This is a genomic window from Mesorhizobium sp. M0761 (assembly GCF_040320205.1).
GTDB lineage: Bacteria > Pseudomonadota > Alphaproteobacteria > Rhizobiales > Rhizobiaceae > Mesorhizobium.
The window spans coordinates 1-111773 of sequence record NZ_JAMYPF010000012.1 but is presented as its reverse complement, the minus strand read 5'-3'; the positions used below and the strand labels follow the sequence as shown (position 1 = coordinate 111773).

Annotated in this window: 117 protein-coding genes, 1 tRNA gene and 3 pseudogenes (1 of these 121 running past the window's edge); 74 read left to right on the top strand and 47 right to left on the bottom strand. The window is 62.3% G+C overall.

Features of this window, described 5'->3' with window-relative positions; translation table 11 throughout:
* On the top strand, positions 1 to 17 hold the 3' end of the coding sequence (locus NKI32_RS20220; protein WP_352840850.1) for an IclR family transcriptional regulator. The gene continues 757 nt to the left of window position 1, outside the view; 17 of the gene's 774 nt are visible here — the last part of the coding sequence; its start codon lies beyond the left edge, outside the window; it ends in the stop codon at positions 15 to 17.
* Here NKI32_RS20220 and NKI32_RS20215 read toward each other — a convergent pair.
* The 4 genes from NKI32_RS20215 to NKI32_RS20200 all read right to left on the bottom strand — a co-directional run bounded on the left by NKI32_RS20215 (position 4) and on the right by NKI32_RS20200 (position 2135).
* Positions 4 to 528, bottom strand: coding sequence for an OmpA family protein (locus NKI32_RS20215; RefSeq protein ID WP_353003326.1), 525 nt, complete (start codon positions 526 to 528; stop codon positions 4 to 6). The two genes, NKI32_RS20220 and NKI32_RS20215, sit on opposite strands and share 14 nt — an antisense overlap.
* Before the next feature lie 38 nt (positions 529 to 566).
* Positions 567 to 1103: a hypothetical protein gene (locus NKI32_RS20210; protein ID WP_353003324.1), complete on the bottom strand. Its 537-nt coding sequence runs from the start codon at positions 1101 to 1103 to the stop codon at positions 567 to 569.
* Between the two features lie 119 nt (positions 1104 to 1222).
* On the bottom strand, positions 1223 to 1762 hold the full coding sequence (locus tag NKI32_RS20205) for a GNAT family N-acetyltransferase (RefSeq protein ID WP_353003322.1): 540 nt from the start codon (positions 1760 to 1762) through the stop codon (positions 1223 to 1225).
* 142 nt (positions 1763 to 1904) lie between these two features.
* The gene (locus tag NKI32_RS20200) at positions 1905 to 2135 is read right to left on the bottom strand and encodes a YdeI/OmpD-associated family protein (RefSeq protein ID WP_353003320.1); all 231 of its coding nucleotides are present in this window, start codon (positions 2133 to 2135) and stop codon (positions 1905 to 1907) included.
* A gap of 141 nt (positions 2136 to 2276) precedes the next feature.
* Between NKI32_RS20200 and NKI32_RS20195 the strand changes: the two genes are divergently transcribed.
* From NKI32_RS20195 to NKI32_RS20180, 4 genes are all read left to right on the top strand, one after another.
* Positions 2277 to 2732 carry a DUF2214 family protein gene (locus NKI32_RS20195; RefSeq protein ID WP_353003318.1) on the top strand — a complete coding sequence of 152 codons (456 nt, stop codon included), beginning with the start codon at positions 2277 to 2279 and terminating at the stop codon, positions 2730 to 2732.
* A 177-nt stretch (positions 2733 to 2909) separates the two neighbouring features.
* Positions 2910 to 3887, top strand: a complete 978-nt coding sequence (locus NKI32_RS20190; RefSeq protein WP_353003316.1) for a tripartite tricarboxylate transporter substrate-binding protein — start codon at positions 2910 to 2912, stop codon at positions 3885 to 3887.
* Between the two features lie 98 nt (positions 3888 to 3985).
* On the top strand, positions 3986 to 4459 hold the full coding sequence (locus NKI32_RS20185; RefSeq protein ID WP_353003314.1) for a tripartite tricarboxylate transporter TctB family protein: 474 nt from the start codon (positions 3986 to 3988) through the stop codon (positions 4457 to 4459).
* Positions 4460 to 4468: 9 nt separating this feature from the next.
* Positions 4469 to 5977, top strand: coding sequence for a tripartite tricarboxylate transporter permease (locus tag NKI32_RS20180; RefSeq protein WP_353003312.1), 1509 nt, complete (start codon positions 4469 to 4471; stop codon positions 5975 to 5977).
* Here the strand turns inward: NKI32_RS20180 and nth are convergent.
* Positions 5937 to 6770 (bottom strand): endonuclease III, encoded by an 834-nt coding sequence (gene nth / locus NKI32_RS20175; protein WP_353003310.1) that lies wholly within the window; start codon positions 6768 to 6770, stop codon positions 5937 to 5939. The two genes, NKI32_RS20180 and nth, sit on opposite strands and share 41 nt — an antisense overlap.
* Positions 6771 to 6792: 22 nt before the next feature.
* Between nth and NKI32_RS20170 the strand changes: the two genes are divergently transcribed.
* Complete coding sequence (locus NKI32_RS20170) at positions 6793 to 7287, top strand: DUF2244 domain-containing protein (RefSeq protein ID WP_023669732.1); 495 nt, start codon at positions 6793 to 6795, stop codon at positions 7285 to 7287.
* A gap of 10 nt (positions 7288 to 7297) precedes the next feature.
* On the opposite strand, the gene NKI32_RS20165 is transcribed toward NKI32_RS20170, so the two are convergent.
* Positions 7298 to 8113 carry a class I SAM-dependent methyltransferase gene (locus NKI32_RS20165; RefSeq protein ID WP_352675283.1) on the bottom strand — a complete coding sequence of 272 codons (816 nt, stop codon included), beginning with the start codon at positions 8111 to 8113 and terminating at the stop codon, positions 7298 to 7300.
* A gap of 115 nt (positions 8114 to 8228) precedes the next feature.
* Between NKI32_RS20165 and NKI32_RS20160 the strand changes: the two genes are divergently transcribed.
* The 5 genes from NKI32_RS20160 to NKI32_RS20140 all read left to right on the top strand — a co-directional run bounded on the left by NKI32_RS20160 (position 8229) and on the right by NKI32_RS20140 (position 12773).
* A complete protein-coding gene (locus NKI32_RS20160) occupies positions 8229 to 9134 on the top strand; it encodes a methylated-DNA--[protein]-cysteine S-methyltransferase (RefSeq protein WP_353003307.1) in 906 nt (301 codons plus the stop codon).
* 141 nt (positions 9135 to 9275) lie between these two features.
* Positions 9276 to 10184: a ribokinase gene (locus NKI32_RS20155; protein ID WP_023710821.1), complete on the top strand. Its 909-nt coding sequence runs from the start codon at positions 9276 to 9278 to the stop codon at positions 10182 to 10184.
* Positions 10181 to 11641, top strand: coding sequence for an amidase (locus NKI32_RS20150; protein ID WP_353003305.1), 1461 nt, complete (start codon positions 10181 to 10183; stop codon positions 11639 to 11641). The genes NKI32_RS20155 and NKI32_RS20150 overlap by 4 nt, the downstream gene beginning before the upstream one ends.
* 97 nt (positions 11642 to 11738) lie before the next feature.
* A complete protein-coding gene (locus NKI32_RS20145; RefSeq protein WP_353003303.1) occupies positions 11739 to 12353 on the top strand; it encodes a LysE family translocator in 615 nt (204 codons plus the stop codon).
* Between the two features lie 147 nt (positions 12354 to 12500).
* The gene (locus NKI32_RS20140; protein WP_353003301.1) at positions 12501 to 12773 is read left to right on the top strand and encodes a hypothetical protein; all 273 of its coding nucleotides are present in this window, start codon (positions 12501 to 12503) and stop codon (positions 12771 to 12773) included.
* 209 nt (positions 12774 to 12982) lie between these two features.
* On the opposite strand, the gene NKI32_RS20135 is transcribed toward NKI32_RS20140, so the two are convergent.
* Positions 12983 to 13924 (bottom strand): nucleoside hydrolase, encoded by a 942-nt coding sequence (locus NKI32_RS20135; RefSeq protein ID WP_023698210.1) that lies wholly within the window; start codon positions 13922 to 13924, stop codon positions 12983 to 12985.
* A gap of 144 nt (positions 13925 to 14068) precedes the next feature.
* On the opposite strand from NKI32_RS20135, the gene NKI32_RS20130 reads away from it, so the two are divergent.
* Both NKI32_RS20130 and NKI32_RS20125 read left to right on the top strand, forming a co-directional pair.
* Complete coding sequence (locus NKI32_RS20130; RefSeq protein ID WP_023669741.1) at positions 14069 to 14494, top strand: Hsp20 family protein; 426 nt, start codon at positions 14069 to 14071, stop codon at positions 14492 to 14494.
* 64 nt (positions 14495 to 14558) lie between these two features.
* The gene (locus NKI32_RS20125; RefSeq protein WP_023686566.1) at positions 14559 to 14816 is read left to right on the top strand and encodes a BQ00720 family protein; all 258 of its coding nucleotides are present in this window, start codon (positions 14559 to 14561) and stop codon (positions 14814 to 14816) included.
* Between the two features lie 71 nt (positions 14817 to 14887).
* Here NKI32_RS20125 and ptsN read toward each other — a convergent pair whose 3' ends face one another.
* The 6 genes from ptsN to lptC all read right to left on the bottom strand — a co-directional run bounded on the left by ptsN (position 14888) and on the right by lptC (position 20283).
* On the bottom strand, positions 14888 to 15352 hold the full coding sequence (gene ptsN / locus NKI32_RS20120) for a PTS IIA-like nitrogen regulatory protein PtsN (RefSeq protein ID WP_023669743.1): 465 nt from the start codon (positions 15350 to 15352) through the stop codon (positions 14888 to 14890).
* A 108-nt stretch (positions 15353 to 15460) separates the two neighbouring features.
* On the bottom strand, positions 15461 to 16045 hold the full coding sequence (hpf, locus tag NKI32_RS20115) for a ribosome hibernation-promoting factor, HPF/YfiA family (protein WP_023751408.1): 585 nt from the start codon (positions 16043 to 16045) through the stop codon (positions 15461 to 15463).
* Positions 16046 to 16442: 397 nt separating this feature from the next.
* Entirely contained in the window at positions 16443 to 17969 is a 1527-nt protein-coding gene (gene rpoN / locus NKI32_RS20110) for an RNA polymerase factor sigma-54 (protein ID WP_023683070.1), read from the bottom strand.
* 214 nt (positions 17970 to 18183) lie between these two features.
* Complete coding sequence (gene lptB / locus NKI32_RS20105) at positions 18184 to 19002, bottom strand: LPS export ABC transporter ATP-binding protein (RefSeq protein ID WP_023669746.1); 819 nt, start codon at positions 19000 to 19002, stop codon at positions 18184 to 18186.
* Complete coding sequence (locus NKI32_RS20100) at positions 18999 to 19583, bottom strand: LptA/OstA family protein (RefSeq protein ID WP_023683069.1); 585 nt, start codon at positions 19581 to 19583, stop codon at positions 18999 to 19001. The genes lptB and NKI32_RS20100 overlap by 4 nt, the downstream gene beginning before the upstream one ends.
* A complete protein-coding gene (lptC, locus tag NKI32_RS20095) occupies positions 19570 to 20283 on the bottom strand; it encodes an LPS export ABC transporter periplasmic protein LptC (RefSeq protein WP_023669748.1) in 714 nt (237 codons plus the stop codon). The genes NKI32_RS20100 and lptC overlap by 14 nt, the downstream gene beginning before the upstream one ends.
* Before the next feature lie 295 nt (positions 20284 to 20578).
* Here lptC and sppA point away from each other — a divergent pair, with 295 nt between their 5' ends.
* From sppA to lhpI, 4 genes are all read left to right on the top strand, one after another.
* A complete protein-coding gene (gene sppA, locus NKI32_RS20090) occupies positions 20579 to 21535 on the top strand; it encodes a signal peptide peptidase SppA (protein WP_023820573.1) in 957 nt (318 codons plus the stop codon).
* A gap of 80 nt (positions 21536 to 21615) precedes the next feature.
* Positions 21616 to 21900 (top strand): integration host factor subunit beta, encoded by a 285-nt coding sequence (locus NKI32_RS20085; RefSeq protein WP_006200394.1) that lies wholly within the window; start codon positions 21616 to 21618, stop codon positions 21898 to 21900.
* Between the two features lie 52 nt (positions 21901 to 21952).
* Positions 21953 to 22297, top strand: coding sequence for a lipopolysaccharide assembly protein LapA domain-containing protein (locus NKI32_RS20080; protein WP_023698203.1), 345 nt, complete (start codon positions 21953 to 21955; stop codon positions 22295 to 22297).
* A gap of 31 nt (positions 22298 to 22328) precedes the next feature.
* Positions 22329 to 23294, top strand: coding sequence for a bifunctional Delta(1)-pyrroline-2-carboxylate/Delta(1)-piperideine-2-carboxylate reductase (gene lhpI / locus NKI32_RS20075; protein ID WP_023751410.1), 966 nt, complete (start codon positions 22329 to 22331; stop codon positions 23292 to 23294).
* Here lhpI and NKI32_RS20070 read toward each other — a convergent pair.
* From NKI32_RS20070 to NKI32_RS20055, 4 genes are all read right to left on the bottom strand, one after another.
* Entirely contained in the window at positions 23284 to 23706 is a 423-nt protein-coding gene (locus NKI32_RS20070) for a VOC family protein (protein WP_023714120.1), read from the bottom strand. The genes lhpI and NKI32_RS20070 overlap by 11 nt on opposite strands.
* Positions 23707 to 23825: 119 nt before the next feature.
* A complete protein-coding gene (locus NKI32_RS20065; protein ID WP_023714121.1) occupies positions 23826 to 24257 on the bottom strand; it encodes an EVE domain-containing protein in 432 nt (143 codons plus the stop codon).
* On the bottom strand, positions 24254 to 24664 hold the full coding sequence (locus tag NKI32_RS20060; protein WP_023740837.1) for a VOC family protein: 411 nt from the start codon (positions 24662 to 24664) through the stop codon (positions 24254 to 24256). The genes NKI32_RS20065 and NKI32_RS20060 overlap by 4 nt, the downstream gene beginning before the upstream one ends.
* Positions 24665 to 24755: 91 nt before the next feature.
* Entirely contained in the window at positions 24756 to 25454 is a 699-nt protein-coding gene (locus tag NKI32_RS20055; RefSeq protein ID WP_023700107.1) for a helix-turn-helix transcriptional regulator, read from the bottom strand.
* 127 nt (positions 25455 to 25581) lie between these two features.
* Here NKI32_RS20055 and NKI32_RS20050 point away from each other — a divergent pair, with 127 nt between their 5' ends.
* The 6 genes from NKI32_RS20050 to olsB all read left to right on the top strand — a co-directional run bounded on the left by NKI32_RS20050 (position 25582) and on the right by olsB (position 32718).
* Positions 25582 to 26664, top strand: a complete 1083-nt coding sequence (locus tag NKI32_RS20050; protein WP_353003298.1) for an RsmD family RNA methyltransferase — start codon at positions 25582 to 25584, stop codon at positions 26662 to 26664.
* A 34-nt stretch (positions 26665 to 26698) separates the two neighbouring features.
* Positions 26699 to 27556: a TrmH family RNA methyltransferase gene (locus NKI32_RS20045; RefSeq protein ID WP_023683061.1), complete on the top strand. Its 858-nt coding sequence runs from the start codon at positions 26699 to 26701 to the stop codon at positions 27554 to 27556.
* Positions 27553 to 28041 (top strand): signal peptidase II, encoded by a 489-nt coding sequence (gene lspA / locus NKI32_RS20040; RefSeq protein ID WP_023686576.1) that lies wholly within the window; start codon positions 27553 to 27555, stop codon positions 28039 to 28041. The genes NKI32_RS20045 and lspA overlap by 4 nt, the downstream gene beginning before the upstream one ends.
* A 105-nt stretch (positions 28042 to 28146) precedes the next feature.
* Positions 28147 to 29136 (top strand): acrylyl-CoA reductase (NADPH), encoded by a 990-nt coding sequence (acuI, locus tag NKI32_RS20035; RefSeq protein ID WP_353003296.1) that lies wholly within the window; start codon positions 28147 to 28149, stop codon positions 29134 to 29136.
* 141 nt (positions 29137 to 29277) lie between these two features.
* Entirely contained in the window at positions 29278 to 31566 is a 2289-nt protein-coding gene (locus NKI32_RS20030) for a response regulator (RefSeq protein ID WP_353003294.1), read from the top strand.
* A 276-nt stretch (positions 31567 to 31842) separates the two neighbouring features.
* Entirely contained in the window at positions 31843 to 32718 is an 876-nt protein-coding gene (olsB, locus tag NKI32_RS20025) for a l-ornithine N(alpha)-acyltransferase (protein ID WP_023683057.1), read from the top strand.
* 93 nt (positions 32719 to 32811) lie between these two features.
* Here the strand turns inward: olsB and NKI32_RS20020 are convergent, their stop codons facing one another.
* Entirely contained in the window at positions 32812 to 33444 is a 633-nt protein-coding gene (locus NKI32_RS20020) for a trimeric intracellular cation channel family protein (RefSeq protein ID WP_023683056.1), read from the bottom strand.
* Positions 33445 to 33577: 133 nt separating this feature from the next.
* Positions 33578 to 34207, bottom strand: coding sequence for a nucleotide exchange factor GrpE (gene grpE / locus NKI32_RS20015; protein ID WP_023691975.1), 630 nt, complete (start codon positions 34205 to 34207; stop codon positions 33578 to 33580).
* Positions 34208 to 34466: 259 nt separating this feature from the next.
* On the opposite strand from grpE, the gene NKI32_RS20010 reads away from it, so the two are divergent.
* Positions 34467 to 34667 carry a hypothetical protein gene (locus tag NKI32_RS20010; RefSeq protein ID WP_023669766.1) on the top strand — a complete coding sequence of 67 codons (201 nt, stop codon included), beginning with the start codon at positions 34467 to 34469 and terminating at the stop codon, positions 34665 to 34667.
* Between the two features lie 84 nt (positions 34668 to 34751).
* Entirely contained in the window at positions 34752 to 35774 is a 1023-nt protein-coding gene (locus NKI32_RS20005) for a fatty acid desaturase (protein WP_023669767.1), read from the top strand.
* Between the two features lie 319 nt (positions 35775 to 36093).
* Here NKI32_RS20005 and NKI32_RS20000 read toward each other — a convergent pair whose 3' ends face one another.
* The 5 genes from NKI32_RS20000 to cysG form a co-directional block, all read right to left on the bottom strand.
* On the bottom strand, positions 36094 to 36627 hold the full coding sequence (locus NKI32_RS20000) for a DUF934 domain-containing protein (protein ID WP_023669768.1): 534 nt from the start codon (positions 36625 to 36627) through the stop codon (positions 36094 to 36096).
* Between the two features lie 117 nt (positions 36628 to 36744).
* Positions 36745 to 37509: a phosphoadenylyl-sulfate reductase gene (locus tag NKI32_RS19995; RefSeq protein ID WP_353003292.1), complete on the bottom strand. Its 765-nt coding sequence runs from the start codon at positions 37507 to 37509 to the stop codon at positions 36745 to 36747.
* Positions 37484 to 39154 (bottom strand): nitrite/sulfite reductase, encoded by a 1671-nt coding sequence (locus NKI32_RS19990; protein ID WP_352597570.1) that lies wholly within the window; start codon positions 39152 to 39154, stop codon positions 37484 to 37486. The genes NKI32_RS19995 and NKI32_RS19990 overlap by 26 nt, the downstream gene beginning before the upstream one ends.
* Before the next feature lie 35 nt (positions 39155 to 39189).
* On the bottom strand, positions 39190 to 39483 hold the full coding sequence (locus tag NKI32_RS19985) for a DUF2849 domain-containing protein (RefSeq protein WP_023691980.1): 294 nt from the start codon (positions 39481 to 39483) through the stop codon (positions 39190 to 39192).
* A complete protein-coding gene (gene cysG / locus NKI32_RS19980; RefSeq protein WP_353003290.1) occupies positions 39480 to 40931 on the bottom strand; it encodes a siroheme synthase CysG in 1452 nt (483 codons plus the stop codon). The genes NKI32_RS19985 and cysG overlap by 4 nt, the downstream gene beginning before the upstream one ends.
* A 416-nt stretch (positions 40932 to 41347) precedes the next feature.
* Between cysG and NKI32_RS19975 the strand changes: the two are divergent.
* A pseudogene (locus NKI32_RS19975) lies at positions 41348 to 41796 on the top strand (baeRF12 domain-containing protein).
* A gap of 189 nt (positions 41797 to 41985) precedes the next feature.
* A pseudogene (locus tag NKI32_RS19970) lies at positions 41986 to 43742 on the top strand (cation:proton antiporter domain-containing protein).
* Between the two features lie 22 nt (positions 43743 to 43764).
* Here the strand turns inward: NKI32_RS19970 and NKI32_RS19965 are convergent.
* Positions 43765 to 44574: an AraC family transcriptional regulator gene (locus NKI32_RS19965; protein WP_353003288.1), complete on the bottom strand. Its 810-nt coding sequence runs from the start codon at positions 44572 to 44574 to the stop codon at positions 43765 to 43767.
* 111 nt (positions 44575 to 44685) lie between these two features.
* Here NKI32_RS19965 and NKI32_RS19960 point away from each other — a divergent pair, with 111 nt between their 5' ends.
* Positions 44686 to 45606 carry a zinc-binding dehydrogenase gene (locus NKI32_RS19960; RefSeq protein ID WP_353003286.1) on the top strand — a complete coding sequence of 307 codons (921 nt, stop codon included), beginning with the start codon at positions 44686 to 44688 and terminating at the stop codon, positions 45604 to 45606.
* A 15-nt stretch (positions 45607 to 45621) separates the two neighbouring features.
* On the opposite strand, the gene NKI32_RS19955 is transcribed toward NKI32_RS19960, so the two are convergent.
* The 5 genes from NKI32_RS19955 to NKI32_RS19935 all read right to left on the bottom strand — a co-directional run bounded on the left by NKI32_RS19955 (position 45622) and on the right by NKI32_RS19935 (position 51381).
* A complete protein-coding gene (locus tag NKI32_RS19955; protein ID WP_023669777.1) occupies positions 45622 to 46374 on the bottom strand; it encodes an SDR family NAD(P)-dependent oxidoreductase in 753 nt (250 codons plus the stop codon).
* A 130-nt stretch (positions 46375 to 46504) separates the two neighbouring features.
* Positions 46505 to 48781: a transglycosylase domain-containing protein gene (locus tag NKI32_RS19950; protein WP_353003283.1), complete on the bottom strand. Its 2277-nt coding sequence runs from the start codon at positions 48779 to 48781 to the stop codon at positions 46505 to 46507.
* 122 nt (positions 48782 to 48903) lie between these two features.
* Positions 48904 to 50139 (bottom strand): site-specific integrase, encoded by a 1236-nt coding sequence (locus NKI32_RS19945; RefSeq protein ID WP_023807216.1) that lies wholly within the window; start codon positions 50137 to 50139, stop codon positions 48904 to 48906.
* A complete protein-coding gene (locus tag NKI32_RS19940) occupies positions 50103 to 50366 on the bottom strand; it encodes a hypothetical protein (RefSeq protein WP_353003280.1) in 264 nt (87 codons plus the stop codon). The genes NKI32_RS19945 and NKI32_RS19940 overlap by 37 nt, the downstream gene beginning before the upstream one ends.
* Before the next feature lie 196 nt (positions 50367 to 50562).
* Positions 50563 to 51381 carry a LexA family transcriptional regulator gene (locus NKI32_RS19935; RefSeq protein WP_023831675.1) on the bottom strand — a complete coding sequence of 273 codons (819 nt, stop codon included), beginning with the start codon at positions 51379 to 51381 and terminating at the stop codon, positions 50563 to 50565.
* Between the two features lie 128 nt (positions 51382 to 51509).
* Here NKI32_RS19935 and NKI32_RS19930 point away from each other — a divergent pair, with 128 nt between their 5' ends.
* From NKI32_RS19930 to NKI32_RS19895, 8 genes are read left to right on the top strand one after another with little or no spacing between them, the layout of a single operon-like run.
* Positions 51510 to 51857 carry a helix-turn-helix domain-containing protein gene (locus NKI32_RS19930; protein WP_353003278.1) on the top strand — a complete coding sequence of 116 codons (348 nt, stop codon included), beginning with the start codon at positions 51510 to 51512 and terminating at the stop codon, positions 51855 to 51857.
* A complete protein-coding gene (locus NKI32_RS19925; RefSeq protein ID WP_023807211.1) occupies positions 51854 to 52714 on the top strand; it encodes a hypothetical protein in 861 nt (286 codons plus the stop codon). Before NKI32_RS19930 ends, NKI32_RS19925 begins: the two co-directional genes overlap by 4 nt.
* Positions 52707 to 53060 (top strand): hypothetical protein, encoded by a 354-nt coding sequence (locus NKI32_RS19920; RefSeq protein WP_353003276.1) that lies wholly within the window; start codon positions 52707 to 52709, stop codon positions 53058 to 53060. The genes NKI32_RS19925 and NKI32_RS19920 overlap by 8 nt, the downstream gene beginning before the upstream one ends.
* Positions 53057 to 54643: a DEAD/DEAH box helicase gene (locus NKI32_RS19915; RefSeq protein WP_353003274.1), complete on the top strand. Its 1587-nt coding sequence runs from the start codon at positions 53057 to 53059 to the stop codon at positions 54641 to 54643. Before NKI32_RS19920 ends, NKI32_RS19915 begins: the two co-directional genes overlap by 4 nt.
* The gene (locus tag NKI32_RS19910) at positions 54640 to 55569 is read left to right on the top strand and encodes a primase/helicase family protein (RefSeq protein ID WP_353003272.1); all 930 of its coding nucleotides are present in this window, start codon (positions 54640 to 54642) and stop codon (positions 55567 to 55569) included. Before NKI32_RS19915 ends, NKI32_RS19910 begins: the two co-directional genes overlap by 4 nt.
* On the top strand, positions 55566 to 56159 hold the full coding sequence (locus tag NKI32_RS19905) for a hypothetical protein (RefSeq protein WP_023807207.1): 594 nt from the start codon (positions 55566 to 55568) through the stop codon (positions 56157 to 56159). The genes NKI32_RS19910 and NKI32_RS19905 overlap by 4 nt, the downstream gene beginning before the upstream one ends.
* The gene (locus tag NKI32_RS19900; protein WP_023831670.1) at positions 56156 to 56443 is read left to right on the top strand and encodes a hypothetical protein; all 288 of its coding nucleotides are present in this window, start codon (positions 56156 to 56158) and stop codon (positions 56441 to 56443) included. Before NKI32_RS19905 ends, NKI32_RS19900 begins: the two co-directional genes overlap by 4 nt.
* On the top strand, positions 56410 to 57042 hold the full coding sequence (locus tag NKI32_RS19895; protein ID WP_245266145.1) for a DUF6456 domain-containing protein: 633 nt from the start codon (positions 56410 to 56412) through the stop codon (positions 57040 to 57042). The genes NKI32_RS19900 and NKI32_RS19895 overlap by 34 nt, the downstream gene beginning before the upstream one ends.
* A gap of 97 nt (positions 57043 to 57139) precedes the next feature.
* Here NKI32_RS19895 and NKI32_RS19890 read toward each other — a convergent pair whose 3' ends face one another.
* Together NKI32_RS19890 and NKI32_RS19885 are read right to left on the bottom strand one after the other, a co-directional pair.
* The gene (locus NKI32_RS19890; RefSeq protein ID WP_031195517.1) at positions 57140 to 57424 is read right to left on the bottom strand and encodes a helix-turn-helix domain-containing protein; all 285 of its coding nucleotides are present in this window, start codon (positions 57422 to 57424) and stop codon (positions 57140 to 57142) included.
* Positions 57425 to 57716: 292 nt separating this feature from the next.
* Positions 57717 to 57917, bottom strand: a complete 201-nt coding sequence (locus NKI32_RS19885; protein ID WP_245266144.1) for a hypothetical protein — start codon at positions 57915 to 57917, stop codon at positions 57717 to 57719.
* A gap of 145 nt (positions 57918 to 58062) precedes the next feature.
* Between NKI32_RS19885 and NKI32_RS19880 the strand changes: the two genes are divergently transcribed.
* From NKI32_RS19880 to NKI32_RS19790, 19 genes are all read left to right on the top strand, one after another.
* Positions 58063 to 58569, top strand: a complete 507-nt coding sequence (locus NKI32_RS19880) for a terminase small subunit (protein ID WP_245274121.1) — start codon at positions 58063 to 58065, stop codon at positions 58567 to 58569.
* Positions 58544 to 60076, top strand: coding sequence for a terminase large subunit domain-containing protein (locus tag NKI32_RS19875; protein WP_031195513.1), 1533 nt, complete (start codon positions 58544 to 58546; stop codon positions 60074 to 60076). The genes NKI32_RS19880 and NKI32_RS19875 overlap by 26 nt, the downstream gene beginning before the upstream one ends.
* Positions 60073 to 62304 carry a hypothetical protein gene (locus tag NKI32_RS19870; RefSeq protein WP_353003270.1) on the top strand — a complete coding sequence of 744 codons (2232 nt, stop codon included), beginning with the start codon at positions 60073 to 60075 and terminating at the stop codon, positions 62302 to 62304. The genes NKI32_RS19875 and NKI32_RS19870 overlap by 4 nt, the downstream gene beginning before the upstream one ends.
* 13 nt (positions 62305 to 62317) lie before the next feature.
* Entirely contained in the window at positions 62318 to 62569 is a 252-nt protein-coding gene (locus NKI32_RS19865) for a hypothetical protein (RefSeq protein WP_023833692.1), read from the top strand.
* Positions 62569 to 62895, top strand: coding sequence for a hypothetical protein (locus NKI32_RS19860; RefSeq protein ID WP_023831664.1), 327 nt, complete (start codon positions 62569 to 62571; stop codon positions 62893 to 62895). Before NKI32_RS19865 ends, NKI32_RS19860 begins: the two co-directional genes overlap by 1 nt.
* Entirely contained in the window at positions 62892 to 63113 is a 222-nt protein-coding gene (locus NKI32_RS19855) for a hypothetical protein (RefSeq protein ID WP_023831663.1), read from the top strand. The genes NKI32_RS19860 and NKI32_RS19855 overlap by 4 nt, the downstream gene beginning before the upstream one ends.
* Before the next feature lie 28 nt (positions 63114 to 63141).
* Positions 63142 to 64305, top strand: a complete 1164-nt coding sequence (locus NKI32_RS19850) for a hypothetical protein (protein WP_353003268.1) — start codon at positions 63142 to 63144, stop codon at positions 64303 to 64305.
* 24 nt (positions 64306 to 64329) lie between these two features.
* Positions 64330 to 65346 (top strand): phage major capsid protein, encoded by a 1017-nt coding sequence (locus NKI32_RS19845; RefSeq protein ID WP_023831661.1) that lies wholly within the window; start codon positions 64330 to 64332, stop codon positions 65344 to 65346.
* A gap of 18 nt (positions 65347 to 65364) precedes the next feature.
* Positions 65365 to 65880 carry a hypothetical protein gene (locus NKI32_RS19840; RefSeq protein ID WP_023831660.1) on the top strand — a complete coding sequence of 172 codons (516 nt, stop codon included), beginning with the start codon at positions 65365 to 65367 and terminating at the stop codon, positions 65878 to 65880.
* Positions 65881 to 65961: 81 nt separating this feature from the next.
* A complete protein-coding gene (locus NKI32_RS19835) occupies positions 65962 to 66783 on the top strand; it encodes a hypothetical protein (RefSeq protein WP_353003266.1) in 822 nt (273 codons plus the stop codon).
* A 5-nt stretch (positions 66784 to 66788) separates the two neighbouring features.
* Complete coding sequence (locus tag NKI32_RS19830) at positions 66789 to 67490, top strand: phage adaptor protein (RefSeq protein WP_023807195.1); 702 nt, start codon at positions 66789 to 66791, stop codon at positions 67488 to 67490.
* Positions 67487 to 69070 carry a hypothetical protein gene (locus NKI32_RS19825; RefSeq protein ID WP_023807194.1) on the top strand — a complete coding sequence of 528 codons (1584 nt, stop codon included), beginning with the start codon at positions 67487 to 67489 and terminating at the stop codon, positions 69068 to 69070. Before NKI32_RS19830 ends, NKI32_RS19825 begins: the two co-directional genes overlap by 4 nt.
* Complete coding sequence (locus tag NKI32_RS19820) at positions 69067 to 69510, top strand: GNAT family N-acetyltransferase (protein WP_031195509.1); 444 nt, start codon at positions 69067 to 69069, stop codon at positions 69508 to 69510. The genes NKI32_RS19825 and NKI32_RS19820 overlap by 4 nt, the downstream gene beginning before the upstream one ends.
* On the top strand, positions 69503 to 70516 hold the full coding sequence (locus NKI32_RS19815) for a hypothetical protein (RefSeq protein ID WP_353003264.1): 1014 nt from the start codon (positions 69503 to 69505) through the stop codon (positions 70514 to 70516). Before NKI32_RS19820 ends, NKI32_RS19815 begins: the two co-directional genes overlap by 8 nt.
* Before the next feature lie 3 nt (positions 70517 to 70519).
* Positions 70520 to 73045: a glycoside hydrolase family 24 protein gene (locus NKI32_RS19810; RefSeq protein ID WP_353003261.1), complete on the top strand. Its 2526-nt coding sequence runs from the start codon at positions 70520 to 70522 to the stop codon at positions 73043 to 73045.
* Positions 73045 to 75165, top strand: a complete 2121-nt coding sequence (locus NKI32_RS19805; protein WP_353003259.1) for a hypothetical protein — start codon at positions 73045 to 73047, stop codon at positions 75163 to 75165. Before NKI32_RS19810 ends, NKI32_RS19805 begins: the two co-directional genes overlap by 1 nt.
* 212 nt (positions 75166 to 75377) lie before the next feature.
* Positions 75378 to 76526: a pyocin knob domain-containing protein gene (locus NKI32_RS19800; RefSeq protein ID WP_353003257.1), complete on the top strand. Its 1149-nt coding sequence runs from the start codon at positions 75378 to 75380 to the stop codon at positions 76524 to 76526.
* A 47-nt stretch (positions 76527 to 76573) separates the two neighbouring features.
* On the top strand, positions 76574 to 77497 hold the full coding sequence (locus NKI32_RS19795) for a glycosyltransferase (RefSeq protein WP_348524518.1): 924 nt from the start codon (positions 76574 to 76576) through the stop codon (positions 77495 to 77497).
* A gap of 295 nt (positions 77498 to 77792) precedes the next feature.
* Positions 77793 to 78155, top strand: coding sequence for a hypothetical protein (locus NKI32_RS19790; RefSeq protein ID WP_023831649.1), 363 nt, complete (start codon positions 77793 to 77795; stop codon positions 78153 to 78155).
* On the opposite strand, the gene NKI32_RS19785 is transcribed toward NKI32_RS19790, so the two are convergent.
* Both NKI32_RS19785 and NKI32_RS19780 read right to left on the bottom strand, forming a co-directional pair.
* The gene (locus NKI32_RS19785) at positions 78139 to 78924 is read right to left on the bottom strand and encodes a hypothetical protein (RefSeq protein ID WP_353003255.1); all 786 of its coding nucleotides are present in this window, start codon (positions 78922 to 78924) and stop codon (positions 78139 to 78141) included. The genes NKI32_RS19790 and NKI32_RS19785 overlap by 17 nt on opposite strands.
* A complete protein-coding gene (locus NKI32_RS19780) occupies positions 78921 to 79487 on the bottom strand; it encodes a CatB-related O-acetyltransferase (protein WP_023807183.1) in 567 nt (188 codons plus the stop codon). Before NKI32_RS19780 ends, NKI32_RS19785 begins: the two co-directional genes overlap by 4 nt.
* Before the next feature lie 68 nt (positions 79488 to 79555).
* Between NKI32_RS19780 and NKI32_RS19775 the strand changes: the two genes are divergently transcribed.
* From NKI32_RS19775 to NKI32_RS19755, 5 genes are all read left to right on the top strand, one after another.
* A complete protein-coding gene (locus tag NKI32_RS19775) occupies positions 79556 to 80368 on the top strand; it encodes a glycoside hydrolase family 108 protein (RefSeq protein WP_023833700.1) in 813 nt (270 codons plus the stop codon).
* Positions 80369 to 80480: 112 nt separating this feature from the next.
* Positions 80481 to 80723 carry a hypothetical protein gene (locus NKI32_RS19770; RefSeq protein ID WP_023831646.1) on the top strand — a complete coding sequence of 81 codons (243 nt, stop codon included), beginning with the start codon at positions 80481 to 80483 and terminating at the stop codon, positions 80721 to 80723.
* On the top strand, positions 80705 to 80899 hold the full coding sequence (locus NKI32_RS19765) for a hypothetical protein (protein WP_353003253.1): 195 nt from the start codon (positions 80705 to 80707) through the stop codon (positions 80897 to 80899). The genes NKI32_RS19770 and NKI32_RS19765 overlap by 19 nt, the downstream gene beginning before the upstream one ends.
* 1 nt (position 80900) lies before the next feature.
* A complete protein-coding gene (locus tag NKI32_RS19760; protein WP_023831644.1) occupies positions 80901 to 81302 on the top strand; it encodes a DUF1515 family protein in 402 nt (133 codons plus the stop codon).
* Between the two features lie 170 nt (positions 81303 to 81472).
* Positions 81473 to 83476, top strand: a complete 2004-nt coding sequence (locus NKI32_RS19755) for an acyltransferase family protein (RefSeq protein WP_023831643.1) — start codon at positions 81473 to 81475, stop codon at positions 83474 to 83476.
* 17 nt (positions 83477 to 83493) lie between these two features.
* On the opposite strand, the gene NKI32_RS19750 is transcribed toward NKI32_RS19755, so the two are convergent.
* Positions 83494 to 83667 (bottom strand): hypothetical protein, encoded by a 174-nt coding sequence (locus NKI32_RS19750; protein WP_023833702.1) that lies wholly within the window; start codon positions 83665 to 83667, stop codon positions 83494 to 83496.
* 197 nt (positions 83668 to 83864) lie between these two features.
* Here NKI32_RS19750 and NKI32_RS19745 point away from each other — a divergent pair, with 197 nt between their 5' ends.
* From NKI32_RS19745 to NKI32_RS19725, 5 genes and pseudogenes are all read left to right on the top strand, one after another.
* Positions 83865 to 84125 carry a metal-sensing transcriptional repressor gene (locus NKI32_RS19745; protein WP_023831641.1) on the top strand — a complete coding sequence of 87 codons (261 nt, stop codon included), beginning with the start codon at positions 83865 to 83867 and terminating at the stop codon, positions 84123 to 84125.
* A 5-nt stretch (positions 84126 to 84130) separates the two neighbouring features.
* Positions 84131 to 85138, top strand: a pseudogene (locus NKI32_RS19740) (cation diffusion facilitator family transporter); the annotation flags it as partial.
* A gap of 54 nt (positions 85139 to 85192) precedes the next feature.
* Positions 85193 to 85906, top strand: a complete 714-nt coding sequence (locus tag NKI32_RS19735; protein WP_023831639.1) for a HoxN/HupN/NixA family nickel/cobalt transporter — start codon at positions 85193 to 85195, stop codon at positions 85904 to 85906.
* A gap of 95 nt (positions 85907 to 86001) precedes the next feature.
* Positions 86002 to 86235 carry a hypothetical protein gene (locus tag NKI32_RS19730; protein ID WP_353003250.1) on the top strand — a complete coding sequence of 78 codons (234 nt, stop codon included), beginning with the start codon at positions 86002 to 86004 and terminating at the stop codon, positions 86233 to 86235.
* A gap of 98 nt (positions 86236 to 86333) precedes the next feature.
* Positions 86334 to 86582 carry a hypothetical protein gene (locus tag NKI32_RS19725; protein ID WP_353003248.1) on the top strand — a complete coding sequence of 83 codons (249 nt, stop codon included), beginning with the start codon at positions 86334 to 86336 and terminating at the stop codon, positions 86580 to 86582.
* Positions 86583 to 86625: 43 nt separating this feature from the next.
* Here the strand turns inward: NKI32_RS19725 and NKI32_RS19720 are convergent, their stop codons facing one another.
* From NKI32_RS19720 to NKI32_RS19710, 3 genes are all read right to left on the bottom strand, one after another.
* Positions 86626 to 86847, bottom strand: a complete 222-nt coding sequence (locus tag NKI32_RS19720) for a hypothetical protein (protein ID WP_348625636.1) — start codon at positions 86845 to 86847, stop codon at positions 86626 to 86628.
* A 392-nt stretch (positions 86848 to 87239) separates the two neighbouring features.
* Positions 87240 to 87330, bottom strand: a tRNA-Ser gene (locus NKI32_RS19715).
* A 111-nt stretch (positions 87331 to 87441) separates the two neighbouring features.
* Positions 87442 to 88659 carry a porin gene (locus tag NKI32_RS19710; protein ID WP_353003246.1) on the bottom strand — a complete coding sequence of 406 codons (1218 nt, stop codon included), beginning with the start codon at positions 88657 to 88659 and terminating at the stop codon, positions 87442 to 87444.
* Between the two features lie 326 nt (positions 88660 to 88985).
* On the opposite strand from NKI32_RS19710, the gene NKI32_RS19705 reads away from it, so the two are divergent.
* Positions 88986 to 89708, top strand: coding sequence for an antitoxin Xre/MbcA/ParS-like domain-containing protein (locus NKI32_RS19705; RefSeq protein ID WP_353003244.1), 723 nt, complete (start codon positions 88986 to 88988; stop codon positions 89706 to 89708).
* A 345-nt stretch (positions 89709 to 90053) separates the two neighbouring features.
* Here NKI32_RS19705 and NKI32_RS19700 read toward each other — a convergent pair whose 3' ends face one another.
* From NKI32_RS19700 to NKI32_RS19680, 5 genes are all read right to left on the bottom strand, one after another.
* Positions 90054 to 90200 carry a hypothetical protein gene (locus NKI32_RS19700; RefSeq protein ID WP_023686592.1) on the bottom strand — a complete coding sequence of 49 codons (147 nt, stop codon included), beginning with the start codon at positions 90198 to 90200 and terminating at the stop codon, positions 90054 to 90056.
* A gap of 78 nt (positions 90201 to 90278) precedes the next feature.
* Positions 90279 to 90533, bottom strand: a complete 255-nt coding sequence (locus NKI32_RS19695; RefSeq protein ID WP_023669782.1) for a GlsB/YeaQ/YmgE family stress response membrane protein — start codon at positions 90531 to 90533, stop codon at positions 90279 to 90281.
* 105 nt (positions 90534 to 90638) lie between these two features.
* Positions 90639 to 90845, bottom strand: coding sequence for a hypothetical protein (locus tag NKI32_RS19690; protein WP_353003241.1), 207 nt, complete (start codon positions 90843 to 90845; stop codon positions 90639 to 90641).
* Positions 90846 to 90925: 80 nt separating this feature from the next.
* Positions 90926 to 91546, bottom strand: a complete 621-nt coding sequence (locus tag NKI32_RS19685; protein WP_023698188.1) for a ribonuclease D — start codon at positions 91544 to 91546, stop codon at positions 90926 to 90928.
* Between the two features lie 77 nt (positions 91547 to 91623).
* Entirely contained in the window at positions 91624 to 93009 is a 1386-nt protein-coding gene (locus tag NKI32_RS19680; protein WP_353003239.1) for a M20/M25/M40 family metallo-hydrolase, read from the bottom strand.
* 444 nt (positions 93010 to 93453) lie between these two features.
* Here NKI32_RS19680 and polA point away from each other — a divergent pair, with 444 nt between their 5' ends.
* Together polA and NKI32_RS19670 are read left to right on the top strand one after the other, a co-directional pair.
* Positions 93454 to 96381, top strand: coding sequence for a DNA polymerase I (polA, locus tag NKI32_RS19675; RefSeq protein WP_353003388.1), 2928 nt, complete (start codon positions 93454 to 93456; stop codon positions 96379 to 96381).
* Positions 96382 to 96392: 11 nt separating this feature from the next.
* Positions 96393 to 96875, top strand: coding sequence for a macro domain-containing protein (locus NKI32_RS19670; RefSeq protein WP_353003237.1), 483 nt, complete (start codon positions 96393 to 96395; stop codon positions 96873 to 96875).
* A gap of 8 nt (positions 96876 to 96883) precedes the next feature.
* On the opposite strand, the gene NKI32_RS19665 is transcribed toward NKI32_RS19670, so the two are convergent.
* Positions 96884 to 97288 carry a Fur family transcriptional regulator gene (locus tag NKI32_RS19665; RefSeq protein WP_023669789.1) on the bottom strand — a complete coding sequence of 135 codons (405 nt, stop codon included), beginning with the start codon at positions 97286 to 97288 and terminating at the stop codon, positions 96884 to 96886.
* Between the two features lie 295 nt (positions 97289 to 97583).
* Here NKI32_RS19665 and NKI32_RS19660 point away from each other — a divergent pair, with 295 nt between their 5' ends.
* The 5 genes from NKI32_RS19660 (at position 97584) to amrB (ending at position 105899) form a co-directional block, all read left to right on the top strand.
* On the top strand, positions 97584 to 99803 hold the full coding sequence (locus tag NKI32_RS19660) for a caspase family protein (protein WP_353003235.1): 2220 nt from the start codon (positions 97584 to 97586) through the stop codon (positions 99801 to 99803).
* Between the two features lie 89 nt (positions 99804 to 99892).
* The gene (locus NKI32_RS19655) at positions 99893 to 100285 is read left to right on the top strand and encodes a hypothetical protein (RefSeq protein WP_027049727.1); all 393 of its coding nucleotides are present in this window, start codon (positions 99893 to 99895) and stop codon (positions 100283 to 100285) included.
* Positions 100282 to 100995, top strand: coding sequence for a DUF4760 domain-containing protein (locus tag NKI32_RS19650; protein ID WP_023686599.1), 714 nt, complete (start codon positions 100282 to 100284; stop codon positions 100993 to 100995). The genes NKI32_RS19655 and NKI32_RS19650 overlap by 4 nt, the downstream gene beginning before the upstream one ends.
* Before the next feature lie 72 nt (positions 100996 to 101067).
* Entirely contained in the window at positions 101068 to 104031 is a 2964-nt protein-coding gene (locus NKI32_RS19645) for a hypothetical protein (protein WP_353003232.1), read from the top strand.
* A 149-nt stretch (positions 104032 to 104180) separates the two neighbouring features.
* On the top strand, positions 104181 to 105899 hold the full coding sequence (gene amrB, locus NKI32_RS19640) for an AmmeMemoRadiSam system protein B (protein ID WP_353003230.1): 1719 nt from the start codon (positions 104181 to 104183) through the stop codon (positions 105897 to 105899).
* 29 nt (positions 105900 to 105928) lie between these two features.
* On the opposite strand, the gene NKI32_RS19635 is transcribed toward amrB, so the two are convergent.
* A complete protein-coding gene (locus NKI32_RS19635; RefSeq protein ID WP_352510263.1) occupies positions 105929 to 107731 on the bottom strand; it encodes an MORN repeat-containing protein in 1803 nt (600 codons plus the stop codon).
* A gap of 188 nt (positions 107732 to 107919) precedes the next feature.
* Positions 107920 to 108999 carry a trypsin-like serine peptidase gene (locus NKI32_RS19630; protein WP_023691993.1) on the bottom strand — a complete coding sequence of 360 codons (1080 nt, stop codon included), beginning with the start codon at positions 108997 to 108999 and terminating at the stop codon, positions 107920 to 107922.
* Positions 109000 to 109401: 402 nt separating this feature from the next.
* Here NKI32_RS19630 and NKI32_RS19625 point away from each other — a divergent pair, with 402 nt between their 5' ends.
* The gene (locus NKI32_RS19625; RefSeq protein WP_352510262.1) at positions 109402 to 110493 is read left to right on the top strand and encodes a S1 family serine peptidase; all 1092 of its coding nucleotides are present in this window, start codon (positions 109402 to 109404) and stop codon (positions 110491 to 110493) included.
* 79 nt (positions 110494 to 110572) lie between these two features.
* Here NKI32_RS19625 and mgrA read toward each other — a convergent pair whose 3' ends face one another.
* Entirely contained in the window at positions 110573 to 111619 is a 1047-nt protein-coding gene (gene mgrA / locus NKI32_RS19620; RefSeq protein ID WP_352510261.1) for an L-glyceraldehyde 3-phosphate reductase, read from the bottom strand.
* Positions 111620 to 111773 lie beyond the last annotated feature (154 nt).

Below are 111773 nucleotides of genomic sequence, written 5' to 3'. Positions count from 1 at the left end.
GCCTCAGTTCGCCTTGACCAGCACCACGCGGCGGTTCTTGGCGCGGCCGGTTTCGTCATCATTGCTGGCGACAGGCGCCATCATGCCGGCGCCGGCGGCGGTCAGCCGGCCGCCATCGATGCCGTATTTCGAGACCAGCGCCGCCTTTACCGACCGCGCCCGCCGCGACGACAGATCGATATTGTAGTCGAAGGCGCCCTGGTTGTCGGTATGACCGACGACGATCACCGCCATGCCGGGCTCGTTGGTCAGAAGCGTCGAGATCTCCTTCAGCGTCGGTTCCGATTCCGGCTTGATGTCGGCCTTGTCGGTGCCGAAGAAGATGCCGCAGAGCGAGATGGAGCCGGTGGCCGACAGCGAATCCGCCATCTTGGCCGCTTCGACCACCACCATCTTCTTGTCGCGCGCCTTGGGCTCCAGCACCTGAACGACGGCGATGGTGCGGCCGTTGAGTTCCTTGCAGTAGAGGTCGTCGATCAGCGAATAGGCCTGAACCGTGACATAGGCGTCGCCGCCATCCTGCGGCACCTTGGCAGCGAAGAAGCGCTGGTCGTTGATACCGGTGGTTACCGCACAAGCGCCATTGGAAAGGCCGCGTCCTTGACGTCGCTTTCATGGAAGAAATACATCATCAGGCTCATGTCGCCGCCGCCACCGCTCGACGACCGGTCGGCGGCGCCGCCGCACTCTTCCTTCTTGCATTCGAACAGGACTTCGCCGCCGGCGGCCGCGATCACATCCTGGTAGTTGCGCAGCACTTCGAGCGGGGAGCGCTCGGCCGGCAGCACATAGGCGATGCGGGTCAGCGCGCCTTCGACCTCGGCCTTCTTGTCCGGCGCGAACACACGGTTGTTCATCGTGTCACGGGCATCCGGATCGGCGCTCGGCTTCAGCGGCGACAGCGGTACGGTGAAATCGGTATAGGCGAATTTTTCGTAGGAGACGATGAACGACCCCTCGTAGCGCTTGGCCAGATGATTGTCGGCACCGCCCTCGATGTCGGCGGTCGGCACCGTCGCATCGGCGCCCGCCAGTTGCACGGCCGCCAGGAGCAGCAGCCCCGCCCAGAAAAGCTTCAGAAATATCGCATTGATCGCACGCATGGTCGGCTCCCCCAAAGAGCAATTCCAGGAAAGTGTGAGCGGTTTTCCCACAGGAATTGCGTAGCTAGATTAGAATAGCCAACCCTGGCAGAACGTGGAATTTGCGTCGATGAAGCGCTTCACACCCGCCGTTCGAGCAGGATCGTCAGCCCGTCGTGATAGGTGGTTTCCAGGACCTTGGTGTAGCCGCACTTTGCCGCAACGTTCAACGAGCCGGTGTTTTCCGGATCGATGATGCAGACGGTTCTCGCGCCGGCAAAGGTTTCGTCGCCCCAGGCCAGGGCCCTTCTGACGACTTCGCTGGCAAGACCCTTGCCATGCGCTTGCGGCGCCAGCGCCCAGCCGGCTTCCGGAATGCCCTCGAGCGACGGCTCGATGTCGCGCTTCAGATCGTGGAATCCGGCTTCGCCGATGAAGCGACCGCTGGCCTTGTCCTCGACCGCCCAGAAGCCGTAGCCGAGCAGCGACCACAGGCCGGCATGCCGCAGGAACCGCATCCAGCTTTCCTCCCGCGTCCGCGGGTTGCCGCCGATGAAACGGGTGGTGACGGGGTCGGCCCACATGACGGCATAGTCGTCGAAATCTTCGATCCGGTGCGCCCGCATGATGGTCCGTTCCGTTTCGAGAACCGGGACGCCGGCTGTTTTTGGACTGCCCATGAAACTCTGCCTCCGTTGACGGTCAGCGCTTAGCAAACCAGCGCGCCCGGACAAGGGCCAAGCCGGATCATCATTCAGCCAGGGAAGCTTCCGAACGGCCTGGCGCGACCAGGCGGTCGAAGCGAACAGCGTCGGCTTACTTTCAGCCGTGCCAGACCATCTTCATGTAGAGCCCACCGCGCTGCAATTCGTCCAGCATCTGGTCGAGCCGCTTCTGCCTGGTGTCGCTGCGTTTGGCGCGGGCGATCCAGCCGAGATAATCGTTCTGCTGGTAGTCCGGCCGCGCCTCGTAGGCCGCTGTCAGTCCTTTTTCGGTCAGGGCGATGCGGATGTCGTCCGGCATTGGGTTCAGGGCGCGCTTCAGTCCGGTCATTTCAGAAAACCCCAGCTGTCAGGATGGGGACGCCGATGGTCCAACCCAGGTCCGCCTCTGGGAATTCTGCCGAACGATGCTACCTTTCGCAACCGGTCCGGCAAGGGCCGGTCTCGATACCGCCAATGGGAGGAGAACGCCATGGACACCACCGATCTCGTGCTTGCCATTTTCCATCATCTGCTGGTGTTCTCGCTGGCCGGCATCATTGGCGCCGAATTTGTCCTGATCCGCGGCGACCTCTCCGCCGCCACGCTGAAGCGGCTTGCCGGCATCGACCGCCACTACGGCATCCTCGCGATGTCGATCATCATCGTCGGCATCGGCCGCGTCGTCTACGGCCTGAAGGGCTGGGAGTTCTATGTCTACAACTGGGTGTTTTGGACCAAGATGGCGGCATTCGGCATCGTTGGCCTGCTGTCGATCGTGCCCACCATGCGCTTCCTGTCCTGGAACCGGCAGGCCGGCGCCAGTCCCGGCTTCCAGGTGCCGGCGGCGGAACTCGCGTCGGTGAAGACCTATGTGCGCGCCGAAGCCTTCATCTTCCTGCTGATCCCGATCTTCGCGGCGGCGATGGCGCGCGGCTACGGTTATTGAAGCAACGCCAACACCAAACCATCTCCGCCGGGCATACTCCGCACTGATCGCCATGGTTGCGCACGACTGTATTTTGCAGTTTGCGTCAGGCGACAATCTGTTAGCTTGCCTTTGTTGCACCCTCGCTGCCTGACCTGCACAGCGATCGGAGATTGATATCCTGGGAGGAGAATTACGATGAGGAAAATTGTAGCCGCCCTGGCCGCCGCCGCGGCCGTCACGCTTTATTCGTTCACCGCCAGCGCACAGACCTATCCCGAGCGCACCATCACCGTCGTCGTGCCGTTTGCGGCCGGCGGTCCGACCGACACGGTCACGCGGCTCGTCGCCGAAGCCATGTCGAAGGATCTCGGCCAGCAGATCATCGTCGAAAATGTCGGCGGCGCCGGCGGCACGCTGGGCGCCGGCCGCGTCGCCAACGCCGACCCGGATGGCTACACGCTGCTCCTCCATCACATCGGCATGGCGACCAGCGCGACCCTCTACAGGAAACTCGCCTACGACACGCTGAACGCCTTCGAGTATGTCGGCCTCGTCACCGAGGTGCCGATGGCGATCGTCGCCCGCAAGGACCTTGAGCCGGTCGACCTGAAAGGGCTGGTCGAATACGCCAAGACCAACAAGGACACCATCACCGTCGCCAACGCCGGCATCGGCGCTGCCTCGCATCTGTGCGGCATGCTGTTCATGAGCGCCATCGGCACGCCGCTGGTCACCGTGCCCTACAAGGGCACCGGCCCGGCCATGACCGACCTTCTCGGCGGCCAGGTCGACATCATGTGCGACCAGACCACCAACACCACCAAGCAGATCCAGGGCGGCACGATCAAGGCCTATGCCGTCACCACGCCGGAGCGCCTCGACGTGCTGAAGGACGTGCCGACGACCATCGAAGCCGGCCTGCCCGCGGTGCAGGTCGGCATCTGGCACGGCCTCTATGCGCCGAAGGGCACGCCGGCCGAGATCACCGGCCGACTGTCGAAATCGCTCCAGGTCGCGCTGAAGGACCCCAACGTCATCGCCCGCTTTGCCGAACTGGGCACCAAGCCGTCGTCCGAGGCCGACGCGACGCCGGCAGCGCTGAAGGCCAAGCTGGAAGGCGAGATCATGCGCTGGAAGCCGATCATCGAAGCCGCCGGCCAATACGCCGACTGAGGCTTGAACGGGGCGCTGCCGGCGCCCCGTTTTCGCTTCGACGTCCGTTTTCACATTTGCAACGGCAAGCCCGTTGCAAGGGTCAGGGGAGGACCGCCATGAAACCTTTCGCCATCGACAGGACAAACGGCCTGTGCGCCGCGCTGTTCATCTTTTTCGGCGCCTTTTTCGCGATACAATCGCTCGGCCTCGAAATCGGCACCGCCTTCCGCATGGGACCGGGCTATTTCCCGCTGGTGCTTGCGATCGTGCTGATCGTGCTCGGCGCCATCATCCTCGTCCAGGCGGTGCGCGTCCAGGGCGAGCCGATCGACCCCATTGCGTGGCGCGGCATGCTGTTCATCCTGCCGGCGCCGATCTTTTTCGGCATGACCGTGCGCGGCCTCGGCTTCGTCCCGTCGATCTTCCTGACGGCGCTGATCGCCTCTTTTGCCAGCGCCCGCATGAAGCCGCTGACGGCACTTCTGCTGTCGGCCGGCCTGACGCTGTTTTCGGTGCTGGTCTTCAGCTACGCGCTCGGGCTGCCATTCCAGCGCTTCGGCCCCTGGTTGCCCCAATGGCTGGCATTGTGAGGCGCTGAGATGGACCTCCTCAGGAACCTCGAACTCGGCTTTTCGACGGCCACCACGCCGGCCAATCTGGGTTTTTGCCTCATCGGCGTTCTGCTCGGCACGCTGATCGGCGTCCTGCCCGGCATCGGCGCCACCGCAACCATCGCCATGCTGCTGCCGATCACCTTCCAAATCGGCGACCCGGTCTCGTCCCTCATCATGCTGGCCGGCATCTACTACGGCGCCCAGTATGGCGGTTCGACCACCGCCATTCTCATCAACATGCCCGGCGAATCCTCCTCGGCCGTGACCGCCATCGACGGCTACCAGATGGCCAGGAACGGTCGCGCCGGGGCGGCTCTGGCGATCGCCGCGATCGGCTCGTTCTTCGCCGGCACGGTGTCGACCTTCCTGGTCGCCGTCTTTGCCCCGCCGCTGACGGCAATAGCCCTGCAATTCGGCGCGGCCGAATATTTTTCGCTGATGATCGTCGGCCTCGTCTCGTCCATCGCTCTCGCCCATGGCTCGATCGTCAAGGCGCTGGCGATGGTCGTGCTCGGCCTGCTGCTCGGCATTGTCGGCACCGACATCTACACCGGCACGCCGCGCTTCACGCTCGGCATCCGCGAATATGCCGACGGGCTGAACTTCGTGGCGGTGGCGGTCGGCGTCTTCGGCGTCGCCGAGATCCTGCGCAATCTCGAAAACGAGCACGAGCGCTCGGTGATGATCAAAAAAGTCTCCGGCCTGATGCCGACCCGCGACGACTTCAAGGCGATGGCAGCACCCATCGTGCGCGGCACGATCATCGGTTCGGCGCTCGGCATCCTGCCCGGCGGCGGCGCGGTGCTTGCCGCCTTTGCCTCCTACACGGTCGAAAAGCGCGTGTCGAAACACCCGGAGGAGTTTGGCAAGGGCGCTATTGCCGGCGTCGCCGGACCGGAATCGGCCAACAATGCCGGCGCCCAGACCTCCTTCATTCCGATGCTGACGCTGGGCATTCCGGCCAATCCGGTCATGGCGCTGATGATCGGCGCCATGATCATCCAGGGCATCGTGCCCGGCCCCAATGTCGCGATCGAGCAGCCGGCGCTGTTCTGGGGCATCATCGCCTCGATGTGGATCGGCAATCTGATGCTGATCGTGCTGAACCTGCCGCTGATCGGGCTGTGGGTGAAGCTGCTGACGATCCCCTATTATGTGCTCTTCCCGATCATCATGGCGTTCTGCTCGATCGGCGTTTACAGCGTCAACACCAACGCCTTCGATCTCTACGCGGTCGCATTCTTCGGCCTGCTCGGCTACATCCTGACCAAGCTGCGCTGCGAACCCGCACCCCTGCTGCTCGGCTTCGTGCTCGGCCCGCTGCTCGAGGAAAACCTGCGCCGCGCCATGATCCTGTCGCGCGGCGACCCCTCGACCTTCGTGACGCGGCCGATCAGCGCCGGCCTGCTGCTCGTCGCACTGGCCGTGCTCGTCGTCGTCTTCCTGCCGTCGGTCAAGAAGAAGCGCAAAGAGGTGTTCGTGGAGGAAAGCTAGTTGTCGGGACGCCGGGCGCCGCGATTTCCACGAGCGGCGCCGGCACGTCTGTCGTCTTCACCTCGGCCTTGCAGAGATCGGCGATGACGCAGGCCGGGCAATCGGGCTTGCGCGCCTTGCAGACATAGCGGCCATGCAGGATCAGCCAGTGATGCGCATGGCGCATATACTCGTCCGGGATGATCCCCAGCAGCCCTTGCTCGACCTGTTCGGGCGTCTTGCCTGGCGCCAGACCGAGGCGGTTGCCGATGCGGAAAATATGGGTGTCGACCGCCATCGTGTGCTGGCCGAATGCCATGTTGAGCACGACATTGGCGGTCTTGCGCCCGACCCCCGGCAGCTTGACCAACTCATCGCGCTCGCTGGGCACCTCGCCGCCGTAATCGCGTATCAGCGCCTCCGAGAGCGCCACGACATTCTTGGCCTTGTTGCGCCAGAGTCCGATGGTGCGGATGTACTCGCCGACCCTGGCTCCGCCCAGCGCCAGCATCTTTTCAGGTGTGTCGGCGACCTTGAACAACGCCCGCGTCGCCTTGTTGACGCCGGCATCGGTCGCCTGCGCCGACAGCACCACGGCCACCAGCAGCGTGAAGGCGTTGACGTGCTCGAGCTCGCCCTTCGGCTCGGGCCGCTGCACCGAAAACCGCCGGAAGATCTCATGCACCTCGGCGGCGCTATAGAGCGAACGGAGCCGCGCCGGCCGCGGTCGCGGCTTGGCATTCGAGCCGTCGCGCCGCCCGGGCGGCAGTTCACTTTTGGATAGGGAAAGATTTTTGGACTTGGGGCTGGCCATTTCCCTCCTATAATATCCTGGGATGAGCGACACAAACGCCTCGTTTCAGGCCGACGAGCCATTCTTCCAGGCGCTGCTGACACCGCACCGCTCGCTGGGCCGCACCGGCTTTGCCGTGCTGATGGGCGCGCTGCTGTTCGGCTGGGTGGTGACCGGGGCGTTTTTCCTGTCGCGCGGCGCTTGGCCGGTGTTCGGCTTCTTCGGCCTCGACGTCATCGCCGTCTACATCGCCTTCCGCGCCAACTATCGTGCCGCCCGTGCCCGCGAGGAAGTGTCGGTGTCGCGCACCAGCCTCGACATCCGCAAGACGGCGCCCTCGGGAAAGTCGGAAGCGCATCGCTTCAACCCGTTCTGGGCGCGCTTTTCCGTCGCTCGCCATGCCGAGATCGGCATCACCAGGATGACGGTGGAAGCACAAGGACAGAATGTGCCGATCGGGTCATTCCTGGACCCTGACTCCCGCGAGAGTTTTGCCACTGCATTTTCACGTGCTCTGACAAAAGCCAGGACGCGTTAGAGCCGGCGCGTCAGAACCGGTAGCGTAAAATCCTGCCGACCTTGCGCAATGCGGGAATGTGTCTCCAGAGCCCGATGAACAGTTTTGCGGACCAGCTCATATGCGCTGTGCGTTCCGCGCTGTAGGCCGAGATATCGTCGACAAAGCGCAGCTTCGGAACGGCACGCTCCAGTACCTGCGGGTCGTCGATCGCCCAGTGAACCTCGGCGCCCGTCGCCCTGATGGTCGGAGTGAGGCGCAGCATCTTCAGGCCGAAGTGGCTGTAGGCGTCGAACATCAGCTCGCCGCCGGCAAGATGCGCGACAAGGCGTGACAGCAGCCGTGGCCCCTCCTCTACCGGGAGATAAGGCGTCAACCCCTCCATCACCACGACGGCCGGACGATTGCTCGGCACTTCTGCCAGCCAGTCTGGGTCGGTTACCGAAGAGCCGACGAGGTGGTAGTGGTCCCGGGACGGGTAAAGCTTGCGCCGGAGCGCGATGACATCCGGAAAATCGACATCGAACCACTCCACGCCTTCGGGTGGATCGACACGGAAAATGCGCGTATCGAGCCCGCAGCCGAGATGCAGCACGATGGCGCCGGGATTTCTGGCGATGAAGTCCTGAACGCGGACATCATACGTCTTGGCCCGGATCGCCAGGCCGATGCCGAGATTGGTGTCGACCTTGAGGCGCGAGAAATCATAGTCGATCTTGCGCACGGCCTCGTCGGCGAAGCGATCCCCGAGCAGCGAATGCGGCAGCCGGCTTTCCAGTGCCTTGCCATAAAGCGTCATCAGCAAGGTCTCCCTTGCTCCGCTCAGATTCACCCTTTCGCCGGCCATTGGCATCTCCCGGGGCGCAATCCAGTATTTATCTGGGAACAGGCGGCAACAAGGCAAGTTTCGGGTGGTTGCAAGGGGCGGAAAGACCGATATTCGCGGTCAAGGAGATATTGCCATGAACGCCCAGATGACCACGAATACGCAGATGAAACCGACAGCGATCCTGCAGCACGACATCACCCCCAAGGGCAGCGACTACGAGGTCGTGCGCCGCGCCATCGAGAAGATCAGCCTCGACTATCGCGACCAGCCCTCGCTGGAAGCCTTGGCCGCTGATGTCGGCGAGACACCCACGGGCCTGCAAAAGCTGTTCACCCGCTGGGCCGGCCTATCGCCAAAAGCCTTCCTGCAGGCGGTCACCCTCGACCATGCCCGCAAACTGCTCGATTCCGGCATGCCGCTCCTCGAAACATCGTTCGAACTCGGCATGTCCGGCCCCGGCCGGCTGCACGATTTGTTCGTCACCCATGAAGCGATGTCGCCGGGCGACTACAAGACGCGCGGCGCTGGCCTGACCATCCGCTACGGCTACCACATCTCGCCCTTCGGCATCGCCCTGATCATGGTCACCGACCGTGGCCTTGCGGGGCTCGCCTTCAACGATCCGGGCGGCGAGCGGGCGGCTATCGCCGACATGTCGGGCCGCTGGCCGAACGCCACCTATGTCGAGGACATGAGCGCCACCCAGCCCTATGCGGCGCGCATCTTCGATCCGACATTGTGGCGCGCCGACCAGCCGCTGCGCGTGGTGATGATCGGCTCCGACTTCCAGCTGCGCGTCTGGGACGCGCTGCTCAGGATCCCGATGGGCAAGGCCTGCACTTATTCCTCGATCGCCTCCAGGATCGGCGCGCCAAACGCCAGCCGGGCGGTGGGGGCGGCGGTCGGCGCCAACCCATTGTCCTTCGTCGTCCCTTGCCATCGGGCGCTGGGCAAGTCCGGCGCACTCACCGGCTACCACTGGGGCCTGACCCGCAAACGCGCCATCCTCGGTTGGGAAGCGGGCCAGACCGCGTCCTGAAGCTGCCCGCATCAAACAACACCGGCGAAATCCCTTCGCCGGTGTTGTTCTTTTTGCGAGCTCCCGGCGCAAAACATCCGCACGCTCTGGCAAGCCGCCGGCTTACAGGTTAGCTTCCCGCGCATTCCGCAGGAGGCTTTCTTGATCATCGTTGTCGGCTCGATCAACCTCGACCTTATCGCCAATGTCGACCGCCTGCCTTCGCCGGGCGAGACGGTCCGCGGCTCCGGCTTCGCCACCGCGCCCGGCGGCAAGGGCGCCAACCAGGCGCTGGCTGCGGCGCGCGCCGGCGCCAAGGTGCGCATGGTCGGCGCCGTCGGCAAGGACAATTTCGCAACCGAAGCCCTCGCTTTGCTCGTTGCCGGCAAGGTCGATCTCTCCGGCGTCGGCCAGAGCTTCGCCTCCACCGGCACGGCGCTGATCCTCGTCGGCGCCGATGGCGAGAATGTCATCGCCGTCGTGCCGGGCGCCAATGATTCGGTGCTGCCCGGCGATCTCGCCAAGGCTTTCCTTGCGAAGGGCGACGTCGTCCTGCTGCAGCACGAGATCCCGCTGCAGACCGTCGATGCAGCGCTTGACGCCGCACGCGCCGCCGGCGCCGTCACCGTGCTCAACACCGCGCCGTTCCGTAGCGAGGCGGCAGCGTTGCTCGGCAAGGCCGACTACGCCGTCGCCAACGAAACCGAATTCGACCTTTACGGCGAGGCGCTGTCGCTGAAAGGCCGCGACCGCCCGGCACGCATGCGTGACTTCGCCGGCAAGACCGGCCACACCATCGTCGTCACGCTCGGCGGCGACGGCGTGCTGGCGGCGACCCCGGAGGATTTCCTGACCGTGCCGGCGCTGAAGATCACGCCGGTCGACACCGTCGGGGCCGGCGATACTTTTTGCGGTTATCTCGCCGCCGGGCTGGCGTCCAACCTGCCGCTGGAGCAGGCTCTCACCCGCGCCGCAGCCGCCGGCTCGCTCGCCTGCCTGAAGCCCGGCGCCCAGCCGGCCATCCCGCTGGCGGCGGATGTCGACACCGCCCTGCGCAACAACGCCGGATGACAGCCCTGCGCCCCGCAACGAAGCACGCCATGCCCCCCGCCGGCGACATCTGCCGGATGTCCGCTGTCGACCTGGCCGAGGCGATCCGGCTGCGCCGCCTGTCCGTGCGCGAGTTGGTAGCCGCATTCCTCGACCGCATCGACGCGGTAAACCCGCTGGTCAATGCCATCGTCTCGTTGCGCGAGCGCTCCGACATCCTGCGCGAGGCCGACGCGGCGGACGCGCATCTAGCGCAAGGCGGGCCGGCCGGCTCGCTGTTTGGCCTGCCGATGGCGATAAAAGACCTCGCCATGACGCGCGGCTTGACGACCAGTTTCGGCTCGCCGATCTTCGCCGATTTCGTGCCGCAGGAGGATGATTTCTTCGTCGAGCGCATCCGCAAGGCCGGCGCCATCATCATCGGCAAGACCAATGTTCCCGAATTCGGGCTGGGATCCAACACCTATAACAACGTGTTCGGCCCGACGCTGAACGCCTTCGATCCGGCGCTCACCGCAGGCGGGTCGAGCGGCGGCGCTGCGGTCGCCCTTGCACTCGACATGGTTCCGGTCGCCGACGGCAGCGATTTCGGCGGCTCGCTGCGCAATCCGGCGGCGTGGAACAATGTCTATGGCTTCCGCCCGTCGCAGGGCCTTGTCCCCGGAGGGCCGGACCTGGAAGTCTTTCATGCTCAGATGGGCATAGACGGGCCGATGGGCCGCAGCATCAGCGACATGGCGCTGCTACTCGATGTGCAGGCGGGCTACCACCCGCACGCGCCGCTGTCTTGGGAGAAACCCGGCTCATTCCTCGAAGGGCTGGCAACGCCGGCAAGCGGCGGCCGCATCGGCTGGCTCGGTGATCTCGGCGGTCACCTGCCGGTAGAGCCTGGCATCCTCGATCTGTGCGAGGCCGCACTCGGCCGCTTCGCGGAGGCATCCTTCCTGACCGAGCCCTTGCTGCCGGATTTCGATTTCGAGGCACTGTGGCAAGCCTTCGTGACGCTGCGGCAGGCGAGCAGCGGCTCGGCGCTGAAAGTCCATTATGACGACCCGCACAAGCGCGCGCTGCTGAAGCCGGAAGCCGTCTGGGAGGTGGAGAACGCCATGCGGCTGACGGCGCCGCAGATCCGCGCGGCCTCGGTCATCCGCACCTCCTGGCACCGGACGCTGCTGTCGCTGTTCGAGCACTTCGATCTCATCGCGCTGCCGACGGCGCAGGTGTTTCCTTTCGAAGTCGGCACGCATTGGCCAAGTGAGGTCGCCGGACGGACCATGGACAGCTACCATCGCTGGATGCAGGTTTCGGCCTTCGCCACGCTCGGCGGCTGTCCGGCGCTCAACGTGCCGGTCGGCTTCGACGACAAAGGCCGCCCCTTGGGCATGCAGCTGATCGGCCGGCCGCGCGGCGACCTCGCCGTGCTAAGGGCCGGAGCGGCCTATGAGGCGACCTTGCCTTGGCAGGCTGGGGCGTCCTGACGCGAGGGGCGGCACGGTATGCGACCGGCTTGCACCAGCCCCGCCGCCATGCATTGATTGCAGCCAGCCGCCTAAGCGCATCCTCGAGGAAATCCCCATGTCGCTGGAACTCTACGCTGCCTATGTCCTTGCCTGCATCGTCATCATCCTGGTGCCCGGTCCGACTGTCACGCTGATCATCGCCAACAGCATCCGCCATGGCTACCGCGCCGGCCTTGCCAATGTCGCCGGCACGCAGGCCGGGCTTGCCATCATGATCGCCATTGTCGGCATCGGCCTCAACACGCTGATATCGGGCATGGGCCACTGGTTCGAATGGGTACGCCTGGTCGGCGCCGCCTATCTGATCTGGATGGGGGTGCAGATGTTCCGTTCCAAGGGCGCGCTGAATGCCGACGGCACCGCGAGAAAGCCGCGCGGCGGCTTCTTCCTGCAGGGCCTGCTCGTGGCGCTGAGCAACCCCAAGACGCTGGTGTTCTTCGGCGCCTTCTTCCCGCAATTTATCGCCCCGCAGGGCAATTACACGCTACAGATCGTCGTCATGGGCCTCACCGCGATGATCTTTGCCGCCGCCTCGGATTCCACCTATGCGCTCGCCGCCAGCCGCGCCGGCCGCCTGCTCTCGGCCAGCCGCATCAAGCTGATGTCCAGGATCAGCGGCAGCTTTCTGGTCGGCGGCGGCCTGTGGCTGGCTTTTTCGAAGGCGAAGTAACAACCGCGAACGGGTATCCCCGATGCAGTATGAGCCGGAATAGAAAGGCTGATTGAAAGTCTGCCTTTACGCCACCACATGAATCGGCGTGGGGGATTCACGTCGATGTCATGGACTTACGCTGGCATAAAAAGGGACGCGCCCGGCGTGGTTCTGGTCGTCGTCCTGTTTGCGGTGATGGTTCCTTCGGCTCTCTACAAATGGACGAATGATGCGAGCCCCATCCGGTCGGTCGAGCCAATCGACGCAACGGTCAAAAGTACCCATTCGGACAACGGCCGCACGCTTTATCTGGTTGCACTCGAAACCGGTTCGTCCATTCTTGTCGAAGACGACCTCCCGCATCTGATCGGCGCGCCGGCAAGATTGGAGCGCGTCACGCGCGAGAATGGAATGGTCTTCTATCGATTTGCAAAGTGAACGGCGGCGGCGCCTTCCTTCTCCCCTGTGGGAGAAGGTGGATCGGCGCGATAGCGCCGAGACGGATGAGGGGTGTTCCAGCGGAGTGAGACGTGGGCGTTCCCTGGAACACCCCACATCCGTCGCCTTCGGCGACACCGCCCGGGGGCGAGCCACTTGTCTCGCCCCGTCCCTTCGGAACCCACAATGGGGAGAAAGGAAAGACAGAGCTAAAGCCGAGCCAACCGCTCCACCAGCAGCGCGAAAAAGGCGTCATGGTCGATGTCGCGCATCACCATGGCGTTCTTCGGCCGCTTGGTCACGCCCCACCAGTCGATCACGGTCATGCCCATGGTGAGTTCGGAGGTGGTTTCGACGGTGACGTTGCAGTTGCGGCCCTTGAACAGCTCCGGCTTCAACAGATAGGCGATGACGCAGGGGTCGTGCAGCGGGCCGCCATCGGTGCCGTATTTCTCCTCGTCGAAGCGCTCGAAGAACTCCAGCATCTCGGCCGTCGCGGTGCCGACCCTGGTGCCGAGCTGGCGGATGGCCTGCGTGCGCTTGGCCGTGGTCAGCGCCTTGTGGGTGACGTCGAGCGGCATCATGACGATCGGAATGCCGGATTTGAACACCAGGTCGGCGGCTTGCGGATCGACATAGATGTTGAATTCTGCGGTCGGCGTGACATTGCCGCCTTCGAAGAAACCGCCGCCCATCAGTACGATTTCCTTGATGCGCGGCGCGATCTTCGGCTCACGGATCAGCGCCAGCGCGACATTGGTGAGCGGGCCGAGCGCGCACAGGGTGATCGTACCGGCCTCTTCCTTCATCAGGGTCTCGACGATGAAGTCGACCGCATACTGGCCCTGCAGCTTCATCTTCGGATCTGGCAGTTGCGGGCCGTTGAGGCCGGTCTTGCCATGCACTTCCTCGGCGGTGACCAGTTCGCGCGCCAACGGGCGGATGGCGCCTGCATAGACCTTGATATCGGGCCGTCCCGCCAGTTCGCAGATTTTCCTGGCGTTCTTTTCGGTCAATTTCAGCGGCACGTTGCCGGCAACAGCAGAGATGCCGACGATCTCCAGCTCGGCGCTGCCGAGCGCCAGCAATATGGCGACGGCATCGTCCTGGCCGGGATCCGTGTCGATGATGATCTTGCGGGTCTGGGGCATTTCATTTCCTTATGCGGGGGAGTCTTTTTGGCGGGGGTGTTCAGCGGCTTGAACTTGGCCGCGGCGCGGACCATATCAAGACCATCGGGAAAAATGCCATCCGGGTTTTTCCAGTTTATGTCGCTCCAAAGAGGACAGTGTAACATGAGCCGAATGACGCCCTTCTCCAGCCCGCTTCTCCTTGGTTTCGATGCCATGGAAAAGACCCTGGAACGACTGGCGAAATCCGGTGACAGCTATCCTCCCTACAACATCGAGCGCCTCAGCGGTGCCGACGGCAAGGCCGAAAGGCTGCGCATTACGCTGGCTGTCGCGGGTTTCGCCGAAAGCGATCTCGATGTCACCACGGAGGAAAACCAGCTGGTCGTGCGCGGCCGTCAAACCGACGACACCGAGCGCGAATTCCTCCACCGCGGCATCGCCGCGCGCCAGTTCCAGCGCTGTTTCGTGCTGGCCGACGGCATGCGGGTGATCGCAGCGGAACTGAAGAACGGCCTTTTGTCGATCGATCTCGATCGGCCGGATACCGAACGGCTGGTACGGAAAATAAATATATCGGTGAAAGACTGATCTTTACCGATGGCTCTCATGCGGGATGGCCTTGAGCGGCGTCCTCGCGCCAAGGAGGCTTGAAATGACCAGAACTGACGAAACCATCATCATGACCAGCGGCGAATTCGCCCATCTCGGCGAAGGCTCGGTCGCTTATCTGCGCAAGGTCTCGAGCGACGAATTGCTCGGCCGCTTCCCCAATCTGGGCGAAATCGCGCCCGGCATGGTGCTGTGGGCGCTGTTTGCCGCCAACGGCCAGCCGATCCTGCTTTCGGATGCGAAAGACAGGGCTTTGGCCGGCGCCATGGAAAACGACCTGACCACTGTCGCCATTCACTAAGGCGACTGCTGACGGTTGAAATGGAGAGGGCCGCCTTCGGCGGCCCCTGGAAGACTTAAATCCGAAGAACTTCAGGCGGCGTGCGACGCCTGCGTGTCCGAAAGCAGCGCGTGGATGGCGACCGCGTCGCGCGTGCCTCTGATCTTGGCCACCGTGTCGGCGTCGCGCAAAACCCTGGCGATGCGCGACAGTGCCTTGAGGTGATCGGCGCCGGCGCCTTCCGGGGCCAGCAGCAAAAACACCAGATCGACCGGCTGGTCATCCAGCGCCTCGAAATCGACCGGCGTCTCCAGCCGGGCAAAGACGCCGGCGATGCGCTTCACCCCGGCGAGCTTGCCGTGCGGAATGGCGATGCCGTTGCCGACGCCGGTGGAGCCCAGCCGTTCGCGCTGCAGGATGGTGTCGAACACTTCGCGCTCCGGAATGCCGGAAATCGCCGCCGCTCTCTCGGACAGCAACTGCAGAAGCTGCTTTTTGGAGTTCGCCTTCAACGCCGGCAAGATCGCCGGAACGTTGAGAAGATCGCTCAGATCCATATTTGAAATCCCTTATTCGCCTGCCGTCGCCAGTCCTCGCCCCTCGCGCGGCTGGCTATTATCTCCGCGAGACCATTGTCGTCACCTGTGCGACCATTGTCGTTGTCGTCACGCCTGTGCGACTTTGGTCGTCGACGGGTCGATCCAGCCGATATTTCCGTCGGGCCGCCGATAGACGATGTTGAGGTGGTCGTTTCCGGCGTTGCGGAAGACGAAAACCGGGCTGTCCTTGGTGTCGAGTTCGATAACCGCCGACGCCACCGACATGGTCTGCAGCGTCATGGTTGATTCGGCGACGATGGCCGGGGCGTAGTCCTCCGGAATGTCCTCATCGTCATCGGTCAGCGGCGCCATCACCGTATAGGCGATGTCGGTGATTTCGCCATTTCCATTGCCTGAATTGTGCGATTTCAGACGGCGTTTGTAGCGCCGCAGCCTGGTTTCGAGGCGGTCCGCGGCCGCCTCGAAGGCAAGTGTCGGATCCTGGGAATCGCCGGTTGCCTGCAGCGAAGCGCCGGAATCCAGCCTGATCATGCAATCGGCCGAGTAACGCGACCCCGATTTGATGACCGTGACGTGCCCTGAAAAACCGCGATCGAAATATTTTCCAATCGCCTCGCCGACACGATCGGTAATGCGCGTACGCAACGCATCGCCGATATCCATGTGTTTACCCGATATGCGCAATTTCATCTGAAAACTGACCTTCCTTGCTCAGGCTTCAAACTGGCCAGAGTTTATACTCGTGATCCGTGCGCACAAGCTTTGCGGCGTCAACTCGCGCCGATTTTAGATCCGAACTTTCCGGTTGATCACAATCCGCCTTCTTGGCCGTCCCGTGGCCTTCATCGTGACGGACCATCCGCATGCGGGCCGCGAGCCCGTCTCATGCGGGCGGGCTTCTAGACACTTCATTGCAGCTTGTCAATTAATGCATGTCGCCCAGAAGTGCGCTGCGGTTCTGGGACAACGACATGCATCAAAACAAAGACTTAAAGCGCGTCGTATGAATCCGTTTCAGCGCGATGCGCTTTAAGCTCGGAAAGTTGTGGAATCCAGCCATAGCAAAAGCCTTGCCGGGCAAGCAGACCTAGCGCCCCGCGCTCGCCAGAGCGCGCTTTTCACGCCGCCGCTGCACCGACGAGGGAATATTCATACCCTCCCGGTACTTGGCCACCGTGCGCCGGGCAATATCGACGCCGCTTTCCTTCAACATATCGACGATTGCGTCATCGGACAGCACATCGGCGGGCTTTTCCTCGTCGATCAGCTGCTTGATGCGGTCGCGCACCGCTTCCGAGGAATGCGCATCACCGCCGCCCGACGCCGCGATCGAAGCCGTGAAGAAATAACGCAGCTCGAACACGCCACGCGGCGTCAGCATGTATTTGTTGGCCGTCACCCGGCTGACGGTCGATTCATGCATGCCGATGGCATCGGCCACCGTGCGCAGGTTGAGCGGCCTGAGCTGACGCACGCCATGGACGAGAAAAGCGTCCTGCTGGCGCACGATTTCCGACGCCACTTTCAGGATCGTCTTTGCCCGCTGGTCGAGACTGCGCGTCAGCCAGTTGGCATTCTGCAGGCATTCGGCCAGGAAATCCTTCTCCGCCTGATTCTTCGCATGCGGCGAGACCTGGGCGAAATAGATGTGATCGACAAGCACGCGCGGCAGCGTCTCGGCATTGAGCTCGACCGTCCAGCTGCCGTCATTGGCGGCGCGGACTTCGACATCGGCGACGATGGCGTCGCTGGCGCCGCCCGAAAACGCCATGCCCGGGCGCGGGTCGAGCGCGCGGATTTCGGCCAGCATGTCGAGGAGATCCTCCTCGTCGACCCCGCAAAGCCGCTTCAGCGTCTGGAAATCGCGCCGCGCCAGGAGTTCTAGGTTGCCGATCAGCGTCTTCATCGCCGGATCGAGACGATCGCGCATGGCAAGCTGCAGCGACAGGCATTCGGCAAGGTCGCGCGCAAACAGGCCGACCGGCTCGAATGTGTGGCAGGCTGCCAGCACATTGGCCACCATCGCCTGATCGGCGCCGAGCCGTTTGGCGATCTCGGCGGGATCGGCGCGCAGATAGCCGGCCTCGTCCAGGCCGTCGGCCAGTTCGGCTGCGATCAGCCTTGCGGCCGGATCGGCAAAGGCAAGCGCGATCTGCTCGCCAACATGCTGGCGCAGCGTGATCGCTGCGGCGGCCATGTCGCCGACGTCGAAGCCTTCGGAAGAACCGGACGAACTATTGCCGGTGGCCGACTTCCACTGCGCCGTCAGGTCCGGGCCGAGCCGCTCGCTGGTGCCGGGATCGTCGGGGAACAGATTTTCCAGCGAGCTGTCGAGCTTGTCGGAGATCGCTTCGGCGCTCCACGCCGTCTCGTTTTCGAACCAGTCGCCATCGGCGGCAGGCTCAGGAGCGGCATCGCCCTTCTGCACCTGGTCGCTTGCGGCGTCATCCTGGGGCTCGGCGCGCTCCAGCAGCGGATTGCGCTCGATCTCGTCGTCGATGAAGTGGTCGAGCTCGACATGGGTGAGCTGCAACAGCCTGATCGACTGCATCAGCTGCGGCGTCATCACCAGCGACTGGGATTGTCGTAGCTGTAGTTTCGCCGCCAACGCCATGGTTCGGTTTCAAACGCCCTTCTGCACCCGGAAGCCTACACATCAGAAGCTGCCGGAAAATGAATATTTCCGACCTTCCATAGAAACTGGCCCGGCTTTTGCTTGTCAAGGCGAACGATGGCAAAAGGCCCCTACCGAAGCATTATCTCACGCAAAATCGGAGAAAAAAGCCCGGCGGGGCGGCAAAAATCACGTCAGGAAACAAATTTCACGCTCAGAGCGTGAAACCTTCGCCGAGGTAGAGCCGGCGCACATCGGGGTTCGCCACCACCTCGTCGGCACGGCCATGAGTCAGCACCTGGCCGGCATGGATGATGTAGGCGCGGTCGATGAGGCCGAGCGTTTCGCGCACATTGTGGTCGGTAATCAGCACGCCGATGCCGCGCGCCGTTAGATGACGAACCAGCTGCTGGATGTCGGCGACGGCAATCGGGTCGATGCCGGCGAACGGCTCGTCGAGCAGCATGTAGGCCGGGCGCGTCGCCAAAGCTCGGGCGATCTCAAGACGCCGCCGCTCGCCACCCGACAGCGACATGGACGGCGACTTCCGCAGATGGCTGATGTGAAATTCCTCGAGCAGTTCGTCGAGATTGCGCTCGCGCACCTTGCGGTCCTTCTCAACCACTTCGAGCACGGCGCGGATGTTCTGCTCGACATTCAGGCCGCGGAAGATCGAGGCTTCCTGCGGCAAATAGCCGATGCCGAGGCGGGCGCGGCGGTACATCGGCATCGAGGTGACGTCGAAACCGTCGATCTCGATCGTGCCCTCATCGACCGGCACCAAGCCGGTGACCATGTAGAAACAGGTGGTCTTGCCGGCGCCGTTCGGCCCGAGCAGCCCGACAGCCTCGCCGGCGCGCACGCCGATGGTGACACCGCTGACCACCTTGCGGCCCTTGTAGCTCTTGGTCAGACCCTTGGCGATCAGGGTGCCCTTGAACTTCGAGGAATCAACGGTGACTGTGGCCGGTGCTGCAAGTTTACTGGCCGCCCGTCCCGGAAGGCGAGTCAGCAGCGAAGACACGCCAGTCATTCGGGCTTCGGGGCCTCGGATTTCGGTGGCGGCGTCATCGACATGATGACGCGCCCGCCGCAGCCATCGACCTGAGCAAGGCCGCTTTTCATCTGCACGGTGAGCTTGCAGCCCTTGAGGACGTTGGGTCCTTGGGACAAGACGACCTCCTTGCCCGACAGAACTAGCACCTGCGTCTTCATGTCGAACGTGGCGTTGTCGCCGGTGGCGATCTGGTCATTCGACTTGATGTAGACTTTGTTCTTGACCACCAGATGGTCGATATTGGCCGAACCGGTCATCGCCGAAGCGCCGGCGGCAGCACCTTTGGCGGCGTTGGGGTCCTTGACGTAGTAGACCTCCATGCTGCCGGCCTTGAGCAGCGTTGGCCCTTGCGTGACGGTGACGTTGCCGCTGAACAGCGCCATGCTGTCGGCCTGGCGGACCTCAAGTTTGTCGCTCTCGATCTGGATCGGCTGGTCGCCCGACAGTTTGAGCCCGGACTGGCTGCTGGCGCTGGACTGAGCCCAGGACGGCGCCATACCCAGCAACAGCAAGGCCGAAGCTGCGGCGACAAGCCGTGCCGAATTACTGGGACGCATTCGTTTCTCCGCTCTTTGCCTCTGCCGCCTTCATAGTGGCCGGATCGATGTGAACGCTTACCTTGTTCTCGAAAACGATGACCTTGCCATTGTCTTCGACCGACATTGAACCTGCGGTGATCCGCGAGCCGTTACGGCTGACATCGACCGCATCACCTGTCTTCATAGAGCCTTTGCCCATATCGAGGAAGACCGATTTGAAGATGGCAGCGACGCCGTCGGTGGTGGTGACGGTAACGTCGCTGGTCATGTCCATCGTGTTGGCGTTTCTGTTGTAGATCCCGCGCTTGGCGTCGACGGTCGCCACATTGTCGGCCGTCAGCGGCAATTTGGCATGGATGCCTTCGAGTTCGATGATGTCCTGCTTGCCGACATCCTGGATGGCGCGCAAGGCCGTCAGCGAATAGGGCAGCTTGTCCTTGGTGAAGCCGTTGAGCTTCGGATTGGCCATCACCAGCTTGCCATCCGCGAAAGCGGTGCCGTCTGCCTGTATCGAAATGTTGATCGGCGCCGCCAGATAGGAATAGACCGGAAACGCAACCGCGATCCCGGCGGCAAGCACCGGCACGGCAAACTTAAGCACGCGCACGCGGCGCGAGTGGCGCTGGGCGCGGTCGAAGGCGTCGCCGCGCGTGCCCGCTGGCGCCGTGGGCGCCAAGGCCGCATCGGCATTGGTCGGTTCGTTCGATCGCGCAAGCATGACTGACTTCTAATAAACCCTTGTCCGCCAAAACACCTGCTATAGGTGGGTTGCCGGCCCCCGCAAGCAAGCACAAGCGGAGGAAAACCGCAAAAATGTGACGGCCGCTGTTTTACAGACGGAACTCAGGCGACACAATTTCGTCACTTCATAGCAGAAACGAACGCGCCGCGTCATTTTTTCCTGAAATGCCTCCGTCGTGAAGGTCGCTTCGTCGCAGGCCCTTGAGGAAGAGGTAGCCGGGCGCGGACGCTTGCTTTAAAAGCATCGCTTCCCACCGACTGTGAGGCAGACCATGGCACTGAGAGCCGACGACCTGATCGACCGCCGCCGCTTGCGGCGCAAGCTGACCTTCTGGCGCGGCGCCGCCATTGCCGTCGTGGCCCTTGGGGTGATTGCGCTTGCAAGCTGGTTCTATGGCGGCGACCTCGGCGGTTCTTCCGTCGACCACATCGCCAAGGTCAGGATCGAAGGCACAATCACCGAAGACGAGGAACTGATCAAGCGGCTGGAAACCATCCGCACGTCCTCGCAGGTCAAGGGCGTCATCCTGGCGATCGATTCGCCCGGCGGCACCACGGTCGGCGGCGAATCGATCTACGAGGAGGTGCGCAAGCTTGCCGCCGACAAGCCGGTGGTGGCCGAGGTCGGCACGCTGGCCGCATCGGCCGGCTACATGATCGCCAGTGCCAGCGACCATATCGTTGCCCGCAAGACGTCGATCGTCGGCTCGATCGGTGTGCTCATCCAGTATCCCGATGTCAGCGGTCTGATGGACAAGGTCGGCATCAAGCTCGAGGAAGTGAAATCCTCGCCGCTGAAGGCATCGCCCTCGCCCTTCAAGCCGACCAATGAAGACGAGCGAGCCATGGTCCGCAAGCTCATCCTCGACAGCTATGACTGGTTCGTCGGCATCGTCGCCGAGCGCCGCAAAATGACCCGCGATCAGGCACTGGCCCTTGCCGACGGCTCGATCTTCACCGGCCGCCAGGGCCTTGCCAACGGTCTGATCGACGCTGTCGGCGGCGAGAGCGTGGCGATCGACTGGCTGGCGACCAAGGGTGTCGACGCCAAGCTCAAGGTGGTGGAATGGAAGGACACCGAGCGGCGTGGCGGCTTCCTGTTCTCGAAAGCAATAGCGCGCAGCGTCGGCAGCGCGCTCGGCCTGTCGGAGGCCGGCAGCGACGTGCTTCACGAAATTGGCGCGGATCGCTTGTTTCTTGACGGTCTCGTTTCCGTCTGGCACCCTTGATCTGCCGGTTGGGGCGAGTAAAAAAGCAAATAAAATCATCCTGATAATTTGACCGCAGCGCTTTCACGGGGACCTTTCTGATGATCAAATCCGAGCTTGTGCAGATCATTGCCACGCGCAACCCGCATCTTTTCCTGCGCGACGTCGAAAACATCGTGGGAGCGATCTTCGACGAGATCACCGATGCCCTGGCGGAAGGCAATCGGGTCGAGTTGCGTGGCTTCGGCGCTTTTTCGGTGAAGAATCGCCCTGCCCGCACCGGCCGCAACCCGCGCACCGGCGAATCCGTCGAGGTCGAGGAGAAGTGGGTGCCGTTCTTCAAGACCGGAAAGGAATTGCGTGAAAGGCTGAATGGCGGCAAGTAGGCGCGGACCACGCGCCGACCTTATCAAGGCCTGCCTTCTCCAGGGAATCTCTATGTTGAACCGCTTCATACTTATCGTGGTCTTCGTGCCGCTCGCCGTCATCCTGATTGCGCTGGCCGTCGCCAACCGCGAGCTGGTCGCCTTCACGCTCGACCCGTTCAACCCCGGCAATCCGAAACTGACGCTGACCTTGCCGCTGTTCATCTTCCTGTTCGTGGCGCTCGCCATCGGCATGGTCGTCGGCAGCCTGGCGACCTGGGTCAAGCAGGGCCGCTACCGCAAGCTGGCGCGCCAGCGCGGGGTCGAGGCCGAGAATTTGCGCCAGGCGGTCAGCCGGGTACCCGCCGCACCGCAAGGCTCGGGCCAGGGTCCGGCGCTGCCGAAGCCAACGGCCTGAAGCCGAAGCTTTTGTCTTCGCGGAGTTTTGCATGCTGACCATTTCGGCCGACGCTGTCGACCAGGCGCTGACCTTTCCCGGGCTGGTCGAGACATTGCGCGCGGCCTTCCGCGAGGGTGCTGTGCAACCCGTCCGCCATCATCACGGAGTCGAACGGCCCGACGGTGCCACTTCCACGCTGCTGTTGATGCCGGCGTGGACCGACTTCCATGCGGCCGGCACGTCGGTCGGCGGTCATATCGGCGTCAAGATCGTCACCGTATCGCCCGACAACAACGCCATCGGCAAACCGGCGGTGATGGGGCTCTATCTCCTGCTCAACGGCGCCACCGGTGAGCCCGAAGCGCTGATCGACGGCCAACGGCTGACACAGTGGCGCACCGCTTGCGCCTCGGCGCTGGCCGTCTCCTATCTCGCCCGCGAGGACGCATCGCGGCTTCTGGTGGTCGGCGCCGGCGCGCTGTCGCCGTTCCTCGCCAAGGCGCACTCCGCGGTGCGGCCGATCAAGACCATCCGCATCTGGAACCGCACGCCCGCCAATGCCGAAAAGGTCGCGGCTGATTTGCGCGCGGACGGTTTCAACGCCGAGGCCGCAAGCGATCTCGACGCCGAACTCGCCGAGGCCGACATCGTCTCATCGGCGACGATCACGACGACGCCGCTGGTCAAGGGTGCGCTGCTCAAGCCGGGCGCGCATGTCGATCTGGTCGGCGGCTTCACGCCGACCATGCGCGAGAGCGACGACGACGCGATCGCGCGCGCCCGCGTCTATGTCGACACCCGCGCCGGCGCCACCAAGGAAGCCGGCGACATCGTCCAGCCGCTCGCCTCCGGCGTGCTGAAGCCGGAAGCCATCGTCGCCGATCTGCATGAGCTGGCGCGCGGGGAAAAACAGGGCCGGCAGAGCCCCACTGAGGTCACGCTGTTCAAGTCGGTCGGCGCCGCGCTTGAGGACCTTGCCGCCGGCATTGCCGTCTACAACGCGCTCAAGCAGTAGCGTCTGCGCCGGTTCTGCGATCGAACTTCCTGATCGCTTCCGCGCTGACCGGGGTGAAGAAGTTCACCAGATTGCCATCGGGATCGCGCAGCAGCAGCGACCGGTTACCCCATGGCATCGTCGTCGGCGTCTGTACGAAATCGCCGATAATTTTCGCCAGCCTGCTGTACTCAGCATCAACATCGGCGACGCGAAACTCGATGATCGCTGAGCGATTGGCGGCCGGCTGCGCCACATCAGTTCCGAACAGGGCCAGCGTGCGGGTGCTGCCGATCGCCAGTGTGCAGGACGGCGTTGCCAGTTCGGCGAAATCGTCTGTGAACCAGGTTGCGGTAAGCCCGGTGATCGTGTCGTAGAATGCCACCAAGGGCTTGATCTGATCGGTAATGATGCGGATCGAGACGAAGTCCATCTTATTCTCCTGGGGCAAGCGCGACGCTATCTGAAGACAATCGCTTGTCGCACAAGGCTGCTGACAACTTGGTGTCAGCAGCCTTGTCACGGTGCCTTGCCGATCAGCGGCTGGATGCTTCAGCCTGCCTTCATGGCAGCGCCCATCGCCTCGGCGATCAGCGCGAAATCATGCGCCGTAATTTCGAACAGGCCAAAGCGCAGTTGATAACCCCAGTTCGATTTGCCCGCGGTGAAGTCGAGCTGCTCGAGCAGCGGCTTGATCGGCGCCTCCTCGGCCTTGGCCCATTCGACATCCCTGCGGAACGGCGTGAAGCCACCGCCCATGTCGCCCTGGTAAGGCTCGCCTTCGCGCACGGTGCCGATTGCCGTGAAAGCCTGCAGGCCGTCCTTCTCGCGCAGAATTGTGGTCGGCGAGTAGTAGATGATGCCGTCGCCGGGCTTGATGCGGCGCAAAGGTGCCGCCTTCCCGTGGTTGACCTGCATGAAGCCGGCCTCGCGGCCGCGCCGGACATGTTCGGCGGAAGCGACCGCGATCCAGTGGGCACTCATTTCTGTTCTCCATTGGCCTGTTCCCCATTGGCCTGTTCTCCGTCGTTCAGCCAGTAGACGCGCAGCCGGTGCTCGTCGGGATCGAGCGCAACGAAGGTGCGGCCGAAGTCCATGTCGGTCGGCGTCTGCAGAATGGTCAAGCCGCGTCCTGCCCAGTCCGTGTAAGCGGCGTCCACCGCATCAGGCCGGTCCAACGCGAAGACGAGCTCCGCACCGCCGCCCGCGGCTGCGGCCGCCGGCTCCACGGTGTGGCGCGACCACAGGCCGAGCTTGAAGCCATTGTCGAGCACGAACAGCACGAAGGTCGGCGACGTCTCCACCGGCTGGCGTCCCAGCAGCGCACCGTAGAAGGCGCCGCTCCGCTCCGGGCTGTCGACATAAAGGATGACGAAATTGGGGGTGTTCATGTCTGCTCTCCAGGGTTTCGATTGGAGGAGCATAGGTGACCCCACTGTCAGATTCTGGCAGCAGCGGCTTGCGAGGGCGTAGAAAGGAGCATTAAGCGCCGGGCTGGCGCTTCGGTGCGTCCAGCGTCGCGCGCCATTCCTTCAGCAGCGCCTGCCGACGACGTGGATAGCGGATATCCGTGGTGTTGAGCCCCGACATCCGGTCGGCGCGAAAATGTCTGAAATCCTGCCGCGTCTCGCACCAGGCCACCACCACCCGCACCTTGTCGAAAAAGCCGAGCGCGAATGGCCAGATCAAGCGCTCGGAGGCGGCGCCGCCGGCATCGCGGTAAAGAAAGCCGAGTTTTCTCTCGTTGCGGATCGCCTGGCGCACCAGGCCAAGGTCGATGCTTTCGACAGCATCGCCGTGCGGCCCGACCAAAAGCGCGGTCGCATCGAGGTCCTCGCGCAGATCATCCGGCAGCACAGCGGCGATCTTGGCCAGCGCGTCGGTGGCGGCGGCCGACAGCCGCTTGTCCGGTTGTCTGGCAACCCAACGCGATCCCAGAACGATGGCCTCGATCTCCTCGTCGGTGAACATCAGTGGCGGCAGCATGAAGCCGGGTTTCAGCACATAGCCCAGCCCAGCCTCGCCCTCGATCGGCGCGCCTTGCCCCTGCAGCGTGGCAATGTCGCGGTAGAGCGTTCGGATCGAAACGTCCATCTCGCCGGCAAGCGTGCGACCGCTCACCGGCCGGCGATGCCGGCGCAGGATCTGGATCAGGTCGAGCAGGCGTTCGGAACGGGACATGATTCGAGATTTGCCTGTTTCCTCAGCGAGGTCCACCACCTCAGACATTCGCACGCTGGACCATTTTGTTTGCGCAGCCGGTGACCCTATGCCAAAAGCGGCCTGCCGCCTCCGGAGACGCTCCTGCTTGAAGTCTTTTCGCGACAAACGCCGCGACAACCGTCCGCCCGCAAAAGGCAGGACCGAACATGCGCGGCCGCAGCCGGAGACCGTACCAATCCGACCCGAAGCCAGACAGCAACGCCACGAAACAAAACCGGACGACCGGTCTGATCCGAAGCCCGCCCCCCGTATCCTGGCGCGTCGCGAAGGCATCCTGCCCACTGAGCGCCTGCCGGTGATCCTCGAAGTGGCGCCCAATCAGGATTATGCACTGCTCGACAGCGGTGCCGGCGAGAAGCTCGAACAATACGGCCCCTACCGCATCGTGCGGCCCGAGGGACAGGCGATCTGGCAAAAGGCCTTGCCCGCCAGGGACTGGGACCGAGCCGACGCCATCTTCACCGGCGACACCGACGAGGAAGGCATCGGCCGCTGGCGGTTCCCGAAGGTACCGCTGGGCGAGACCTGGCCGATGAAGCATGACGGCATCGACTATCTCGGCCGCTTCACCTCGTTTCGCCATGTCGGCGTCTTCCCCGAGCAGGCTTCGCACTGGGACCATATGGCCAGCCTGATCGCGGCGGCCAACCGCCCGGTCAAGGTGCTGAACCTGTTCGGCTATACCGGGCTCGCGTCTCTCGTAGCCGCCCGCGCCGGTGCCGAGGTCACCCATGTCGATGCCTCCAAGAAGGCGGTCGGCTGGGCGCGCGAAAACCAGGAAATGGCCGGTCTCGGCAGCAAGCCGATCCGCTGGATCGTCGACGATGCTGTGAAATTCGCCGAGCGCGAAGAGCGCCGCGGCAGCCGCTACGACATCATCCTGTACGACCCGCCCGCCTATGGCCGCGGCCCCAAGGGCGAGGTCTGGCAGTTGTTCGAGGACCTGCCCGGCCTGACCGATCTTTGCCGCGCGATCCTGACGCCGAAACCGCTCACCGTGGTGCTGACCGCCTATTCCATCCGCGCCTCCTTCTTCGCCATCCATGCCTTGATGCGCGACACCTTTGCCGGCATGGGCGGCACCGTTGAATCAGGCGAACTGATCATCCGCGAGCAATCCGCCGGCCGGGCGCTGTCGACATCGCTGTTTTCGCGCTGGGTGGCCTGAATGCCCGGGAGACCTGAATGCCCGGGAGTCCCGAATGAATGAGCGGCACGCAGGTGCGCCCGGGCAGGTCAAGGAAGTCACCAGCCTTGCCAATCCGCTGATCAAGGACATCAAGGCGCTCGCCCAGAAGAAATTCCGCGACCAGCAGAACGCCTTCATGGCCGAAGGGCTGAAGCTGGTCATCGACGCCCTCGACCTCGGCTGGTCGATCAGGACGCTGGTTTTCGCCAAGGCCGGACGCGGCAATGCGGCGGTCGAAAAGGTGGCGGCGCGCACGGTTGCCGCCGGCGGCACCGTGCTCGAAGTGTCCGAAAAAGTGCTGGTCGCCATCACCCGCCGTGACAATCCGCAAATGGTGGTCGGCGTCTTCCGGCAAAAACTGCTGCCGCTAAGAGACATCCGCGCTCACGACGGCGACGTCTGGGTGGCGCTCGACCGGGTGCGCGATCCCGGCAATCTCGGCACCGTCATCCGCACCGTCGATGCCGTCGGCGCCAAGGGCGTCATCCTGGTCGGCGAGACTACCGATCCTTTTTCTGTCGAGACCGTGCGCGCCACCATGGGCTCGATCTTCGCCGTGCCGGTGACCAAGGCGACGCCGGAAGCATTTCTGGCTTGGCGAAACAGCTTCTCGGGCCTGGTGGTCGGCACCCATCTGAAGGGTGCGGTCGACTACCGCTCGGTCGATTTCTCCCGAGGACCGGTGCTCTTGATGATGGGCAATGAGCAGCAGGGCCTGCCCGACAATCTGGCGGAAAGCTGCGACCGGCTGCTGCGGATTCCGCAGGCCGGCCGCGCCGATTCACTCAATTTGGCGGTCGCCACCGGAATCATGCTGTTCGAGATCCGGCGCGGCGCGCTGAAACTTGCCCCCGAGGACGCCACATCGTGAAATCATGGTCTCCCTATGCGCTGCTGGTGGTGGTGGCAATCGCGCTCGACCAGTGGATAAAGCATCTGATCGAGACCGGCCTCGCCTTTCAGGAAAAGCTCGACCTGATGCCGTTCCTGGCGCTGTTTCGCACCTACAATACCGGTATTGCCTTTTCGATGTTCTCGTCTTTCGGCGACACCGGCCTGGTCGTCATCGCGGTCGTCGTCGTCGCCTTCGTGCTTTATCTGGCAACGCGTACGCCATCCGGCCATGTGCTGGCCCGCATCGGCTTTGCCCTGATCATCGGCGGCGCGATCGGCAATCTGATCGACCGCGCCGTCTACGGCCACGTCATCGACTATATATTGTTCCACACGCCGGTATGGTCCTTCGCCGTCTTCAACCTCGCCGATGCCTTCATTTCGGCCGGCGCGGCGCTGGTCGTCTTCGACGAGTTCATCGGCTGGCGGCGCGAGGCCAAGCCGCAAGGCCCAGAAGCCTGACGGCCCGACTCTTTTGACCAATTGACCTCGCCGGACGGTCGCCGCACAGTTCGGCCAGAGCCAGCCAATGCCGACCGCCAGCCTTTGCGAAGCCGAGGAGAAGAGATGCCTGAAACCTTCAAAGCCATCCTCGTTTCGCGCGACGCCGAAAAGAAACAGTCGGTGGAGGTCGTCGATTTCGGCGAAGCCGATCTGATGGAAGGCGACGTCACCGTCGCGGTCGAGGCGACGACGGTCAACTACAAGGACGGGCTGGCCATCACTGGGAAAGCGCCAGTGATCCGCCGCTGGCCGCTGGTGCCGGGCATCGATTTCGCCGGAACCGTCCTCTCCTCATCGCATGCCGACTGGCGCAAGGGCGACAAGGTCATCCTCAATGGCTGGGGCGTCGGCGAGACGCATTTCGGCGCCTATGCCGGGCGCGCCCGCGTCAACGGAGACTGGCTGGTGCCGTTGCCCGACGGCATAAGCGCCCACGATGCGATGGCGGTCGGCACCGCCGGCTATACGGCCATGCTCAGCGTCATGGCACTGGAGCGGCACGGCATCCTGCCGGATCGCGGCCCGGTGGTGGTGACGGGTGCGGCCGGCGGCGTTGGGTCGGTCGCGGTCTCGATCCTGTCCAGCCTTGGCTATCACGTCATCGCCTCGACCGGCCGCAACGCCGAAAGCTCCTATCTGATCGACCTCGGTGCCGCCGAAGTGATTTCGCGCGAGGAACTCTCCCAGCCGGCCAAGCCGCTGGCCAAGGAGCGCTGGGCCGGCGGCATCGATGCCGTCGGCAGCCACACGCTGGCCAATGTGCTGTCGATGACCGCCTATGGCGGCGCGGTCGCCGCCTGCGGCCTGGCCGGTGGCATGGATCTGCCGTCGAGCGTCGCCCCGTTCATCCTGCGCGGCGTCTCGCTGCTCGGCATCGATTCGGTGATGGCGCCAAAGGCTGTGCGGCTGGAAGCCTGGCGCCGCATCGGCAGCGATCTTGATCTCAAGAAGCTCGCCGGCCTGTCGACGACCATCGGCTTCGACGGCATCATCACCGCCGCCCACGACATCGTCGACGGCAAGATCAGGGGCCGCGTGGTTGTCGATATGTGAGGCTCCCGAAGCATGACCCCGAAGGGATCAGGTTTTCGGAAAAGATCATGCGATGCGGAAAACCGCCAAAAATGCATGACCGCTAAAATTCGAACGATCCGCCGCGCTTTTCCATAATCTCTATCTGGCAAGGATTTCCGCATGATCGCGGAGTCCGCCAGGAAAGAGAAGAGCCGTGCCGAAAGCGTCGACGGGCCGAGTCCGGCGACGGTGAAGCGGCAGCGTGTTGCGCCCCCGCCTCTGGCGCCGGATTTGCCGCGCCCCACGTCCGAGGGCCTGCCGTTCCTGACGGTGGTCGCCAGTGTCGTGCTGGCGGGCCTCTCCCACCTCACCGGTGCGCCGATCTTCATCACCCTGGGCCTGCTGGCGACAGGCCTTGCCGGCGTCGCCATGCACCTGCGCAGCCGGCGCACCGTCCGCCGCGCGGCGGCCTTGCTCGACGAAACCGCGGCCCGTAGCCGCGCCGAAATCGAGACGCTGGCCGACCGTATGTGGGAGATGCAGGAGAGCGAGGAGCGTTTTCGCGGGCTGATCGATGCGCTCGGCGATCTCGTCGTCCACCGCGACCGCGATGGCCACATCGTCTACGCCAACAAGGTTTTCGCCAGCCTCGTCGGAACCGACCAACGCGACCTTGCCGGCAGGACCCTCGCCGAACACGGCATTGATGTCGGCATCGTCCCCGACGCCGCCTTTTCCGATCATGAATGCCTGAGTTCCACCGACGTCTCCATACGCACCCCGAACGGTCCGCGCTGGTTCTCATGGATCGAACTGTCGGTACGCGACAAGGATAGCGGCGCCGTCTCGCACCGGGCGATTGCCCGCGACATCACCGCGCGCAAACGCGCCGAATCCTCGCTGATCACCGCGCGCGAGCGCGCCGAATATGCCAGCCAGGCCAAGTCGCGCTTCCTCGCCACCGTCAGCCATGAGATCCGCACGCCGATGAACGGCATCATGGGCATGGCCAAGCTTCTGGCTGACACCAATCTGTCGCCCGAGCAGCGCACCTATGTCGGCGCTGTCTCGACCTCGGCCAGCGCCCTTTTGGCGCTCATCGAGGATTTGCTCGACTATTCCAAGATAGAGGCCGGCCGTTTCGACCCGGAGCCGCAGCCGACATCGCTGCGCGAAATCGCCGACAACATCGTCGAACTGATGGCAGCGAAAGCCTTCGCCAAGAACATCGGCCTCGGCTGTCATGTCGAGCCCGACGTGCCGCAGATGATCATGGCCGATCCCGGCAGGGTCAGGCAGGTGCTGCTCAACCTGATCGGCAATGCGATCAAGTTCACCGACACCGGCGGCGTGCTGGTCTCGATTGCGCGCGCCCGCACCGATACCAGCGACCGCATCTGCTTCACCGTTACCGACACCGGCCCCGGCCTGCACGAAGACGACATGGAGCGCATCTTCGAGGAATTCGAACAGTCCGACGGCACCTCGACCCGCACCCATGGCGGCGCCGGCCTCGGTCTGGCCATATCAAGGCGCCTGGTCGCCGCCATGGGCGGTGCCATTTCGGTGTCGAGCCGGCTTGGCGAGGGATCGGAATTCGTCTTCGAGATCCCGGCCGCAGGAGCAACCGAAGCACCGCAGAACCGGCAGAACATCCTGGCCGGCCGGCGCGCCGTGATCGTGTCGAAGAACGCCGTCGAGGCCGACGCCATCGCCCGCACCATCCGCGCCCATGGCGGCGCCGTCGACGTCGCCGCAACCGCTTCCCAGGCGACGCCCTTCGCCGAACATTGCGATGTGCTGTTGATCGACGCGGCCCTGGAGGACGGCGACGGCAGACTGCTCAAGCGCCTGCGCCAGAGTGGCTTTGCCGATTGCGAGGCGATCACGCTGATCGCGCCGACCGACCGCGGCATGCTTGGCGAATTCCGCACCAACGGCTACGCCACCTTCCTGGCGAGGCCGGTGCGCGGCGAAACCCTGCTGCGCATGCTGCTGACCAGTCATGCCTCTGCCTTGCCGCCGCCCAAGCCGGAAAAGACCGGCGCGTCCTCGCTTCGTGCCCATGGCGGGCGCCAGCAAGGTTTGTCGGTGCTGATCGCCGAAGACAACGACATCAACGCCATGCTTGCCCGCGCCACGCTTTTGAAGGCGGGACATCGCGTGAAAGTGGTCGGCAATGGCAAGGCCGCGGTCGAGGCGGTGACCGAAGCCGGGCTGAAAAATCGCTTCGATGTGGTGCTGATGGATTTGCACATGCCGGTCATGGACGGGCTGGACGCGATCGCCGCCATCCGCCGCCACGAGGAGGAAATGGCTGTGCCGCCGGTTCCGATCATGGTGCTTTCGGCCGACAGCCAGGAAAAGACCCGCCACACCGTGCTCGCCCATGGCGCCAGCGGCTTTGTCACCAAGCCGCTCGATCCCGACGCGCTGGTCCATGCCGTCGAGGGCCAGGTGGCCGCCTGAATTCATGTCGCTCGAAAATGGCCCCGGTTTTGAGAAGACGACATGCACAAAACAAAGACTTGAAGCGCGTCGCGTGAATCGTCCCAGCGCGACGCGCTTCAAGGTGACGCTGGCGCAATCCTCGCGTCACGTAGGTAGCCGAATGAGGGTTTTCGCCAGCCGACGAAGTATTGCCCGTCGCGCCGTATCACGGTACTGTCACAATCCTGTTGCACCTACACCGTATCCCCGTGCCAAGAGGGATGGCTCGAAGGAGAATCACTCGTGCATACAGTTATGCCGGAATGTGACACTCGGCCCAGCGCAGGCGGCGCTTTGCTCGCCGCGCGGAACGCCGATGCCGTCGCAACAGGCGCACCGCTGGGCCGTATCGGCAATCTCGAAGTGCGGCTTGCCCGCAATGAGGCCGAGATCGCCGCCGCGCAGGAAGTGCGCTACCGGGTGTTTTATGACGAGCTTGGCGCCAGGAAGGACCTGTTCCAGGCGCAGGACCGGCGCGACGCCGACCGCTTCGACCCGCTGTGCGACCATCTCCTGGTGCTTGACACCTCGATCTCCGGCCCCGAGCATCGCCGCATCGTCGGCACTTACCGCCTGCTGCGGCAAGAGATTGCGGCGACCGCCGGCGGCTTCTATTCCGAAGGCGAGTTCGAACTGACCAAGCTGATCGCCCGCCATCCCGGCCAGCGCTTCCTTGAGCTCGGCCGCTCCTGCGTGCTGCCGGAATACCGCTCGAAGCGCACCATCGAGGCGCTGTGGCAAGGCATCTGGGCCTACATCAACCACTATGAGATCGGCGTGATGACCGGTTGTGCCTCGTTCCCTGGCACGGTGCCGGCTGCGCATGCCGAGGCGCTCACCTACCTTGCCCATCACTGCCGGACCAACTCCGCCTGGGATGTGCGGGCGGTCTCCGGCCGCTATTGCTCGATGGATCTGATGCCGATCGAGGCGGTCAACGCCAAGGCGGCGATCGCGGCCATGCCGCCGCTGGTCAAGGGCTATCTGCGCGTCGGCGCCCGCATCGGCGACGGCTGCGTCATCGACCGTGAGTTCTCCACCGTCGATGTGTTCGTGGTGATGCCGGTCAAGGAAATCGGCGCCCGCTACGTCAACTATTATGGCGGGGAAGCGCAGCGCTTTGCGGCGTGAGGCAGTAGGCAGTAGGCAGTAGGCAGTAGTGAAGGCTGCCGCGAATTGCTGACTACCGACTATTCCCTATTCCCTATTCCCTAATCCCTCTTCCTACGGAATATCCTCCGGTCGCCGTCCCGGGCGGCTCTTGTAGGACGGAAAGGTCCAGCCGAATTTCAGCGCGCCGCCGCGCACCAGGAAAGCCGCGACGAAGCCGGCGATATCCGAGGCGAGCGGCGGCAGGCCGGCAAGATCGCCAAGTGTGTAGAGGCCGGCGCCCGCGAGTGCGGCGGTGACGTAGATTTCGGGCCTGAGCAGCACCGATGGCTCGCCGGCCAGCAGATCGCGCAGGATGCCGCCAAATGTGGCGGTCAACACGCCCATAACAACGGAGACGACCGGCGAGCCGGTGATGGCCAGCCCCTTGGCCGCGCCCATTACGGAAAAGGCCGCCAATCCGATGGCGTCGAGCCAGAGCAGCCATTTCCAGCGGGATTCGACGCGGTGGGCGATGAAGAAGACCAGCACCGCAACCGCCGCGCAAACCAGCACATAGCCGGAGTTGGCGACCCAAAAGACGGGCAGGTTGAGGATGACGTCGCGAAGCGTGCCGCCGCCAATGCCGGTGACGCTGGCCAGAAACAGGAAGCCGATAATGTCGAGCTGCTTGCGCGAAGCCGCCAACGCCCCGGTCGCGGCAAAGACGGCGACGCCGGCATAGTCGAGGAGGTCGATGGGTGTCAGGGACATGAGGTAGTAGGGATTGGGAATTAGGGAAAGTATGAATAACACGAAGCCGCGCGATTGATACGCCTGCCCCTATTCCCTATTCCCTATTCCCTATTCCCTATTCCCTACTCCCTACTGCCTACCCTACTCACGCATCCTTCTCGGCCTGCTCGTTCACCGGCCCCGGCTCGACCGGCGCTTCGGTGGCCGCGATCTTGGGGCCGCCCTTGGCGACCCCGACCATGGCCGGCCGCAGCACGCGCTCGCCGATCGAATAGCCCGGCTGCACGACCTGGACGACGGTGTTGGCCGGCACATCGGGATTGGGCACTTCGAACATCGCCTGGTGGAAATTCGGGTCGAACTTCTCACCTTCCGGTTCGAGCTTCTTCACCCCATGCCGTTCCAGCGTCGACAGCATGGCGCGCTCGGTGATCTCGACGCCGTCGATCAGCGCCTTGAAGCCGGCATCTCCGGCCGCTTTCGCCTCGGCGGGGATAGCATCGAGCGCGCGGCGCAGATTGTCCGACACCGACAGCATGTCGCGGGCGAAATTGGCCACCGCATAGGCGCGCGCATCATGCACGTCGCGGGCGGTGCGGCGGCGCAGATTCTCCATCTCGGCTGCGACGCGCAGCGCGCGGTCCTTCAGCTCCTCGTTTTCCTTCAGCAGCCGCACCAGCGCTTCATAGTCGCCGTCGATGCCGCCTTGCGTGCGCTCGGCCTCGGCCGTTTCGATATCCTCGGGCGCGCGTTCGTCTTTTGTCTGGTCGCTCATCGCCATTTCCCGTCATTCGAATGGTTTGGATTTGCGCCCGATATCGAGGTTTGGCGGCCAAAAATCAAGGGGCAAGCCCAGGAGGACGCCCCACAGCAGGCAATGTTGCGGGCTGCCCGTCGGACTTGGTGCGGGGCGCAAGGACGTTCAAAATTAATTCAAACTTTACCGTAACGGCAGCCTTTGCTTGCCAATACCCCGCTATGGGGAACCATTCAAAGCTTGGAGGAGTTTTGAAACCGACACAGGATTTGAGACAATGGACCGCAATACTGGCAACAGAAGCGAAGAGCTCGCCGCCGACATCAGGCGCCAGTTCGGCACCGAGGCGACGACGCGCTTCTTGCGCACCTTGCCGGCCTTCCGCACCGAGGCCGACATTCCCGCCCGTTTCCGGGATCTGCTCGACCGGCTGGACGGCATAGAAGCCAGCATGGCCGGCGGCCAACGCCGTCAATAGCGATGCTATCGCGCGACAATTACGCGCAGTAATTTTGCGTGAGCTTTTCCTTGCGGCAGCGGGACGCCCCGCCTATGCTTCCTGATGAACATGATTTCCCCCGAGACGGCCGCCAACAGCAAGCGCGCCTGGTTGAAGATCCTGGCGCGCTACAAGAAGCCCGACCGGCGACGCAGCACTCTTGAACTCGCCATCACCCTTATTCCTTTCGTTACGCTGTGGGCGCTGTCTTCGGCAGCCTATTCCTATGGCCACTGGTGGGGCTTGATCCTGATCCTTCCCGCCGCCGGTTTTCTGGTGCGGATCTTCATGATCCAGCACGATTGCGGCCACGGCTCCTTCTTCGCCAACCGCACTGCCGACGACTGGATCGGCCGCGCGCTCGGCGTGCTGACGCTGACCCCTTACGATTGCTGGCGGCGCGCGCACGCCACCCATCACGCCAGCGCCGGCAATCTTGACGAGCGCGGCATGGGCGATATCAGGACGTTGACGGTTGCTGAATACCGGCAGCTGTCTTGGCGGGGACGCCTTGCCTATCGTCTCTACCGCCATCCCCTGGTGATGTTCGGCCTTGGCCCGATCTGGCTGTTCATCTTCGAGCAGAGGCTGCCGGTCGGCATGATGCGCGGCGGCCTGACGCCCTGGGTGTCGTCGATGACCACCAATCTCGGCATCGCGGTCGCGGCAGCGCTGCTTATCTGGCTGGTCGGCCCCGGCGCTTTCCTGATCGTCCATTTGCCGATCGTGATCCTGGCCGGATCGGCCGGAATCTGGCTGTTCTACGTCCAGCACCAGTTCGAGGAGACGGAATGGGCGAAGGACGAAGAGTGGGAATTCCAGCGTGCCGCCCTGCACGGCTCGTCCTATTATGATTTGCCGCCGGTGCTGAACTGGTTCACCGGCAATATCGGCGTCCATCACGTGCACCATCTCTCGGCCAAGGTGCCGGGCTACCGGCTGCAGGAAGTGCTGCGCGACTATCCCGAACTGCGCGGCATCGGCCGCGTCACGCTCCTCGACAGCCTGCGCTGCGTCAAGCTTGCGTTGTGGGACGAGAACCGCCGCAAGCTGGTCTCGTTTCGCGAAGCGCGGGCCTTGGCCTAAAAGCAATTCCAGCAAAGTGTGAGGCGGTTTTCCGGGCTTTCGCTTGGGAATTCCGTAAGACAAAGAAAAAAACCGCCGCACCGAAGGCGCGGCGGCATCTCCCAAAAACCGGCTCAGGCAGCCTTGCGCTCCTCGCGCATCCAGACCTTGCAGCCCTGATCATGTCAGGCGCCTTTTCGGCGATCATGATGGACGGTGCATTGGTGTTGCCGCCGATGAGCGCCGATTCCTCCCTCGCGCCCGGCGGATATTTCCGTCCGGACAGCCAGGAGAAGGCCCGATCACAGTCTTTGTAAAGACAGGCGGAATTACCGTCGCGTCAGCTGTTGCGAACGCGCCGCCAGGAGTATTTCGGCCCCTTCGGCTCCGACGCTTCGGTCGGCTGATAGTAAAGGCCCAGCCCGCCTGTGCGGCCTTCTTCGAGGCGCTTCAGCAGAACCGGGTTGGAGATCTCGAACTCGTCGAAGCCGAGGCGCAGCATATGCGGCAGCTGGTCGACGAGCACCTGGCCCGTGGCGCGGACCGCGCCCTCGAAATCGTAGCGGCTGCGCAGCAATTCGCCCTTGGAAAACGAGCGGCCGTCGCTGAAGGCCGGAAAGGCCAGCGCCACCAGCGACAGCTGGTCGAGCAGATCCACGATCTTTTCCAGCTGGTCGCCCGGCAGCAATGCGACGCCCAGCCGCTCCTTGGCCGAGCGCCGCACCTCGGCATCAAGGCCGAGAAATGCCTGCAACGGCAGGATGAAGCGGCCATTGCCCGCCAGTGCATCCGCACTTTCGGCATGTGTCCACTCGTCTTCGCGAAAACCCGTCCGGGTCCAGAGGCGGGTCTCCGCTGTGGTCTGTTCAGTCATAGAAAATTCCTAAAGCCCTAAAAATCGAAAGTCCGCGAAAGCCGGTCCACACGAAACCGGCGGCCTCCGAGCGGAAGCCGCCGTTGCAGGCCAGCCTCACCTGAATATCACCATAGCTTAAAGGAATGCGTCGGTCAGCGATACTTCCAGTCCCGACAGATGGATGCCGCACTCGGTCTTGGCATGACCGGCCCAGCGTCCGCTTCGCGCATCCTCGCCCGGCTGCACCGGCTGCGTGCATGGGAAGCAGCCGATCGACAGATAGCCGTACGCAACCAGCGGATTTTCGCGCAGCGCATGCGCGCGCATGTAGTCAGCCTGGTCGGATGTCGTCCAGTGCGCCAGCGGATTGACGCGTACGCGCGGGCCGACCGCCTCGAACACCGGCAGCGCGGCTCGCGTCGCCGCCTGGAAGCGCTTCCGGCCGGTCAGCCAGGCGCGGAAGGGGGCGACGCCGCGCGCCAGCGGCTCGACCTTGCGCACGTCGCAGCAGGCATCGGTATTGCTCTGGTGCAGATTGCCGGTCGGATCGACCCGCTCGAGCGCCGCGTCTTCGGGCTTGATCACCCTGATGTTGGTCAGCCCGAAATCGGCGACCAGCGCATCGCGATAGCCCAGCGTCTCTCCGAAATGCTTGCCGGTGTCCAGGAAGATGACCGGCAGCGTGCGGTCGACCTTGGCGATCATATGCAGCAGGACGGCGGAATCCGCGCCGAAGGACGACACGGCGGCGATCTCGTCATGAAACAATTCGCTCGCCGCGCGTTCGATGATGTCGAGCGGGCTCAGATGTCCATACAGCGCGTCGAAGCCCGCCGCTTTGGCGGCGATGCTGTCGTCGACGTCGACGATGCGGTCAAGCGGCCTTGGTTTCGCCAGCATAGAGCGCCTCCTTGAACGGCGCGGGACCGACACGGCGGTAGGCGTCGATAAAACGTTCACTGGGACCGAGCCGAAGGCCGAGATAGGTGTCGACGATCTGCTCGATGGCGTCCGTGATCTCTTCCGATGAGAAGCCGCGGCCGATGATTTCGCCAACCGAGGTGTTCTCGTCGGCCGATCCGCCAAGCGTCACCTGGTAGAGTTCGGAGCCTTTCTTCTCGACGCCGAGGATACCGATATGGCCGACATGGTGATGTCCGCAGGCATTGATGCAGCCGGAAACCTTCAGCTTCAATTCGCCGATCTCGCGCTGCCGCTCCAGCGAGGCGAAGCGAAGCGAAATCTCCTGCGCGATCGGGATCGAGCGCGCTGTCGCCAGCGCGCAATAATCGAGGCCAGGGCACGCGATGATGTCGCTGATCAGGTTGGAATTGGCCGTCGCGAGGCCAATGTCGACCAAAGCGTCGTAGACCGCTTTCAAATCGGCGCGCGCCACATGCGGCAGGATCAGGTTCTGCTCATGGCTGACGCGCAGTTCGTCGAACGCGTATTTCTCGGCGATGTCGGCGACCGCTTCCATCTGGCTGTCGGTGGCATCGCCCGGCACTTCGCCGATACCTTTCAGCGAAATCGTCACCGCGGCATAGTCGGGATGGCGATGCGTCACGACATTCTGGTCGAGCCAATCCGAGAAGCTTTTGGAATCGAGCCGCGCCAGCTTGATCGCCGCGTCGCCTTCCGGCCGGGCGGTCAGTGCCGGCGGCGCGAAATAGGCGTCGATGGCACGGATGTCGGCTTCCGGCAGCTTCAGCTCGGCGTCCTTCAGCTCCTGCCATTCGGCCTCGACCTGGCGGGTGATTTCCTCGACGCCGGTCTCGTGGACGAGGATCTTGATGCGCGCCTTGTACTTGTTGTCGCGGCGGCCATAGAGGTTGTACACGCGCAGGATCGCCGTGCAGTAGGACAGCAGGTCGGCTTCCGGCAGGAAGTCGCGGATCTTGCGCGCCACCATCGGCGTGCGGCCCTGGCCGCCACCGACATAGACGGCAAAGCCGAGCTCGCCGGCGGCGTTCTTCTTCAGATGCAGACCGATATCATGCGTCTGGATGGCGGCGCGGTCGCGCTCGGCCCCGGTCACCGCGATCTTGAACTTGCGCGGCAGGAACGAGAATTCCGGATGCACAGACGACCATTGCCGCAGGATCTCGGCATAGGGGCGCGGATCAGCGACCTCGTCGGCGGCGGCGCCGGCAAAGTGATCGGCGGTGACGTTGCGGATGCAATTGCCGCTGGTCTGGATGGCATGCATCTCGACGCTGGCGAGATCGGCCAGGATCGCCGGAATGTCGGACAGCGCCGGCCAGTTGAACTGGATGTTCTGGCGCGTGGTGAAGTGGCCGTAGCCCTTGTCGTATTTGCGCGCGATGTGGCCGAGCATGCGCAGTTGCGCGCTGTTCAGCGTGCCATAGGGCACCGCGATGCGCAGCATGTAGGCGTGCAGCTGCAGGTAGACGCCGTTCATCAGCCGCAGCGGCCGGAACTGATCCTCGGTGATCTCGCCGGACAGCCGGCGTTCGACCTGGTCGCTGAACTCGGCGACGCGGGCCTGGACAAAATCGTGGTCGAACTCATCGTAGCGGTACATGTTTCGTCTTTCAGGGCGCGTCCGCCCGTATTTTGTTAAGCTGCCCGCGCAGCCTGCTTGCCCAGATCTTCCCGGATGGTCGGGCCGGCGGCGCGGATCTTTTCGCGCAGCCGCACCGGCACGACGATGCCATTGACGACTTCAGCGTCGATCAGATTGACGTCGACAACCTGATTGTTGGCGTTGGCCTTGGCGCCGATTGCTTCCAGCCTGTCCTCTGCCGCTTGGTCATGGGCAAGGTCGGCATGGTCGACCGTCTCGGCCCAGCCACCATCGGCGTACCAGACGGCGATGCCGTCGGAGAGGCGGTTTGCGGTCAGTATCTTCATGGCTCGACCTCTGCGTCGGCCGCATTGGCGGCGCTCTCATGACTATGTGCCGCGAGCGGCTCGGAACGTTCAAAGTTGGCGCCGGCAACCGCGTCGCCGATGATGGTCATCACCGGACCAGTCAGATCGGCGCGCGCTTCCAGCGACGGCAAATCGGCCAGCGTGCCGTGGAAACGGCGGCGGTTCTGCAAGCTGGCATTCTCGACCACGGCAACCGCCGTGTCCGGCGACAGGCCGGCCTCGATCAGCCGTCCGGCGACTTCGGCGGCGACCGAGCGGCCCATATAGACGGCGACGGTGGCGCCGGAAATGGCGAGCTTGGCCCAATCCGGCAGCGAATTGCCCTTCAGATCATGGCCGGTGGTGAACACCATCGACGAGGAGACGCCGCGCAGCGTCAGCGGCAGCTCGAAATCGGCGGCGGCGGCAAAGGCGGCGGTGACGCCGGGGACGACATCATAGGCGATGCCGGCATCGCGCAGTGCGGCCATCTCCTCGCCGGCGCGGCCGAACACCAACGGGTCGCCCGACTTCAGCCGCACGACGCGCTTGCCCTGCCTGCCGAGATCGACCAGCAGCGCATTGATCTCGGCCTGGCTCTTGGTGTGGCATCCCTTGCGTTTTCCGACCGGCAGCCGCTCGGCGTCGCGGCGGCCCATGGCGACGATCGCCTCCGGCACCAGCGCGTCATAGACGATGACGTCGGCTTCCATCAAAAGCCGATGCGCGCGCAGCGTCAGAAGATCCTCAGCACCTGGCCCGGCGCCAACCAACGCGATGTGGCCCGAAGCCGGAGCCTTCGACAGCAACAGATCAGTGGCGGCGTCATGCGCCTGCGAAAGCTCGCCGGCTTCGACGGCGCGCGCCGGTGCACCCTGGAAAAAACTGCTCCAGAACTGGCGGCGGGCGTTGCCTTTCGGCAGCAGCTTTTCGGCGGCACCCCGGAACGAGGCGGCAAGCGCTGCCAGCGGCCCGAGCGACGGCGACAGCATGCGGTCGATGCGGCTGCGCAGCATCTGCGCCAGCACCGGACCCGCGCCTTCCGTGCCGATGGCGATGGCGACCGGGGCGCGGTTGACCAGCGCCGGGGTGAAGAAATCGCACAGCTCCGGCCGATCGACGGCATTGACCGGAATGCCAAGGCGGCGCGCATCGTCGGCGACGCGGCGGTCGAGCGTCTCGTCGCCGCTGGCGGCAAACACCAGGATCGCGCCTTCGAGATGCGCGCCGTCGTAGGGGGCGTCGATACGGATGGCGCCGGTCGTGGCGATGAAGCTCAGCAATTCGGCGTCGGCAACATCCGCGATGATGCGCAGTGTCGCGCTTGACTGATCAAGCAGCCGCGCCTTGGCCAATGCTTCGCCTCCGCCGCCGACGATGGCCACGGCTTCGCCTTCGACCCGCATGAAGACCGGGAACGCGGTGAGCTTGGGATTGGCGTGCGGCATGACGAACAGATTCCGGAACAATTCGGCAGTTTTAGGCGCGGACGCGAAAAAGCTGAAGGAACCCACTCGCGCATCCCCTTGCGGGAGGCAATCGCTTTTCCGCAAGCCAAAGGGCCAAGAGAAAAATATTCCACATCCGCATATCAGGCGGATTCAAGCTGCTGCCGAAGGCCTTGTTCTGCGGCTCTTTTATCCGGGAGCCGGCCAAGCTGCAAAATTGTTTTTTCTAAATTCTACCAATTTAGTAGATTAAGCCGTCACCTCGGACATTGCTCCGATAGACGATAGATCGGGCTCGATATGGCTGCGTGCGATCTCGGCGAACGAAGTGGAACGTTCCCGCTTCGCCACGCGTTCTGCCCCTGCCGTAACAGACAATCGTCGGCTGGATTTGAACCTTCAAGCAGGAGCCCCAAATGAGCAAGATCAACCTGAAACATGGCCTTCTGGTCATGGTGGCCGATGGCGAGAAAGCGCTGTTCCTGAAGAACGAGGGCGACAATCTCTATCCGCACCTGCAGCTCTTCCAGGAGATGACCAGGACAATCCAGCAACGCGCGAACAAGGCAGCGACAGTCCCGGCCGCTACAATGACGGCCCCTCCGTGCATCGCAGCGCGGTTGAGGAAACCGACTGGCACCGGCAGGGCAAGGAACGCTTTGCCGAAGAGATCGCGGACCGGCTCTACAAGCTCGCCCATCACGGCATCTTCGACGACATCGTGCTGGTCGCGCCGCCGCTGGTGCTCGGCACCATGCGCAAGAAATTACACAAGGAAGTCACCGACAAGGTGCAGGCGGAGATCCCAAAGACACTGACCAACCGCCCGCTGATCGACATCGAGGCCATGCTGCAGGCGGCGTGACGCATCGATCATCCGGTATTGGCGCGCGCAGCGGTTTTGCTGCGCGGCGCGCGCCAATGGTTTCAGCGCCTCTCGGCACCAATTTACGTCTTGCGGGTTGCGTCGCCCATACCCCCTCCACCATATTGAAAAAGGCGGCGGCTTCGGGCGGCGCACACCCGACATTTCCCGAAAGGCGCTCCATAGACAATGCCGCATGACACGCCCCTTATCGCAACCATCGTCGCGGGTCTGGGGCTGGCATTCATCTTCGGGGCGCTCGCCAACCGGTTTCGCATCCCACCGCTGGTCGGCTACCTCGTCGCCGGCGTGCTGGTTGGGCCGAACACGCCCGGCTTCGTCGCTCATGCCGGCCTTGCCAATGAGCTGGCCGAAATCGGCGTCATCCTGCTCATGTTCGGCGTCGGCCTGCATTTCTCGCTGAAGGATCTTCTCTCCGTCCGCGCCATCGCCGTACCCGGCGCCATCTTCCAGATCGGCTTTGCCACCGCGCTGGGCGCCGGCCTTGCCTGGATGCTCGGCTGGTCGATGGGCGCAGGCCTGGTCTTCGGTCTGGCGCTTTCCGTCGCGTCCACAGTGGTGCTGTTGCGCGCGTTGCAGGAGCGACGGCTGATCGAGACCGAGCGCGGCCGCATCGCCGTCGGCTGGCTGATCGTCGAGGACCTCGCCATGGTGCTGGCGCTGGTGCTTTTGCCGGCGTTGGCCGGCGTGCTCGGCGGCCAGCCGCAGGTCGATGACCATGCGAGCCTTTTGTCGCTGCCGGCCAGCTACGGCATCTGGGGCGTCGTCGGCCTCACGCTGGCCAAGGTCGTCGCCTTCGTCATCGTCATGCTGGTGGTTGGCCGCCGCGTCATTCCGTGGATCCTGCATTACGTCGCCCATACCGGCTCGCGCGAACTGTTCCGGCTGGCGGTGCTGGCGATCGCGCTCGGCGTCGCCTTCGGCGCCGCCAAACTGTTCGGCGTCTCGCTGGCGCTCGGTGCCTTCTTCGCCGGCATGATCATGAGCGAATCCGAGCTCAGCCACCGCGCGGCGGAGGAATCACTGCCGCTGCGCGACGCCTTCTCGGTGCTGTTCTTCGTCTCGGTCGGCATGCTGTTCGATCCGTTCAGCCTGATGAGCAATGGCTGGCCGATCCTCGCGACGCTGGCCATCATCGTCATCGGCAAGTCGCTGGCCGCCTTCGTTATCGTCATCGCCTTCCGCTATCCGCTGGGAACCGCCTTGATGATCTCGGCCAGCCTCGCGCAGATCGGCGAATTCTCCTTCATCCTGGCGGAGCTCGCGACCTGATCCTGGCAGGCGCCATCCTGTCGATCCTGGTCAATCCGCTGATGTTCCTCGCCCTCGACTGGATGAAGCCATGGCTGGACGCGCGCGCCGCCAAGGCAGCACCACCGGAAGAGGCCAAGCCGGTCGGCCCGGCGACGCAGCCCGGACAAGTGGCCTCGGTGGCCGCCGCGGCGAAAGAGAATGGCCCACCGCCACGCACAACGCTTTCGGGCCACACCATCCTGATCGGCTACGGCCGCGTCGGCAGCCTGGTCGGCGCGGCGCTGAAACAGGCATCGCTGCCCTTCCTGGTCATCGAGGACGCCGACAAAACGCTGGCGAGGCTCAGAGACGACGGCGTCGAAATCGTCTCCGGCAATGCGGCCAATGGGGGCGTGTTTGCCGCCGCCAATCCGCAGGGGGCCAAACGCTTGATCCTTGCCATCCCCAACGCGTTCGAGGCCGGGCAGATCGTGCTCAGGGCACGCGCCGCGAATTCCGGCATCAACGTCATAGCGAGGGCCCATTCCGATGCCGAGGTCGAGCATCTCAAAGGCCTCGGCGCCGACACCGTCATCATGGGCGAACGCGAGATCGCCCGCGGCATCGTGCAAGAAGTGCTGGAGCAAAAGCCGATGCCGCGCCCCGAAGCCATTGAGCCCTCCCCGGCCTGAGGCTTGCCCACAGGCGCGTTGATCACGCCACGAAGGCGGAGCCGCCATTATGCGCGACGCTGGCGAGATACTTTGCCGGCGGCTTGCCGAGCGCTTTCTTGAACATGGTGATGAAGGCGGTGACGGAGGCGTAGCCGAGATCGCCCGAAACCTGCTGGACACTCGCACCTGAGGCCAGCTCCCTTATGGCGACGATCAGGTGCAATTGCTGGCGCCAGCGGCCGAAGCTCAGTCCGGTCTCCTTCACCACAAGACGGGCGAGACTGCTTTCTGAGAGCGCGACGCGGTTGGCCCACTCGGCAAGCGTGCTGCGATCGGCAGGGTCTTGCGCCAACGCTTCCGCGATCCGCCGCAAGTGCGGCTCGGCGGAGATCGGCAGATGCAGCTGCTGGACCGGCATGCGCGGCAGTTCGGAGAGCAGGATCGTGGTCAGCAGCACGTCCCTCGCCTCATCCTCCTCCACGCGATCGGCCAGCTCAACGATCAGTTCGCGCAGCAGCGGCGAGATCGACAGCGTGCAGCACCGGTCCGGCAGATCGGCGGCTCCCGGCTCGATATAGACGAAGAAAATCCGCGCATTGGCCGTCGCGATATTGCTGTGTTCCATGCCACCGGGAATCCACACCCCGCAATGCGGCGGCACCATCCACAGACCGCTGGGCACGCGGCAGGTGACGCCACCGCCGAGCGCGAAGACGAGCTGGCCCTTCCGATGCCAATGGGTCGCCACTTCCGCCCTGGTCTCGGTAACCTCGACGCGCACGGCAATCGCAGGTGCCTGCACATCATCGACATGGAAATCGACCCAGGGGTAGCGGAGGGGCTGTCTCACAATTGACCGTTTTTAGCGATTATTCGCCATGATTGCTAAATTCTTTGATGCGGGAAGTCGATAGGCTCCGGTTCGTGGCTGGCATGTCACAAAGTATCAGGAGGGCTTCCCATGCGCGCGCTCGTCATGTCTCCCGACAACCCCACTAGACTGACGCTCGCCGAGGTCGAGGGCCCTCGGCCCCTCCCCAACGAAGCGCTTGTCTGCGTCCACGCTACCTCGTTGAACCGCGGTGAACTGCGCCTGCTCACCATACGCCCGGAAGGCTGGATACCTGGCCAGGACGTGGTTGGAGTGATCAAGCGGGCGGCAGCCGATGGCTCCGGGCCTGCCGTCGGCGCCCGGGTTGTGGCTTTGGTCGACGAGGCCGGCTGGGCCGAACGGGCGGCCGTTCCGACCGACCGTCTCGCCGTCATCCCGGACGATGTCAGCTTCGGGTCCGCCGCCACGCTTCCGGTCGCGGGCACGACGGCTCTCAGGGTCTTGCGCCATGGCGGCGACCTCGCGGGACAGCAGGTGTTGATCACCGGCGCCAGCGGCGCGGTCGGCCGTTTCCAGATCCAGATCGCCCGCGAGCAAGGCGCCGCGGTGACTGCAATCGCCGCCGCCCGGCACGCCGAGGATCTCCGCGGTCTTGGTGCTCACGAAGTCGCCGAGTCGATCGAACTGGCCGAAGGGCCATTCTCTCTGATCACCGAGTCGGTCGGCGGCCAAAGCCTCGCCCATGCCATCGAACGCGTCGCCCCCGGCGGCACCATCGTCATGTTCGGTTCGAGCAGCGGCGAACTCACGCCGGTTGGCTTCAGACAGTTCGTTCCGGGCCATGAGGGAGCGAGGATTCAGACTTTCGCCTACTACACATCCGGTCCAGCAATTGGCGCGGACATCGCCTCGCTGCTCGCTCTGGTCGCGGCTGGCCGGCTGGAAACCCGTGTGTCCATGACCGTGCCGTGGACAGACATCACCCAGGCCCTGGACGCCCTGCGCCAGCGCAGCTTCAGCGGCAAGGCTGTTCTCACCATCGCCGGATGAGCAGTCTGTCAGTGCTCAGACGTGCTGGCCGCCATTGATGTGGATTTCCGAGCCCGTCACATAGGACGCCTGCTGCGAGCACAGGAAGAAGATGATGTCGGCGACTTCCGAGGTGGCGCCAAGGCGCCTGAGTGGGATCGTCTCGACGATCTTGTCGGTGCCCGGCGACAGGATCGCGGTGTCGATCTCGCCCGGCGCAATCGCATTGACGCGGATACCGTGCGGGCCGAAATCATGCGCCATCTCGCGCGTCAGCGAACCGAGCGCCGCCTTCGAGGTCGCATAGGCGGTGCCGGCGAAAGGATGCACGCGCGTGCCGGCGATCGAGGTGACGTTGACGATCGAACCTTTTGCTGCCGCAAGCTCCTTGAAGAGACCACGCGCGAGCATGATCGGCGCGAAGAAATTCACCTGGAACACATCGCGCCAGACATGCATCGGCGTGTCGATCGAATCCATCCGGCTGTTGCCGTCCTTGAGCTTCGGCGAAATGCCGGCATTGTTGACCAGCGCGTGCAATTGCCCGCCATGCGCTTCCAGCCGGTGACGTATCTCCGAGACGGCGATGCCGACATCTTCCTGGTCGGCGAGATCGACCTTGATGTGGTCCTCTGGGCCGGCCGGCCACGGGCAATCCTCGGCAAAGGCCTGGCGCGAACAGGTGATGACGCGCCAACCCTCACGCGAAAAGCGCTTGACCGTAGCATGTCCGATGCCGCGGCTGGCTCCGGTCAGCACGATGGTTTTTCTGGTGTCGGTCTCAGCCATGTCTGTCACTCCGGCCGGAGATGTAGCCGAATGCCGCGGAGGTGGCGAGAGGCCGAATTGTCACCGCAGCTCTCATATGAGGAACGGATTGCCAGCTCGCATTTGATTCGAAGCCAGAATGACGAGCCGCTCAGCCGCCGCCGAGAATATCCAGGATTGAGGTTTTCCGCTTCTTGGTCGGGCCGCCGACGCTGCCCGGCGGTACCGGGTGGTTGATCGAGGCCGTGGTGCCGCCGTCGCCCGGCATGTTGAAACCGTCGGCATCGACGGTTTCGGCCGTACGGCGGACCGGTGCTTGTGCGGGTACAGCAGCAGGTGCCGGCGCGGCAGCAGGCTCAGAACGGCTGACGGCCACGGCAGGCAACGGCGCCGCCTGATTGTTATCGACTGACGGAATATCGTCGGGCACGATGGTGTCGGGCGGCGTCGACTTCCAGGTGCCGGGCAGCGGCCGGACCGGCACACCTTCATGCGCGGCCACCATGAACTCGTGCCAGGCCTGTGCCGGCAGCGCGCCACCGGTGACCTTCTTCATCGGCGTGCCGTCATCGTTGCCGAACCATACGCCGGTGGTGAGGTTTGCGGTGTAGCCGACGAACCAGGCGTCGCGCGAATTCTGGCTGGTTCCGGTCTTGCCAGCAGACGGCCAGGCGAAGGCCGCCTTCTTCGCCGTGCCGATCTCGACCGTGCCGGTCATCATCGAGTTCATCATGCCGACAATGTTCTGCTTGACGACGCGCGGCGCGCTGCCGCCATTGTCGTCATAGAGCACCTTGCCTTCGGTCGTGGTGATGCGGCGGATGAAATGGATGTCGGGCTTGTAGCCGCCATTGGCGAACGGCACATAGGCCGATGTCAGCTCCAGCGGCGTCACCTCCGAAGTGCCGAGCGCGATCGAGGTGTTGGCGATCAGATCGGACTGGATGCCCATGCGGTGCGCCGCCTCGACCATCGCGTCGGGCCCGACTTCCATCGTCAGCTGTGCCGCGACGGAATTCAGCGATTTCGCCAAAGCGGTCGCCAACGTCACCTTGCCGAAATATTTGCCGCCGTAATTGTCCGGTGTCCACTTGCCGATCTTGATCGGTGCGTCGTTGCGCACGCTGTCGGGCGTGCGGCCGGCTTCCAGCGCGGCCATATAGACGAACGGCTTGAACGCCGAGCCCGGCTGGCGGCGTGCTTCGGAGGCGCGGTCGAACTGGCTGGTCGAATAGTCGTAGCCGCCGACCATGGCGCGCACGGCGCCGGAATTGTCGATCGAGACCAGCGCGCCTTGGCTGACATTGAGCTTCTTGCCGCTCTCGTCGATCAGCCGGCGGATCGACTGTTCGGCGAGCTTCTGCAGGTTGAGGTCGACGGTGGTGTCGACGACGATGTCGCTGCGCACGTCGCCGATCAAATCGGGCAGCTCTTCCATGATGGTGTCGGCGACGTAGTTTTCCGAACCGGTCCAGTAGGATGGCGCGCGCGTTGCCGGCGCGCTCATCGCCGAGGCCAGTTCCTTGGCGCTGATCTTGCCTTCGTCGCGCATGGCGGCGAGCACCAGCTGCGAACGCTCCTCCGCCGCCTTCGGATCCCGCGCCGGCGACAGTCGCGACGGCGCCTTCAAGAGGCCGGCGAGAAGGGCCGCCTCCGACAGAGTGACATCGCGCGCGCTCTTGCCGAAATAGCGGCGCGAGGCCGCCTCGACGCCATAGGCGCCGGAGCCGAAATAGACCCGGTTGAGGTACATTTCGAGGATCTGGTCCTTGGTATGCTTGTGCTCCAGCCACAGCGCCAGCAGCACTTCCTGCACCTTGCGCTCCAGCGTGCGGTCGGGCTTCAGGAACAGGTTCTTGGCCAGTTGCTGGGTCAGCGTCGAGCCGCCCTGCGAGAAACGCCGGCCCAGAACATTGGTCACCATGGCGCGTGACAGGCCGATCGGGTCGATGCCGAAATGCGAATAGAAGCGGCGGTCCTCGATGGCGATGACGGCTTCCGGAATGTAGGGCGACATTTCGTGCAGGCCGACCGCCTCGCCGCCGCTCATGCCGCGGTTGGCAAGCAGTTGCCCGTCGACCGAGACGATCTTGATGTTGGGCGCACGGTCGGGGATCGACCAGGTGGTCGCCGCCGGCATCTTGGCGCCGTAATAGACGACGATGCCGGCCACCGCGATGCCGCCCCAGATGCAGAGCACGAAGCACCAGTAGAACATCCGGGCCATCACGCCGAAAAGGCCGCGCCGGGCTTTGCCTCGCTTGCCGCGTGACGATGATTTTGCCTTGGAGGTTTTGCGCGCCGAAGATGATTTGCGATTGGCCGGCACGACCCGATCCTCCTCGTTCACCGAAAAACCGGCCGCGGATTTCGCCTTTGGCGATCCCTCGAAGCTGGGTTCGATGCGACTGTCTCTGCGGTTCGCCATGCGTTGCGCTGTCTTCCCGGTATCAATGGCGCTCGGGTTGGAGGGTAGATGCGGCGGTTTAAGGGCGCGTTAAAGCAGGGCTCGTGCAGGCCGTTGAAATTCCTTACGAACTTCTTAATCCGTTACCGCGCGTTACCGCTGCCGTTACCGCTCTGTTCACGGCGCTTGACGCGCGCGTCAGCAAAGCGGTCGGCGGCCTCCAACACGGCGCGATCATACTGCTTGGTGGTGCTGGTTGCGCTATGGCCGGCGACCTTGCTGGCATCGTCCAGGCTGGCGTCGGATGCCCTGCCCTCGGTAATGCCTGAAGCTCGCAAGTCTCGAGCCCAAAGGGCCACGGGAAGGCCCGCGACCTTGCGATCGACCGACCACCGCTGCGCGAATATCTTGGCGCGCCAGGGCAACCCGTTTTCCTCGGCCACGATGATCGGCCCCTTGCGCTTCTCGATCGGCCAATGCTGCAGTTCTTCCATGACCATCGGCGCCTTCTTCAGCGAATACGAAATGCTGATGCCAGTGCTGTCGGCGGTCTTGGATGGCGTGTAGCGCAGCACCATGTCGGCGTCGATATCTTCCCAGCGCAGACCGAACCATTTCAGATCCCGGTCGGCGTCGAGCACTTCGGAAATTCCGCCCATGTCCATCGGCCACCACTGGCCGATCACGTCCCACAGGCGAAGCACTGTCTCGAAGCACAGGGCATAGGCGAGTGCCGACGAAGGCCGTCCGGCCTGATGCGCAGCTGCGCGCGCCGCAATGATCTGGTTGGCGGTGGCAGACTGCTTGCGGGGTTTTGGGTGGGGGAGTTTTTTCGCTGTCTCGCGCATGACAACAGCCAGTTCCGAGCAACCGGGCAGACGCATCATGATTCCGAAGCTGACGGCAGCGAAGAGCACGGCACGGGCAGTTGACGCTGCGGCGAGGTATCGCCCGTTCTCAGACCACACGTCGTGCCAGTCTATGAGGTCAACCCCGGTTGTCTCATCGAGGCGGACGCTGCCGACGTGGGCTTTGAGGTTTTTGAGGTAGTGATTGTAAGGCCGGAGCGACCCAGGCTTCAGCTTACGATAGGGACTGCGCTTGTGGGTCTCGTAAATGGTCAGCAGTGACTTGATGGCACCATCGAATTTCAGCGGATCGGCGCGATAGCCGGTGCGCCACAGCAGCATCTCGGCCTGCAGCGCATCGCACTTTGCCTTGAGCATCTCCGGCTGATCGGCGAGGTAGTAGAGGTTCACCGTCTTCGGGATATAGCCGTTCTTGACGTCGTTCTCATCGGCAATCCAGTGCGGTACGCGCCCGCCGGCGCGCTTGATCCATTTCAGGCCTGGGGCCTTTGTCTGGTCTTCGACTTCCATTGGCTTGCGTCCGCTTTGCCGGGTGGCGCCGTTGCCGTGGTTGGGCCGGTTCCGAGATAGTTTTCGTAGAACCTGCGCACCAAGGGGACCGGGCGCCCTCCGTGAAATTCATCAATAGCCGGGAAACCGGGCTTGTTGGCAAGGGTTGGCAGGCGCTCGCGTGTCCATTTTTCAGCCTTTTCCCTGCCGACGATGGCTTCTGCGATCTGCAAATCGGTCGCGAACATCGGCAGATCGTCCAGGGTTATAGCCGGCGGCACGAGCCGTCCGAATCGACATTGAGCGGGCGGGCGAGATCGGCGAAGATTGAATGAGCGGCTGTGTGCATGGGATGGCTCCTCTATCGATGAAGCCATTAATGCATTCTGCATTAACCAAGTCAATGCATTGCGCACTGATTTATGCGATCGCGCGCAGAAAAAATTATAGGCGCGAGACCTGTCCGACGACGCGACCGATGATTCGGACATGTTCAAGCAATGCGTTCTGCGGAGGGTGAGCAGGATTGTCGGAAAGGATTGTGACCGCCGGCGGCTGGCTGAACAGTACCTTCGACAGCCGCTTTACTCTGGGCTCGCCGTCTCCGTCATCGAACACATAAATGCCGTCGGCGCCGAAGCTGCTTTGCCTGGTGTCAACGATGATCCGATTGCCGGGATAGAGCGTCGGAACCATGCTATCCCCGACGACCGCCATGAAGATCGAGCCGGCGGGCGACGCCTGCAGCTCATGCCTGAAGAAGCTGTCCGGAATCAGCCATTCATTCACGACCTTGTGCCCGGTCACCGTCCCTGCGCTCGATATGGCCACCACCTCGGCCCCTGCCTGTCCGTGACCGGCACCGGGCCTTACATCAATCTCCGGCGTAGCTCCTGGCGTCTTTGGCGTGTAGCGCTGCGCACCTGACAGGACGCCGCCGTCATCGCCAATATTCTCGCTGTCGATGTGGCTGACGTGGTCAGGCTCGGCTGGGTCCCATTCATCAATCGAAATCCGCTCTGGCTCTCTCAGGCCGGCGTCCGAACGTGGTCCTTCGCCGAGCATTAGCCAGGCAAGCCGGACATTGAAAAATGACGCATAGAGCTTAGCGGTTTCGGTGTCGAAATCACGCGAGCCGTTTTCATGGCCGGCGTAGGTGCCGACCGGCACCTTGAGGTCCTCCGCTGCTTTAGTGGCTGACCTGTAGCCAGCGTATAGGCGCGCACTGCGTAGGCGGCTGGCGCGATTATCCTCGGACGGCATAGAAAATCCCCATGAAAATTGAATTTCGATGCATTATGCATGAAAAGAGTGATGCGCGCTGCATTGTTTTCTGCCGATGACGTGCTATGCTTAACGCATTGATAACTGCCGAACGCATAGGAACGTTGATGACCGAAACGCCCGACATCGCAGAAGCAGCACCGATAACGCCGTCCGACATCGTGGCGATCCGCAACGCCCGGAACTGGAAGCGTTCGAACCTGGCGGCCTACCTCGGCTGCAACTACACGACCGTCTGGCGCATGGAAAATGGCAAGATCGCAATCGACGGCGCCCATCGCCGCTTGCTGCACCAGCTGAAACCTGCCGCGAGGAAAGCGTTCACTGTTGTTCGCACCTGCGACGGCACGGTGATCGCCTGCGACCCGTCGACCGGGATCACGGCATCCGCCCTTAGCGTTGACGAAGCCTTGGCGGAACTTCGCCGACTGCTCGCTATGAAAGATGCCGCATGATGATCCGTAAAACCGCGAAGACAGCGCCGGCGACCCGCTCACTTACCGAACGGGAGGCCGCCGCGCTTACAGTCCGCATCCGCAAAGCCGTTGACAATGTGTGGGCGCTTCTCCTGGAGGCGCAGGAGCGCGAGGCATGGAAGGCGCTGCGCTATGCGACCTGGGAAGCCTATGTAAAGGCCGAATTCGCAATGTCTCGGCGTAATTCCTACCGGCTTCTCGACCTCGGCCGCGTCGTCCGCGAGATCGAAGATTTTGTGCCGCATGCGGCACAAATCACGCAGCGCGACGCCGCTGCGATCAAGGACGATTTGCCGGCTGTGAAGGCCGAGATAGTCGCACGCATCGATAGGGGTGCTGAGCCTGCAAAGGCCGCCACCGATGTCATAGCGGAGAAGCGCGCCGCGAAGGATAAAGCGAAGGTCGAACATGACCGCCAACGGGAACAATCCCGCGCTGCCCTGCCCGATGCAGTCAAGCAGCACGTTACCACTCGCGGAGTCGCTAAGACCAAAGCCGACGGCTCGAATGTCGAGACTGTAGACCGTGTGTCTGAACTGGAAGAACGGGTGCGCGGCCTGGAAGCGGACAACGCATCGCTCAAGGCTGAAAACGCAAAGTTCGCCGACATGTGGGTGCAGTATCAGCAAGGCGGCTTCGAAGCTGTGATCGCTGGGAAGGACGAAGAAATTCGCACCCTCAACGCCCGGCTGATCCAGGAGAGCGAAGACAAGGCCGGATGGATGAAGCGGGCAAAGGGGTGGCAGAAGCGCGCCACTGATCTCGGCTGGTCCGGCGACGTGGTCATTCCCCTTGATCCGCGATCTTCGGATGATGAGGTCATTTCCCTTGGCTGACGTGGCCGATCTCTTCAGCAGAGTGCGGTCGTTTGGCGCAAACATCGTGCTGGACGGCAACTCCCTGCGGATCGTGAACCCGAAGAAGCTGCCTGCATCCGCGAAAACGTACATCACCAAGAACAGTCAGGCCGTCGCCGAATATCTGCGCTCGGACGAGAACATCGAATTCGAAGAGCGTGCCGGGATCGTCGAGTTTGAAGCTGGCGCGCCTCGCGAATGGGCCGAACAGTTCGCCCGCTATCTGTCCCTGACCAAGCCGGCCGGGGTTTCGGAAATGGACTGGTCCTGGTTCCTGACGACGTGCGGTCGCATGATCGACGAAGCGCCGGGGGTAGCGGTATGAACGCGCTTCCGCCAGCCCATCACCAGATATCGCTCCGTCCTCACCAGATCAGAACGGAAGAGCTTTTGCGGCAGCGTATCCGCGAAGGCGCACGCCGGATCATCTTGGTGGCGCCGACGGCGTTCGGGAAGACAGAGACCGCAATCGATCTCGTGACCAAAAACCAAGCCAAGAATTCTCGAGCCTGGTTCATCGTGGATCGCGTCACGCTGATCGACCAGACCAGCGAGCGCTTCGCAAAATACGGCATCGACCACGGCATTATCCAGGCCGATCACTGGCTGACCGATCCGACGAAGCCTGTGCAGGTGGCATCGGCGCAAACGGTAGGACGGCGCAAATATCTGGACAGCGAGCTGCCGAAGCTCATCATCATTGATGAGGCTCATTGCGAATACCAATCCAATCTTGAGCTGGTCGAACGCGCCAAAGACGCCATCGTCGTCGGTTTGACCGCGACGCCTTTCACCGACGGTATGGCCGACCACTGGGACGCCCTCGTCAACGGCGCGACGACAAATCAGCTTCTCGCGGATGGTTGGCTGACCCCGCTCAAGATCAAAGCGTGCGTCGCGCCTGACATGAAGGGCGCGAAGAAGGCGTTCACCGGCGAGTACGACGAAACCGACGCCGGCCAACGCGGGATAACAATCATTGGCGACGTGATCCATACATGGGTTCAACAGACACAAAAGCATTTCGGGGGTCCGGTGAAGACCCTCGTTTTCTCACCGTCCGTTGCCCACGGTGAAGAGCTTTGCCGGCAGTTCGCCGCGGCTGGCTTCAACTTTCAACAAATCAGCTACCTGGACGCCTCGGACAAAGAGCGGCGCGACAAAATCGAAGAATTCCGCAAGCCGGACAGCGCGATCCACGGGCTCGTTTCCTGCGCGGTACTGACCAAGGGCTTCGACGTGCCGGACGTGATGTGCGGCATCTCCTGCAGGCCCTACAGAAAATCCTTCTCGTCCCATATCCAAGAGCTTGGGCGCGTGATGCGCATTTCCGAAGGCAAAGATTTCGGGCTGTGGCTGGATCACTCCGGCAACTGCGTCACGTTCGCTGAAGACACTGCCTGGCTGTTCGAACATGGCGTCCACAGCCTGTCGAGCGCTCAAAAGAAAGACGGCGAGGCTCGGGAGCCCAACGAGAAAGTCAAACAGAAATACTTTTGCGGCGAGTGCGGGCTTCAAATGGAGCCCCACCACGCTGCTTGCGTTTCCTGCGGCTGGCAGCGGCCGAAGTATGGCGAAATTCAAGTCGTTGAAGGCGAGCTGATCGATGTCGATTTCAGCATCAAGAACGCCTTCACGCCGCGCAAAGGTCTGCGCGCGAAATGCCTGGAAGATCCGAAGTCGATCTGGAACACGGCGCTGGCCTATTGCCTGTCCAATGGGCGCAAGGGGGAGGAATCGTCTCGCAAGTGGGCCTATGGCGTTTGGCGCGGCATCTACCCCGGCAGCAAGCTGCCCTATGGCCTGTTCGATGCGGCCTGCAAACACAGCCAGGTGAAGATTGACGAGTGGCAGCTTGTCGAACGCGAAATCAAACGGTTCCGCAACAAGCCGAGGCGCGCCGGATGAGCATCGAAGACGCGATCGACGACGCATGCTCTTCGGTCGGCATCATTCCGCCAAAGGAACGCAGCTACGGCAAGTGGCTTCACACCGACACGCTGTCCGGGAAGAACGGCAAGGGCGACGGGCGCGTCATCATCAACGAAACACACGTCACGGCCTTCAACTGGCAAACCGGTGGGACTGTAACCGTCGGGATGGGTGGGGAGGTCGAGAAACGCGATCGGCAGAAAATCGCAAAGCAAATCGAGTTTTCAAAGCGCAAGAAGCAGGCCGACGCGGCACGCGCTGCCCGACTAGCGTCGGACATGATCGCCACGGCCAAGATCGCCGCGCACCCCTACCTGGCCGCGAAAGGGTTTCGTGACGAAAAGGCCATGGTGATCCGGGTGGAAGATGTGCGTCGGATCGGCGGCGATTACCTCGTGCCCGATGCCGGCTGTTCTTCCGCGATGGTCATACCGGCCCGCATCGGCGGCCAAGTGGCGTCTGCACAATTGATCTGGGAAGACGGCACCAAGAAGTTTCTTTTCGGCGGGGCCACATGGGGCGCTGCCCACCGGATCAGCACCGGCGTCGATACCTGGCTCTGTGAAGGCTATGCAACGGGCCTCTCCGTCCGCGCCGCTCTGCAGGGGATGAAGATCAAACCGACCGTCCTCTGCTGCTTCTCGGCCGCCAATATCGTCACTGTAGCTGGCCACAGCGGCGGGCGGGTTTTCATCGCGGCTGAGAATGACAAGCCGCTGAAGCAGTTCGATGGCCTCGGCGCCAGCGAATACTACGCCCGCAAAACGTCGCTGCCCTTTGGCATGCCGCCCGATATCGGGACGGACTTCAACGACCTTCACCAACGATCAAGCATCTTTGCCGTGCAGCGAGCCCTGACAGCCGTCATGGCGAACGCAGCGCGCAAGAAAGGCACTTCATGAAAAAGGAACTCGACACCTCGAAAGCTTCTTTCAAACTTGACCTCATCGAGACAGCCAACGCGGACCCGGTGATGACTGCTGCCGACTTGAAACTGTTGGCGGCATATATGTCGGTCATGGAATGGCCTTCGGGTAAAGCATGGCTTTCCATCACGCTGGGTTGCGCAAAAACCGGACTGAGCGAACGGCAATATTGGACAAGCCGAACGCGTCTCGCCGGTAAGAATGAAGCCAAAAGGCCGTACATGATCGCTGCCGGCGGCTCCGGCACCGTTGACGCGTTCAAGCTGATCAATCCCTGGCGGGATGAAGCAATCGAGCACGTCGCGGCCATGACGGCTTTCCATCGAGAGCGCTTGAGGCAACAAAAGGCCAAATCTCGGCTGAAGAAGATAACGTCGCAAACAAGCGATGTGTCACTGCAACCATTGCAGGGACATAACCCCGGTTGTCACTGCAAAATTTGCAGTCCTGTCACTGCAACCATTGCAGACAAGTACCCCTCAGATAGTACCCCAAGGAAAGAAGGGGCCGGTAAGAATAATCCTGGCTCGAACGTTCTGCCCTTCGGCAAGCGGAAGGCGTCATGATGCAAACGCTCTCTCAGGCTGAACTTGATGACGCGTACCATCACGCGATCTTCGACTGTGACCAGGCGCTGTCCGATTACATCCGTCGCGCCTTCAAGCTGCGGCAAGAGCAAATGGCATGGAAGGGTGTAAGCCCGATCCTCTGGGACACGATCCGCAACGATCTGCACGAGATGCTGGCGCAAGCTTTCCACGAATGTGAGTTCAAGCACCTCGGGCCGGAGCGGTACGATCAACTGATGGACAGACTATGGAAGCGCAACCCGGAGCAACAACCAGTATGACGAAAAGCAGGAACAGCAAGCTGACCGTTCCGAAGATGCGGAAAGGCGAAGCGGAACAGGCGAAGATTCGGCGAGACCTTGGCCATGACTTCGCTGTCCAGAAGGACGATCACGGTCGCGACCGGCTCATTGCCGGCACCGCCGACGCAAGGCGCGTCTACGATGTCAGCAATGGCGGCTATATCAGCACGGGTGGCATAGCCCGGGTTCGCAATGTCGATCCCCTCAAGGGCATTTCGAGCCTGACATACAAGCAGCGGGACGCGGGTACTCGCTATCGCGCTGACTTCGAATTGGCGACGCGCGAGGGCCTGAAGACCATGGGCATGGGCGAGCGCGTCGACGGCGGCCGATCCGGTGCGAGTGTCCCGGCCAAGCTGATCGACAACCACGCGGTGATGGCGCGGGCGCGGCAAGCTCTGGTCTATCCCGAGATCCTGGCTGTAATCGATGCGGTATGCGGTCTCGGGATGTCGATCAAGGAAGTGGCGCAGCGGGAGAACGTGGTCCGAGACATTCCGGCCCAGCTCTTGCGCATGGGTCTGGAACGTCTCGTTTTTCACTACGGGTCGCAGTCCGCAACCCGTCACAACAGTTGAAACGTGCCGTCACGTATGGTAGAGATTTGGGCACGGTGACGATTTGCGCCGGAACCCGCCCGAATGAGGCGGGTTTTTTGTTGCGCATCGGTTTTTATCACACAAGCGGATCGGTAAAGGCCTTCGCGTCTGCCATCAGCTGTTCATACCAGTCGAATGACACAATATCCGACATCGATCCTTCCCCGATCTTTCCTTTCGCGCCGTGCGCCAATGCAACCCGTTCTGCAGCAAGGATATGCATCCTACGAAGGGTCGCCTTGCCCCCCTCGATTTCTTGGTAGGCACGCAGTTTCAAACCCAACTCTTCGGCCATCTGTGTTTGCGTCAAGCCAAGATCATTGCGGAGCCATTCCAATTGTTGTGCGTTCATCGCTTCCATTGAATTGAGCCCTGCGTTGCGCTATATCGGGACCGGGTGAGGTTTGGACCCCCACCCGGCTCCGGTGTTACCGGCCTATGGAGAGAGCCAATCTCCATCTGCCGAACCGGACGTGGAAGGTGAGCTTGAAGCTCATGGTGTCCTCCAGTCCGTTGCCGAAGCGGGATTGCTTCGGCGAAATGAATATACGCAGAAACTGCGCATCGCGCAACCGAAAAGCGCAGAAACTGCATATTATTTAGAGCCGCTTCGGGTCCAACCGGGCGGCTTTCGCTTTAGAGGTGCGGCGCACCTACGAATCGCTGGGTAGCTCCTGCCTGCGCTTTGGCTGGATAGGCGGGGAGTTAAGCCTTATCAGCTGACCGGCCGCAAAATTCCTGGCAAATTCTTCGTTCTCGAAAAGATGCTGGGTGGTTTCGCCGTTCTCAAAGATCTGCACCGCCCATTGGCCGTCGATCCTTTCGACACGAACACCATTTGTACTCTCGTCCACGGTCGCCACTCCCAAACACGAGCCCCAACGAACCATTTCAGTCGCAAGGTTCAAACGTATAATTCCGCATGCGCTCAGACCGCAAGGTGCCTCAATGCCCGCAACAGAGCTGACCCCGAAGCAAGCGCGCTTCATCGAAGAATTCATGATCGACCTGAACGCCACACAGGCGGCAAAGCGGGCCGGCTACAGCGAATTGACAGCCCAGGTGCAAGGATCGCGCCTATTATCGAATGTTATGGTTGGCGAGGCCATCGCAGCGCGGCAAGCAGCCATCGCTGAAAAGCTCGGCGTCACTCAGGAACGCATCGTGGCCGAGCTGGCGAAGATTGCCTTTTCCGATATTCGCAAGGCGGTGCAGTGGGGCCGCAGCCCGATCGACACGGAATCGGAGAACGCCAAGCCGAATGGTCTCGGCATCTATCCGGTCGAGTTGGTCGGCAGCGACAAGATTGACGACGACACGGCCGCCGCGGTCTCTGAAGTCTCGCTTACCCAGACCGGCATCAAGATCAAGATGCACGACAAGAAATCGGCGCTGGTCGACCTGGGCAAGCATTTTGGCATGTTCAAGGAACGCGTCGAGCTCACTGGCAAGGACGGCGCCGCGCTCGTCCCGGTGGTCAATGTCCGCCTCCGCAGCCGCAGCTGAAATCAATCTCGACCTGCACGACAAGCAGGCGCTGGCATTCGAGACGGAAGCAACCGAAGCGCTCTATGGCGGTGCTGCCGGCGGTGGCAAGTCGCACCTGATGCGCGCGGCCGCCATAACCTGGTGCGCGGAAATCCCAGGCCTTCAGGTCTATCTCTTCCGCCGCATCCGCGACGACCTGATCAAGAACCACATGGAAGGCCCCCAAGGCTTTCGCCAGATGCTCGCCGGCTGGGTGGAATGCGGGTTCGTCACCATCGTAGAGGATGAAATTCGGTTCTGGAACGGATCGAGGATCTATCTCTGCCACTGCAAAGACGAGAAGGACCGTTTCAAATATCAGGGCGCTGAAATCCATGTGCTGCTGATCGACGAGCTGACCCACTTCACCGAAGTGATTTACCGGTTCCTCCGCAACCGCGTGCGCATGGTCGGGATCAAGGTTCCGCCGCAATACGCCGGCCGCTTCCCGCGCATCCTCTGTGGAGCCAATCCGGGCGGGATCGGTCACCAGTTCGTCAAGGCAACGTTCATTGACGGCGTCCTGCCGCTGAAGGTGTACAAGGCCGAAGTCAGCGAAGGCGGCATGCAGCGGCAGTTCATCCCTGCGCAGCTCGAAGACAACCCATCAATGAACGACAACGATCCCGGCTATGAAAGCCGGCTGATGGGTCTCGGTTCGGAGAGCCTGGTGCGCGCAATGCGCTATGGCGACTGGGACGTTGTTGAGGGCGCCTATTTCGACAACTTCGAACGACGCCGGCACGTCGTCAAACCATTCGCCATTCCAGACCACTGGACACGCTTCAGGGCGGGCGACTGGGGCAGCGCCAAGCCGTTCTCTTTTGGTTGGTATGCGGTGGCGTCCGACGATACGATTGTGCCGTCTGGCGTGGCTGGCGCGCCCGGCATCGTCATTCCACGCGGCGCGCTCATCAAGTACCGCGAATGGTATGGCGTGAAGATCGACAAATCGGGTCGCTATCTGCCCAACACTGGTCTGAAGCTGCATGCAGAAGCGGTCGGGGCCGGTGTCCGCCAGCGCGATTATGACGACACGATCAGTTACGGCGTCCTTGACCCTGCTGCGTTCAGCCAGGACGGCGGGCCATCGCTGGCCGAGAGGATGGCGAACGGGACGAACGCTAACGGATCGACCTTCCGGCGCGCGGACAACAAGCGAACGGCTGGACGCGGCGCAATGGGCGGCTGGGATCAGTTGCGCGGCCGACTGACTGGCGACGAGGACGGCCGGGCGATGCTGTTCTTCTTCGAAACCTGCATACACACGATTCGGACCCTGCCGGCGCTGCAGCACGACGAGGCGAACCCGGAAGACCTCAACAGCGACCAGGAAGACCATGCGGCCGACGAGACGCGCTACGCGTGCATGTCGCGGCCATGGGCGGCCAAGACCAAGACGCCGGCTCCCAAGGTGCCCCAGGGCCATGTCCAGCTTCCCGGCGTGCCTGACGACGGCAACGGGCGTCGAAGGATTCGCATATGATCAACGACACTGAAGACGAGATCGACAACACCGCAGATGATGCGGTCGACCCGTCGCTGAAGCCGAAGGCCTCCAAGGGCTGGCTGAAGCTGATCACGGATCAGGAGAAGGCCGGCTTTGCCGACTATCAGACACGGTGCACCAACATCCAGAAGCGGTATGCCGATCTGGAGCGCCTGGCGAACGTCACCCGCGACCGCGAGTTTCAAATCTTCTGGGCCAATATCGAAGTCCTGAAGCCTTCCATGTATTCCCGCCCACCGGTTCCGGTGGTCGCGCCGCGCTTTCAGGACAGGCGGCCGCTCCCGCGCACGGCATCGGAGCTTGTCGAGCGCTCGACGGCGGTGACGTTCGATCGGCAGAACATTGACGGCGTGATGCGGCTGGTGCGAGACGACCTGGCCACGATTGCGCGCGGCTGCATGTGGATCCGGTACGAGACCAAGAGCCGAGAGAACGGCTACACCGAAACCGTCTGCATCGAGCACAAGAACCGTCGCGACTTCGTGCATGATCCCGCCCGAAACTGGAAGGAAGTGGACTGGGTCGCGGGCGGCGCATGGATGACGCGCAAAGAGATGCGCAAGCGCTTCAAGGCGACGTCAGGCAACGCCTATCAGGATGCCGAGTTCGCCAAGTGCAAGGACGACAAGAACAACACCGACGGCAAGCTGAAGGCGCGGGTCTGGGAACTGTGGTCGAAGTCCGAAAACAAGGTGGTGTGGCTGTCACCGGGCGTTGATGTCGTGCTGGACGAGGGCGCGCCGCACCTCACGTTGGAAAACTTCTTCCCGTGTCCGCAGCCGGCCTATGGCACGTTGCAGCCGGAGAGCCTTATCCCGGTTCCCGATTACGTCTTCTACAAAGACCAGATCGAGGAAATCAACGACATCACCAACCGCATTTCGGCATTGACCGAAGCGCTTCAGGTGCGTGGTTTCTATCCGGCCGGCGCCGGCGAAATCGGCGATGCGATCGAGGCCGCGGTTAAGACGCGCGATCCGCGCCAGATCATGGTCCCGGTCAGCAATTGGGCCGCGTTCGGCAATGGATCGGCCAAGGACACGGTTGTCTGGCTGCCGACCGACATGGTGGCGTCGACCATCACGCAGCTGATCGCGCTTCGCAAGCAGCTCATCGAGGACATTTACCAGATCAGCGGCCTGTCGGACATCATGCGGGGCGAGAGCAACCCGAACGAAACGCTCGGCGCGCAGCAGATCAAGACGCAATACGGCTCTGTCCGCATTCGCGACCGGCAGAACGAGCTGGTGCGCATCGCTCGCGACGCGGCGCGCATCATCGCCGAGGTCATGGCAGAGAATTTCCAGTCGAAGACGCTGCTGGAAATGAGCCAGATGGAACTGCCGAGCGAGGCCGATATCGCCAAGCAGGTAAAGCCGCTGGAGGCCCAAGCCAAAAGCATCGAGAAGGAATTGCAGGGCGCGTCGCGTGATCCCGAAATCGCCGCGATGGCGAAGCAGAACCCGGAAGCCGCGCAGCAGATAATGCAGCAGGCTCAGGGCCAGATTGCCGAGATCACGAAGCAGATCGAGGAGCTGAAAAAGACCGTCACCATCGACCAGGTGATGGACTTCCTGCACGATCAGAAAATCCGGCCGTTCAGTCTCGACATCGAGACCGACAGCACCATCCAGCCCGACGAGAATGCCGAGAAGCAGCGCCGCAGCGAGTTCCTGACTGCGCTTGCTGGCACGCTCGCCCAGCTTGGCCCGATGGTGCAGGCACAACCTGAGACGGCTCCCTTCGCTGCCGAGGTGCTGAAATTCGCCATGGCGCCGTTCCGTCCCGGTCGCAGCATGGATGCGACGATTGACGAGTTTGCGGAGCAGATGAAGGCGATGGGTTCCCAGCCTAGGCCAGATCCCAGTGCCGGCAGAGCGGAAGCTGACGCCAAGGCCAACGAAGGCAAGATGGCGGTGGAAAAGGCCAAGTCTGACGCCGCAATGGCCAAGTCACAAAGCGACGCGGAAATCGCCAGAACCAAGGCGGAGGCCGATATCGCCCGGATCAACGCTGATGCCGCGCAAAAGCAGCGCGAGGCCGATATCCGCATCCGCGAGATCGAGGCCAACGCGGCCGCCGCAGCTCAGAAGCACGAGCAGGACATGCAGAAGGGTCAGCTCGAAATCGAAAAGCTGCGCCTTCAGGTGCTCGGCCAAGCGCAGAAGAACGCCGCGCTTCAGCCAGCTGCTGCTCAACTTTGAAAAGGACAATGCCATGCCAGTCAGTGCTGATGAACTCTGCCGGGGCGGCATGAGCTATCCGGTGGCAATCGAGGTTGCCCGCCAGATGAACGCGGGCCTCACCAATGGCAACGTCGACCGGCTTATGTCCGTTGGGGTGCCTGGCGAGCAGGCAAAGGAACTGGCCAAGCAGATCAACGCCGGTGTCTTCGATGCGCACAAGCTTGCTTTAAGCAATGTGAACCCGGGCGTTGCAACTCTGCTGAAGCGGACCAGCGGCCTGTGATGGCTTACACGTGGATCAATCTCGGCGACGGCCGGCAGGTTTTCCACAAGGTGGATACCGCCAAGCCGAAGCGCTCGCATCTATCGGCGCCAATGATCAATTCGGACACCATGTCCGAAGTCCAGTCGATGCACGACGGCAAGGTCTACACCTCGAAATCGGCTCTTCGCGCGACTTACCGCGCCGCCGGGCTCGAGGAAGTTGGCAACGATCCGGCACGGCTGCGGCCCCGCAAGCGTCCGAAGATCGACCGTAAGGCGATCAAGGAAACAGTGCTGAAAGCAAAAGCCCGATTTGACCGCGGCGAACGGGTCCGGGCGCCGTGATTAGCGCCGGCCTCGCCAACGCGATCGAGGCATCATTCAAAGCCAGTCGCCTCGATATTGGCCAGCAGGCTGTCTTGTGTGTCGCCATGCTTGAGGGCGCGCTGTCCCTCATCATCCCGAACGACATTCGGGCGAAGATGGAAGAGAAATTGCTGCGCGGAATCACGCGCGAGCACATCGACCAGGCGCTGGAATTGATGCGCCAGGACCACCAGTAACCAGCAATCCCTCAGACGGAGCAATCCCATGGAAGACTTGAACGGAGGCGCTTCGGCGCCCGCCGAAATCTCGACTGTTGCCGACGACGCGCAGACGCCGAATCCGATCAGCACCGAACCCAACACCGCCGAGCCCAAGCCCGAACCGGAAGCAAAGAAGGCGCCGACCGCTCGCGAAGCGCTGAAGGCTGCGGCCGAAAAGGTCAATGAGAAGGCCAAGGCCGAAGAGACCGACACCGGCAAGAAACCAGTGGAGGCCCAGCCCAAGCCGGGCGAGAAGGCTGCTGACAAGACCGACAAGACGCTTCCCGATCCGAAGCCGACCAAGGACCCGAACACCACCCAGCAGCCTGCCAAGACGGCAGAGACGGCCAAGACTGAGCCCGGCAAGCCTGCCACTCAAACCAGCCATGCCGAGGCTCCCGCGCGCTTCAAGAGCGACGCCGCTGCGATGGCCGAATGGGAGAAGGCTCCCGACCCGGTCAAGGCGGCCGTTCACCGCTCGATCCGCGAGCTTGAAGCCGGCATCGAAAAGCACCGCGTGCCAGCGGAGGAATTCGAGAAGGTCCGGGACTTCCACGAACTGGCCACCAAGAACAACACGACCATGCGCGATGCGATGACGCGCTACACCAATCTGGAGCGGACGCTACTCTCGGACCCGCTGAAGGGCATTGAGGCCGTCTGCGACTATGCAGGCATGTCGCTTCGCCAGCTCGCTGCGCATGTCATGGGCCAGAAGCCCGACGAGGTGCAGGGCCAGAATGACGCGACGATCCAGCAGCTCAAGCGCGAGATCGAGACGCTGAAGCATAGCGTCGGCGGCGTCACCAACACGATGCAACAGCAGCACGTCGCAATGATCGATGCGCAGGTGCAGAAGTTCGCGGCTGACAATCCCCGTTTCGAGGACCTGGTCGAAGACATCGCCTTTTTCCTGAAATCAGGCAAAACCGCCGATCTGGCCGAAGCTTACAAGCTTGCGGAAATGCTCAATCCCGACCCGGCCGCATCGACCACCACAGTTTCAGCAGCGCCTCAGACGCGCACCGCTCAAGACCCCCAGGCTCAGACCCTGAAGGGCCAGAAATCAATCACAGGCGCGCCCTCGGCTGGCTCAGACCCGGCAACGAAGCGGGCTTCAACCTCAATCAAGGATTCGCTCCGCCGAGCTGTCGCTCAGGCCGGGTGATCCCCGTCATAAAGGAGGGCCGACATGGCTCTTACTTCCGTAGAAAAGAACCAGGAGATTTTGTCTCTGGCGCTTGAGGATCGAGCCTCGGGCTACCAGGACCTGGTCTCCAATTCCAACGCCTTGCTCAACGTGCTGAAGCGCAAGGGCAAGTTCAAGGAATACTCCGGCCCGAAGATCCGCCAGCGCCTGCTCTATACCAAGACGGGTTCGGCGGTCTGGTATAACGGCTTCGACTTCCTCAACCCGGTTCCGGCCGAGTTGTTCAACGACGCCGAATACTCGCCGAAAATGTGCGCCGTCGCCGTCACTCTCGCAAACGAGGACATCCTCAACAACGAGGGCGAAAACCAGCTCATGGACATTCTGGAGTCTCATATCGAGGCTGCGGAAGGTGAGCTGCAGGACGAGGTCGACATCTCGCTCCACGGCAACGGCACCCGCTTCGGCGGCAAGGAACTGGGCGGCCTCCAGCTGGCGGTTCCGACTGTGGTCAATTCCGGCGTCTATGCCGGTATCGATCGCGGCGCCAATGCGATCTGGCGCACTTCGGTGTTCGACGCGAATTCTGCCTTCCCGGCTATCGGAACGCAGGTCACGGCGACCACCATCCGCCCGATGCTCAACTCGATCATGACGCAGCGCTCGCGTGGCACCAGGGCCGCCGATCTCCTGCTGATGTCGCCGGAGCATTACGCGGCCTATGACGCGGCCACCGTGGCAATCCAGCGCGTCAACGATGTCTCTGGGCTCGGCAAGCTCGGCTTTACGTCGCTGAAATACTTCGGCGCCGGTCGCTCCGCTGAAATCGTCCAGGAAGGCGGCATCGGCTCCAACATGCCGGCGAACACGACCTATGGTCTGGACACCGACACGCTCTGGCTCCGCTACCACCCGGAACGCAACTTCAACAAGATCGGCAAATCCATGATGCCGATCAATCAGGACGCGAATGTCCAGTACATCGGCTTCATGGGCGAACTGACGATGAACAATCCGCTGTTCCAGTGGAAGCTTATCGACAGCAACCCGGCCGCGTAAAGGAGAGGATCCAGAAAAATGGCTTACGTTCCTCACACTCCGCATCTCGGCCTTCCGCCGATCGCCGCAACGCTGCCGGCCTCTACGGCGGCCGGGCGCTCCACTCCTGGCCCTTGGCTTGGTCAGATCATCCAGGCGCAAGATCCGGTCTACGGCGTCGGCGAGTTCATCTATCTCGCTGGCGTCGCCACCACCGGTCTCGGCTCGTGGGTGCTCTACAATCCTGACGATTGGTCGACGGTGCTCCTCGGCCCCGACATGATCGGTTCCGTTGCTGTCGCCATGTCCGCGAATGTCGCCAGCCAGTTCGGGTGGTATCAGATCAAGGGCAAGGCGATCGGCAAGGCTCTGGTCGGCTTCCTCGACAATGCCAACGTCTACGCCACGGCGACCGCCGGCAGCGTTGACGATGCTGTTGTCGCGGGGGACCGCGTCAAGAACGCCAAGGGCGCTTCTGCGGTCGGCGTACCGTCTGCCGGTCTCGCCGAGTTCGAGATCGATCGACCGTACGTGGACGACGCTCTGGCCGCGTAACCCGGCCAATTCCAACAGGACACTGAAACGGGGGCTTCGGCTCCCGTTTTTCTTTGCACCCTCTCAGACAGGAGTTTCGCCATGAGCGCGAACCAGAACATCGTCAACGTCGTTTTCCGAAATCACGTCATTCCCAACGAACAGGCCAGCAGGTCCGCCGGCCGGCCGATCTTCACCGATATGGAGGTCTGCGACCTTTCATTCCCGGCAAACCGCCAGGCCAAGGCGACCTATCCGGCACATGATGCCGAACCGAACGCCACGCGCGAGAGCATCGCGGCCGGCGGCGGTCTCATCACCTATGCGCAGCTCTACAACAAGCAGTATCTCGCCTTCAAAGACGGCACCTCTCAGCCGCTTTCCGGCACGCCGCTTTCCGAAGCGCCGTTCCTGAAGGAAGGCAAGCGCCGCGAACTGAAGGCTCTCGGCGTCCACACAGTCGAGCAGCTGGCTTCGCTGGACGGCACCCCGCTCAAGCAGCTCGGCATGGGCGGCCGCGAACTGAAGAACCAGGCGCAGGCCTATCTCGACAATGCGGCCGGCAGCGCCGACATCGTCAACCTTGCGGCCCAGGTCGCGGCCCTGACCCAGCAGTTGGCGGATGAACGCCGGCTGCGCGAGGAGTTCATGCAGGCAGGAAAGCCACTGGAGGGCGCCACTGCGACGGCCAAAGATACCGCCGCCGACGATGAACCCGGCGACGAGGATGAGGAAACCAGCGAGGACGAGGACGGCGACGAAGAGACCGAGCAGACCACGCCGCCAACCGCTGCCGAGATCGAGGCGATGGATGATGAAGCCCTGAAGGTCTACATCGCCAAGGAAACCGGCTCCCGGCCACGCGGCAATCCGAACCACGACACCTTGGTCGCTGCGGCCAAGGAACTGGCGATGGTGGACTGATCGCAATGACGATCCTCAGCGTCATCAAGGATGTCTGCACGGTCATCGGCTTGACCGTGCCGACCGCCGTCTTTTCGTCGACCGACCGCGAGCATATCGAATTGCAGTCGCTCGCGAACGAGATGGCGCAGAGGATCGCATTCGACACACGGGACTGGACGAAACTCAAGACGCTTGCCACGCTCACTGGCGACGGCGTTTCGACCGGCCTCAATCTCCCGGCCGATTACCAGCGCATGCTGAAGAAAGCGCGTGTCTGGCCGTCGGCAAGCCCCTACACGTCGCTCACGCACTATCCCGACAGCGACGAGTGGCTGGGCCTGGCGGTGCAGAATTTTCAAATCCTTGTTGGCGCATGGACGATGATCGGGGATCAGATCCAGATCAAGCCCGCCACCCCCAACCTGGCCACGGCGCAATTCTATTACCTGACCAACAAAATCGTGAAGGACAAGGACGGCGCCACAAAGGCAGCTTTCACGGCTGACGATGACGTGTTCCGCCTCGATGAGCGCGTTTTGAAGCTCGGCATCATTTGGCAATGGAAGGCCAACAAAGGGCAAGCCTATTCCGAGGACATGGCGACCTACGAGGATGCCATCGCGGTCTCAGCTGGCGCCGACAAGGGCTCCAACATCCTGGCCGTCGGTCGGCGCCGCTCGACGATTGACGCCGACTTTGCCTTTCCGGGAGTAATCACGCCATGAGGGCCGGCTTCAGGCGCGTTCCTGTTGCTGCCCAATCGCAGCAGCGTCACAGCACGCTTACATTTCCGGCACCGATCCGGGGCAAGATTTCGAACGAAAACCTCGCTGCGTCGAAGCCGCAGGGTGCCCGCGTCCTCGAGAACTGGTTTCCTACGACAACCGGCATCCGATTGCGTGGCGGCGAGAAGAAGAAGGCGACGATCGGCACTACCGCAGTGGTCAGCATGATGTCTTATGACGCGTCGCCGGGCCGCTTCATGTTCGCGGCGGATGGCACGAAGATTTTCGATGTCACGAACCCTGCCAACCCCAATGTAGCGCCGGCTCCCGTCGTTTCCGGGCTGACCAGCGGCTATTTCTCCTATGTGCAGTTCGAGACCGCTGGCGGCGACTATCTGTCGGCGGTGAACGGCACGGACAGCATGCGCCAATTCGACGGCACGGCATGGACCACGGTGGCCGCGCTGGGCACCATTGCCACGAACAAGCTCTCGCACGTCTGGACCTATCGCAACCGCGAATTTTTCATCCAAAAAAACAGCCTTACGGCGTGGTTCCTACCAGTCGATACCATTGCCGGCGCCGCCGTCGATCTCTCACTTGCCGGTGTCTTCCAGAAGGGCGGATCGCTGCTTTTTGGCGGCACCTGGTCGCTTGATGCCGGCGACGGCGTCGACGACAAATGCGTATTCGTTTCAACCAAGGGCGAGGTAGCGGTCTACGAGGGTGCAAACCCCGCCGATCCGAATGACTGGTCGCTCGTCGGCCGCTATGACATGTCGCCGCCTCGCGGCAAGCGCGCAGTGATGCAAGCCGGTGGCGAACTGCTGATCGGCATGGATGATGGTATCATTCCGATTTCCCAAGCTATCCAGAAAGACCGTGCGGCGCTTTCGATGATCAGCGTTTCGCGCAACATCGAGCCGGACTGGCGCAGGGAAGCTGCAGCTCGCGCCAACCTGCCTTGGGAAATCCTGAAGTGGCCGCTGTTCAACATGGCAATCGTCTCGCTGCCGGCGGATGTCGGACAGGATGCGAGGTGCTTCGTCGTCAACCTGCAAACCGGTGCATGGGCGGACTACACAGGCTGGGATACGCGATGCCTAGTCCTGCATGACGGCTGGGCGTATTTCGGGACGTCGGACGGCAAGATCATGCAGTGCGAGGTCAGCGGCAGTGATGATGGCTCGCCTTATACCTGCACCTATGTTGGCCTGTTCGATCACATGAAGTCGCCGGCGCGGAGCAAGATCGTTCACATGGCGCGGACGGTCTTTCTGGCCAGCCGCAAATTCATCGCCAAGCTTTCAGTCTCGAAGGACTATCAGGTCTCGCTGCCGTCGGCGCCGTCGTCGGTTGCCGACGATGTCGTTTTCGATGAATGGGATCTGGGCCTCTGGGATGTTGCGAAGTGGGACGCCAGCGCAACGAAGACGGTTTCCACGAAATGGGTCTCTGTCGGCCTGACGGGCTTTGCCATCGCGCCTCAGGTGCAGGTCACATGCGGTATCACTCCGACCCCTGATGCCGAGCTCGTCGCGATCGACATGACCTATGAAGTCGGTTCGGTGGTCGTTTGAAACTGATTTTCGGCCATAGCGAAGCGATCGCTCGGTTCGTGGCCGACATGACGCCGGGCTGCGAAACCGGCTTCGGCAAATGCCAGGCGATCGGCGTGGGCGATGACGAAACCGGCGAACTAGTCGCCGGCATGGTGTTTCATGACTTTCAACCAGGACCGGGCCTGATCCAGATTTCGAGCGCTTCGAAAACGCCGCGATGGCTGACGGCGGATGTCCGCCACATCATGTTTTCGTATCCGTTCGACCAGATCGGTTGCCAGATGGTCGTTCTGCAGGTTTCCGCAAAGAACGAGCGCATGGTTCGGATCGCGAAGGCCTTCGGCTTCACCCCTTACCTGATCAAGCGCATGCGCGGCCGCGACGAAGACGGCTACGTTTTCACGCTCACTGAAGAAGACTGGCGCAACGGCCGTTTCACGAGGAAGACAAATGGGTAAAGCCTCAGCACCTAAGCCGCCAGATCCCAAGGAAACTTCCGCGGCGTCGACCGGGACGAACATCTCGACCGCTATTGCCAACTCATATTTGAACAATGCCAATCAGGTCGGGCCTGATGGCACGATCACCTATACGAACAGCGGCACGCAATCGATCACTGACCCCTATACGGGCAAGACCTATCAAACCCCGACGCGCACCGCGACGACGACGCTTTCCGCCGCGCAGCAGGCGATCAAGGATCAAACCGACAAGGCCCAGCTGAACCTTGGGACGCTGGCCAATACTCAATCCGCGTTCCTGCAAGACTATATGTCGAAGCCGTTCGACGGCTCGAACGACGCCACCGAAGCACGGCTGCTGCAGCTTGGGAAAGCGCGCCTCGATCCGATCTTGGCTCAACAACAGGATGCCTTGGCAACAAAGCTCTCAAATCAGGGCATCAAGCTCGGCTCGGCCGCCTATGACCGTGCGATGGCCCAGCAGGGCCAGAACGTCAATGACGCCAACAACCAGCTAATCCTTTCGGGGCATGGGCAGGCGTTCGCGGAGGGCCAGGCAATCCGCAACCAGCCGATCAACGAAATCACGGCGCTGCTTTCCGGATCGCAGGTCAGTTCGCCACAGGCCGCCGGCTATACCGGCAGCACCATTCCGACAACCGACAACGCTGGGCTGATCAACCAGAATTACCAGCAGCGCGTCGACGCAGTGAATGCAAAAAACGCGCAGACCGGAAGCTTGGTCGGTGGTCTTTTTGGTCTCGGCAGCAAGCTCATCGGACTGTCCGACGACGACGCAAAAAAGGACAAGGAACGGCTCGCCGACATCACCCCGGAAATGGGGCTGTGGAAGTTCCACTACAAAGGCGAGGCGAAGGGCGCTCCGATGCGGCTTGGGCTCATGGCCAGCGAAGTCGAGAAGGTCCGACCCGATGCTGTTTCGCGCCGGCCTGACGGTTATCGCCAGGTCGACTACGGCAAAGCTCTGTCGCTGGGGGCCTGAGACATGGCGTTGTCATTCATCTTCGATGCCGAGAAGGGCGAGACGCCTGCGTCAGTCGCCAAGAAGCGGGCAATTGTCCAGGCGCTGATGTCTTCTCAGCGCGCGCCGCAGAACATCGGCGAGGGCTTGAATGCGCTCGGCGATGGCATCGTGCAGAATGTGCTCAACAGGCGCGCCGACGCGGCAGAGACCGCTGGACAAGCCCATGCGACCGATGCTTTTGGCGGCATGATCAACGCTGGCACATTCCCGGCGGCTCCGGGCTCTCCAGTTGCGGCCTCCGCGAGCGGCGCGGCCGACTACGGCGGCGACCAACTCGCATGGCAGGACGCAAAGCCTTACCAGAAGGCGCTGCTCAACACGATTTCCGGCCCAGAAAGCGGCGGTCGCTACAACGTCATCTATGGCGGCGGAAAATTCGATGATTTCTCCCACCATCCGAACCAGGCGGTGCGCATCCAAACAGGGCCGAATGCTGGCCGCACCTCGTCGGCCGCTGGCAAATATCAGTTTCTGGGCTCCACATGGGACGATGAGGCGAAGGAACTTGGCTTGCCCGACTTCTCGCCAGTCAACCAGGACAAGGCGGCATGGAACCTCGCCGCCAAGACCTACAAGGCCAAGACGGGCCAAGTGCTTGATGACGTTCTTCAGTCCGGCGATCCTGACGCAATCGCCAACGTCGGCCAGGTCTTAAGCGGGACGTGGACGAGCCTTCCCGGTGGTATCGAACAGGGGACAAACACGAACAGGTTCGTTGCGACCTATCAGAAGGCGCTTGGCGCCGGCGCTACGCCCGCACAGGCAACGCAGGCGGCCCAGCAGGAGCAGTCACAAGACCCAGTTCAGGTTGCCTCGCTCGATCGCTCCGCTGGTATGACACCGGCCCCGAGCCTCGCCACCATGTCGCCCGGCACCACGGCTCCTGCGTATGATCCCAGCGGCCTTCCTCCGCTCGATCCTAACGACCCGATGGCACCCGCAACGCGTCCGACTTATCCCGGCGCTCCGCAAGGATCTGGAAAAGCTGGTGAAGTTCGCCGCGGCGCCGACGGCAAGACCTATCAGTTTGTCGAAACGACCGGCATGGCCGGCGCGACTGGTGATCAGGGATGGATCCCGGTCAATGCCGATGCGCCGCTGCCCAATCCCGGCCCCGGTGATCCTGCCGCGACCACGCCGGCCGGCCAGCGCGTCCTGTCAACGATGATGAGCTCGGAGCCCCTCAGCGGTCGCGGTGGCGTCGTGCAGGCCCTCAGCGCGGCTCAGCAGCCCGGTCCGGCGGCAGCGGCCCCGTCGCCGGTCGTTGCGGCTCTCGCCGGCGCTCAGCAGCCCCAGCAGGCTGCACCAGCCTCTCCCGGCGTCCAGAAGGTCGCTCAGGCGATGTCTCCGCAGGAAGACCTGTCCAGCATCCCGGTAGAGGCTGGCGGCACTGGCGGCGCTATCCAGCCCGGTCAGGGCGGTCCGTCTTTTCAGCAGATCATGCAGGTTGCCGCTGACCCTTGGGCATCGCCCGAACAAAAGGCGATGGCCAACATGATGCTCCAGCAGAAAATGCAGGATGCCGATCCTCTGCGGCAGCTGCAAATTCAGGCTGCGCGCAAGTCTCTGGCCGTTCCGCCGAAGCAGTGGCAGAAGCTGGACGACGACACTCTGTTCGATGCGGCCAGCGGCGAGACAAAAAGCATTTCAGGCGGCGGCCCGACGAAGTTCGAAGGCAACGGCCTCGATGCCCAGGCTTGGAACATCCTCTCGACCGCCGATCCCGCTTCGCGAGAATATGCGACTGCCTACGCCATCATTTCGCAGCCAAAGACGCAGATGGTGCAGACGCCTGATGGCATGGTGCCTATTCAGGTGCCGCCCAACCTTCCGGCATGGCTACAGGCTCCCGGTGGTGGTGCCGTGCCTGCCGCACCAGCCGCACCAGGAGTGACTTCGCCCGCTCAGGTAGCGCCTCCTGCTGCTGGAGCACCGGCTCCCGCCGTCGCTGCGCCGCCTTCGGCCGCTCCTTCTGCAGGAGCCGTCATCCCCGGCACAATGAAGCCGACAGAAACACAGCGGAACCGGGTTTCCTCGGTCAACCAGGCGTTCGATGCCATCACCGGCGAACTCGACCGCTATTCGGAGCTGGTCGCCAAGACCGGCATCGAGGCAATGCCCGGCGCGTCCAAGGACAATCTGAACACCGTCCGTCAGGGCATCATGTTGCAGATGAAGGAACTCTTCAATCTGGGCGTCCTCAACGGGCCTGATCTCCAGTTGATGGAAAACATGATCTACGACCCGGTTGTCGACGTGACCAAGGACGGCGGCGCATGGAACCTTCCGAGCCAGGTCTACACCGCCGCAATTGGCGGTGCTGGTGATAGGGCGGCCAACAGCGTCAAAGAGCTGAAGCGCATGCTGGAAGGCATCAAGGCTTCCGTCGACCGGACGACGGCCGAGCCGAACGCTCCGGCACCATCGTCAAATCCGGATGGCTGGAAAGATGTAGGAAACGGCGTGCGGATCAGGGTGAAACCATAATGGCAACATTCGAAATTCAAGGCGCAGACGGCAAGACTTACGAAGTCGATGCGCCCGACGAGAAGACCGCACTGAGCGCCCTCGGACAGGCGGGCGCATCCTCGGGTCCGGATGCCCGCGCTCAAGCGGGCATTGGGCTCGCCCAACAGATGCATGCGCTGTCACCCGAGCAAAAGCGCGCGATTGCCGGGGTCGATCAAGAGACGTTGCAGCCGAACCGCGTTCCTGCCTTCGCACCACCTGGCTACAATGCGCTCACCGACAGGATCGAGGGCGACGATGCTCTGAGCAAAATGCGCACCACCTCGGGCGGGATTCTGGAGGGCATCCCGATCTTGGGCCCAATGATCCGGGGCGGCGTCGATCGTGCAGCTGCTGCGACAATCGCGGGAGCGTCTGACGAGACCTATGACCAAGTTCTGAAGCGCATCCAAGCGGGCACCGTCGCCGAAAAGTCGATGAACCCGGACCTCGACAAGGCGTCACAAGTCACGGGCGCTGTCGCGGGCACTATCCCGGCGATGGCGGCAGCGCCTGGGGCCTTCGGTATTGGCGTGGCGTCGGCGCCGTTGCGCTTCGGCGCCAGTGCCTTGACCGGCGGACTTATCAACGGAACCGATGCGGCAATCCGTTCTGGTGGAGATCCTACGGCAACAGGCATTGGCGCGGTTACTGGAGCCGGCCTCGGTGTGCTCGCCCCGGCTATCGGGCCTCTCGTCGGCCGAGGCGTCAAGTATGTTGCCGATGGCTGGAACCTCGGCGGTGCAGCCAAGGAACTTGGCATCGACAAGGTTGCCGCGGCGATGCTGTCAAGGGCGGCAGGGCGCGACGCGCTCGATGCCGGCGCGCTGGGTCAGATGGACAAGCTCGGCCCCGGCGGAATGATCATGGATCTGGGCGAAAATCTTCGTTCGCAGGCCGGCGGCTTGGCAGCGTTGCCCGGAGAAGGCAAAGCCATTGTTCGCGGGGCCGTCGACGCGCGCAACGCCGGTGCAAACCAGCGCATCACCAGCACGATCGACCAGGAACTTGGCCCAGCCCCTATCCCATCGCGCATCAATGCCGGCATCGACGTGAACCAGGCCAACCTGTCACCGGAATATCGGGCGGCCTTTGCCAACGCTTCGCCGGTCAATCCGCGACCGATCGCCACCTATCTTGATCGGGAACTCCAGACCCTTCGCGGTGAGGCGCAGCGCGGTCTACAGCGTGTTCGCACGATGCTGAACCGCACCGGCACCCAAGAACTGGAAAGCAATCCCGTTACGTTGCTTGAAACCCGCAAGGCTATTGATGGCATGCTGGAAACGACGGTGGAAACGAACGCCCGCAACGCGCTTCAGACGGCCAGACAGGCTGTTGATGACGAGTTGCGCGCTTCCGTGCCCGGCATCAAAGAAGTCGACAGCAAATTTGCCGAGCTGGCCCGCCAGCGGGAGGCGGTCGGACGCGGCCAACAGGTGCTGTCCAGCGGCCGGGAAGCGCCGAGGCCCGCCGAGCTCGCCCAAGAAGTGCAGGAAGGTGCGTTGCCGCAAGGCATGCAGATCGGCCCGTCTGCTGTCCCTATGCGGCTGCGCGAGGGGGCGCGTGCCGAGATTGAGCGCATCGTGGGGACTAACGCAAATGACCGCGTTGCCCTTCAGCGCCTCATCAAGGGCGAAGGCGATTGGAACCGCAGTCGTCTTGCAACGCTTTTCGGTAAGGACCGAGCCGACCGCATCATCGGTCTTCTCGATCGCGAGAAGCACTTCGCCGATACCACGGACATCGTGACGCGGAATTCACTCACCGCCGCCCGCCAGGCTTCCCAGCAAGAGCTTACCGGCTCAGGTGCCGAAGCCTTTGGCGTGCCGCAAGCATTCATGGCTGGCGGAGTAGCGGGAGCGACCCGGGCCACTGCCATGAAGGGTGTTGATGCCGTTGTCGAAGCTCTTCGAGGAATAAAGGATGAGTCTACGCGCACCGCCATGGCCCGCATCCTGACCAGCAACAATCCGGATGTGCTTGAAGCCCTTCTTCGTGCTGGGCGTGGTTCCGGTGTGTCAGGCTCAGAGGTCGATAACGTCGCGCGCTCTCTGCTCCTCTCGCAAGGCCAGCGATCGGCGCTCCCACAGCAATAGCGCAACGAAAACCGCCGTCGTTCCCATAACGCCAAGGGCAAGACCGATGACGAATTGGGGCTCCAAGCTTCGGAGAAACCCTCCAATCACGTCGTGCAGCACGACCATAATGCCGATCGTGACGACGGCGGCGATGATCTGAAGAATTCTGACGCGCATAGGCGCGGAACATACGAGCAAACCCCAAATATTAAAAGGTGCTGCCAATGCCTATGAATGGAGCCGGCGTCACGTCATGGCCGCCGAACACAACGGCGATTCCGAACACGACGATCGAGAGCGGGAAGTACAACGCCTTCTTGGCCGATCTTCTGTCGATCATGAACACGCCGCGCCCAATCACGATGGGCGGCACGGGCGCGAGCTCGGCGGTCGGTGGCAATGATGCTCTGCACACGACCAGCAGTGTCATCGCATCAGCTGCGACGACTGATCTGGCCGCGGCAACCGGTGTCTCCGTCACGGTGTCGGGCGCGGCGGTGATCACCGCTTTGGGCGTGCTGCCCAGCGGCGTCTTGCGTTTCCTGACCTTCTCCGGAGCGGCGACGCTTACCCATAATGCCGCCACGCTCATCCTGCCGGGGGCCGCCAACATCGTTGCCGCAGCCGGTGATACCGCCGTGGCGCAGTCCCTGGGTGGTGGCAACTGGCGTGTTCGATCCTACATCCGCGCGTCTGGCCAACCAGTCGCAGTAATCTCTGATGCCAACCTCCCCGCGCGCCTCGGTGTGGTGGCTAAGACGATCACCGACTGGAACACTGCGCTCGACAACGGCTGGTATATGGGCAGTGGGGCGGCCAACGCCCCTGCGGCAAACACCGGGTGGAATATCGGCACGGTCGAGGCACACGGGGCGGCCGGCTACCGAACCCAAACGGTTTACGATTTTGTGAATGCCACGGCGGCCAACACCACCATCTGGCGCCGTTACCAGAACGGCGGCGTGTGGGGTGCTTGGTTTAAAATCCAGTGGTCTCAGGCCGAGCAAGACGCCCGCTACGTTCAGTCGAGCACGGCGCTTCTGCAGAAAGCCTACGAGAGCGCCCAGCAGACCATCACGGCCGGCGGCACATTGACGCTGGCGCATGGGCTAGGGGTGAAGCCGAAGCTCTACATCGCCGTCATCCAGTGCACGACTGCGGACTTGGCGTATTCGATCGGCGATGAAGTCGCCATCAATCCTATGCTGAACACTACTGACGCTACCGTGCAGGCCATCAGCATGGTTCCGGATACAACCAATTTGAATGTTCGAATTGGCGCCAATTCCAGTTCACTTCGAATTATGGCCAAAAGCGGAGCAAGCCTTACCAACATAACGAACACAAGCTGGAGGCTGGTATTCAGGGTGTGGGCCTAGCTTGCTGAATAGGATCCGTCTAAACCTGCGAAATGCATGCTACTGTCGTGGTTCAAGGCGAAATACCCTGCAAAGGCTACGGTGGCACTCAGCGCCAAGTAGACTGGCTGGCCACCACGCTGGTCGGTCTGGGGCATCGGGTCACGCTGATTGCCGCCCATGGCTCTACACATCCCCTTTGTGAGGTTCGACACGCTGCATCTGCGCCCGAAAGCGTGGCGGCAATCCCGCCAGATACCGACATTGTGCATTTCAACGGCTGGTACGAGGCCGAGACCAGTCACCGAGCGCTCTACACGCTGCACGGCTATGTGCCGAATACGCCAAGGGAAGGGCTGAACTGGAGTTTCGTTAGCGCCAGCCACGCCCGGCACCAGGGCCGGCAGACATTCGTCTACAACGGGTTCCCGGTGGATGCCTACCGGCTCACCGACAAGAAGACCGGTCGGCTGTTGTTTCTCGGCGGTATCGCAAGAGCGGGAAAGGGTCTCGGTCGCGCCGTCGACCTCGCCAAGAGATTTGACTTCGATCTCGACGTTGCCGGCGGCTCTCGCTGGAAGTTGCTCGGGCGTAGCAAGACTCGGGGCGTGTTCCTCAAAAGCCTTTCGCGTCGTTTCAATTTCACGGGGACTGTCGACGGTGACGAAAAGCTGCGGCTGTTGGGCGAGGCAAAAGCCTTCCTCAACCCGATTTCTTGGGATGAGCCGTTCGGCATGGCGCCGGTCGAGGCAATGCTATGCGGAACTCCAGTACTGACTACTCGACGCGGCGCGCTACCTGAAACAGTTAACGCAGAGACCGGACGCTTTTTCGACAGTAACGATGAATTCGCGACCGGCCTGAACGAGATCAGCGGGATGTCCGCACTCCGCTGCCGCGAATCGGCTGCTGACCGATTCCCAATCGAAAAGACCACTAAAGCCTACCTGGCCCTCTACCAGCGCGTTCTTGACGGCGAAACGCTTCCGTAAGTTTCCGGACGGGCGGCAATGCCCAAACCGGAGGTTTCCCATGACAAAATACTTCGCCAAAGCTCAAGGCGTGCGCCGCTAGCCGGCGGAAGGCCTATGCTGCTAACGCTCTTCCCCCCGCCTGATCTCAAAATCATCATGGTGCGTCCAATAATAAACGGCAGCTGACATTGCCACGATGCCCAACGCAAAGCCGACCGCCAACCCCAAATAAAACATCTCTGCCTCACGGCGAAAACCATGCTTGGCGAAGGCATACACCTATCACAAATTCTGAGTAAAGGGATCGGCAGATATGACCAAATTCTTCGTCGACGCGGATGGCGTCTATCTCGGCGGCTTTGACGGTGAAAACGTCGGTCTGCCTCAAAATGGCATTGAGGTCTTGGAGGCCCCGGCAGATGCCCGCCAACTCTGGGATGGCAAAGCGTGGAGCGCGCCGCCTGCTGAGCGTCGCATGGTGCCAAAATCGGTTGTGCAGGCTCGGATCATTGAGGCTGGCAAGATGTCGCAGGCCTATGCCGCCCTAGCGGGCAACCCAATCTATTTTGCCCGCTGGTTCGCGCCGGATCGGCCGGAAGTTTACAGCGACGATCCTGACGCAGTCGGGCTAGTCCGTGCTCTTGGGCTTGATCCTGCAGTCATCCTCGCGCCTTGAGTTTTTGGCGAATGATATCCACCGGCGTCCGCCACACTCGATATCGGCCAGCTTCGACGATTTGCCGTGCAACGGGCTCGGCAGCGTATGCATCGAAGAAGCGATGTACACGAGGTTCTGCGAACGCCTTCTTCCCTCGCGTATTATAGTCCCTGATCTTGAGCTTATGCGGGCTGATCGTCCGCCCCCCCAAGGACAAGGCTATGCCGATGCAGAACTGCTCCGCAGCGTCAATTTTCGATATCTGATGCACAGCAAGCATCGGTGGATACGCGTCCATCAGAGCGGGAAGATTGTCTCGATGCACTCCGAGAATGCCACTTTGCCACATAGGTTCGCGGCCCGTGATAACATGTTCGCCGATTCGAAGGCCTTCCCCTTCCAGCACAGGCGTCCATTTGTGGGGTTTCTCTAGGCGTCGCATCACTGAATGCTTAGGCGAAATGCTTTCGAAGCCAAGGGATAGAAATCCTGCTGGGTAGTGGTCTGAGTCCATGAAGATGAGGCGGTCGGTCATCCTCAGCAGTTTGATCAGCGCCCGGGCCTTGATGCCAAAATGATATTGACCGCTGAAGGACCAAGCCTCTTTCTGCATGTCAGTCAGAAGCAACGTCTCCATGGGATAGTCGACAAACAATTCGGGCCTATCCGTCGCAACAATGATCTTTGCTTCTGGACAATGATACAAAAGCTTGAGTGCGCTCAGCAACGCGCCGCGATGGTACAATTCGTTTTCGCCATACGCGATATAACCGAAAACGTCCCTCATCGAGTGGCGTGCTTTGCAATGAAAGTCTCGATCGGACCGCTGAGAGTAGCTGCCTCGCTCTTGATCTTATCGTCGTCCCACAACCACCACTGTATTTCCAGCAATTGCACAACGGTATCAGCAGGGAACCGGCTGCGGACAACTTGCGCGCGATTGCCGGCCACTATCGCATAGGGCTCGACAGACTTGGCGACGACGGAGCCGGCACCCACAACAGCGCCGTCGCCGACTGTCACGCCTGGCAATATGATGGCACCGTGGCCAATCCAAACATCGTTGCCGATCGTGATGCCCCCAGGCTTCCCAGCGTTGGGTAAAGGCTCAGGCTGCTTCAGGACGCGGCTATAGATCGGGAATGAAGTGGCACTCTTCGTCTGGTGTTGGCCGGTGCACATGAACAGCACTTGGCCAGCAACAGAGCAGAAGCTACCGACATTTAGGGGGGCTTCATTAGTCGGGAAAAGCACCTTCCGCCAAGTGACGCCATAGGTGTGGCGGCCGACGGACACATTATCGGGCAGTTTCGCGCGCGCGTCTTTGAACCACTTAGAAAATACTGACATTTAGACATCCCGCCCTGCCGCTAAATAGCGGTTACCTTCTTTCAAATGCAACCTCAAGAGGCTTACACATGGACCGCAATTTCGCGCGGGCGCTTACGCTCGTCCTAAAATCCGAAGGCGGCTGGTCGGACAATCCGGCCGATCCGGGCGGCGCCACCATGAAGGGCGTGACGCTGGCGACCTTCCGCGCCTACATCAAACCCGCCGGCACCAAGGCCGACCTGAAGATTATCACCGATGCCCAGATAGCGACGGTCTACCGCCGGCAGTTCTGGGATGCGGTGCACGGATCCGAGCTTCCGGGCGGTGTCGACTATGCCGCATTCGACTTCGCGGTGAATTCCGGCCCTAAGCGCGCCGCCGAATACTTGCAGCGCGTGGCTGGTGCAACGGTTGACGGCCGACTGGGACCAGACAGCCTCAAGGCGATCAGCGCCAAGCCCGCCGGCGTCATCATCGACGCCTATTGCGATGCGCGTCTGGCCTTCATGAGGCGGGCCAAGAACAAGAAGACCGGCAAACTGCTGTGGCCGACCTTCGGCAAAGGCTGGACGGCCCGCATGGCAGCCGTGCGTCGCGATGCAATGCTGATCTCTACACTGCCCGCAGCGCCGCCGCCGATCAGGGTGCCGGTAGAGGTCCCTAAGCCTGTTGTCCCCGAAAAGGTGGAGCAGAAGGTCAAGGAGAAATCCGGATTCCTGTCCTGGCTGACTGGCCTCTTTGGCTCCGGTGCGCTTGGTCTTGGCTGGCTTGCCGGCATCGACTGGAAGGCCGTTCTTGCGGGCGGCGGCGTCCTCATCGTCTTCATCCTGATCTTGCTCCTGCTGCGCTCCCAGATCGTCGCGGCGGTGCGCCAGATCAAGGAAGAGGTGGCTGAGTGATGGAGGGCTTCCGCGAACTGCTCATCCCGGCATTCGATCGGCTGCTGCGCACCGTCGGCGCTGTCAGCCTAGCTATCATCGCCGGGTTTGCCGTCTGGTTCTGGTGGCCGCTATGAGCGCGGTCATCGCATGGTTCCTGAGCAACCCGACCGTTCTAGCCATTGGCGCGGCCATCATCGGCGCGCTTGCCTTCGGCTTTCAACAGCGGCTTGCCGGCGCCAAGGCCGAACGCAACAAGCAGGCGGCCGACAACGCAGCTGCGGCAACCGAAGGCCAGAAGATCGATGATGCTGTCGCCGGCCGCGCGCCGGACGTCAACCGGGAGAGGCTGGGCAAATGGTCACCAAAGCAATAGCTCTTGCGGTTTTCATGGCGATTGCCGGCTGCACGACGATAGGCGGCTCGTTTTGCGCGGTCGAGCACCCGATCCGCCTGTCCGCCGAAGCAATCGCGGCGCTTTCGGACGGCGAGGTGAACCAGGTCTTGGCCTACAACGAAAAGGGCGCCCAGCTCTGCGGCTGGAAAGCCTGACATGCCAACATCGGCGACGAAGAGCCTAGAGATGATGGTAGGCGGCCTCGTCGCCGCTATGGAGGGCGTCCAGCGGGACGTCACCGAGATCCGGCGCGATATCAAAGATAGCGACGCCCGGGCCGCGCTGAGCTACGAGCAATCCGAACAGCGCGCCGCCGCCAGCCGATCGAAGATGTACGCCAAGACCGACGAGTTGGTGGAGCGTCTTTCCCAGACCGAAGGCGCGGTGAAATCCCTCAGTGAAGACATGACCGAGGTGAAGGCCGTGACAGCGGAGGTCACCCGGTGGAAGCTGATGGGGCTCGGGGCGCTTGGTGTGACCGGCATGGCCGCAGCGGCGCTAGCCTCCCTTGTCACCGCGTACTGGTCGGATATCTGGCGGGCGCTGCGCGGCGGCTGATTGGCGACGACATGAAACCAATATCCGACTTCGCCCCGGCGCCTAACGGTGTCCGGGGCTTTTCGCTTTTCTGGTCCCAGCCGATGCCATGAGGTTGTTATTGGGGGCTACTTGTTCCATTCGTTTCATTCTGTATAAGCGCGAGCCTAGCAGCAACCGGAAGCAAGTATTTGAGCAAGTCGAATTTCCGGCCTGAGATCCAGGGGCTGCGTGCTATCGCTGTCTGCTCAGTCGCTTTGTTCCATGTCTGGCCGTGGCTGGTCCCCGGCGGCTATGTCGGCGTTGACGTGTTTTTTGTCATTTCTGGGTTCTTGATCACCGGCGTCTTGCTGCGGGAGGTGGAGGACACCGGAAGAATCGACCTACTTGGTTTCTATGTTCGCCGGGCGCGGCGCCTCTTGCCTGCCGCGATGCTTGTGCTTCTGCTGGTGGGCTTGGCGACCCCGCTCTATCTACCCTCCGCGCTATGGAGGGACGGCACGAATGAACTGGTGCATAGCGCCTTTCAATTGGAGAACTGGCGGCTCGCAGCGAAGGCGATTGATTACCTGGCGATGACGAGCGCGCCGAGCCCCGTCCAACATTACTGGTCGTTGTCGATCGAAGAACAGTTCTACGTTGTCTGGCCGGGACTGATCATCGGCGTCCTGTGGCTTTCTCGAAAGTTCCGCAGGCCCTGGCGGCCCTTGCTCGTCGCCGTCCTAGGCGCAATCTTCATCATCTCGATTGCCGCCTCGGTATGGCTCACGCTTGTCGACCCGGCGCGGGCTTATTTTGTCACCCACACCCGCATATGGGAGCTGGCGCTGGGCGCTCTGCTGTGTGTCATGGTGCTGGGGTCAGCCGACACACGGATCGGGGAACGAGCGCGGCGATTGCTTGGGTTTGCCGGCGTCGGCTCGATTCTCGCAGCCGCCTTTCTGTTCTCGACCAAGACACCCTTCCCCGGCTATGCGGCGCTGTTGCCGACCGTTGGTACCGCGTTGGTGATCGTCTCTGGTCAAAGCCAGTCGTCGTTCAGCGCCTTTGCTTTGCTCAAGTCACGACCGTTCCAATTCCTCGGCGACATCTCTTACTCGCTCTATCTTTGGCATTGGCCAATCATCGTTTTTTTCACCCAGCAAAGTGGCGAAGCGATCGGCCTTTGGGGCGGCCTGGCCATCCTTGCAGCAAGCGTCGGTCTAGCCGCCATCACCAAGGTTCATGTCGAGGATCGTTTCCGCCACCGCGCATCGTTGCCATCACGCCCCCGACTGGTCGAGTGGCTGGCCGTTTTTGCCCCGGTTCCCTTGGTGCCTCTAATCGCATTTTGCGCTGTCTCGATAGAAATTGCCCGGCAACAAGCATTGATCTCGGAAAACCCGAATGACTATCCAGGGGCTAGATCGTTGTTCACCAACAGGCCGGTGCCGACCGTAGCGGCCTATGCTCCTTCGCTGCCGACAATAAAGCAGGATAAGCCACAAACGGACATCTGCCGCCCGCCTCGTGAAAACGGCGAACCTGTCGGTTGCCAGTTTGGCGATCCAAATGGGCGGCTCAAGGTGTTCCTGGTTGGCGATTCGCACGCAGAGCACTGGCTTCCGGCGTTTCAGGTGGCGGCGTCGGATCGAGGTTGGAATGCGGAGAGTTTTACCAAGCCCGGATGCCCGCTATTTCCTACCATGATCATGGTGTCTGACAGCGACCGTCCGTTTCCAGATTGCCTGACCTGGGGTCAGCATATGCTGCGAATTATTCAACAACAAAGGCCAGACATCATCATTTTCGGGCAGAGAGATGTTTTACGTGCTTATCCCGACGACGGAAGCCAGATGCCCGTGAGCGATACGTTGGTGCAGCTATGGCGCCGCATCGAGGCATTGGGCATTAAGGTGGTGGTAATAGCCGACACACCAGCTTGGGGAACGAACCCGGAGCGATGCATGGCTCGGGACCGCCACTGCTCCGTTCCATATAAATCGGTACGTGATCGGGATCCCGTGGTAGTTGCCCAGCGCCTCTACCCGCATGTGCCGCTCGTGGACTTCAGCGACATTGTATGCCCCGGGGACGTATGCCCCGCGGTTATCGGCAATGTTTTTGTCTGGCGCGACACGGACCACCTGACCGCCACGTATTCGCGTTCAATGGCCGACATTTTCGGCAAACGCATCGACGCGGCAATCAATTAGCCGCGTGCGGCCGGCGCTCATTGGTCGAACTGCAGGGGCTCGTGGTCCGGTTTCTCGTGCCACATCACCTGACGGAAGTCGCGCCGGTCGACCTGCTGGCGGCAGATGGGGCACACATAGAAATGCTCCTGCCAGTCAGGGTCATGAGGTTTGCCGGGGATAGCTGGCCCAAGGTCCGCAATTCTGGTCATGATTTCCGCAGCGCCTTCGCTTCCCGCTCCAGCGTCTCGCGTTGGTTGCCGTGCTTCGCGATCAATTCCTTCACCTGCTGCGGGGTGATGGACGATTTCAGCGCCATGGATACACGTCCTGCGGGGTGGCTGATCAAGAGCCGATCTGCGCTCACATCATACTTGACGCATCCTACCGGGGGGGATACCGGTGGGGCATGTCCGAAGGCATCCATAGTTCTCATCCGGCTATCGTGAAGCGCTTAAAGCGCGCACAGGGGCATCTAGCATCCGTGCTTGGCATGTTCGAGGCGCAGCGATCCTGCGTCGACCTAGCGCAGCAACTCCACGCAGTGGAGAGCGCCATCAGCAGCGCAAAGCGAGAACTGATCCACGATCATATCGAACATTGTCTGACCGACACGAAAGCGGGAGGCAACTCGCTGGCAGAGCTCAAGCAACTGGCGAAATACCTATGACCAGTATCGGCGCACGCGTCCTGGGTTGGTTCGGCTTCGGGTCACATGATCATGACGCGCACGCTCATGATCATGGTTCGCATGGCCATACCCACGGGGTCATTGACGCAACGATTGCAACCACCGACCGCGGCATCTGGGCCATCAAATGGTCGTTTGTCATCTTGGCCATCACGGCGGCATTGCAGATGGCCGTGGTGTTGGTGTCAGGCAGCGTGGCGCTGTTGGCCGATACGATCCACAACATCGGCGACGCCACAACCGCCATTCCGCTCTGGATCGCATTCATGCTGGCACGACGCAAGCCGTCACGGACCTTCACCTACGGCCTTGGCAGGGTAGAGGATCTGGCCGGTATCATTATCGTGCTGATCATTCTGTTCAGCGCCATCGTCGCCGGGTACCAGGCTATCGAGCGCTTGGTCAATCCGCAGGCAGTGACTCATCTCGGTTGGCTGACCGCGGCGGGCATTGTCGGCTTCCTCGGGAATGAGGCCGTCGCGGTGTTTCGCATCCGTATCGGCAGGGAAATCAACAGTGCGGCCCTCGTCGCCGACGGCTACCATGCCCGCACCGACGGGCTTACCAGCCTTGCAGTGGTCATCGGCGCCATCGGCGTCTGGCTCGGATTTCCGCTGGCCGACCCGATCATCGGGCTTCTCATCACGGTCGCTATATTCGGTATCGTCTGGCAATCGGCGCGCTCAGTGCTCACCCGCATGCTCGACGGCGTCGAGCCGGGCGTGATGGCCGAAATTCAGCATGCCGCTGCGCATGTGCAGGGTGCTCGCATCGTCGACGCCAAGGCCCGCTGGATTGGCCACAAGTTGCATGCCGATATCGCTATTGCGGCCGACGGAACCTTGCCTCTCTCAGAGGCGAACAAGATCACGGCGGCGCTGGAGAACGAACTGTTCGAACACATGCCGGCGCTCGCAGCTGCCAATATCCGGTTTTCGACCGACCAAGGTGAGCACGAGCATCCGCACTCTCATGATCATGGCGAACATCACGGCCACCAGCACTGACAGCTGCCGGAAACCACTCGCTTCTGCCGGTCTCGGCTGATGTTCCAGGCGCTTGTCGAATTTCAGCGCTCCATATACCTGGCGCTCGCAGATCAGATAAAGCTGCTCTCAGTTGGCGGTGATTGGCTTGCGTTCCTTGCCTTTCTGCCGATGGGCGTCCTGTTCGGTGCGGCACATGCTCTAACGCCCGGCCACAGTAAGGCTGTCTTGGCGACGTACCTTGCAGGTTCGGATGCGAAGGTTTCGCGCGGCCTCCTGGTGTCGATTACGCTGTCCTTCACTCACGTGGCGACAGCGGTGCTGATCGCCGTATTCTCCCTGCCGCTCGTCTCGATTGCATTGGGCAGCGTTGGACGCGCACCACTGCTTGAGGGTGTGAGTCGCGGTCTGCTCGGGCTGATCGGCGTCTGGATGCTTTGGCGTTCGGTGAGCCACGGCCATCATCACAAGCATGAGGGCGAGGCCGTTGGAGTCATGGCCGGTTTGATTCCGTGCCCGCTGACCCTTTTTGTCATGACCTTCGCGATTTCCAGAGGGGTGCCGGGAGCTGGCATTCTGTTCGCAATCACCATGATGGTGGGCGTGGCCCTAACGCTGTCCAGCGTGGCGGTACTGTCGATCTTGTTTCGGGAGCGCCTGGTGCATTTTTTCGACAGCAGGCCACGGCTGTTCGATACCATATCGCGAGCAATCGAAGGCGCAGCGGGCCTTGCCCTCGCCAGCGTAGCGGTCTGGCAACTTACAGCCGGATAGAGCCACAGCTGTCCACAGACCCTCTCCTTTCTTAGGAAAAGGCGAAGAGAAGCTGCGGCACGCAAGGCTGCTGGATTTCCGGGAGGATGATGCAAATGGCCATGCCTAAGAACGATCAGGAACGCGCCACCTACGCCTGGATGTACGGCGCCCAAGCGCGCAAGGATGGCAAGGAGCGTGAGGTGCCAGCTTACTGGCAGGAACATGCCGACGCGTGGCTGCAGGGCTTTGACGGTGTGGCGATGGACGGTTTTGGCAAGACCAAGACCGTCAACGACGAGATGGAGGCCGAGGTCGACGAAGCTGCCGTCGAGCGCCCCGACGAATAGCCATTTTGCCGTATGCCGTATGGTCGTTTTTAATTGGAGAAGGGTTTCGTTGGGCCTATAAAGATTGCGTTTACCATTGCCTTTTTAGGGAGAATGCGATGGTTGCAACGCCCATAGAAATCGCTCAAGCCGCTACTGCGACTACGGCCACCTTGCTGAAGTGGCAGAAGTCCATGGAGGAACGCGCCACGTTTCGCCAGAACATGGATCAATCGCGCAGGGCGATCCAAGCCTCACGCGATCTGCTGAATCGCCTTCGTCAACGTCGTCGCGACGACATGGCGCAAAGTTGGGAAGATGCCGACCCATCGCCGGCAGCTAGCGCGAGGCGACCAGAGCCGATGTGAAGGGGAAAGTTTCAGTGGCCTGTGCCTTGGGTCGGCAGTGCCGTTAGGCTTTGCCAACAAGCGGCCTTTTCCGCTTCGGCGCCACATAGCTCTCAACCAGCCGCACATGCTCGGCGTCCACAGTCACCAATGGCCGGAGGCTCACGGTCACTTTGTCGCCGTCGATGCGCGTGACCGGGCCGATTAATTCCATATGCTGGCCGATCACGGCCTTCGAAGTCGAATCGACAACCGAATGCGGGAAGTCATAGGAGGGGATCGTCACGCTTATGCGGTCGCGTGACACGCGATCGCGCACAACCGCCGTGACGGCGACCTCGTCGCCAACTTTGATATTGCCCCGAGCTATGTGCAAGACTCTGGAGCGGGCGGCTGCGGCGTCAAGATGAGAGGTTGCTAATTAATGAGCACACGCGGCCTGAAGTTTCTCGATAAGTGGGTGGCCAAGCAACTGCCTATCATAGCGAGGGGAGATCCGATCGCCGCCAGCGACTTGGCGGAGGACTTGATGACAGCAGCAGAGAGTGGGTATCGGCGAGCATGAAATCGCTGGCGAGGTCGCAAGCGTCTTCGACCTGCTCTTGGAGGTGATGCGGCGGCGAGAGGTGCGCGAGACCGGGCATTATGGCCGGACAAAACGTCTCTCAGAAGGGCAATTGGCGGAGAGGATGGGATTCGAACCCACGAGAAGCTTTTGACCTCTACTCCCTTAGCAGGGGAGCGCCTTCGACCACTCGGCCACCTCTCCATAACGCCGCAGCTACAGCGACTTCTGCACCCAATGGGGCTTGGGTAAGGTTTGATAAAAATGCGAAACCCGGCGGTTGCCCGCCGGGTTCCATTTCCAATCGAGCGCCTATTAGAACGAGCGCTGGAAGCGGAGCATGCCGCCGATGGCGTCGTCGCCGCCATCAGAAATGCCGGTCCAGTTGTGGTTCGTGCCAAGGGTGTCGACATTGTCGATCTTGCCTGCATTGACGTAGTCAACTTCGGCAGTGATCGTGAACCCGGGAACGACGTCGTAGGCGATGTTGGCGGCGATGCCGAGGTTCTCACCTTCGTCATACGAGACCTGGGCGTTGAACGAGGTCTTCTCGTTGATGGTGTAGGTGCCACCACCCCAGACTGCCCAGTTGCCGTCCCACTGCTTGTAGAAGCCGCGACCGCCGGCCGGGAACGCGTAGGTCACGTCCGTGTAATTGTCGTCGGTTCCATAGCCGCCCATGATGAACAGCGACAGGTTCTGCATCGGGGTGATGTCCAAACGAACCTTGCCGGCGACTTCTTCATAGTTGCTGTCGTAAGCGATGACGCCGGTGATGGCGCCCCAGCCCTGCGTGTACTTCAAGCCGCCGACGACATGCGGAACGTAGCTGTCGATCGTGCCCACGCCGTAGGAACCGGCAGTACCGCCGCCCGCGCCTTCTTCGAGCGAGATCACGGCCGAGAAGCCGTTGCCCGCATCGAAATAGTACTGGATGACGTTGGTGTCGAAATCGCCGTAGGGAACGAGCGTATCCTGGATGACGTTGCCGGCGTAGCCGATGAACGTATTGAAGGCCGATTCGTCTTTACCGACGCGCAGGCCACCGAGCTGGATCCAGGCGAAGTTCAGCGAAGCACCGGTGTTGCCGGCAGGATTGACCGAGCCAGTGAGGGGGCCGGCTCCATCCGGATCGATCGAGCCCGCATCACGGTTGTTATTCTGGAAGTTGAAGCGGGTCTCGGTGTAGGTCTTCAAGGTGCCGAGTTCGGTTTCCTGGCCGGTCCAGGTCTTCAGCGAGAAACGGGCCTTTTTGAACCAGGTGTCGTTGCTGCCGCCGTCCTCAACGTCGGCGGACGTCGCGCCGTCGAACGAGCCGACATCACCACCGCCGATGTCGTAGCGGACATAGCCGCCGATGCGCAGGCAGGTTTCGGTGCCGGGGATGTAGAAGTAGCCCGAGCCGTAAACGTCGCAAATCTTGACGTATTCAGCCGGTTCCGGCTCGGCGACGACGACGGCGTCGGCGGCGCGCGCACCGGAAACTGCGATCAGGGCCGCAGCGGAGCCGAGAAGAAGGCTCTTAATGTTCATTTTCTGACCTCCAGTCAAAAGTTAAAAAACGGGTCTGGGTATTCTTTAGCTGAAGGACAGCGTTCCCTGCCCCATCCCCACTACCGAAAAAGATGCGCACCGCGCCGCTCCTTCGAAATCGACATTACGCATCGGACTGCGGTGAGCAACCAAGATCGTCGCGCCAAAAGGCCAATCTGGCTTCTATGACAGCCCCGTGTTGCAGAAACGTCACGTTTTTGCCACTTGAGAAACAATTTGGTAACGAATTGGCGTTGCCTCGGCCCGCCTTTATGATCTTTGTATGGCGCTGGGATGCCTTGCTTAGCAATAGAATCGAGAGCGCAATGACAACCAAAAGACGTTTTTCCAAACTGCGGCACAGGGAAAAGCTTGAAAGCCGCGAAGGCCTGCAGGAGACCCTCTACCTAGCCATTGAGAGCGTGCTCCAAACGGATGGACCGAAGATTCGACTGCCGGCGATGAGGGCTGCGTCTGAGATAGCGGCCATCATCGTATCCCAGATAGTATGTCAGCCAGACGCTATTCAGAGGGCCTTCAAAACCATTGAGGAAGACATTCCAAATTACGCGACGGAGTTTGCGACCGAGTTGACACAGATCGCCTTGGGACAAGTTTCTAGGCGCCTCGTTCGTCTCAAAGCCAGCCGTTCCGAACCGACAGCAACTCTGAAACTGGCGGACGATTGGGCCGGGCCGGTGGCTGGCCCAACGGAGATCGAGCGTTTCTTCGGAATTCCGCGCTCCACATTATATCGTTGGCAGAAACGAAATGAAGCCGTCGCTCTAAATACCCGGAGCAGCAGCAAGCCCGTATTCCCTTTAAGGCAGTTTGCTGATGGACGGCCGGTCCCTGGCATCGCCGAGGTAATCTCGATCGTTGGTAGTCCACGTCAAGCATGGGAATGGCTCATATCGCCAAACTTTCAACTTAAGGAACAAAGTCCAATCGATGTTCTTCACGCTGGCGACATAGAGGGGGTGGTTTCGGCTGCTCGGAACCTCGCACCGAACGACACCACAGTTATCCCGTTCAAAATCTCAACGTAAGTTTTGGTGGTGCCAACACGAGACTTGGTTGGTCGCGAACAGCTCGCACTCGCCCTCGCCCCTGAGTGCGTTTCGCACAGCGCGCTCCATCGCGACCTGGAATTCATTGGGGTGTAGTTTTTTACTGCATTTCTCTCCCCAACGCCCCGAACGATCGCAACCAACGGTAACCACTTCAAGCAAAATCAAGGGCTTAGTCTTAAGGGCGCGTTAAAGCAGGGTTTATGCACCCTTCTGAAATTCCTTAAGAATTTCTAAAATCCGCTGCCGCCAACTGGGTCCGAAAGGCGCATCCTCGCGGCCTGTCTGCCGCAAAAGGCAGAGGCCCTTGCTACCCCGAATATTTCAATTCTGCTGGATCGAAATGCCCTTGTCGTCGATCTTCAGTTCGACGCCCTTGGGCTTGGTCTGTTCGTGATAGACATATGCACCGAGCGCGATGACCACGACAACGAGCGCGCCGACAAGGAGATAGAGAGTGTTCTGTTTCACGGCGCGCTCCTTTGGCAGCAATTCCAGGAAAGCACAGGCTTTCTCCTGAGGAATTGCGTTGAATGAAAACTTAGAGCGTCAAGCTCGCTTCAGAACCTTGACCAGCAGCAGCAGGATGACGGCGCCGATCGTGGCGTTGATGATGGCAGCCAGAATGCCGCCGCCGATGGCGAAGCCCAGCCTTGGAAACAGCCAGCCGGCGATCAGGGCGCCGATAATGCCGACGACGATGTTGCCGATGAGGCCGAAGCCGAAGCCCGAGACGATGAGGCCGGCGAGCCAGCCGGCAATGGCGCCGATTATGATGAAGATGAGAAGGCTTTCGATGCCCATGACGCGTTCCTCCAGGAAGAGAGGCTACGGAGCGGAAGGCCCCGAATCGGCCTCGATATCAACGACTTCAGGCTATGCGAAAGCAGTTGCACCCGCCAGCGGCGCTCATTGATCGTCGTCATCGTCGCTGGAGACTGGCCGCCAGCTGGTCGGGTCGACCTTTTTCTGGGTATCGCTGTCGGTGTAGATCCACCAGGCGCCGTCGCGATATTGCCCGACGGATTCACTGACGACACCGGCGCCATCCTTCCACAGGACAGTGACCTTGGACCCATCCGTCGGGGCGGTTGCTATCGGCTTGCGGTCTGCCACGTCATCCCCCTCATTAAGTCGACAGAACGCCACGACGCGTGTCTGGTTGCAAGGCTGCCGGAAGCGTTATCCGAAGGCCATCAGCTGTGGGCAAAAATATCCTCTTCGTCCCAACCCATCAAATCGAGCTTGGCACGCGTCGGCAGGAAGCGGAAGCAGGCGTCGGCTTCCTTGGTGCGCCCGTCCCGCGCCAGGCGTCCAGCCAGCACCTCGCGCAGACGGTGCAGATAGAGAACGTCGGAAGCGGCATATTCGAGCTGTTCGGGCGACAGGGTCTCGGCCGCCCAGTCCGACGATTGCTGCGCCTTCGACAGGCCGACGCCAAGCAGTTCGAAGCAGATGTCCTTCAAGCCGTGCCGGTCGGTATAGGTGCGGGTCAGCCGCGAGGCGATCTTGGTGCAGAACACCGGCTCCGGCATGACGCCGAAGGCGTTGTAGAGCACGGCGAGGTCGAAACGGCCGTAGTGGAACAGTTTCGATATGCCGCGGTTGCGCAGCAGGCTGACGAGGTTCGGCGCTTTCTTCTGGCCGGGCGCGATCTGGATCACGTCGGCCGAGCCATCGCCGGGCGAGATCTGCACCACGCACAGCCGGTCGCGGTGCGGGTTCAACCCCAGCGTCTCGGTATCGATGGCCACCGCGTCGACATTGTAGTGGGCGAGGTCGGGCAGATCGTTCTTGTGGAAGCGGATGTCGGGCATGGTTTTCTCCGGATCGCGGCGTAACTCGTCCTCGCCGCGATCCGCTGAAAAATCAACAAGAAAACTTCCCAGCCTCCTCAGCGCGTCAGCGCATCGAGAATGCGCGCCCAGGAGCGCTGGCCCTTGTGGAAGGAGGTCAGCTCGTATTTCTCGTTGGGCGAGTGGATGCGGTCGTCGTCGAGGCCGAACCCGACCAGCAGCGATTCCATGCCGAGATAGGTCTGGAAGTCGCCGACCACCGGTATCGAGCCGCCGCTGCCCGTGGTCACCGCTGGCTTCGGCCATTCATCCGACAGCGCAGTCTTGGCCTTGGCCAGGAATGGCGAGTCGTAGGAAAGCTGAATTGCCGGCCCGCCGCCATGCGGGTGGAATTCGACCGAACAGTCCCCGGGAATGCGCGCCTTGACGAATTTCCGGAAAGCGGCGCGGATCTTCTCGGGGTCCTGCTTGTGGACGAGGCGGAAGGAGATTTTGGACGACGCTTCCGCCGCGATCACCGTCTTGAACCCCTTGCCGGTATAGCCGCCGATGATGCCGTTGAACTCGGCCGTCGGCCGCGCCCAGGTCAGTTCCATCACCGAGCGGCCCTTTTCGCCCGACGGGATCGAGAGGCCGATCGGTCCGAGGAAGGTTTCGGCGGTCTCGCCCAGAGTTTCCCATGATTTCAGGATCTGCGACGGCGTTTCCTCGACCCCGTCATAGAAGCCGGGAATGGTGATGTGGCCGTTCTCGTCATGGATGTCGGCGAGGATTTTCGCCAGGATGCGGATCGGGTTGGCGGCGGCGCCGCCATAGAGGCCCGAATGCAGGTCGCGATCGGCGGCCTTGACCGTGACCTCCTCGCCGACCATTCCGCGCAGCGAAACGCAGATCGACGGCGTTTCGCGGTCCCACATGCCGGTGTCGCAGACCAGAGCGAAATCGGCCTTCAGCTCATCGGCATTGGCCTCGAGGAACGGCTTCAGCGACGGCGAACCGGACTCCTCCTCGCCCTCGAACAGGATGGTGATGCGGCAGGGCAGATTGCCATGCACCTGCTTCCAGGCGCGGCAGGCCTCGACGAAGGTCATCAGCTGCCCCTTGTCGTCGGCCGAGCCACGGCCGGTGATTACCTTGTGACCGGGCTCGATCTCCTTGACCGCCGGCGCAAACGGGTCGTTCTCCCAAAGCTCGATCGGATCGACCGGCTGCACGTCGTAATGGCCGTAAAACAACACATGCGGCGAGCCGGCGGGGCCTTCATGGTGCGCAACCACCATCTGGTGTCCCGGCGTGTCGCGCACCGAAGCGTCGAAGCCGATCAGCTTGAGGTCCGCCACCAGCCATTCGGCGGCCTTGCGGCAGTCGGCGGCATAGTCTGAATCGGTGGAGATCGACTTGATGCGGAGCAGGCCGAACAGGCGCTCCAGGCTCTGGTCGAGATTTTTGTCGAGACGGTCGAGGACGGAGGAAATGGTGGACATTACTGCGGGCCTTTCTTTTCGGTGCCGGGACCGTAAAGGCAGCGCATCAAAACGAAAAGCCCGCGATCGTTGGACCACGGACCGTAAACACTTGTCAGAAGGCAAAAAAGAACCGCCGTGGTGGAGGGGAACCACGGCGGTCTTTTACTCGAAACGATGCGGCAGCCCGGAGAGGGGGGATAGGCTGCCGCAATTGTCCGGGATAGGCGGGGGACGGGCCTTGCTCCGGACTCGGCGAAAACTGCCGATGACCTTTATTTGTGTCTCGGATCGTGGCGTTTCAAGGGCACAAGAATTACACTTTTGTAACATAGCCGTGAGCGCCGAGGCAAACAGCAGCAGGACCTATCGGCAGGCAGGCTCTGTCAGCATGTCGCCGCAACACCTGTTGGAAGCCCGCCTTTGCCATGGACCGCGCCGTCCTGCCGCGCTATCCCTGCCGGCATGAAAAAAGGCGACCATCTCTTCCTTATCGACGGCTCCGGCTACATCTTTCGCGCCTATCATGCGCTGCCGCCGCTGACCCGCAAATCCGATGGGCTGCCGGTCGGCGCGGTCTCCGGCTTCTGCAACATGTTGTGGAAGCTGATGCAGGACGCCCGCAACACCGATGTAGGCATCGTGCCGACGCATTTAGCGGTCATTTTCGATTATTCGTCGAAAACCTTCCGCAATGATCTCTACCCGGAATACAAGGCCAACCGCAACGCACCGCCCGAAGACCTGATCCCGCAATTCGGTCTGATCCGCCAGGCAACCGTGGCCTTCAACCTGCCTTGCATCGAGATCGAAGGCTACGAGGCCGACGACCTCATCGCCACTTATGCCAGGCTGGCGTGCGAGGCCGGCGGCGACACCACTATCATCTCCTCCGACAAGGATCTGATGCAGCTGGTCGGACCCACGGTCGGCATGTACGACCCGATGAAGGACCGCCAGATCGGCATCCCCGAAGTCATCGAGAAATGGGGCGTGCCGCCGGAAAAGATGATCGACCTGCAGGCGCTGACCGGCGACTCCGTCGACAATGTGCCGGGCGTACCCGGCATCGGGCCGAAGACGGCGGCGCAATTGCTGGAACAGTTCGGCGACCTTGACGGGTTGCTCGCCCGGGCCAGCGAGATCAAGCAGGACAAGAGGCGCGAATCCATCATCGCCAATGCCGACAAGGCGCGCATATCGCGCCAGCTGGTGACGCTGAAGAACGACGTGCCGGTGACCGACGGGCTCGACGATTTCGTGCTGCACGCGCCGGACGGGCCGAAGCTGATCGGCTTTCTCAAAACCATGGAATTCACCTCGCTGACCCGCCGTGTGGCCGAGGCGACCAGCACCGAAGCCGGCGATGTGCAGGCTGTCGCCGTCACCGTCGAGCGCGCCGACACCGCGCACGGCCCCGATGTCGGCTCCGGCACACCGGTGCCTGCGGCAACACAGGATGAAGCCAAATCCGAAACCGCCAGAGCCGGCGACGCCCCTTCGCTGCTTGCCGCACTTCGCCTGGAAACGGCCGCCGCGGCCAAAATCGATCCCGCCGCCTATGTCGCCATCCGCGACACGGCGACGCTCAAGACCTGGCTGGCCCAAGCCAAGGAGACCGGCATCGTCGCCTTCGACACCGAAACCACGTCTTCCGATCCGATGCTGGCCGACCTCATCGGTTTCTCCCTGGCGATCGGCCCCGGCCGCGCCGCCTATGTGCCGCTCGCCCACAAGAGCGGCGCCGGCGACCTGCTCGGCGGCGGCACGCTGGAGAACCAGATTCCGGTCCGCGGGGCGCTGGCGCTGCTGAAGCCGCTGCTGGAAGACAAATCGGTGCTCAAGATCGCCCAGGACGCCAAATACGACATCGTCGTCATGAGCCGCCACGGCATCGATATCGCGCCCTTCGACGATACTATGCTGATCTCCTATGTGCTCGATGCCGGCACCGGCCACCACACTTTGTCCTCGCTTGCCGACAAATGGCTCGGCCATGCCACGACGCCGCTCAAGGATCTCGCGGGCTCCGGCAGAAGCTCGGTCGGGTTCGACCAGGTCGACATCGACCGGGCGACCGCCTACGCCGCCGGCCATGCCGACGTAGCGCTGCGGCTATGGCAGGTGCTGAAGCCCCGACTTGCCGCCAAGGGCCTGGTTTCGGTCTATGAGCGGCTGGAGCGACCGCTGGTGCCGGTGCTGGCGCGGATGGAGCAGCGCGGCATCTCGGTCGACCGCCAGATCCTGTCGCGGCTCTCCGGCGAGCTGGCGCAAGGCGCCGCACGGCTGGAAGAGGAAATCTACGGCCTTGTCGGCGAGCGCATCAACATCGGGTCGCCAAAGCAACTCGGCGACATCCTGTTCGGCCGCATGGGCCTGCCCGGCGGCTCCAAGACCAAGACCGGGCAATGGTCGACCTCCGCGCAGCTTCTGGAAGACCTCGCCGCCGAAGGCCACGAACTGCCGCGCAAGATCGTCGACTGGCGTCAGCTGACCAAGCTGAAATCGACCTACACCGACGCGCTGCCCGGCTTCATCCATCCCGACACCAGGCGCGTGCACACATCTTATGCGCTGGCCGCAACGACGACGGGCCGGCTGTCCTCCTCCGATCCCAATCTGCAGAACATCCCGGTGCGCACCGCGGAGGGACGCAAGATCAGGACGGCCTTCATCGCCGACAAGGGCCAGAAACTGGTCTCGGCCGACTACAGCCAGATCGAACTGCGCGTGCTTGCCCACGTCGCCGAGATCCCGCAGTTGAAGCAGGCCTTCGCCGACGGCGCCGACATCCACGCCATCACCGCCTCGGAAATGTTCAACGTGCCGGTCGAAGGCATGCCTTCCGAAGTGCGCCGCCGCGCCAAGGCAATCAATTTCGGCATCATCTACGGCATCTCGGCCTTTGGGCTGGCCAACCAGCTGTCGATCCCGCGCGAGGAGGCCGGCGCCTACATCAAGAAATACTTCGAGCGTTTCCCCGGCATCCGCGACTATATCGAGGCAACAAAAGCCTATGCCCGCGAGCATGGCTTCGTCGAAACCATCTTCGGCCGCCGCATCCACTATCCTGAGATCCGGTCGTCAAACCCGTCGATCCGTGCCTTCAACGAGCGCGCCTCGATCAACGCCAGGCTGCAAGGCACCGCTGCCGATATCATCCGCCGCGCCATGGTGCATATGGACGAGGCGCTGGAAAAGGCCGGCCTGTCCGCCCGCATGCTCTTGCAGGTGCATGACGAATTGATCTTCGAGACGGTTGAAGCGGAAGTCGAGGCGACGATCCCCGTGGTGCGCAGGGTGATGGAGAACGCGCCGATGCCGGCCATCTCGATGTCGGTGCCGCTGCATGTCGATGCCCGGGCCGCCAACAACTGGGACGAGGCGCATTGAAGGTGCGATGATTGTCTTTGTCACCGGACCTGCTGGCCGCCCAGGAAAGCTATATCGCTCAAGGCGTGGCAGAGGGCAATCAAGAGGGCCTTGGCACCGGACTTGCGCTGAAGATTTCGAAAAAGTGGCCGAATGTGCAGGCTGCGTTCAAGAAATATGCTCGGACCGGCAGGTTTATTGGCGGTCATATCTGGACATTGGAGCCAGACGGCAATCAGCCGGGCTTCATTTATCTGGCAACCCAGCCAGATATGTATCACGCCACGCTTCCCTATTTACGGAAAGCAGTTCGCGGGCTTGTGAAATGGGCCGACAAAAACCGGGTAGAATCCATCGCCTTGCCAAAAATCGGGTCTGGCCTTGGCAAATTATCTTGGCTCGACGAGGTGAAACCCCTGCTTATGGAGCAGCTAACACCTGGGCCTACGCGGTACGTCGTCTATGAGACATTCTTGAACGAATTCGAGAATAGCGCACCGCCTCGGCTCAAGTAGGAAGCAAGCTAAGCCGCCTCAGCCAGGCACTTGGCACACGTCCCTCGAAACTCGATCACCGCCTTCTTTGCAGCAAACCCGGTCGAGCGCACCCATTCGTCCAGCCGATGGTCGACGTCATGGTCGGACATCTCCATCACCTGCCCGCATGTGTCGCAGATAGCGAAGGCCGTCATCGAATGCGTATGGTCGTGCGGTTCGGCGCAGGCAACGAAGGAGTTGAGGCTTTCCAGCCGGTGCACGAAGCCTGACTTCACCAGGCTGTCGAGCGCCCTATAGACCTGCAGCGGCGCGCGGAACCCGCGCTCGCGCAGCTGGTCGAGAAGCGTATAGGCGCTGAGCGGTCCGCTGGCGGCCTCAAGTTTCTCGAGCACGCTCAGCTGATTCTTCGTCAGCACATCCCTTGCCGCCATGATCCCGTTTTCCGATCGTTTAGAGCATGATGCCGAAAAGTGTGAAGCGGTTCTCGGACGACATGATGTTCTATCTGTTTGATCCAGCGCCGCTCGCAAATCATTTCTGCCATGCGACGGTCTCAATTCCCTTGAGATAGCGACGAAGCAGGCTTTTTGCCACTGTTTCCGTTATCGCCATCGACACCATGACCACCACCGCCGATTGACGGCACCGACCACATTCAAAATACTGACAAAATTCGCGACGAAAGGTGCCGCACTTGCAAATTCGATCGGGCTTGGGGAAGCAATTATGATCAAACTGACACGACGGACGCTGCTCGTCGGCACGTCGGCGCTTGTGGTTGCCGGTACGGTTTCGTTCCGTACCCTCGCCGCCTCGCGCACCTATCACGCGCTGCTGGTTGCCTGCACCGACTATCCGAACCTGCCGCAGAAGAACTGGCTGATCGGGCCGAAGAACGATGCCGGCCTAGTGCGCGACTATCTCCTGAAGAACACGCCCGATCCGGTGAAGTTCTCGGCCGAGAACGTGATCCTGCTCGCCAAGGACGTCGAAGGCGCCAACGGCCCGCCGACGCATGCGGCGATCAAGGCCGCTCTTGCCGACCTCGCCGGCAAGGTGCAACGCGACGATTTCGTCTATCTGCATCTGTCGGGCCACGGCGCCCAGCAGCCGCAAGCCAAGGCCGGTGACGAGACCGACGGCCTCGACGAGATTTTCCTGCCCTCCGATATCGACAAATGGATCAACCGCGAAGAGGGCGTGCCGAACGCGCTGGTCGACAACGAGGTCGGCGCCGCACTCGACGCCATCCGCGACAAGGGCGCCTTTGTCTGGGTGGTGTTCGACTGCTGCCATTCCGGCACCGCGACGCGCGCCGCGGAAGTCGATGACGAACTGGAGCGCAAGGTCGAGTTCGCCGACCTCGTCGGCGGCGACGACGCGGCGAGAGCAGCCACGGTGAAGGCCTATGACGACATCTCGGCAAGCGCATCGCGAGGTTTCGACGAGAATGGCGGCCGCAAGCCGGCCTTCAACCTGACGCCGACCGGCGCAGAGCCGATCGCCAGGGGCAAGCTGGTCGCCTTCTATGCCGCGCAGACGGTCGAGACGACGCCGGAAATGCCGCTGCCCAAGGGCACGCCCGACGCGCCGCGCTTCGGCCTGTTCACCTTCACCATCCTGTCGAAATTGGCCGAGAACCCCAACGTCACCTATCGCCAGCTCGGCCAGGCCGTGCTGCAGCAATATTCGGCCGACGGCCGCACAAGGCCGACGCCCCTGTTCGAGGGCGAACTGGACGCCCGCGTGTTCGGCACCGACAAGACCGACGCCGTCATGCAATGGCCGATTGCCGTCAAGGACGGCGATGTCGCGATCGGCGCCGGGCTGCTGCAGGGTCTGACCCCCGGCAGCAAGCTCGCCATTTTGCCTTCGGCGCTGTCGAAGCTCTCCGACGCCGTCGGCTATCTCGAAGTGAAATCGGCAAAAAACCTCGAAAGCCAGCTCGCACCGGTCGAATTCGACGGCAAGCCGGCGCTTGCGCCGACGGCGGTGCCCGCCGGCGCCTATGCGCGCGTTGCCGAACTCGCGGTCGACTACAAGCTGCTGGTGGCAAAGCCGGCGCCGACCGCAGGGCTCGAAAAAGAAACCGAGCTGGTCAATTCGGTTCTGGACGAATTGGTGGCGAAGCCGAAGTCCGGCTTCCAAATCGCGCTGGTCGAGCCCGGCAAGAGCGCCGATCTGCGGCTTGCGGTGCTGCGCGAAAAATCCATGGACGGCGCTGCCGCCAACGCCAGCGACGAACCGGCGCTGTGGTTCCTGCCGGCGTCCGGCGACATCAGCCTGAAGGACGGCAGCAAGCCGCCGCGCATCGTCATCCATCAGGATGGCCGCGACAAGCTTGCGGAAAACACAGCCAAGACCCTGACCACGATCTTCCGCGCCACCGGCCTGTCGCGGCTCGCCGCGGCGTCCGACTACCGGCCGGACGAGGTCAGCGTCCAGTTCCTGATCAAGCGCCAGGACAGCGATGCGCTGGAGCCGATCGAATCGTCAACGGTGCCGCGCGTTTCGCCGGGCGATCAGGTACACATTGCGGCCAAGAACGGGTCCGACGAGTTCGTCGACATCAACGTGCTGTATATCGGCAGCGACTATTCGATCACCCACATCGTCGCCGAGCGGCTGGCGCCGATCAACCAGCAGGCCGACCAGGGCCTGAAGGAAGGGCTGCTCGCCTTCACCGACACCAGCTTCGGCATGGAGCGCATGATTGCCGTGCTGACCGAGGCGCCGCCGCAAAGCGAGAAAGAGGATCTGAGCTTTCTTGCCCAGGAAGGCGTGCGCGCCGTGACGCGTGCCGCATCGGGAACGCCTGGTTTTTCCGACATGCTGGCCGACATCGGCATGGCGCCGGCGACGCGCTCGGTGATGCGGCTTGCCGACAAGAGCGGTCCCAAAGGCGCGGTGATGATCTTCCCGATGGAGACGGTGCCCCGCGCCTGACCTGACATCGCTTCGCCGGCTCTTGCCGGCGTGATATATGAACATTCCCGGCTCGCGACACTTCTATGCGCCGCGGCTGGATGCAACAGATGAGGACATCAGTGACTATCCCCGTGCTCTCCTGGCGTGCAGCGACGGTCGGCCTTGCCGGCAGCCTGTTGCTGGTTGCCAGCGCCTCGGCGGACGAGAATTGCGGCCTGTGCGCCAAGCAGATCGTCACCAATTCCGAGCTCGCCACCTGCTTTCTCGACCAGTACGACCAGATCGCCAAGACCGGCAACACGGCCGTTGTCGTCGATCTCTCCAGCTGCGCCTCGCGCGGCGTGGTCGAGCCCTTGCCGTCACCAAGCAAGGCGGCTGCCGAACCGGACGTGCAGTTCATGATTTCGCGCACGCAGCTCGATTGCCTGAAAAAGAAGCTGGAGACACCCGGCATCGTGCTTGATCCCACCGCCATTATCCAACTGGACAGCTGCGGATGAAAAAGCCGGGGGGCGCTGCAACGCAAAAATCGCCGGCCACATCGGCGCCGGCACCGGCCAAGAAGCCGGCGACCTTGCCCGAAACCACCGAAGGCTTTCCGTGGCCGAGCAGTCACGAGATCAAGAAGGAAGCCAACCCGTTCACCGACCGCGACTGGCGCATGCTGATCTACGCCTGGTCGGGTCTCGCCGTGCGCCTGGCGATCGTCTTCACCTTGGGCTTCTCGGTCTTCCAGTTTCTCGCAAACCAGGAACAGAAGCGCGTCGAGCAGACGATGTCGCTGGTCGAGCTTTGGGAAAGCAAGGACTTTCAGCAGGCGCAACGCGCGCTCAAGGAGCGCCTGTCGGCACTCAACGCCAAATACGACAATCTGCTCAGCGCCACGCCGTCGCCAACCGAGGAACAGGTTTTCCGGCAACGCATCGGCATCGAGGCGATGACTGCCGGCGGCGGCACCATGCCGATCGCCGATTTCAACGACAATTTCGACCGCATCGTCTATTTCCTCAATCGTCTCTCGATCTGCGTCGAGGGCAAGCTCTGTTCGCGCGATGTCGCCGATGCCTATTTCCGCGACTATGCGGTGTCGTTCTGGAGCTATTTTGCCGGCTACATCGAAAAAGAACGCAAGGCCGGTTCCGCCAATTATGCCCAGGCGATCGAGAATTATGTGCGTCACGGGTCGCCGCCGCCCGCCGACTCCAAATAGCGGCGCAACAAGGTGCCGGGCAGCTCCCATCCCTTGCGTGCTATCCGGTGGCTAATCCTGGTCGGTCTTCTGGTGTTAACGTCAACGGCCGGTGCCGAGGACCTCGATTTCCACCTCGATCTCAACACCGGCGGCCACAGCGCCAGGGTCACCGACCTTGCCTTCACGCCGGACGGCGAGGAACTGGTCTCCGCATCTGACGACAAGACCATCCGCATCTGGGACTGGCAGAGCGGGGTGACGCTCCGCACCATTCGCGGCTATCTTGGCAATGGCAATGACGGCAAGGTCTTTGCGATTGCCGTGTCGCCGGATGGTAAGACGATCGCCGCCGGCGGTTATTTCGGCGCCGGCATCGGCGACAAGCCCCCTTATGGCGATATCAGGCTGTTCGATTTCGCCACCGGCAAGATCAAAACCGTGCTCAAGGCCGCCGACTATGCCATCTATGATGTCGCCTTTTCACCCCACGGAAACACGCTCGCCGCCGGCGGTGGCGATGGTTTCGTCTACCTCTGGCGGGCGGACGACAAATCCGCGTCGGGCTGGACGCTGGCGGAAAAACTCGATGCCGATTCCTGGCGTGTGGAAAAGCTCGCCTTCGCCGCTGCGGGAACCCGGCTGGCGGCAGCGACCACCGACAATGGCATAAGGCTCTGGGATGTCGCCAAGGCTGAGGAGATCGCCTTGCCCGCCGAGGCCGAACCGCTGCGCGATGTCGGCGTCGCCGCACTCGCCGTGTCATTGGATGGCAGCCTGTTCGCCACCGGCAGCAAGGACGGCGACGTCCAGCTCTGGCAGGCCAGCACCGGCAAATTCGTCCGCGCCATGCCGAAGCAGGATTTCCAGATCGGCGCTCTGAGCTTCGCCACGGGTTCGCGGCTTGTGGCGTCATGCAGCTATCGCTGCGCCGACAAGCATCGCTCGGTGGTCTGGAATACCGACAGCGGCGAGCAACTGCTCGACTATAACGGCCATGACGGCACGGTCTTTGCTGGCGCCGGCAATGCCGACGGCTCGCTGGTGGCGACAGCCGGCGGCACCCGCAACGCCATCCAGGTCTGGAACCCCATGACCGGCGAGCGCAAGGCGCTGCTGCAAGGGGTCGGCGAACCGGTGACGGCGATCGGGATCGATGCGGCGAGCAGCTCCATCGCTTGGGGCAACACCAACCCCTGCCCCGAACGCGTGTCCTGTCCCGAGCTGCAGGGCACGCTGGACAAGGTGCTGGCACTACCGACGGCCAAGCGGTTCTTCGAGGACCCGGTGGCGTTGGCGGAACAGGGCGCCTATGCCCGCGCGGCACTCGCAGAGGGTGAGTGGTCGCTCCGTGCTGCCCCCGGCGGCAAGGACGGCCTGGAGAATGCCGTGCTCGAAATCGCGAGCGGCGGAAAGGTGATGCACAGCATCGAGAATGCCGCCACCAATGGCTTCGTCCATTCGGCTTACACGCTGATCGGCAATGGGCTTGGCCTGATCACCGGCGGCAGCGACGGCACGCTGTTGGAATACAAAACCGCGACCGCCGAGCTATCGGGTGAATTCACCGGCCACACCGGCGAGATCAACGCCATGGTTGCCGCCGAGAAGGAAGGGCTGTTGGTCACCGGCAGCGCCGACCAGACCGTGCGGCTGTGGAATTTGAAGACACACAAACTGATAGTGTCGATGTTCTTCGCCGGCTCCGAATGGATCGCCTGGATGCCGCAGGGCTACTATTATTCCTCCGCCGACGGCGACAAGTTGATAGGCTGGCACGTCAATCAGGGTCGCGACCACGAAGGGCGTTTCATCAGCGCCGGCCAGCTGAAAAAATATCTCTGGAGCCCGGAAATGGTGCGCCGGGCCATCATCCTGCGCAGCGCCGAACAGGCGGTTCAGGAAATGCGCCCCGGCGTCGACCGCCAGCTGGAAAAGCTGCTCGAGCGCAAACCGCCGGAATTCGGCATCAAGCTTGCCGCCGACCAGAGCAACGTCCGCGAGGGCTATGTCGCCGTCGAGATTTCGGGCGCGCAGGAAGCCGGCGCCGATGTCGCCGGATTTTCGATCCTGTCGAACAGCCGCAATGTCGGCAATGTCACGGCGCGCTCGGCCGATGGCGGCAAGAGCACCATCGTCGAAGTGCCGGTCGAGAATGGCGAAAATACCATTCGCATCACCGGCACCAACGAGTTCGGCTATCTGACCGAGCGCACTGTCACAGCACTTGGCAGGAAAACCGAAAAGCCCGCCAACAAGGGCAAGCTCTACGTCGCCGTGATCGGCGTCGACAAATATCCTTTCCTCACCGATGCATGCGCCGGCCACGCCTGCGATCTGCGCTATCCCGTCGATGACGCCACCGAATTCCTCAAGGTGATCTCGCAGAAATCCGCGCCCTTGTTTTCGGCGATGGAGACGCTGGTTCTGGTCAACCGCGAAGCGCTGGATGAGGCGCCCGATTCCGGCAAGGACGTGTTCAAGGTCGCCAGCGCCGACACCATCCTGGAACCGGATTCCGACACGATCGACGACCAGCTCGCCGACTTTCTCGACAGACCCGGCGAGAACGACACCACCATCATTTTCGTCGCCGGTCACGGCATCAACATCGACGAAGATTATTATTTCATCCCCACGGACGGCCGCAAACAGGATGCCGACCGCTGGAAGCGCTCCTCGCTGGTCGACTGGGGCGACATCCAGAAATCGGTTGAGCGGGCCAAGGGCATGCGCTTCATGCTGCTCGACACCTGCCACGCCGCCAACGCCTTCAACCCGCGCCTGGAAAAAGACGCGCAGGACGCACGCATCGTCGTCTTCTCGGCCACCGCTGCCAACAACACCGCCGCCGAAATGCCCGAGCTCGGCCATGGCGTTTTCACCTATTCGATCCTCGAAGGCCTGCGCGGCCGGGCCAAGACCTCCGACGGCGGCGTGACGCTGTTCGGCCTCGCCGACTATATTTCGCGCGAAGTGCTGCGGCTGACCGCGTCCAAGCAGAAGCCGTTCTACTATGTCGGCGGCGTGGAGAACATTGTGCTGGCTGAGCCGTGAGAGGTCGGCACCCAGGCACCCCCCTCTGGCCTGCCGGGCATCTCCCCCTCAAGGGGGGAGATTGGCAGCTTCTTTGGCGACGCCTTTTTCTTCACCGTTGGAGATTAGCGAAAACCGCAAAACAGCTAATCTCCCCCCTTGAGGGGGAGATGTCCGGCAGGACAGAGGGGGGTGCCTGGGCGCAAACCATCGTGCGGCATTTTGCAGGCGCCTTCTTTATTTTGTCACCCCTCCAAGCGTCCGCAGCCCCCATCACCTGCCCGCCCGGCGACACAAACTTCCCGTCCTTCTACTCCGACCCCACACTCTTCACCGACGCCATCGCCGCCGTCGCCAGAATCGAGCCGTCCAACCAACGGCTCACCGGCATCACAGTCCCCCACCACCTGCTCGTCGCAGATCTCGTCGCACTCGGTTTCCACGCCGCGTCCGGCTTCCGCTACAAGCGCATCGTCATCCTGTCGCCGGACCATTTCCACGAGACGCAGAAACTCTTCGCCACGACGCCGCGCGGTTTTGAAACAGTGCTCGGTCCAGTCCAGGCCGACACGGAAGCCGTGCACCTTCTGGAAGCGAACAGCGACATGGTCGAAGACTCCTGCCTATTCGCCAGGGAGCATGGCGTGCAGGCGATGCTGCCTTTCCTGCATCACTATTTCCCCGAAGCTGAAATCGTGCCGGTGGCGATGTCGGTCAAAGCCAAGCGAGCCGACTGGGACCGGCTGGCGCAGGCGCTGAAAGCGATCGTCGACAAGGACACGCTGATCGTCGAATCCACCGATTTCTCCCACTATCTGCCGCAGCACGAAGCCAGGCGTTTCGACCAGCAGACGCTGAACATGCTCGCCGCCGGTTCGCTCGACGGCATCGCGGCGCTGCGCCAGCCGGATCACGCCGATTCGGTCGGTGCGCTCTATATCCAGACCAGGCTGCAGCGCGAACTGTTCGGTGCTGCGCCGCTGGTCGTCGCCAACGAGAACTCGCAGGCGCATTCAAGCGACTATGTCGAGCGCACCACCAGCTATGTCGTGGCGCTGTTCGGCGCCTTCGGCCCCGGCTTCAACAATCCTGCCCGTCCCGACGACAAGCTCTACTATTTCGCGGGCGACGTGAATTTCGGCCGCGCCATGAAGAAGATCCTGGTCCGCGACGGTGTTGCCGAGAAGATCGTCGAAAGCGTGCTGGCCCTGACCCGCTCGCGGCCGCTGATCGTCAATCTCGAAGGCGTGATCCTGCCCAACGTCCCTGAGGCGATCGACGACATGACGCTGGCCATGCCCGCAGACCTCGCCATCGACATGCTCAAGAAATTGCATGTCGCCGCTGTCAGCCTCGCCAACAATCACGCCTACGACCTCGGCCCGTCAGGCTATGCCGAGACGCTGGCCGCACTCGATGCGGCCGGCATCGCCCATTTCGGGCAGGGCGAGACGCTGGCGCTTGCCGATCTCGACCTGGTCGGGCTGACCGACATCGATACCAACGGCTCCAGGAACACCGACCTTCTGACGCCTGCTTTGCTCGACCGGCTGCTGCACGACAATGCCGAGCGGCCGGTGATTGCCTTCGTCCATTGGGGCCGCGAGTACAAGACGGAGCCGTCGCCGCGCGAGGAGATGCTTGCCGACCAGATGCGGCTGCGCGGTGTCACGGCAATCGTCGGCGGTCATCCACATGTATCGAGCGAGGCGATCCTGCCGCTCGGCGGCGGCGATGTTGCGGAGATCTATTCGCTCGGCAATTTCCTGTTCGACCAGAAGGCCGAACGATCGTCTGGGTCGATGCTGGAACTCAGGGTGTTCAGCCAGGGCACGATCTTTGCCAGGCTGATCCCGCTGCCCAATTATTTCGAGATGGGCTCGAAATAACGCGATTCCCGAAAGGACGTGACAGGACCTCAACAGCCTTGCAGATCTTCCGGCAGATAGCAGACCGCCGGCTTGGTGCTGGTTTCAAACAGCGACTGCTTCGGCCTGAAATAGAAGAACGTGGCCGGCTTGCTCTCCCGTGTGCTGCCATCGGCGAAATGGGCGGCGATGCTGAAGCGATGGATCGACGACATTGACGACCACATTTTCAGCCGTGCCGTGTAGGCGCTGAGATTCTTGTTGCCGCGCACCGGCATGGGGATGCTGTAATCGGTCTTGCCGATCGGAAATTCGATGTTCTGGTAGCGTTGCGCTTCGGGCGACGCGCCGCCGCCATCGCCGCATTCGGCGAGCGATTCTGGGACCTCGATGCTGACCAGCGAGACGATGACGCGAAACGGCTCGCTCTGCTGGTAGACAGCGCCCTGATCGTCCGCCCAGGAATAATCGAGCTTGCCAATCCCGGTCACGCTCATTTTCTCGACGCTGCCGCTGATGTAATCGGCAACGTCGCCGAACTTGACCTTGTTGGCCACCTGGGCGCGGCAGACATCCAGGCTGTCCCTTGACGGGCAGGTGAAGCGCTCGGTCTCGAGCGTGGTTGTGTCGACGCCGGCTTCAATCAGCACGTTCTTGATCGAGACGTCGACGCCGTCGCCGAAAGTGCCGATGTCCTTCGTGAACGTGCGGCTCGGCTCGCCGGTCGCGTTGTCCTCCTCGTCGGTCCTGGTGAACTGGATCGACATCTTCATGTCTTTCACGTCGCCCCAGCCATTGTTGACGATCGAGAAGTCGGGGCGGAAGCCGACGCAGCCATAATGCTCGCTGATCGACAGCATCGGCTTGCGGTAGGCCTCGCTCGCGGCCACCTTCATTTCCAGGCTGTCGATCTTGACCCTCGACTGGTCGGTGGTCTTGAGGTCGACTTCGGCGAAGGCCGGCGCCGTCTCCCAGTCCATGCCTTCATAGACATTGCCGGTACGAATCTCTCCGGTGCCGTTCCAGGCATCATTGTACTGGTCCGACACCGGATAGATCGCGATGTCTTCGTCGCGCACGAGATGCTGGTACTGCATGTCGGCCTGCTGCGTCATGCGCTGGTCGACGGCAATGCCGATCTCGACCTTGTCGGCGGAACCGCCGCCGGTCTGCGCCTTGAGCAACCCGCCCACTCTGGCATCGGCCAGCACATCGGGGCGCGCACCGCCGATCTCCTTGCCCTTCGCCCATTGCGACCAGTACACGGTGCCGCCGGGCAACCGGGTGCGGCCCTTGCCGTCCTTCAGCCCATCGGCAAAAGAGCCGACGAATATCTTGCCTGTCTTCGTCTCCAGCCTGCCCTCGCCATTCGGCACACCGGCCCTGAATTGCCCTTCATAGCGATTGCCGTCGGCATCGACATGGATCGCATGGCCGTCGAGCTGGCCGGCGACCCAACGGCCGTCGAGAATCTCGCCTGAACGCAGCTCCAGCCGGCCTTGTCCTTCGGGGCGGCCATTCCTGATCTCGCCGAAATAGCTGGAATAGATCGTCTTGGGGTCGTAGCTCGCCGAGCCGCGTACGCGCCAGACCAGCCTGCCCTTGCCGTTGACGGTGCCGTCGGCTGCGACGGTGCGGTCCGGCGACACGCCGGCTGCCGGCTCCCAGGTGAAATCAAGACTCAATTCCGGGTGGGAATCCCAGACCCGTACATTCTTGCGCAGCACCGAACGTGTTTCGCTTTTATAGAGGATTTGCACCCGCTCGGCCCAGGCGCCATCGGGTGTGGCACCGCCTTGATCGGCCATAGCGGAAAAGCATGTCAGTGCGGCCAGCATGGATGCAGCCGCCATCGCTTTGACTCCAAAGCTCATTCTTGCCCGCGCCATCTTACCCAACCCCTTGGATTGCCTAGCGTAAGCACCGCTGTAACACAGTGCAAGAGAGGTGTTTCGATACAAAAAAACCGGCGGCAGGAACGTCCCGCCGCCGGTTTGGTAGTGCTGGTTATCGCCGCTGTTTGCCGGCGAAAGATCGGGCCTTATTTGTACAGGCTGTTGATCCACGCCACGTTGGCAGCGTTCAGGCGCACCGCAGTGTTGGCGTTGGGGCTTTCGGCCACGTTCACGCCGGTGACGACGCGCTGCTTGGCGCCATTGTCGTAGGCGTAGACCGAGCTGCCGCTCGACCCCGGATAGGTGTCGCAGTCGTACTGGAAATACTCCGCGCCGACGTTTTCGGCTTTCACTTCGCAGGTCGCCTTCCACATCGTTCCCATCGGCTTGTCGCCGGGATAGCCAACGATGTTTGCGGTGAAATCGCCGAGGTTCTCATAGTTGGCATAACCCAGCCAGCCGAGATTGGTGCCGACATCCTGCTTCAGCGTGATGATGCCGAGGTCCCACGGAATGACCGAGCCGTAGTAACCCTGATAATTGTCGATGAAGCCCTGCAGGATATAGACGCTCTCGTAGCTGAAAGCGCCAAACGGTGCATCGTCGGCGGTGTTGCCGTTGAGCGACGGCACGAAGATGACGTCGTCGAGCCAAGCCTTGTCTTCATTGCTGTAGAGGCAATGCGCGGCGGTGAGCACCGTGCGCGGACCGATCAGGGTTCCCGAGCAGCTGCCATAACCGCTCTTGGCTTTGCCTTCGATATACCCGATCGCGGTGAACGGGTAGGTCTTGGTGTTCTTGATCTGCTCGCGATCGTCGGCCCCGAACACCTGGCGGCCGGCTTCGTCGCCGCCCGTCAATCCGGTCTTGTCGGCGTTCGGTGTGTTGGCGGGCGCGTTCAATTCCTTGATGACAAGGTCCTTCAGCGTCTCGCCTGCATCGATCTTGATGTCCTTGCCATCGGCGGAACGTCCGACGATGCCATAGGATTTGACCGCCGTGCCCTCGTCGGTCAGCGGCGCTGCCCGGCTGGCTTCATCTTCGGTCAGTTTCGGCGGCGCGATCGGCTTTGCACGGCCGGGCTGGTAGTCGCCCGTTCCGAGATCGCGCATGCTTTCGCCATTGCCGGCATTCGCTGAGCCGGGATCGGCGGCGAAGGCAGGCATCGTCCACAGTGCGGTGGATAGCAGTGCGGACGCAATGATAGTGCTTGTCAGTTTCGTCATGGTGAGACTCTCCCAAAAGTCAGCAAGGAGTGGAGCAAAATACAGAAATATTGTCGAGATCGTGGTGGAGTTAAAAAATTAGTTTGGTTACCCGCCCGTATCGGATCATCGGTCCGGGCGGCCTCGTTAAAGCCCTCCGCCAAACGCACCCGCGTCGATATACTGCCTAAAATAATCCAACATTGGCAATGACAAATCGCTTCCACGTAGCCCGTGGGGGGCTATAGGGTTTGGGTGGGCTCTGCCCGATGGGGCACGATTAGCAAAAGTCGTATTTCGGTTTTATGACCGCGCGGATGTCGTTCGTTCTGGCAGAAGGCGATCGAGGTACCGGTACCGCTTCTGTTGGTTATGCGTCATGGCGGCATGGCTCGGCATTTTTCATCTCAGGAGGGTTTCAAGGTGAACATTATCCATCGGTTCAGGCCGCTTGCCGCTGCATCGCTGCTGGGCATCGCGGCCGCTTTCCCCGCCGTCAACGCGCTCTATGCAGCCGACGACGCCGCCAGGCCGGAAGCGGCGGTCTCGCCGATGCAGCGCGTCGCCGAATCCCGGGACAAGGCCAAGGCCGAGAATCCCGACGGGGCCGACCGCGTCTATGGCGGCAAGGAAGCCGACAAAGGGGCCTATCCGTTCCAGGTGGCGCTGCTGACCAGCGCCCGGCTGGACCCCAGCCCGGCCTCGCAGCCGAACGCGCAATTCTGCGGCGGCAGCCTGATTGCTCCGCAATGGGTGCTGACGGCGGCGCACTGCCTCAACGACAAGGGCCGGCCGATTTCGCCCGACACGGTGACCGTGCTGACCGGCGCCACCGATCTTACCGAAGGCAAGCGCTACAAGGTGATCGAGGTTATCGTCAACGAGGGCTACAGCGAACAGACGCTGGACAATGATCTCGGCCTGCTCCGGCTGGCGGAGCCCGCCGATGCGCCGGTCATCAAGATCACCAATGAGCCGACGCCAGACAGCGGCAAGACCACCGTCATCGGCTGGGGCAAGATGCAGGACGGCACCTTCCCGACCGCGCTGATGGTGGCCGATCTCGATCTCGAGCCGAGCGCTGCCTGCAACAGCGGCATCAAGTCGATCTATGCGCATGACCTAAAGGCGGCACTTGGCGATCTCTCGCATCGGATGCGTTATTCGGAAAAGGGCATCGATGCCGCCGCCAATGCGATCGCCGCCGATATGTCGGATCCGCTGACCAAGAACATGATCTGCGCCGGCACCGACAGCGGCGAACGCGACGCCTGCAACGGCGACAGCGGCGGTCCGCTGTTCATGACCGGCGCCAACGGTCCGGTCCAGGTCGGCGTCGTCTCCTGGGGCGAAGGTCCGTCCGACGGCACCGCCGCTTGCGGCCACAAGAATGCCTATGGCATCTACACGCGATTGGCCAACTATACGGGTTGGATCGAAGCCAAGATGAAGACCCCGGCTCCGGCAGCCGCGGCGGCGCCCAAGGCCGGTCTCGGCACGGCCAAGAAGCCCTGAACGGGCCCGAAGCTTGATAAACGCAAAACGGCGGGATCTTTCCCGCCGTTTGATTCATGTCCGGTGCCGGCTGTTCCGCTTACTTCCGCGGCGGGCCTTTGCGCTCGGCCGACGCCGCCCACAGATTGATGTCGGACTCGCGTGCGTAAGTGTCGATTTCGGCGAGCTCGGCATCGCTGAACTCGAGCACCTTGAGCGCGCCGACGCAGTCCTCGACCTGTTCGGGCCGGCTGGCGCCGATCAGCGCCGAGGTGACCCGGCCCTTGCGCAGCACCCAGGCTAGCGCCATCTGCGCCAGCGTCTGGCCACGCTTGCCGGCGATCGCGTTCAGCGCCTGGATGTTGGCGATGGTCTTTTCGTTGATGAAGGCGGGCCGCAGCGACTTGCCTTGGCTGGCGCGGCTGCCCTTGGGGATGCCGCCGAGATATTTGTCGGTCAGCATGCCTTGCGCCAGCGGCGAGAACACGATCGATCCGACACCGAGCCCTTCCAGCGTATCGAGCAGTCCGTCCTCTTCGACCCAGCGGTTGAGCATCGAATAGCTCGGCTGATGGATGATGCAAGGCGTGCCGAGCTGCTTCAATATGTCGGCCGCCTCGCGCGTGCGCTGCGAATTGTAGGATGAAATGCCGGCATAGAGCGCCTTGCCGGAACGCACCGCATGGTCGAGAGCGCCCATCGTTTCCTCAAGCGGCGTATCCGGATCGAAGCGGTGCGAATAGAAGATGTCGACATAGTCGAGCCCCATCCGCTTCAGGCTCTGGTCGAGGCTCGCCAGCACATATTTGCGGCTGCCCCATTCGCCATAAGGCCCTGCCCACATCTCATAGCCCGCCTTGGTCGAGATGATCAGCTCGTCCCGATAGCCGGCGAAGTCGGTGCGCAATATCTCGCCGAAGGCGATCTCGGCCGAGCCCGGCGGCGGACCGTAATTGTTGGCGAGATCGAAATGGGTGATGCCGAGATCGAAGGCCTTGCGCGCGATCGCCTGCTTGGTCTTGTGCGGCGTGTCGTTGCCGAAATTGTGCCACAGGCCGAGCGAGATCGCCGGCAGTTTCAGGCCGGATCGCCCACATCTGTTGTAGAGCATTTTCTCATAGCGGTGTTCAGCCGGCTGCCAGCGCATGGGGTACAGATCCTGGATTGTATGGGTGTGGGCGCGCGGGCGCCGGCCCCCGTATACCTCAATTTTGGTTTGGCAAACGGGGGTTTTTGTCCGTGACGCCGAGTGCCGCCGGCCCCTCGCAGGTGGTCTTGATTGCGACGAAAATGCCCGTGTG

Coding starts and splice junctions, on each gene's coding strand:
- NKI32_RS19940 (WP_353003280.1), bottom strand. CDS start 50,366: ATGTTCGCGACCGATTTGCAGATCGCAGAAGCCATCGTCGGCAGGGAA.
- NKI32_RS20030 (WP_353003294.1), top strand. CDS start 29,278: ATGATCGCGGAGTCCGCCAGGAAAGAGAAGAGCCGTGCCGAAAGCGTC.
- NKI32_RS19865 (WP_023833692.1), top strand. CDS start 62,318: ATGCCAGTCAGTGCTGATGAACTCTGCCGGGGCGGCATGAGCTATCCG.
- NKI32_RS19735 (WP_023831639.1), top strand. CDS start 85,193: ATGTTCCAGGCGCTTGTCGAATTTCAGCGCTCCATATACCTGGCGCTC.
- NKI32_RS19995 (WP_353003292.1), bottom strand. CDS start 37,509: ATGCTGGCGAAACCAAGGCCGCTTGACCGCATCGTCGACGTCGACGAC.
- NKI32_RS20195 (WP_353003318.1), top strand. CDS start 2,277: ATGGACACCACCGATCTCGTGCTTGCCATTTTCCATCATCTGCTGGTG.
- NKI32_RS19800 (WP_353003257.1), top strand. CDS start 75,378: ATGAATGGAGCCGGCGTCACGTCATGGCCGCCGAACACAACGGCGATT.
- NKI32_RS19815 (WP_353003264.1), top strand. CDS start 69,503: ATGGGTAAAGCCTCAGCACCTAAGCCGCCAGATCCCAAGGAAACTTCC.
- NKI32_RS20070 (WP_023714120.1), bottom strand. CDS start 23,706: ATGGACTTCGTCTCGATCCGCATCATTACCGATCAGATCAAGCCCTTG.
- NKI32_RS19875 (WP_031195513.1), top strand. CDS start 58,544: ATGTCCGCCTCCGCAGCCGCAGCTGAAATCAATCTCGACCTGCACGAC.
- NKI32_RS19770 (WP_023831646.1), top strand. CDS start 80,481: ATGAGCGCGGTCATCGCATGGTTCCTGAGCAACCCGACCGTTCTAGCC.
- sppA (WP_023820573.1), top strand. CDS start 20,579: ATGGCACTGAGAGCCGACGACCTGATCGACCGCCGCCGCTTGCGGCGC.
- NKI32_RS20065 (WP_023714121.1), bottom strand. CDS start 24,257: ATGAGTGCCCACTGGATCGCGGTCGCTTCCGCCGAACATGTCCGGCGC.
- NKI32_RS19750 (WP_023833702.1), bottom strand. CDS start 83,667: ATGACCAGAATTGCGGACCTTGGGCCAGCTATCCCCGGCAAACCTCAT.
- NKI32_RS19745 (WP_023831641.1), top strand. CDS start 83,865: ATGTCCGAAGGCATCCATAGTTCTCATCCGGCTATCGTGAAGCGCTTA.
- NKI32_RS20010 (WP_023669766.1), top strand. CDS start 34,467: ATGGACCGCAATACTGGCAACAGAAGCGAAGAGCTCGCCGCCGACATC.
- NKI32_RS19705 (WP_353003244.1), top strand. CDS start 88,986: ATGACAACCAAAAGACGTTTTTCCAAACTGCGGCACAGGGAAAAGCTT.
- NKI32_RS19685 (WP_023698188.1), bottom strand. CDS start 91,546: ATGCCCGACATCCGCTTCCACAAGAACGATCTGCCCGACCTCGCCCAC.
- NKI32_RS19680 (WP_353003239.1), bottom strand. CDS start 93,009: ATGTCCACCATTTCCTCCGTCCTCGACCGTCTCGACAAAAATCTCGAC.
- NKI32_RS20005 (WP_023669767.1), top strand. CDS start 34,752: ATGAACATGATTTCCCCCGAGACGGCCGCCAACAGCAAGCGCGCCTGG.
- NKI32_RS20125 (WP_023686566.1), top strand. CDS start 14,559: ATGACCAGAACTGACGAAACCATCATCATGACCAGCGGCGAATTCGCC.
- NKI32_RS19780 (WP_023807183.1), bottom strand. CDS start 79,487: ATGTCAGTATTTTCTAAGTGGTTCAAAGACGCGCGCGCGAAACTGCCC.
- NKI32_RS19895 (WP_245266145.1), top strand. CDS start 56,410: ATGGAAGCGCAACCCGGAGCAACAACCAGTATGACGAAAAGCAGGAAC.
- NKI32_RS19905 (WP_023807207.1), top strand. CDS start 55,566: ATGAAAAAGGAACTCGACACCTCGAAAGCTTCTTTCAAACTTGACCTC.
- NKI32_RS19960 (WP_353003286.1), top strand. CDS start 44,686: ATGCGCGCGCTCGTCATGTCTCCCGACAACCCCACTAGACTGACGCTC.
- NKI32_RS19785 (WP_353003255.1), bottom strand. CDS start 78,924: ATGAGGGACGTTTTCGGTTATATCGCGTATGGCGAAAACGAATTGTAC.
- NKI32_RS19910 (WP_353003272.1), top strand. CDS start 54,640: ATGAGCATCGAAGACGCGATCGACGACGCATGCTCTTCGGTCGGCATC.
- NKI32_RS20165 (WP_352675283.1), bottom strand. CDS start 8,113: ATGGCCGGCGAAAGGGTGAATCTGAGCGGAGCAAGGGAGACCTTGCTG.
- NKI32_RS20200 (WP_353003320.1), bottom strand. CDS start 2,135: ATGACCGGACTGAAGCGCGCCCTGAACCCAATGCCGGACGACATCCGC.
- olsB (WP_023683057.1), top strand. CDS start 31,843: ATGCCGGAATGTGACACTCGGCCCAGCGCAGGCGGCGCTTTGCTCGCC.
- NKI32_RS19630 (WP_023691993.1), bottom strand. CDS start 108,999: ATGACGAAACTGACAAGCACTATCATTGCGTCCGCACTGCTATCCACC.
- hpf (WP_023751408.1), bottom strand. CDS start 16,045: ATGAAATTGCGCATATCGGGTAAACACATGGATATCGGCGATGCGTTG.
- NKI32_RS19870 (WP_353003270.1), top strand. CDS start 60,073: ATGATCAACGACACTGAAGACGAGATCGACAACACCGCAGATGATGCG.
- NKI32_RS19915 (WP_353003274.1), top strand. CDS start 53,057: ATGAACGCGCTTCCGCCAGCCCATCACCAGATATCGCTCCGTCCTCAC.
- NKI32_RS19775 (WP_023833700.1), top strand. CDS start 79,556: ATGGACCGCAATTTCGCGCGGGCGCTTACGCTCGTCCTAAAATCCGAA.
- NKI32_RS19655 (WP_027049727.1), top strand. CDS start 99,893: ATGAGGACATCAGTGACTATCCCCGTGCTCTCCTGGCGTGCAGCGACG.
- NKI32_RS19710 (WP_353003246.1), bottom strand. CDS start 88,659: ATGAACATTAAGAGCCTTCTTCTCGGCTCCGCTGCGGCCCTGATCGCA.
- NKI32_RS19835 (WP_353003266.1), top strand. CDS start 65,962: ATGAGCGCGAACCAGAACATCGTCAACGTCGTTTTCCGAAATCACGTC.
- NKI32_RS20190 (WP_353003316.1), top strand. CDS start 2,910: ATGAGGAAAATTGTAGCCGCCCTGGCCGCCGCCGCGGCCGTCACGCTT.
- nth (WP_353003310.1), bottom strand. CDS start 6,770: ATGGCCAGCCCCAAGTCCAAAAATCTTTCCCTATCCAAAAGTGAACTG.
- NKI32_RS19665 (WP_023669789.1), bottom strand. CDS start 97,288: ATGGCGGCAAGGGATGTGCTGACGAAGAATCAGCTGAGCGTGCTCGAG.
- NKI32_RS20185 (WP_353003314.1), top strand. CDS start 3,986: ATGAAACCTTTCGCCATCGACAGGACAAACGGCCTGTGCGCCGCGCTG.
- NKI32_RS19860 (WP_023831664.1), top strand. CDS start 62,569: ATGGCTTACACGTGGATCAATCTCGGCGACGGCCGGCAGGTTTTCCAC.
- NKI32_RS19805 (WP_353003259.1), top strand. CDS start 73,045: ATGGCAACATTCGAAATTCAAGGCGCAGACGGCAAGACTTACGAAGTC.
- NKI32_RS20060 (WP_023740837.1), bottom strand. CDS start 24,664: ATGAACACCCCCAATTTCGTCATCCTTTATGTCGACAGCCCGGAGCGG.
- ptsN (WP_023669743.1), bottom strand. CDS start 15,352: ATGGATCTGAGCGATCTTCTCAACGTTCCGGCGATCTTGCCGGCGTTG.
- NKI32_RS20000 (WP_023669768.1), bottom strand. CDS start 36,627: ATGACTGAACAGACCACAGCGGAGACCCGCCTCTGGACCCGGACGGGT.
- NKI32_RS19650 (WP_023686599.1), top strand. CDS start 100,282: ATGAAAAAGCCGGGGGGCGCTGCAACGCAAAAATCGCCGGCCACATCG.
- amrB (WP_353003230.1), top strand. CDS start 104,181: ATGTCCGGCAGGACAGAGGGGGGTGCCTGGGCGCAAACCATCGTGCGG.
- cysG (WP_353003290.1), bottom strand. CDS start 40,931: ATGCCGCACGCCAATCCCAAGCTCACCGCGTTCCCGGTCTTCATGCGG.
- NKI32_RS19830 (WP_023807195.1), top strand. CDS start 66,789: ATGACGATCCTCAGCGTCATCAAGGATGTCTGCACGGTCATCGGCTTG.
- NKI32_RS20055 (WP_023700107.1), bottom strand. CDS start 25,454: ATGTCCCGTTCCGAACGCCTGCTCGACCTGATCCAGATCCTGCGCCGG.
- NKI32_RS19790 (WP_023831649.1), top strand. CDS start 77,793: ATGACCAAATTCTTCGTCGACGCGGATGGCGTCTATCTCGGCGGCTTT.
- mgrA (WP_352510261.1), bottom strand. CDS start 111,619: ATGCGCTGGCAGCCGGCTGAACACCGCTATGAGAAAATGCTCTACAAC.
- NKI32_RS19635 (WP_352510263.1), bottom strand. CDS start 107,731: ATGGCGGCTGCATCCATGCTGGCCGCACTGACATGCTTTTCCGCTATG.
- NKI32_RS19850 (WP_353003268.1), top strand. CDS start 63,142: ATGGAAGACTTGAACGGAGGCGCTTCGGCGCCCGCCGAAATCTCGACT.
- NKI32_RS20080 (WP_023698203.1), top strand. CDS start 21,953: ATGTTGAACCGCTTCATACTTATCGTGGTCTTCGTGCCGCTCGCCGTC.
- NKI32_RS19760 (WP_023831644.1), top strand. CDS start 80,901: ATGCCAACATCGGCGACGAAGAGCCTAGAGATGATGGTAGGCGGCCTC.
- grpE (WP_023691975.1), bottom strand. CDS start 34,207: ATGAGCGACCAGACAAAAGACGAACGCGCGCCCGAGGATATCGAAACG.
- NKI32_RS19925 (WP_023807211.1), top strand. CDS start 51,854: ATGATGATCCGTAAAACCGCGAAGACAGCGCCGGCGACCCGCTCACTT.
- NKI32_RS19955 (WP_023669777.1), bottom strand. CDS start 46,374: ATGGCTGAGACCGACACCAGAAAAACCATCGTGCTGACCGGAGCCAGC.
- NKI32_RS20160 (WP_353003307.1), top strand. CDS start 8,229: ATGAACGCCCAGATGACCACGAATACGCAGATGAAACCGACAGCGATC.
- NKI32_RS19935 (WP_023831675.1), bottom strand. CDS start 51,381: ATGCCGTCCGAGGATAATCGCGCCAGCCGCCTACGCAGTGCGCGCCTA.
- NKI32_RS19730 (WP_353003250.1), top strand. CDS start 86,002: ATGGCCATGCCTAAGAACGATCAGGAACGCGCCACCTACGCCTGGATG.
- acuI (WP_353003296.1), top strand. CDS start 28,147: ATGCCTGAAACCTTCAAAGCCATCCTCGTTTCGCGCGACGCCGAAAAG.
- NKI32_RS19985 (WP_023691980.1), bottom strand. CDS start 39,483: ATGAAGATACTGACCGCAAACCGCCTCTCCGACGGCATCGCCGTCTGG.
- NKI32_RS19765 (WP_353003253.1), top strand. CDS start 80,705: ATGGTCACCAAAGCAATAGCTCTTGCGGTTTTCATGGCGATTGCCGGC.
- rpoN (WP_023683070.1), bottom strand. CDS start 17,969: ATGGCGTTGGCGGCGAAACTACAGCTACGACAATCCCAGTCGCTGGTG.
- NKI32_RS19900 (WP_023831670.1), top strand. CDS start 56,156: ATGATGCAAACGCTCTCTCAGGCTGAACTTGATGACGCGTACCATCAC.
- NKI32_RS19660 (WP_353003235.1), top strand. CDS start 97,584: ATGATCAAACTGACACGACGGACGCTGCTCGTCGGCACGTCGGCGCTT.
- NKI32_RS19840 (WP_023831660.1), top strand. CDS start 65,365: ATGGCTTACGTTCCTCACACTCCGCATCTCGGCCTTCCGCCGATCGCC.
- lhpI (WP_023751410.1), top strand. CDS start 22,329: ATGCTGACCATTTCGGCCGACGCTGTCGACCAGGCGCTGACCTTTCCC.
- NKI32_RS19725 (WP_353003248.1), top strand. CDS start 86,334: ATGGTTGCAACGCCCATAGAAATCGCTCAAGCCGCTACTGCGACTACG.
- NKI32_RS19950 (WP_353003283.1), bottom strand. CDS start 48,781: ATGGCGAACCGCAGAGACAGTCGCATCGAACCCAGCTTCGAGGGATCG.
- NKI32_RS19880 (WP_245274121.1), top strand. CDS start 58,063: ATGATCGACCTGAACGCCACACAGGCGGCAAAGCGGGCCGGCTACAGC.
- NKI32_RS20170 (WP_023669732.1), top strand. CDS start 6,793: ATGAGCGACACAAACGCCTCGTTTCAGGCCGACGAGCCATTCTTCCAG.
- NKI32_RS20130 (WP_023669741.1), top strand. CDS start 14,069: ATGAGCCGAATGACGCCCTTCTCCAGCCCGCTTCTCCTTGGTTTCGAT.
- NKI32_RS20210 (WP_353003324.1), bottom strand. CDS start 1,103: ATGCGTGCGATCAATGCGATATTTCTGAAGCTTTTCTGGGCGGGGCTG.
- NKI32_RS20135 (WP_023698210.1), bottom strand. CDS start 13,924: ATGCCCCAGACCCGCAAGATCATCATCGACACGGATCCCGGCCAGGAC.
- NKI32_RS19945 (WP_023807216.1), bottom strand. CDS start 50,139: ATGGAAGTCGAAGACCAGACAAAGGCCCCAGGCCTGAAATGGATCAAG.
- NKI32_RS20180 (WP_353003312.1), top strand. CDS start 4,469: ATGGACCTCCTCAGGAACCTCGAACTCGGCTTTTCGACGGCCACCACG.
- lptC (WP_023669748.1), bottom strand. CDS start 20,283: ATGCTTGCGCGATCGAACGAACCGACCAATGCCGATGCGGCCTTGGCG.
- NKI32_RS20085 (WP_006200394.1), top strand. CDS start 21,616: ATGATCAAATCCGAGCTTGTGCAGATCATTGCCACGCGCAACCCGCAT.
- NKI32_RS20205 (WP_353003322.1), bottom strand. CDS start 1,762: ATGGGCAGTCCAAAAACAGCCGGCGTCCCGGTTCTCGAAACGGAACGG.
- NKI32_RS19810 (WP_353003261.1), top strand. CDS start 70,520: ATGGCGTTGTCATTCATCTTCGATGCCGAGAAGGGCGAGACGCCTGCG.
- NKI32_RS20150 (WP_353003305.1), top strand. CDS start 10,181: ATGACAGCCCTGCGCCCCGCAACGAAGCACGCCATGCCCCCCGCCGGC.
- NKI32_RS19825 (WP_023807194.1), top strand. CDS start 67,487: ATGAGGGCCGGCTTCAGGCGCGTTCCTGTTGCTGCCCAATCGCAGCAG.
- NKI32_RS20045 (WP_023683061.1), top strand. CDS start 26,699: ATGAATGAGCGGCACGCAGGTGCGCCCGGGCAGGTCAAGGAAGTCACC.
- polA (WP_353003388.1), top strand. CDS start 93,454: ATGAAAAAAGGCGACCATCTCTTCCTTATCGACGGCTCCGGCTACATC.
- NKI32_RS19695 (WP_023669782.1), bottom strand. CDS start 90,533: ATGGGCATCGAAAGCCTTCTCATCTTCATCATAATCGGCGCCATTGCC.
- NKI32_RS20145 (WP_353003303.1), top strand. CDS start 11,739: ATGTCGCTGGAACTCTACGCTGCCTATGTCCTTGCCTGCATCGTCATC.
- NKI32_RS19930 (WP_353003278.1), top strand. CDS start 51,510: ATGACCGAAACGCCCGACATCGCAGAAGCAGCACCGATAACGCCGTCC.
- NKI32_RS19890 (WP_031195517.1), bottom strand. CDS start 57,424: ATGGAAGCGATGAACGCACAACAATTGGAATGGCTCCGCAATGATCTT.
- lptB (WP_023669746.1), bottom strand. CDS start 19,002: ATGACTGGCGTGTCTTCGCTGCTGACTCGCCTTCCGGGACGGGCGGCC.
- NKI32_RS19845 (WP_023831661.1), top strand. CDS start 64,330: ATGGCTCTTACTTCCGTAGAAAAGAACCAGGAGATTTTGTCTCTGGCG.
- NKI32_RS20100 (WP_023683069.1), bottom strand. CDS start 19,583: ATGCGTCCCAGTAATTCGGCACGGCTTGTCGCCGCAGCTTCGGCCTTG.
- NKI32_RS19990 (WP_352597570.1), bottom strand. CDS start 39,154: ATGTACCGCTACGATGAGTTCGACCACGATTTTGTCCAGGCCCGCGTC.